Here is a 115,343-nt window from a genome sequence, read left to right as displayed (position 1 = left end):
GTCGACTATCCGCTCCATCCATCGGACAAGTACCTCCGTATAGAGGCCGTGGACGTCCATGCGGGGTCCGTACACGTTGAAGTACCTCAGGAGGACGTAGTCCAGGCCGGACATGGCCCGGAAGCTCCTCGCCATTCCCTCATTGAACGATTTCGCGGCCCCATAAAAGGTGTCGTTGTTGTGGTGGTGGTGCCGCTCGGTGGTGGGGAATTCTTCTGCCATTCCATAGACCGAGGCGCTTGACGCAGCGATGACCTTTTCCACGTTGTGCTCAACGGCGGCTTCGAACACGTTGAAGGTTCCGTCCACCAGGACCTCAAGAGCCAACCGTGGTTCCTCGGCGCATTGGGTGATGCGGATCGCAGCCTGATGGAAAACCAGATCTTTGCCCCTGGTGAGGTCGTGGATCAGGTCCCGGTCCCTCAGGTCACCTTCCACCAGCTGTACGAGTCCGGTAGCCAGCGCATCGTTGAGGTTGGCCCGGCGCCCCCTGACGAGGTTGTCCAGGACGTCCACGTGCGCCACGCCGGCGTCGACCAGTTGGTCAACCAGGGTGGATCCGATGGTTCCGGCGCCTCCGGTGACCAGGACGTTGGCGCCGAGCAACTTCTTCACTGTGCGACCTGGAGAGCTACCTCGTTGCCGGCAACGATGGTTGACTGGCCGTCTGTTCCAAGGCTTTGGGTGACGGCTTCCAGTACTGAGAGGACCCTGAGTCCGGATTCGCCGCTGGTGCGCGGTATCGTGTGATTCCGGATGGATCCGGCCAGCTCAGCGACGACCTGGCCCAACGGTTCGCGTTCCTGTAACGCCGGTGACCACGTGTCGCCCAGGCGATAGGAGATGGCCGAGTTCTTCTTGTCCGCCGCTGAGCGTGGCTGCTGTTCCAGGCTGACGCCGCGATCGTAGACGCTGAGTCGTTGTTGGGGGTTCAGGTCGTCCCAGACGAGCGTCCTCTTTGAGCCGCCAATGATCATCTGGCGGATTTTGGTGGGACTGAGCCAGTTCACGTGGATGTGCACCATGGCGTCGTTCGGAAGGCCGAAGGTCAGGTGGCCTACACAGTCGCGGCCCGTACCCAGGGGATCTGCGCCGTGTGCAGAGATCTCGGTGGGATGCAGGCCTCCTGGCAGGACGAAATCCAGGATCGAAAGATCGTGGGGTGCAAGATCCCAGAAGACATTGACGTCCGGTTGGACAAGTCCGAGGTTGATGCGCACGGAGTCGACATACAAGATGTCGCCCAACGCCCCACTGGAGACGAGCTCCTGGATCTTCAAAACCGCCGGAGTAAAACAATAGGTATGGTCTGCCATGAGGACCAGGCCGCGGGCCTTGGCTTCCTCCACCATTTCCAGGCCCTTGGCGCGGCTGTCCGCGAGTGGCTTCTCGACGAGAACGTGCATGCCGGCCCGCAACGCGGTCATCACTACTCCGTGATGCGTGTGCGCCGGGGTCGCCACGGCGACGGCGTCCAGGTTGTACGTGTCCAGAAGTTCGTCCAAGGACTCGACGACGGCGACGCCGCCTACCGTTTCAGCCAGCCGAAGTCCGCGCTCCACGTCAAGATCGCAAATTGCCACCAGTTCCCAATCCGGGCTGGCTTTGAGGTTCCTGGCGAGGTTCGGGCCCCAATATCCCGCTCCGACCACGGCGATCCGTAACTTCGGGGTCATCCCGTGGCCGTTAAGGTGGCCTGATGGAATAGTTCCTATGCTCATTTTCCACTCGGATTCTGTGTTGGATAGCTCGGTTCTTTCTCAGGTAATGCTTTTGGGGCTGCTCGACGTGTCTCGGATCAGCCAGTACGTTCCAGCCAGCCCATCAGTAGGCGCCGGAGGGTTGGATCATGGCCCGGAAGGTCCGCCACATGATCATCAGGTCGCCCGCTATCGACCAGTTTTCGACGTAGTAGAGGTCCAGCCGGACAGCTTCATCCCAGGGAAGGTCCGATCGTCCATTGATCTGCCACAAGCCCGTAATTCCGGGTTTGATGAGCAGCCGGCGATGAGTATGCCTTTCGTAACCACTGACTTCGCGCAGGAGCGGCGGACGGGGGCCCACCAGGCTCATGTTCCCGGCCAGCACATTCCAGAACTGGGGTAGCTCGTCCAAGGAGTACTTGCGCATCCAATGGCCGCATTTGGTGACGCGGGGATCCTCGCGCATCTTGAAGAGGACACCGGCGCCCTGGTCTTTTCCGCTGAGTTCTTCCAGCCGCGCTTCGGCGTCAACCACCATCGAACGGAACTTCAGCATCTGGAAGGTGGTGCCTCGCCTGCCAATCCGTTCCTGCCGGAAGAGCACTGGGCCGGGGCCGTCCAACCTGACAATCAGCGCCAAAACAGCCAGCAGTGGCGCCAAGCAAAGCAATGCAGCAGCCGAGACCACAACGTCCAGGAGGCGTTTGAGTGTGTGTTTGCCACCGGAGTAGTGCGGAATATCCACATGCATCAAGGGCAGGCCCTCAACGGGGCGCCAGTGGATGCGCGGGCCGGCCACGTTGGTCAACGTTGCTGCCAGTACCAGTTCGGCGGCATCTTCTTCCAAGCGCCAGCCCAACTCCTGGATGAACTGGTTGCCGCCAGGGACCGGACCGGCAACGATCACCGCGTTGGCGCCCGTCTGACGCACAGTGTGGGCAATGCCGTAAATCGATGACAACACGGGAACCCGCACGTTATCCACCACCAGGACGGCACCCCGCCGCGCCCCTGGAAGGCATGCCCCCAGTATGTTGTACGCGGCACCGGACTTCCGGTTGATTTGCTTGATGACGTATCTGACGTCCTGTGGCTCCCCCACCACAATGGCACGGGACAGGCACCGGCCGCGTGACTTTTCGCGCGTCAGCCAGCGGCGGAACATCCACCGGTTGCCTGTCAGGGCCACTAAGCCGACGGGCAGGGACACCAGGACGAAGGAGCTTGCTGACTCCAGCCGGACAACGACTGCCACGAGCCCCAGGAAGCCGAAAACGCGCAGGCTTGCCGACAGGACACGCTTGTACTCTTCGGCCCCAACCCCAAGTACTTTCGGATCCCGTGTCCGGTAGACCTCCAGTGCGCCCAGCCAGGCAATGCCAAGTATGAAACCGAGCATGAGGTGCCGCTCATATCCCGCGCCGCCTGGCGCAACGGCAAGACCGTCAGTGTTTAGAAAGAATCCGGATGTGACTGCTGCCCCTACCAGGGCGCTGTCTGCCCAGCGAAGACCGTTGGTGAGCGCCTTGGTCCAGCCGGCCCCTTCATACCGGTCTGACCGATCGGCCAAAGAGGAGGAATTGCGGGCTTTGCGGTGGGTGACTGGCGGCTTGAGGTCCAGGGTGACATCTGCCCTCAACGCCGCCAGTCCCGCCTTTTCAGCCCGTTGTGCAGCAACGGACTTGTCAATCCAGGGAGACGCCGGCGGATTGACATCGACAACACCAGGTTTCGCGGTGAACGCCGCGCCCAAGGAAAAGTCGTGCGGACCCTGAGGGGCCGCCACCTTGCCCGAACGCAAGACTGGAACTTTTACCATGTCAGCCTTCTTCGCAGACCTGCCGTTGCCTACATCCCAGTGAAGCGGCGGCTGTCAGGAGGCGCACCAGTAGTCGGTACTCAACTTTGCGCAGGTTTACCCATGGCTCCTACGTGCCAGTACCTAGCCGGATGAGGCAGGACTACGTGCTCTAAGCCTCACTGCAGCACCGAAAACCGCTACATTTCGGGCTGGAAACAGGACAATCAGGTCGCGAAACGACACAAAAAACCGGCCACCGCCGGTGACCGGTTAGTTGCCGCTTATTGAAGGCTCCTAGTCCCCCAGGCTTTCGAGGTCTTCGTCCAGGATCTCGTCATCGTCCTCTTCCTCGTCATCAAACACCTGCAGCGGAGTAACCTCGGAATATGCCTCGTACAAGGCGTCTTCGTAAACCTCGAAGGCATCTGCGACGGCGAAGAACGCCGCCTCGACGTTGGGGTCACCCTCGCCCCTGCGGGCTGAAGCGGCGGCCAAGTGCTCTTCCAGGGCAGCAGTCAGTGACTGAAGCGCGACACGCGGATCGATGCTCATGACTTCACGTTAGCCCGAAAAGGACGAAAATGGAGAGGGATGAAGGAACAATTTCGAGGCAGCTCCGAAGAGCGCCAACGTGACTATGCACGTCAGTACGAGTACCTCGTACTGACGGTGGGACCTGACGATTCACTGCCCGAAGCCCGGCGTCGGCTCGCGGAGCATTCGGAGTACGGGAAGTGGGAGTTGGAACGCAGCCGGCTATACCTCGGCGGCGGCAGACGCTTCTGGTTGCGGCGAAAAGTCTATTCCGTGCAGCGCACGGTTTAGTCAGCTGTCCACTTGCCTCAGCTGCCGAGCCTTTAGCTGTCCAGGGGCCCCAGCCAGGCGTTCGCCACCGTGTTGTGCGCCGATTCGTCGTTGGACGGATGGAAAATACCCGCGAGTACGTCCCGGTAGAGGCGTTCCAGTTCCTAGCCGCGGAAGTAGCTGGATCCTCCCGTGACCCTGATCGCCAGATCCACCACGTAGCGGGCATTTTCCGTGGCCCGCGACTTGAGTCCAACAAGCTTGGGGAACCACTGGGGTCCGTGGTCCACCAGGTTGTCGACGTCGCGCGCTGCTGCCGACAACTGGGGATAGATTCCGTCCATGGCCAGGGCCGCGTCGGCAACTTTCCAGCGGATGTCCGGGTCCTGGGCGAAACTGCGTCCGCCGTGTTTCGCCGAGACCCGTCGTTTGACACTTTCAACGCCCAGCATGAAGGCGCGCTCCGCCAATCCCGTGTAGACGGCCGCCAACAAGGTCTCAAAGCAGGCAAAGATGGCGAAAATCAGCAGGTCCTGGTTGGGACCGACAGGCAGTTTACGGAAGATCCGCTCCGAAGGAACCGCCGCTCCCTTCAACAGTGTGGTGTTCGAGGCACTGGCCCGCATGCCCAGGGTGTCCCAATCGTCAAGGGTTTCGTGCCCGGGTTCATCGCGATGGACGAACCCGAAAACCAATTCGCCCTCTCCGTCCCTTCCCTCCGCGTCCTTGCCGAACGTTCCCAGGCGGGTCCAACCACGGGACAGGCTCGTAAAGATCTTCCGTCCGGTGAATCGATAACCTCCGTCGGGCAGCGGCTCCGCAACGGTAGTGGAATCGAACAGCATTGAATCGTTGCCCGCTTCCGAAATTCCGAAAGCGAACACTTCCCCCGTGCCGGCTTCGTTCAACACGAAGTCCAGCGAGTCGTCTCCCCTGGCAGCCATGACATGCGCGACGCCGGTCCAGACCAAGTGCATGTTGATTGCCAACGCTGTGGCCGGGGCGGCCGTGGCGAGACGCTGCTGCAACGCAGCTACCGCTTCCAGCCCCAGTCCCATACCGCCGTCGGCAACTGGCACGAACAGTTTCAGGTAACCGGCGGCTGCCAGTTCTTCAAGGTCTTCGTGGAAGAACAGGTTATTTTGGTCATAGCCGGCCGCCCGCCCGCGTAGCCGTTCCAACAGTGCATCCGGAAGGATTTCCTCTGGAGTCATCGCGAACCTGCCCTCCTGAATCTTGCTTTCTTAGTAGCTGCTCAGCAGCCTGTTGAGGACGCGCGCGCCGAACTGCAGGGACTCCGCAGGTACCCGCTCGTCCACCCCGTGGAACATGCCCGTGAAGTCCAACTCGTCCGGCAGCATCAGTGGAGCGAAGCCATAACCGGTGATGCCGATCTTGCTCAAGGACTTGTTGTCCGTGCCTCCGGAGAGAGTGTAGGGAAGCACTTTGGCGCCCGGGTCCTCCGAGTGCAAGGCGTCGATCATGGAGTCCACCAGGTTGCCGGCGAACGGCACCTCCAAGGAGACGTCCTTGTTGACGTAGCTGATCTCAATGCCGTCCCCAGCGAGTTCCTTGATGGTCTCGAACACCAGTTCCTGCTGGCCGGGCAACGTGCGGCAATCCACGAAGGCCTCCGCCGATTCCGGGATGACATTGTGCTTGTAGCCCGAGCGGAGCAGGGTGGGGTTGGAGGTATTTTGCAGCGTCGCACCAACAAAGCGGGCAACGGTGCCAAGCTCCTTGAGAAGGATGTCCGGGTTGTCCGCATCGAATTCGACGCCGGTGAGTTCAGTCACGCCGTCCAGGAACTGCCTGGTGGTGGGAGTGAGTTCCACAGGCCACTTGTATTCGCCGATTCTGGTGACTGCGGCCGCGAGCCTGGTGATCGCGTTGTCTGTATTGATCTGGGAGCCGTGGCCTGCCCGTCCATGCGCAACCAGGCGCAACCAGGACAGCCCCTTTTCTGCAGTTTGAAGCAGGTAGGTCCGCTGGCCGCCGATAGTCGCGGAGAATCCACCCACTTCGGAGATAGCCTCCGTGGCCCCATCGAACAATTCTCGTCTGTGCTCCACGGCATAGCGGGCGCCATAGGTACCGCCCGCTTCCTCGTCTGCGAAGAAGGCAAAAATGATGTCCCGCTTGGGCTTGCGGCCAGTCCTGGCGAAGTCCCGCATCACTGACAGGATCATGGCATCCATGTCCTTCATGTCCACGGCACCGCGGCCCCAGATCAGTCCATCCTTCAGCTCACCACTGAAGGGGTCAACGCTCCACTGATCCTTCAGGGCCGGCACAACGTCCAGGTGTCCGTGGACCACCAGCGCGTCAGCTGAGGGGTCCTCCCCCGCCAGGCGCGTGACGACGTTGGCGCGTCCCGGTGCGGACTCGAAAATCTCGGCCTCAAGTCCCACTTCCGTGATCAGGCCAGCCGTGTACTCCGCAGCAGCGCGTTCGCCCGGTCCGGTGTCGTCGCCGAAGTTGGAGGAGTCGATACGGATGAGCTCCTGGCAGATCCGGACAACTTCATCTTCGGGGCGGATGACAGACATGGAAATTCTCCTTGCGTTGGCTGGGCTGCAGGTGCCGGCGACGCGCACTGCGGACCCCGCAGTTCTACCGTCCCGTGTTCCACCAGCCTACTCACCGGAAGCGCCGTCGGTTGAGCAATTCCGGGCATCGCCACGGGTTGAAAGCTTGCACCCGGTCCTGACCAGCATCGATTTTTTAGTTGCTTCAAACCGTGTTAGAGTTTTTCTCGCTGCTTCGGAGGAAAGTGAAGCACCGGAAGGTGCAGAATGCTTCTCTGAACACCACCTGCGCGGGTGGCGGAATGGCAGACGCGCTAGCTTGAGGTGCTAGTCCTCGAAAGGGGGTGGGGGTTCAAGTCCCCCTCCGCGCACAAAGAAGGCCCCGGGAAACCGGGGTTTTTTTGTGCCCTCAGCCACCCTGGGTCCCAATGATAACCCTGGACCCCCTTGACGACCCTGGGTGGCGCTTGTCCAATCACTTATGCCGTTTGCTAAGCCAACGGCCAGCCCCTCCATGACTCTTGGGCCACCCGTTTGATCTGTCCGGCCGGAAACCATTCCACGTGATAGTCCCGCCGATCATCCATCCACTCCACCAGGCCATAGGTACGGGTGTACTTGATCGCACGTCCGTACACCTCACCAACACGGACAAGCGGTTGGGCACCCTGCTCGAGCTCCATGATCTTGCCATCGTCAGGTTTGGGGTGGTTTGCCTCCGCCTCGGTCTGCAACATCATGCGGGCGAAAGCTTTGGAGTCTTGCTTGGGTCTCATGAACTAAGAATAGAACATATGTTCGAATCTGAAGGGGGGTCTGCACAAGCGCATCACCTCTCAGTTGCCTGGCGGGCAGCCTTCTCGACCGCTGCCAGCATGCTTTCGAAGGTCGCCGTCAGCATTCTGTCAATCAGGGGGCCGGTCAGGCGCCCGAGTGGCCCACCCCTGGGCACATAACGGTAGTCAAAGGCCAACGCTGTCCCCTCGCCATGTGGTTGGAGGACGAGCCTGGAGCTGGCTTGTTTGAAGGGCACCAGTGTCGACGGCTCGTTCCTGGTGGCGAGGGCGCGACCTTCCTCCCATTCGGTGACGGGCTCGATCATCGAGATCATCACTCCCCGCCAATGTATTGGGCGGCGTCCAGGCAGGATTCCCAGCGCTAAGTGAGTTTATCCAGAGGAAGATTCGAAGTAACCAAGTTCCAACAGGTTCCTACAAGGGCGCCACGCCGCCCCTGAAATGACGCCGACCGCTGCGTGGGTTCCACGCCACGTAGTCCGAACGCTGCCAAGCCCCGGTTTCCGATTGGATGGTGGAGATGTCCAGCGCCACCCGGGCCGGAAGGAACACAGGCGCTTCAAACGCCACGTCCCAAGTGAAGGCATCCGACTTGACCGCACCGACGTCTGCCAACGCCCGGGAGGCAAGGTACATGCCGTGGGCAATGGACCCTCTCAGACCCAAGGCTTTGGCCGATAGAACGCTCAGGTGGATGGGATTGAAGTCGCCGGAGACGGCGGCATAGTTACGGCCGATGTCCAGGTCGAGTTGCCACAGCGCCGTAGGGTCCGGCGGAGAAAAGCCGCCATTATCACCGGAGCCACTTGAGCTTCCCGGCTTGTCGATGCCAGGCAGGAAGACCCCTTTCGCAAGGTACGTGGAAATTCCCCGCCACAGCAGCGCGCCTGACGAACTCGAGCGGACTTCGGCGATGACATCGACTTGCGTACCCGCCCGGTGACCCGAAAGGTTCTCCGACCATGACCGGATGTCCAGGGCTTCTGTGAACTGAATGGGAACCCGCTGTTCCACATGGTTCCTGAGGTGGATCATCCCGAGCAATGGCAAGGGAAAGTCATCCCGGTTCATGACACTCATTGACACCGGAAACGCCAGCGCGTGGACGAAACCTGCTGGCAGGATGTCACTGGCGGTCTCCCCCAGAAGGTGCTGGTAGGCGGTGAGATTGGCGACGTCCGCCTGGACCCCCTTGACCTCGTGGCTAGCGGCAGGCAGTGTCGCCTGCCCCGCCGATGACCCCAGGACCCGCCGTCGAGCGGCAGTTGCCGCGGCATTCATGTAGAGCTTGGACAGCGACGGCAGCTCCCCAAGGATGACGGGCTGGGGTTTGCTCATGCTCCCACCATTTGCTGCCCGCATACACGAAGCACTTCGCCCGAGATTCCGCCTGCGGCGTCGCTCGCCAGGAAGGCAATGGCTTCGGCTACGTCCTGGGGCTGGCCACCCTGTCTGAGGGAATTGACCCTTCGCGCTGCTTCCCGGATGGCGAACGGCATCCGGGCCGTCATCTCTGTTTCAATAAACCCTGGCGCTACGGCGTTGATCGTCCCCCCGAAGGACTCCACGAGCGGCGCTGTTGAGCGCACCATTCCGATCACGCCCCCCTTGGACGCGGCATAATTGGTCTGGCCTCTATTACCCGCAATCCCACTGGTGGATGCCACCGAAACGATGCGCGGCTTGTCCTTGAAGTGCTCCGATGCCAGGAGGGTCCCGTTGATCCTCAATTGCGCAGCGATGTTGACGGCGATGACAGACTGCCAGCGTCCCTCATCCATGTTGGCCAGGAGCCGGTCGCGGGTGATGCCCGCGTTGTGGACTACGACGTCGAGTCGGCCATGGCGTTCCACTGCGTGGTCGATGATCCGGTGACCGGCGTCGTCGCGGGTGATGTCCAGCTGGAGCGCGGTTCCATGGACCTCGTTGGCGACCGCCGCCAAATGGTCGCCTGCTGCAGGAATATCCACCAGGACAACCTTTGCGCCATCACGGTGGAGCGTACGGGCGATCGCGGCACCAATGCCCCGCGCTGCACCGGTGACCACGGCAACTTTGCCGGCAAGGGGTTTGTCGGCGTCGAAGGGCAGGCTGCCGGAGGACGAACTGATCGTCAGGAACTGGCCATCCACGTAGGCGGAGCGGCCGGAAAGGAAGAATCGGAGCGCCCCCAGCGTGGATGGGCTGGTGGTGGCTAAGTCCTCGTCAAGAAGAATGCCGTTCGCCGTGGCTCCAGCACGCAATTCCTTGGCCAGTGAACGCAGAAGGCCATCGATGCCCTGCCGGGCGGCGGCCGAAGCGGGCGCAGGTGCCGACCTGGCCGTCCTTGAGACGGTAATGACGCGTCCATTGGGCGCGAGGTCCCGCAAGGAAGCGCCAATTGTCAGGACTGGCTTGCCCAGATCTTCCGGGTGCTGCACGGCGTCGAGGACAACAATGATGGCCCCGAGCTTTTCCTTGGGCAACGCATGACGGCGGATGTCCAGGCCCCAACCAAGAAGCGTAGTGGCGAGGTCATCTGCGCCCAGGCTGTCGCCGTTGACCAGCACTGGCCCAGTGACGAGCGGTGCGCCTGGCTGGTGTCGACGCAGCTCAACAGGCTGTGGCAGGCCGAGCCTTTTGGCGACGTCCTTGCCCAGTCCTTTGCTGACGATTTTGGTGTACTTGTCTGTCATCACGCTCCCCTAGGCTGCTTCCAGAATGGCAACAACGCCCTGCCCGCCGGCGGCGCACACGGAAATCAGGCCACGTGCCGGCCTTCCGTCCACGCTCCCCTTGTCATGGAGCATCTTTGCCAGCGAAGCCACAATCCTGCCACCGGTTGCTGCGAATGGGTGGCCGGCAGCGAGCGAGGAACCGTTGATGTTGAGCTTGGCGCGGTCCACCTTTCCCAAAGCGCCGTCCAGCCCCAACCGCGTTCGTCCGAAGTCCTCGTCTTCCCAGGCAGCCAAGGTGCTGAGGACGGTTCCGGCGAAGGCCTCGTGAATTTCGAAGAAGTCGAAGTCCTCCAGAGTCAGCCCATGGCGGGCCAGGAGGCGCGGTACGGCAAAGACCGGCGCCATCAGAAGTCCGTCCTTGCCGTGGACGAAGTCGACGGCGGCCGCCTCACCATCCAGGACGGTGGCGAGTTTGGGCAGACCCCGGCTGTCCGCCCACTCTTGGCTGGCAAGCAGCACGGTTGCCGCACCGTCGGTCAGTGGCGTCGAATTGCCGGCCGTCATCGTGGCCTCGGATCCCAGGTTCTTGCCAAAGACAGGCTTCAACGTGGAGAGCTTCTCCAATGTGGTGTCCGCCCGAAGATTGGAGTCCCGGTTCAGGCCCCGGTAGGGAGTGATGAGGTCGTCGAAGAAGCCTTGTTCGTAGGCGGCGGCGAGGTTGCGGTGGCTGTTGAACGCGAGTTCATCCTGTGCCTCCCGACTGATCTTCCACTGTGCAGTGGTGAGGGCCTGGTGTTCGCCCATGGAGAGGCCGGTACGTGGTTCGCCGGTGTTGGGAGCATCCGGGGCCAGATCCTTTGGCCGGATACGGGCCAGGATCTTCAGCTTCTGGACGGAGGTCTTGGCGCGGTTGAGGTCCAGCAAGATCTCCCGCAGCCCCTCGCTGACAGCAATCGGGGCGTCGGACGCGGAGTCAACCCCACCGGCGATCCCGGATTCGATCTGGCCAAGCTTGATCTTGTTGGCAAGCCCAAGCACGGTTTCCAGTCCCGTTGCACATGCCTGCTGAAGGTCGTATGCAGGTGTCTCTGGAGATAGCGCGGAACCCAGTACAGCCTCCCGGGTGAGGTTGAAGTCCCGTGAATGCTTCAGCACCGCCCCAGCTGCTACTTCACCGATCCGCTCGTCCTGCAACCCGAAGCGGGCGATCAGTCCATCCAGTGCAGCAGTAAGCATGTCCTGGTTGGAGGACTTCACGTAAGCGCCGCCCGTCCGGGCAAACGGAATCCTGTTGCCTCCAACGATCACGGCAGAACGCGTCCCTTGAATGCCCTTGTTCTGTTCGGCACTCTGCTCTGCGCTTGCGAAGCTGTTTTTACCTGTGTTCGTGCCCGCGGGTCCGTCTGCTGCAGCCATGCTTGACTCCTTCGATGAATACCAGTTACTGATACCCAGCGTACCTGATACGCTGGGTATCGTGAACCGTCGTCGTACAGAATTTCCGCACGCTCCTGCCTCTTCCCGCGCTGGCGCTGTTGATACCGCAGCGGAGTCCGGCAGTGCCGTCCCGGATCCTGCCGTAGATGGGCGTGCTGCCAGGTGGCAGAGCCATCGCGAGGAGCGTCGGCGCGAGCTCATCAAGGCAGCACGCAGGGCTGTGCACGCCTTGGGCAGCGAGGCGTCCATGGAAGACATCGCCGGTGCCGCGGGCACCTCAAAGTCGGTCTACTACCGCTATTTCGGCGATAAGGCAGGCCTTCAACAGGCGATGGGAGAAGTGGTGCTGGGGCAAATGCAGCGTCGCATGAAAGAAGCGGCCCAATTGGCGCAGACGCCACGTGAAGGGCTCTACGCCATGGTCTCGGCCTACCTGCAAATGGCGGAATCCAGCCCCAACGTGTATGCGTTCATCACCCGGCTGACGCCCGGGGAAGCTTCCTCACAGGATGCCATTGCGGCGTCGGGTGCGCTGGGAAACTTCTTCGAACAAATCACGGACATGATCGCCACACCCATGCGGCAGTACCTCGGTACAGAGAAAGAGGCTTTGATCGAGTATTGGCCCACTGCAGCCATTGGGCTCGTTCGGAACGCCGGCGAAATGTGGCTTGGAAGCCCTGCCTCCGAGACGAAACCGAATCAGGCAGCCATGGCCGGACACATCACGGACTGGCTGTGCCTGGGCATCGCACCCCAACTCAAAGCAACAACGTGACATGAGCAACGACCCATCAGTTGTAGGAACCAAAGAAGGAATCAACATGACTGAAGTAGTGGACCGGGCGGCATCAGCCCAACAACCCTCAGGCCGCGAGGATGCGGCCACCCGCAATAGCGCATCCGGCACCAGTGGATCCGAAGGCCGTGACTCTGGCAAGCAGGGTGCGGACCCGGTGGTCGATGTCGCTGCGCTGGGTGAGCAGCTCTTGGGCAAGTGGGCCCACATCCGGCACCAAGCCCGCGAAGTAGCAGGTCATCCCGATGTCCAGAAGATCGAAGGCCTGCATCACACGGAACACCGGGCCCGCGTGTTTGAGCAGTTGAAGTTCCTGGTGGATAACAATGCTGTCCACCGGGCGTTCCCCACGCGCCTGGGTGGCTCCGATGATCACGGCGGCAATATTGCCGGATTCGAAGAGCTCGTCACGGCGGACCCCTCCCTGCAGATCAAGGCTGGCGTTCAATGGGGCCTCTTTGGCTCCGCTGTCATGCACCTTGGTACCCGGGAGCACCACGACAAATGGCTCCCCGGCATCATGAGCCTGGCAATTCCGGGTTGTTTCGCGATGACGGAGACGGGCCACGGCTCCGACGTCGCAAGCATCGCCACCACGGCCACCTATGACGAGGGTAGCCAGGAGTTTGTCATCAACACCCCCTTCCGGGCAGCCTGGAAGGACTACATCGGCAACGCCGCGAACGATGGCTTGGCCGCCGTCGTGTTCGCGCAGCTGGTAACCAAGAACGTTAACCACGGTGTCCACGCCTTCTACGTAGAACTGCGCGACCCTACTACCAAAGAATTCCTGCCGGGCATCGGCGGGGAGGATGACGGCATCAAGGGCGGCCTCAACGGCATCGACAACGGCAGGCTCCATTTCACCGATGTCCGTATCCCCCGCACCAACCTCCTGAACCGCTACGGCGACGTAGCTGTGGATGGTACGTATTCGTCAACCATCGAGAGCCCGGGCCGCCGCTTCTTCACGATGCTCGGAACCTTGGTCCAAGGCCGGGTCTCCTTGGACGGTGCAGCTGTGGCAGCAAGCAAGGTTGCGCTCAAAACAGCCATTCAGTACGCCACTGAGCGCCGTCAGTTCAATGCGTCCTCCCCCACCGATGAGGAAGTCCTGCTGGACTATCAGCGTCACCAGCGGCGCCTGTTCACCCGGCTTGCCACGACGTACGCCGCGAGTTTTGCCCACGAGCAGCTCCTGCAAAAGTTCGACGACGTCTTCTCCGGTGCCCACGACACCGACGCCGACCGTCAGGACCTGGAAACCTTGGCGGCTGCGCTGAAGCCCCTCAGCACCTGGCACGCGCTGGACACCCTGCAGGAATGCCGGGAAGCCTGTGGTGGCGCAGGATTCCTGATCGAGAACCGCTTTGCCTCGTTGCGCGCGGACCTTGACGTTTACGTGACTTTTGAAGGCGACAACACCGTCCTGCTGCAGTTGGTGGCCAAGCGCCTCCTGGCCGACTACGCCAAGGAATTCCGCAGTGCGGACTTCGGCGTGCTTGCACGCTATGTAGTGGACCAGGCCGCGGGTGTCGCCTTGCACAGGACGGGCCTTCGCCAGGTTGCCCAGTTCGTAGCTGACACCGGTTCGGTGCAGAAAGCAGCGCTGGCTTTGCGCGACGAGGAAGGCCAGCGGACCCTGCTGACTGACCGTGTGCAGTCCATGGTGGCCGAAGTAGGTGCTGCGCTGAAGGGTGCCAATAAGCTGCCGCAGCACCAGGCGGCAGCCCTGTTCAACCAGCACCAGCACGAACTCATCGAAGCCGCTCAAGCCCACGCGGAGCTCCTCCAGTGGGAAGCCTTCACGGAGGCACTGGCCGAGGTTTCCGATGAGGGAACCAAACGGGTCCTCACCTGGCTGCGGGACCTGTTCGGGCTTTCGCTCATCGAGAAGCACCTGTCTTGGTACCTCATGAACGGCCGGCTCTCGATGCAACGCGGCAGGACCGTGGGGACCTACATCAACCGCTTGCTGGTCAAGATCCGTCCCCACGCGCTGGACCTCGTGGACGCGTTTGGCTACGGTCCGGAGCACCTGCGTGCAGCAATCGCTACCGGCGCTGAAGCAGGCCGCCAGGACGAGGCCAGCACGCACTTCCGCAAACAGCGCGCCAGCGGATCCGCACCGGCGGACGAGAAGTCGCTACTGGCACTAAAGGCATCCAAGTCCCGGTAACAGTACAAGACATCCGGTCAGTGAACTTTTTCGGAAGTTTCGCCAAACCGCGACGGCGCCGTCCCCACTCAAGGGGGCGGCGCCGTCGCGGTTTTGACTGCTTTCCCGAACGGCCTGGGGCAGCGTTAACCGTGCTTAGTTGAGAACGGAGCGATACACCTCAAGGGTGGTTTCAGTGATCGATTCCCACGAGAAATGCTCTTCGGCACGGCGCCTGCCGGCCATGCCCATCTTGCGGGCACGCTCTGGATCTGCCACTACCTCGTTCAGGCCTGCTGCGAAATCGGCCACGAATTTCTCTGGATCCAGCGGCGTTCCCGTGCCGTCGGTAACCTGCTCCAAGGGGACGAGCAAGCCGGTTTCGCCATGCTGGACCACCTCTGGAATGCCGCCGGTTGCGCTTGCCACCACAGCGGCGCCGCAAGCCATTGCTTCAAGGTTCACGATGCCCAGCGGTTCGTAGATGGAGGGGCAGGCGAATGCGGTGGCATGGCTCAGGACCTGGATGAGTTCCCGGCGCGGCAGCATCCGCTCAATGAGGATCACGCCCTCGCGCTTGCTTTGGAGCTCCTCAATGAGGCGGGCTGTTTCAGCTGCCAATTCGGGAGTATCAGCTGCGCCCAGGCAGAGGACCAGTTGAACATCGGCGGGAAGGCTGGACGCTGCGCGCAGCAGGTAGGGGACGCCCTTTTGGCGGGTGTTCCGGCCAACGAACACCACACTTGGCTTGGCGGGATCTATGCCCAGCGCGCGGATGGCGTCGTCCTCTTCGTCCCGTTCCCACAGGGAAACGTCGATGCCGTTGTGGACAACCCTGACCTTGGCCGGGTCAACGTCGGGGTAGCTGCGCAGGATGTCCTGCCGCATTCCATCGGATACGGCGATGATCGCTGCAGCAGCTTCGTAGGCTGTCTTCTCCACCCATGAAGACAACGCGTAGCCGCCGCCGAGCTGTTCGGCCTTCCATGGACGCAACGGCTCCAGGCTGTGGGCGCTCAGTACATGGGGAATGCCATGCAGCAGCGAAGCGAGGTGTCCTGCCATGTTGGCGTACCAGGTGTGCGAGTGGACGAGATCCGCTCCCGCAATGTCCGGAACGATCCGAAGATCCACGCCCAACGTCTGGAGGGCAGCATTGGCATCGCCGAGGTCCTGGGGTGTGGCATAGGAGGCCACGGTGGCCCCATGGTAGTCGGCATCACGTGGGGCGCCAAACGCCCGGACATGAAGATCCACATGCTTTGCCAGCACACGGCTGAGCTCGGCAACGTGGACACCGGCACCGCCATAAATTTCCGGAGGGAATTCTTTAGTCACAATGTCTATTCGCACGTTACCCAACGTAGTCGTTCCGGCTTATGTGTTCTAGTGTGAAAGGGTCCGGAAAATCGGACTTTTGGGGGCTACGAAGACGTACGGGGAGCTATGACCATGGCGTTGAAGAAAGTATTGGCAATCGTGTTGGCTGGCGGCGAAGGCAATCGCCTCATGCCTTTGACGGCGGATAGGGCCAAGCCAGCAGTTCCGTTCGCCGGGGGCTACAGGCTTATTGACTTTGCACTATCGAATCTGGTCAATTCGGGATATTTGAAAATCGTGGTTCTGACGCAGTATAAATCGCACAGCCTTGACCGACATATCTCCGAGACCTGGCGCATGTCCACACAGTTGGGCCGCTATGTAGCTTCCGTTCCGGCGCAGCAGCGCGTCGGCAAGAGCTGGTTCCTTGGCAGCGCCAACGCCATCTATCAGTCGCTGAACCTCATTCACGACGACGCTCCGGACATCGTGGTTGTGGTCGGCGCAGACCACGTTTACCGCATGGATTTCTCCCAAATGGTGGAACAGCACATTGCCAGTGGCGCGAAGGCTACCGTAGCAGCCGTGCGACAGCCGCTGAACATGGCCAACCAATTCGGTGTGATTGAAGTTGACCAGAACGATCCCCAGAAGATCGGGGCATTCGTGGAGAAGCCGGCCAGCACGCCAGGACTTGCGGCCGATCCCACCCAGTTCCTCGCCTCGATGGGCAACTATGTCTTCAATGCCGACGCCCTCGTTGAGGCGCTTCATGTTGACGCTGAGCGACTGGATACCAAGCACGACATGGGCGGGGACATCATTCCCTATTTCGTGGACAAGGGTGAGGCCGGAGTCTATGACTTCACGCTCAACGACATCCCTGGTGCAACGGAACGTGACCGTACTTACTGGCGGGACGTTGGCACCATCGACTCCTTCTACGACGCCCACGTTGACCTCATCTCCCCCGTTCCCATCTTCAATCTCTACAACTCCGAATGGCCCATCTACACCCGCCAGAGCATTTCCCCTCCCGCCAAGTTTGTGCGCGGCGGAAACAGCACGGTGGGTACGGCGCTGGACTCCATCGTGGCCAGCGGTGTGGTCATTTCAGGCGGCATCGTTGAAGGCTCCGTGCTCTCCAACGATGTCTTCGTGGAGGCGGGCAGCCGTGTTCAGGACTCGGTACTCATGGACAAGGTCCGCGTCGGCGAAGGTGCAGTGATCAAGCGGGCCATCCTGGACAAGAACGTCAAAGTCCCGGCCGGCGCTGCGATCGGACTGGACCCGGCGCTGGACAAGGCCCGTGGCTACAAGGTCACCGAATCCGGGATCACAGTCCTTGCCAAAGGACAGCTTGTACCTGAACCTGGCGAAGAGGAGCTCGCGTTGTCCGCAGAGTACCGCCGGGGCCTGCCGGAAGCCGTTAAGGCTGCGACGCAGGATGACCCCGATATCCGGGATTCTGCAGAAAAGGTAGCTGCCGGAATCCAAGCCCGGGTAGTAGACGCAGCGTCAAACGGCGCTGGCCGCTAGGCTCCCCTTCATCACCGGTTGCGCTGGTAGAACCCGAGGCAGGCCCCAGGCTCCCAAGGCTGTAAAATCAGGTCAATGAGCTCCACCGATCTGACGCCTGAAGAGATCCAGGCCTGCCTCAAGGTTCTGACCACAATCCACGTCTATGACGAGGAGCACCCGGACTACGTCGCGGTCCGCCGCGCAACGGGCAAAATGTTCAAAGCCGTCAAGCGGCACCGCCGCGTCACCAAGCGGGATCTGATCGCGGAAGCGGACCGTGCAGTCATTGCCCTCACGGCAACAGCTGCACCGGACCGCATTGACGACGAAACCCGTGGCAACAAGCTTGCTCCTTCAGCTACTGGCGAGGTCGCGGGCCACTTGATCCGTTCGCGTCCCTGCTACATCTGCAAGCAGCACTACACACAGGTGGATGCGTTTTACCACCAGCTGTGCCCCGAGTGCGCTGCATTCAGCCATAGCAAACGCGATGCCCGCACGGACCTCACGGGTCGCAATGCCTTGTTGACCGGTGGCCGCGCCAAGATTGGTATGTACATTGCGCTCCGCCTGCTCAGGGATGGTGCCCACACCACCATCACAACGCGCTTCCCCAAAGACGCGGCACGTCGGTTTGCGGCCATGGAAGACAGCGCGGATTGGCTGCACCGCTTGCGGATCGTTGGCATTGACCTCCGTGATCCCGCCCAGGTGATGGCCCTGACGGACTCCCTGAACAAGGCCGGTCCGCTGGACATCATCATCAACAATGCCGCGCAAACCGTGCGGCGGACCGGTAACGCCTACAAACCCTTGGTTGACGCCGAGGATGAGCCCTTGCCGGCGGCGTTGGAGGCTTCCAACGGAGGGCCCGAGCTTGTCACGTTCGGCCACGCCCATGACAAGCATCCACTGGCCCTGGCCAGCAGCGTCACCGACCATCCTGTCCTCGCCGGAGACGCGATCACTTCCCTGGCGCTCTCTACCGGCTCGGCGTCTTTGGCCCGGATTGAATCAGGAACGGCTATCGATGCCGGCGGGCTGGTGCCGGACCTCGCCACCATCAACAGCTGGACGCAAGTAGTGGACGAAGTGGATCCGCTCGAAATGCTCGAAGTGCAGCTGTGCAACGTCACGGCTCCGTTCCTGTTGGTCAGCCGCCTCCGCGATGCCATGAAACGCTCAACGGCGAGGCGAAAGTACATCGTGAACGTTTCGGCCATGGAGGGGCAGTTCTCCCGTGCCTACAAGGGTCCGGGGCATCCTCACACGAACATGGCCAAAGCTGCCTTGAACATGATGACGCGAACCAGTGCCCAGGAAATGTTGGATTCCGATGGCATCCTCATGACTGCCGTGGACACCGGTTGGATCACCGATGAACGTCCGCATTACACCAAGGTGCGGCTCATGGAAGAAGGATTCCACGCGCCCTTGGACCTGGTGGACGGTGCTGCCCGCGTATATGACCCCATCGTGATGGGTGAGAATGGCGAGGACCAGTATGGAGTATTCCTCAAGGACTACAAGCCCTCCCCCTGGTAGATCAAAAAATCCTCGACTTGTGAACAGATATGGCCCCCAAGTGCTTTCTTGGGGGCCATATCTGTTCACTAACTGCTTATGCGAGGCGGGTGATCTCCACGGAAACGGATAGCCCCGAACCTCCGCCGCCGGAAAGAATACCTTTCAGCGGCGGAACATCCCGGTAGTCCCGTCCCCTCGCCACGGTCACGTGGTAGTCGCCGGCAGGCTTATGGTTGGTGGGATCCCAGCTGCGCCACTCCCCGTCCCACCACTCCAGCCAGGCGTGGGACTGCCCGGCAACCGTTTCGCCGATGTCAGCGGACGATCGCGGATGGATGTATCCGGAAACGTAGCGCGCTGGAATGCCCCGGCTACGCAATGCACCAATGGCCAAATGGGCAAGGTCCTGGCAGACACCCTGGCGTTGCGTCCACGCCTGTTCGGCGTTCGTCGTGACACCGGTGGTGCCCTTCATGTACGTCATCTCGCCAGCCATCCACGAAAAGACCGCCAACGCGGCCTCATGGGGGTTCTTACCGTCCACCACGCCTGGGATGATGCCGAGGACTTCCTCGCCCGGACCGCTCAAGCGGGACTGGGGCAGCCAATCGCTGAATTCATCCTGGATCTTCTCCGAGGCGATGACGTCCCAGCCCACGATGTCGTCCTCGGTTGCCACGCGCTCGGTCCGGTGCACTTCCACCGTGGCCGTTGCAAGGACTTCGAGGCTCTCGTGCGGCATCTGCATATCGAAGGCAGTGACCCGCGTGCCCCAGTAGTCTCGGTACGTGCTGACCGAGGCCTGGTTGGGTGAAACCTTCAGCGAGGACTCCAGGACCACCTGCTGGCCGTCCGTCAACGGAGTCATCCGCGCCTCGTTGTAGGACAACGTCACGCGTCGGTTGTATTTGTACGCCGTCTTGTGGACGATGCTCAGCCGGGTCATGAAACTTCTCCCACCCAGGCGTGCTCATCAGCCTGATTGAAGTACTTACGGGAAATCGCGTCCGAAGCCTGGGTCACGGCCTTCTGCACACGTTCCATATGCTCTGGCAATTCGGACATCAGGTCATCCGTCCGGTGGAACTCAAGGAACGTTCTGGCCTGCCCGACAATCCGACGCGCATCATTGATGAAGCCGACCCGCTGTGCTGAAGGATCCAGCTTTGCCAGGCACTCGTCCGCGTCGCGCAGGGCGTAGACGATCGAGCGCGGGAACAAACGGTCCAGAAGGAGGAACTCGGCTGCGTGCTGGTCGCCAAATGCGGCCCTCCGGGTCCGGATGAAGGACTCATAGGCTCCGGCGCAGCGCAGCATGTTCACCCACGACATTCCCGCGGACTGCACATCGCGCGTGGACAGCATGCGTGCTGTCATGTCGGCACGCTCAAGGGAACGCCCGAGCACCATGAACAGCCAGCTCTCGTCATGGCTGACGGTGGTGTCGGCCAGGCCGCGCACCATGGCGGTCCGCTCAAGGACCCAGTTGCAGAAACGGTAGGTTCCCACGACGTCCTTGCGATGCTGGCTGAGGCCGTAATACGTAGTGTTGAGGCTTTCCCAGAGTGACTGCGAGACGGTCTCCCGCGCCCTGCGTGCATTCTCACGTGCGGCGCCAAGCGAGCCCGCGATGGAGGATGCGCTCTGCTTGTCATAGGCAAGTGCATGCAGCAACTCCGGCAGGCCGAAGTCTTCGCTTTGTGGTTTCGCGCCCATTACGGCGAGGAGTTCGCGGGCCACACTGCGTTGCTCCTCAAGGGGCAGGTGGTTCAAGCGCTCCAGGTGCACGTCCAGGATCCTGGCAGTGCCGTCGGCCCGCTCCACATAGCGTCCGATCCAGAAAAGTGACTCGGCAATACGGCTCAGCATGAAACTGCGCCTCCTTCGCGTGGTGCTTGTCGAAGTTCAGGGTTTGATCGAGAAGTGATTCCGCTGAGGCCTGCGATCCGGCTCACTGCTGCTGCTCCGTTTGGCGGTCCCGCCAATTGCTTTCCACGGGCCACACAGAAACCTGCTCGCGCACCGTCACGGACTGGCGGGGAATGATCTCGGCAGGCATTTGTGGCGAATTGGCCAACACCCAGGTGTCTTTGGAACCACCGCCCTGGCTGGAATTCACAATCAGGGAACCCTCCTTGAGCGCCACACGCGTCAGGCCGCCGGGAAGGACCCAGACGTCGTCGCCGTCGTTGACCGCAAAGGGGCGGAGGTCCACGTGCCGCGGCCCGAATTTGTCTCCGGAGAGCGTGGGAACAGTGGAGAGCTGAAGAACGGGCTGTGCGATCCAGCCGCGCGGATCTGCAATGACGCGCTTCCGCAAAGCGTCAAGCTCTTCCTTGGAAGCATCCGGACCGATGACCAGGCCCTTGCCGCCCGAACCATCGACGGGCTTGACCACAAGCTCCTCCAAGCGGTCCAGAACATGTTCCCTGGCTTCCTTTTCTTCAAGCCGGAAAGTGTCGACGTTGGCGATGATTGGCTCTTCGTGAAGGTAGTACCGGATCAGGTCAGGCACGTAACTGTACACGAGCTTGTCGTCGGCTACGCCGTTGCCAACGGCGTTGGCGATGGTGACGCCACCAGCGCGGGCGGCGTTGACCAGGCCAGGGCAACCAAGCATGGAATCGGACCGAAACTGCAGGGGATCCAGGAAGTCGTCGTCGATTCGCTTATAGATGACGTCCACACGCTGTTCGCCGGCTGTGGTCCGCATGTACACACGGTTGCCGCGGCAGATCAGGTCCCGGCCTTCCACCAATTCCACGCCCATGAGTCCGGCAAGCAGGGTGTGCTCAAAATAAGCGCTGTTGAACACGCCAGGTGTGAGGACCACAACCGTGGGATCGTCGACGCCGGCCGGTGCGGTCTTGCGCAGCGCTGAGAGGAGCCTGCGGGGGTACTCCTCCACCGGCCGGATGTGTTGTTGGCCGAATGCCTCGGGCAGGCCCTTTGCCATGGCACGGCGGTTCTCCAGTACGTAGCTCACGCCGGAGGGGACCCGGACGTTGTCCTCGAGGACACGGAAGGTGCCTTCGGCATCACGGACGACGTCGATGCCTGAGACGTGGACGCGAACACCACCGGAAGGCTCGAAGCCGTGAACCGCACGGTGGAAATGGGCGCTTGTGGTGACGAGTTGCCGGGGAATGACGCCATCAGCCACCACGGCCATCCGGCCATACACATCGTTGAGGAATGCTTCAAGGGCTTTGACCCGCTGCGCCACGCCGCGCTCAAGGACGTCCCACTCATCGGCGGGGATAACGCGCGGGACGATATCCAGCGGGAATGGCCGCTCCTCCCCCGCGTAGTCGAACGTCACACCGCGGTCCAGGAACGTACGTGCCATGGAATCGGCGCGGGCGGTGACATCGGCCAGGGAAAGTTCGCGCAGTGCACCGGAGACCTGACCGTAGGATTTTCTGGCGACGTGGCCGGGAGCGAACATCTCGTCGTAGGCACCGCTGCGCGCAGCGGCCTCGGAATAATCCTGAAATAGGTCAGACATGGGAATTAGACAATCACCTTTTTGAGTCAAGCGCATTTCGCACTGATTGTGTCGCGGTTTCCGGAGACTCCCGGTTCGCCTTTCGGTGCCCCCATCCGGCAGGGTTGAGGCATGCCCTTGAACAGTCTTGCGCCCCACCTGTCCCGGCTGGGGCCGGGGTTGGTCCTGAGTATTGCCGCAACGGGGGTCGCCTTTACCGTCCACACGGTATTTCCGGCATTGGGGGTCATTCCCGTCATGACGCTTGCTGTTGCACTGGGTCTGCTCTCTGCAAATATACCGGGCACTGCTGTCTGGGCGGCGGGGCGCGCCCGGCCAGGCCTGGACTTCGCCGGGAAGCACCTCATGCGTGCCGGAATCGTCCTGCTTGGACTCAAGGTGAGCATGGGCGACGTCCTGGGATTGGGGTGGTTGTCACTGCTTCTGATTGCGGCCGTTGTAGTACTGAGTTTCGCCGGGACATATGGACTCGCGAAGATCCTGCGCCTTCCGGACGAGGCGGCCCTCCTGATCGCCACAGGGTTTTCCATTTGTGGTGCGTCTGCCATCGGTGCCATGGCAGCGGTACGGCGGGTCAAGCATCAGGACACTGTTCTTCCCGTGGCGCTGGTGACATTGTGCGGCACTCTGGCCATTGGAGTGCTCCCCCTCCTCATGCACCCCCTGGGCTTGAACCCGGAACAATTCGGAGCCTGGACCGGTGCATCCGTGCATGATGTCGGTCAAGTGGTTGCCACCGCCCAAACTGCGGGGACAGCGGCGCTGGCCGTCGCCGTCGTCGTTAAATTGACGCGAGTGGTGCTTCTGGCGCCCATCGCGGCGGCGGCAGGGCTCCACCAGCGGGTGATGCACGTCCGGCGGCGGTCCAATGGGGTACCAGGTCCATCAGGACAGCACGACGGCGACGGCAGGTTCCCGCCGATTGTCCCTCTGTTTGTCCTCGGCTTCATCGCGATGGTGGGCGTCCGCACCTTGGGGTGGGCGCCACCGGCAGCTCTGGAAGCCGCCGCCGGAGTACAGGACATCCTGCTTGCGACCGCCCTGTTTGGGCTCGGTTCCGCCGTGCGGGTGCGCACCCTGGTTCATACCGGTGGCCGTGCCGTTGCTGTTGCACTGGGATCGTGGCTGCTGATCGCAACGCTGGGCCTGGGCGCCGTATGGATCATGATTAGATAGCTGTGTGTCGAATCACAATCTCTCGCGCGACGAAGCCGCAACACGTTCAGCCCTGATCACCACCCACAGCTACGACGTCACCCTCGATGTCCGCGACGCGGCAGATCCCGCAACCGCCGGCTACCCGAGCACTAGCACCATCAGGTTTTCAGCCAAACCCGGTTCAGCCACCTTCCTCGATTTCATCGGCGGCGGAGTGAAGTCCGTGGTCCTGAACGGCAGGGAGCTTGATGTTGACCGTGCCGTGGACCGGGACAGAATCATCCTGGAAGGCCTCGCCACCGAAAACACCGTCACTGTGACCGGGACAGCGCTCTACAGCCGCTCCGGAGAGGGCATGCACCGCTTTGTCGACCCCGCCGATGGCCAGTGCTACCTCTACACCCAGTACGAACCGGCCGACAGTCGCCGCGTCTTCGCCAACTTCGAGCAGCCCGATCTCAAAGGCGAATTCACTTTCCACGTGATCGCTCCGGCAGGCTGGGAAGTCGCCTCCAATGGCGTGGAGACCTCCCGAACGCCTCTAGCGGATGATGCGGCAGCATGCTGCTGGGACTTTGCCACCACCAAGCGGATGTCCACCTACATCACCACGATCCTCGCCGGGCCCTACTTCAAGGCGACGGATCATTGGGGAGCAACTCTCGACGACGGCACCCGCCTTGACGTGCCACTGGCCCTTTACTGCCGCGCGTCTTTGGCGGAGTCGTTCGATGCCGATGAACTCTTCCGGCTGACCAAGAGCGGGCTGGCGTTCTTCAACGAACTTTTCGACTACCCCTATCCTTGGGGCAAATACGATCAGGCGTTCGTGCCCGAGTACAACCTCGGCGCAATGGAAAACCCCGGGCTGGTCACCTTCACCGAGAAGTATGTCTACGCTTCGCGGGCAACGGACGCCCAGTACCAGGCCCGTGCCAACACACTGATGCACGAGATGGCCCACATGTGGTTCGGCGACCTCGTCACCATGACCTGGTGGGATGACCTCTGGCTGAAGGAATCCTTTGCTGACTACATGGGGACCCTCGGCGTGGACCGCGCCACTGACTGGGATACCGCATGGGTGAATTTTGCCAGCAAACGCAAAGCCTGGGCCTATGTACAGGACCAGCTGCCTACCACGCACCCCATCGTTGCTGACATTCCGGACCTCGAGGCGGCCAAGCAGAACTTTGATGGAATCACGTATGCCAAAGGGGCCTCTGTTCTGAAGCAACTGGTGTCTTACGTAGGCTTTGATGACTTTATTGCCGGGTCCCGTCAGTACTTCCGGGACCACGAGTTCGGCAACACCTCGCTACAGGACCTTCTGCAGGCGCTCAGCGTCGCGTCGGGAAGGGACCTTGCCGGCTGGGCGCGCCAGTGGCTGCAGACATCGGGCATTTCCACGATCACGGCGGACATCGTTGATGACAACGGGATCATGGGCACCGTGACGCTCCAACAGGATGCAATCGACCCCCTGACCGGCAGGCAGGAGTTGCGGACCCATCGACTCCGGTTGGGCCTGTATGACCCCGATTCCTCCGGCCACCTCGTCCGGCGAGAGAGCATCGAGCTGGACGTCTCTGGCCCGAGCACGCTGGTGGCCGAACTGGCAGGGAAGCCCCGGCCCGCCCTGCTGCTGGTCAACGATGAGGACCTCAGTTACGCCAAGGTGCGGCTGGACGTCATTTCGGAGCACACGGTCCGCAGTTCCCTGGGCACCATCCAGGACCCCATGGCACGTGCCCTGTGCTGGACCGCACTGTGGGATTCGGCTCGGGATGGCGCTACGCCAGCGGTTCGGTACGTTGCCGCCGTCGAACAATTCGCAGCCACCGAAACCGGCATCGGCGTCCTCCTGAACGTGCTGGGAAATGCGGCCACCGCTATTGAACGTTATGTCCCCGCTGTCATGCGGGAAGGCGCGCGTAAGGACTTCCTGGCAGTCGCCGCCGCCCAATTGCAATCCGCAGCCCCTGGATCCGACCACCAGCTTGCGTGGGCCAGAACCCTGGCCGATGTTTCCAGGCACGGCGACAGCGAGCTCCCCCTGCTGCGGGGCATCATGGAAGGCGGCACTGTTATTGAGGGCCTGGCCGTTGATGCTGAACTGCGCTGGAGTTTCTGGCAGGCCCTGGCCGCCCATGGACAAGCCACGCAGCGCGAGCTGGAGGCTGAACTTGAGGCGGACAAGACGGCCTCCGGCCGTGAAGGCCATGCAGTAGCCTCCTCAGCCCGCCCTGACCCCTCCGTAAAGGCTGGAGCATGGGACGCAGCAGTCAACACCACTGGCCTGTCCAACGAGATCCTCAGTGCAACAATCACGGGTTTCACCATTGCGCCCAGAGACCTCGTGGACCCATACATCGAGCCCTACTTTGAATGCCTGGAACGTGTCTGGGCTGAGCGCAGTATCGAAATCGCAGGCAGGATCGTCAGGGGCCTCTACCCCAGCGCCCAGGATTTAGCCGCCGGGATGGAGCCGATCACGCATCCAGTGCTGGTGAAGACTGACCGGTGGCTGCATGAGCATGCCGATGCACCCCGCGCTTTGCGCCGCATCATCATCGAACAGCGCAGCCACCTGCTACGGGCGCTGACGGCGCAGGCCGCCGGTTAGGGAACCCTGTACAACCACTCCTCTGTGCCGAACTTGGTTTCTACCCTCTTCCTGGCCTCCGAAAGTTCGTCGTCCGACACGCAGGACTCAACTGCGCCGTACCGTTCCGTAAAAACTTCCTGCATGGCCTCAATGATGGCGGCGCGGGCCAAGCCGGTCTGCCGGCGCAATGGATCCACTCGCTTCTTGGCGCTTCGCGTGCCTTTGTCTGAGAGCTTTTCCTTGCCGATGCGCAGCACCTCCACCATCTTGTCGGCGTCGATGTCATAGCTCATTGTCACGTGGTGCAGCATGCCTCCATTGGCGAGCCGTTTCTGGGCCGCGCCACCGATCTTGCCTTGCTCAGTGGCGATGTCATTGAGGGGAACATAGAAAGCCGTGATGCCAAGCTTGTCCAGCGCCGCCATGACCCATGCGTCAAGGAAGGCGTAGGAATCAGCGAAACTGATGCCGTCCACCAACGTCTGCGGTACGTAGAGGGAGTAGGTGATGCAATTGCCGGCTTCCATGAACATTGCACCGCCACCACTGATCCGGCGGACAACTGTGATGCCGTGCCTGGATACGCCTTCAGGATCGACTTCGTTGCGAACGGACTGGAAACTCCCGATCACCACTGAAGGTTCCTCCCAGTCCCAGAACCGCAGGGTGGGATTTCGCAGTCCCGCGCCGACTTCTTCCGTGAGGACCTCATCGAGTGCGACGTTAACCTCGGTGGGCAGGACCGTAGGCGGGATAATTTCCCATTGGTGATCGGACCAGGCTGTGGCTTTGGACAGCGCACGGCGGACGGTCACTGCCACGGCCTCCGCCGAGAATCCAAAAAGCACGGACCCTGGGGGCAACCCGGCTGAGACAGCTGCAGTGATGTCTGCAGCCGACGTGGTCGAAGGCAGGCCCGTCAGCGCCGCATTGATGTCCTGCAGGGCTTCGTCCGGCTCCAGGAAGAAGTCGCCACTCAGTGAAACGTTGGCCAAGAGGCCGCCTTGGACGTCCAGATCCACCACCACGAGTTTGCCGCCGGGAACTTTATACTCCCCGTGAAGGCGCGTGGCGCCGTCGTCAATGTAGTTAGTGGGCTTTTCGGGTGCGGGCTGGAACGTCATGGGTTCCATCTTGCCGGAAAACAAAAAAGCCCGCATTGCTGGAAATTCCAGCGATGCGGGCTTTCGAAAAGCTTTGGGGTGAAGTGGGTTACTTCGTGCCGCCGAAGCCCTTGAAGCGAGCGTTGAAGCGCTCGACGCGGCCAGCGGAGTCCATGATGCGCTGCTTGCCCGTGTAGAACGGGTGGGACTCCGAAGAGATTTCGACGTCGATAACCGGGTAGGTGTTTCCGTCTTCCCATTCGATGGTCTTCGAGGAAGACACAGTCGACTTGGTCAGGAACTTCGTGCCGGAAGCCAGGTCGTTGAAAACAACAGCTTCGTACTTCGGGTGGATATCAGACTTCATAATGGGACCTTTTGTTCACGCAACTGGATTTTGCCAGCTGCCAGGTATGAATGGAGGTGGTCCGCCTGCTGCCATGTAGAAATTCCAGCGGCCGGGCCAACAATCAATCATAGCCGAAACCAGCCGGGTGCACGAACCAGGCTCACTCCTGCGGGCGAAGCTCCCAGAACGCCACCGCCGAAGCGGATGCGACGTTCAGTGAATCGACACCGGCGCGCATCGGAATCTTGACGGCGAGGTCGACGGCGGCAAGCGTCTCTGCGCTCATTCCGGCACCTTCCGTGCCAAGTACCAGAGCGAGTTTGGGGATGTTGCGGGCAGCGAGTTCGTCAAGGTCAACAGCGTCATCGGTCAATTCCATAGCGACAACTGTGAAGCCCTGTTCCTTGAGCCTTTCGAGGTCGCCCGGCCAGCTTTCCAGACGTGCCCAGGGAACCTGGAAGACCGTTCCCATACTGACCCGGACGCTCCGGCGATACAGTGGGTCCCCGCAGCGCGGCGAAACAAGCACGGCGTCCATTCCCAAGGCGGCAGCTGAACGGAAGATGGCGCCGACGTTCGTGTGGTCCACGGTGTCTTCCAGTACGGCAATCCGGCGGGCACCGGCCAGCAGCTCCGTGAGCGGCACGGGTTCCGGACGGTGCATGGCTGCCATCGCTCCGCGGTGCAGGTGGAATCCCGTGATTTCTTCCAGCAGCTTGGCCTTGCCGATGAAGACCGGAACGTCGGGATAGGCCCGGAAAACGTCGTCGAGGTCTTCCAGCCACTTCTCAGCCAGGAAGAAGGAACGTGGCTGATGACCTGCTGCCAGCGCCCGACGAAGAACCTTGGAGGATTCGGCGATGTACATGCCTTCTTTAGGCTCGCGGAGCTTGCGAAGGTGCACATCGGTCAGGGTGGTGTAGTCGGTCACGCGGGGATCATCCGCGGACTCAAGGTAGTGGAACGTCACCGGGTGATTATTTCAGCAGGTTGGCGATCATGACGACGAGGGCCACGATGCCAAGGGTGAAGATAATCGCACGCAAAACGCGCGGGGAAAGCTTGCGGCCAACCTTGGATCCAACCAGGCCTCCAATGGTTGAGCTCACGCCGATAAGCAGGACCACGAGCCAGTTAATGCGATCGAAGGCAAAGATCAGGTAGGACACAGCCGCCACCATGTTGACGCCGAGCACCAGGATGTTCTTCATGGCGTTGGCGTTCTGCATGGTCCCGGTGAGGAACACGCCCAATATTCCTACGAGCAAAATCCCTTGGGCCGCTACGAAGTAGCCGCCGTATACCCCGGCGAGGTAAACCAGGACCACGAGGAGGATGCCGTGGCTCCGGTCCCTGAGGGCATGCTCCGGGTTCTCTTCACGGTTTCGCACTGAGGCCTGGAGTCGAGGCTGGAACACCACCATCAGCAGCGCCAGTACCAACAGGACGGGGGCGACGTAATGGAACACCTTGTCCGGAAGGTGCAGCAACAACCATGCGCCAGTGATGCCGCCCAGAAGTGAAGCCGGCAGCAGCTTCAGCAACTGCCTGCCGCGGCCCGCGAGTTCCTGGCGATATCCCCATGCTCCGGCCGCAGTTCCGGCCACCAGGCCCATGGCGTTGCTCATGGAGGCAACCACCGGGGTTACGCCCAGCGCAATGAGCACTGGAAAAGTCACGAGGGTGCCGGAGCCGACTACCGCATTAATGGTGCCGGCCCACAAGCCCGCGAAAAAGACCAGGACGCTGCTAAGAATCTCCACAGTTGACGAAGAGTTCGCCTAGCGGCGTGCGGTTGCGGTGTAGCGGCCGGCGTTTTCCGTGACGTCCAGGGCAAGGCCGAAGGTGTTGCTCAGGTGTTCGTCCGTGAGAACGTCCTTGATGGCACCAGCTGCCACTACTCCACCTTCGCGCAGCAGCATTGCGTGGGTGAATCCCGGGGGAACTTCTTCGAGGTGGTGGGTAACCAGGACCATCGCCGGAGCCGCCTCGTCCTTGGCCAGTTCACCAAGTTTGTGCACGAGCTCTTCGCGCCCCCCGAGGTCCAGTCCGGCCGCCGGTTCATCCAGGAGCAGGAGTTCGGGATCGGTCATGAGTGCGCGCGCGATCTGCACCCGCTTCCGCTCACCTTCGGAGAGAGTGGCAAACGTGCGGTTGAGCAGCGGGCCCATCCCCCAGTCGTTCAGAAGGCCAAAGGCGCGACGCTCGTCGTCGCGCTCGTATCCTTCACGCCAGCGGCCCGTGACGCCATAGGCCGCGGTAACTACGACATTGAGGACGTTCTCGTGTTCCGGAATCTGGGTAGCGAGTGCTGCCGAGGAAAGGCCAATCCGGGGGCGCAGTTCAAAGACGTCCACCCGGCCCAGGGTTTCGTCAAGGATCCCTGCCCTTCCGCTGGACGGGTGCATGCGTGCTGCAGCAATCTGGAGAAGTGTGGTTTTGCCTGCGCCGTTGGGGCCAAGAATGACCCAGCGTTCGCCTTCGTTGACCTGCCAGTCAACCTTGTCCAGCAGGGTCTTCTTGCCTCGGACAACGCTGACGGAAGCCAATTCCAGAACATCACTCATAGCAGTAGACACTAGGACAAAAATACAGATGACTGATAACCGGGCATAGGTGCTCGCTGCTGCGGAGAAACGAATTCGGGTGAACCTGGCACGCTCAGTAGGATTGAGGCCATGACTTCGAACTTGGCTGCGGTCAGCTATGGCGTGAATTTGTCCCCTGAATCGCTTGATAACGTGCGCAAAGTGCTGGCTGATGCCGGTGCCGCAGTGTCATCGGAATCACATTCCGGGGACGACCGCTTCGGTGTTCACACGGCCGGTCTCGCCGTTGATGCAATCACACCTGCAGAACTAAGTGCTATTCGACGGCGGGTGGCTGAGGCCGCGAATGCCGGAGTAGATACTGCGATCGTTCCGGAGGCCCTTCGCCAGGCTCCCAGGAAGCTCCTCATCATGGATGTGGATTCCACGCTGATCCAGCAGGAAGTCATCGAGTTGCTGGCAGCGTATGCGGGCAAGCGCGACGAAGTTGCAGCTGTTACCGAAGCAGCCATGCGTGGGGAGCTGGATTTTGCCCAGAGCCTCTACGCCCGCGTTGAAGTGCTCGCAGGGCTGCCTGCCGCCGTCGTCGATTCTGTACGTGCGGAAGTGCGCCTCAGCCTTGGTGCAGCAGAACTGGTGGCCGCGTTCAAGGAGGCAGGCCACGTGGTGGCTGTTGTTTCCGGCGGCTTCAACCAGATCCTGGGGCCCATCGCTGAAGAACTCGGCCTGGACTACTGGATTGCCAACGAGTTGGAAATCGTCGATGGCGCTTTGACGGGCAGGGTGCTGGGCGACGTGATTGATCGCGCGGCGAAGGAGAAGTACCTGCGTGAGTGGGCAGCCGCTGAGGGGATCGACCTTGAGCACACCATCGCTGTGGGCGACGGCGCCAACGACCTCGACATGCTGGGGACGGCCGGAATTGGCGTTGCCTTCAACGCCAAACCGGCCGTCCGTGCAGCGGCAGACGCCGTCATCAACATGCCGTACCTTGATGCGGTGCGGCACATCGCCAACGTCTGAAACCCACGTGCTTAGCTGTTCCTACCCGCCCTGCGGTTGCGGACGAACAACAGGCCGGCACCAATGACCAGCAGAGCACCGGCTACGTAAAGAATGCCGGTTCCCACGCCGCCAGTCAGCGGCAGTTCAAAGCCGTTGTTGGACGGGATGTTCTTCACGCTCAGGTCAATACCGACGGCTGTGGTGGTGGAGTTGATCAGGAAGGACACAGGCTCGGCGAGCAGTTCGTACCCTGTCGGCGCTGTGGTCTCCACCAGGTAGTAGGTGCGGTAGTCCGCGTCCCCAGGGGCAACGGCCGCACCGTTGGCCCAATCCGAGTAGCGCAGGCCTGAAATGGTCAACGTTCCATCGCCGGCAACGGTGAAGACGCTTTGGCCTTCAATATCCACGGGGTTGGTGCCTGCCTTGGCATCAGCCTCATTGGTGTAGACCGAGAAAGAAGCGCCGGCCAGGGCGGCAGCATTCTCGTCCACCTTCTGCAACGTCATCCCGCCCCATTTGGTAGCGACAGGCGGCGTTACGATTGGCCCTCCCGGCTGGCCGGGGGTGATGTTGAAGCTCGCAGCGTTCGGGTAGACGAGTGCTTCGTTTTCGATCTCCCCGATGGTGTTGACCTTGGTGCTCACCATGACCTGAACACGGGTTTGGGTGCGGGCTGCCAGCAAGGCACGCCCGTCATCGGTGAAGACCACCGAGACGGTGTTGGTTGTGGCGTCGAAGCCCACAACGTAATCCGTACCTTCGATAAGTGGCGTACCATCCTCCAACTGGGCGGTGGCACCGACGTAGGTCAGTTTGGTGTCGAGCTGATCCACCACCTTGTAACCGTCAATCACGGCCTCGTTCGGGATATCAGCTGTGATCGTCCAATCGACCTGGTCGCCGAGCTTGACGTCGGGAGCATCAGTGACGATCTTCTCCGCACCGGAAACAGAGTTCTTCGGGTATACGTCGACGTCGTAGATCCAGTTGTCCTGGTTGTCCGGATCGGTTAGTGGCACCGAGATAAGGAACGGGGCCGATGGGGTGACGCCGGCCGGATAGTTGGTCTCCGTCACCAGATACAGGCCTATGGGCAAGTTGGCGAATAAGGCAGTGCCGTCGGCGGCAGTGACCTGGGCCTGGCCAGCACCCAACGTGTATCCAGCGCCTGTGATGGAACCGGACGGGTCAGACGACGCGAAGACGCCGCTGAGGTCGTGTGCCGCGTCCCAGCCCGCATTGGTGGATAGATCAATGGTGTTGACCTGCTGGATCGTGAACTCAATGCCGGGCAAGGGCGTCAGGGCGGTGGTGTCCGGAACGACGCGGGAAAGGTTGTTGCCGCTGCCACCGTTCCCGCTGCCATTACTGCCGCCGCCACCGTGTCCGCCGCCACCGTGTCCGCCGCCACCGTTGTTCCCGCCGCCTTCAGGGATCGGCTTCTCGAATTTGTGAACAGTGATGGAACCGGTTTGGTCACTGTCAATCACGGGTGCTGCCGAAGCTGGGGCAACGGAAAGTGACACAGTCAGCACCGCCCCGACCAAGATGGCAGTGGCCGCTCGCCAGTGCCGTGATGCGCGTTGATTTATCACACTTGTCCCTTCGATTGATGGTGCCCCGGGCAATTGCCCAGGGACCTCCACCATTCGAGTAGCGGGACCAGAGGGTTCATGTTGCGCATTTCACAGGGTTTTCAGCGAAACGATTGGCGCTTTCAGGACACTCATCAGATGTGACCCTTGCCGGTGAGCGAACATCGGCTTGCCCATCCGAAGGAGATGCGTTGCCGGAGCATGAAACCCTTTTCAGATCTGTTGTTTCAGCAGATCCTGACGGTGTGCTGAGGAAGCACTTCACCGCTTGGTGTGGGCGATTCAAGATCTTCCCAACAGACTTCGGCTTCGCCACTGCAACCGGCCACGTGGTGTACCCGGCTCACGGAGTTATCGAGGCAGATGGAACTGTGTGGTTGTCTACCCTGGCGTCTTTTGATCAATCCGGGATCCGGGGGCACGTGGAAAACCATCCGGGTTTCCGGGACATGCTCGCCAATGCGTCCAAAACGCCTGACAGGGCTCCTGACGGGATAGCCCTTTTGATTCGGCGTACTCCGTATCAAGTGATCTTCCAAAATACGACGGAAGCTGGAGGAGACCACATTATTAACGTCGCTTTCATTAATCGAAAGACGCTGCGCAGAAGCGCCTCCGAAGCCCGGGGTCGCATTTCGTGACGCCAACTTTCGAATAATTTATGCGATTGTCACTAACTGGTTCGCTTCTTGAGACAGTGCGTTCCGGTGGCTTCTTAATGTGTATTGTTGGAAATTCCAAGACGGAGTCGTGATGCATTAGGCGGCCCGGGATTAAGACCAGCAGGGGCAGAAAGTGAATCGTTCGCGGCACGCACGAAGATGGTGGCAACGTCGGGAAAAGCATGTTCCTGCTGAAGTGCATGCCCATGAGGATGAATCACTTCGTAATGCACCGGTGTACCAGCAGCCCGGGGCGGTCTACTTCACACATATCGGTGATGATAAAAAAGAAAAGGAAGAACAAAATATGAGCACGCTTGACGAATCCATAAAGCAGTTGCTGTCCATCGAGGGCGCAACAGGCGCGGCCGTCGTGGACTACTCCAGCGGAATGGCTTTGGCCCAGGGCGGAAGTCCTGGCTTTGACCTGGGAGTGGCCGCTGCCGGTAACTCGAATGTTGTCAGTGCAAAACTCCGCACCATGGCCGACCTGCATGTGGAGAGCGATATCGAAGACATCCTCATAACCTTGGGTTCGCAGTACCACCTGATCAACGTTCTTAACTCAGGCGGTTCCAAGGGCCTGTTTGTCTACTTGGTGCTTGACCGCACCTACGCAAACCTTGCATTGGCGCGCCACAAGCTCAACAATCTCGCCAAGGGAATTACCATCTGATCTTCCCCGTAAGAGCGAAAGGGGCGGCCGCGCATTCGCGGTCGCCCCTTTCGGTTTCACGTCAGGAAGGCACACTGCAGTCAACTCTTCACGCGGCGGGCTTCCCCACTGCCGGACGTGAACTTCTCGCCGAGCATATGGTGTACCAGGGCGTCTTCGTTGGTATTGGCATTAGCCTCTATGGCTACCATTTCGCCGTTGCGCATCACACCAATCCGATGGCACCAGCTGACCAGTTCCGACAAATCCGACGACAACAGGATGATCGCAACCCCGGTTCGGCTGAGCTCCTGGAGCATCCTGTACACCGTCTCTTTGGCCCCAACATCTATACCGCGGCTGGGGTGGCTAAGGATCAACACATCGCAGTCGCTCGTCATCCACTTGGCAAGCTGCACCTTCTGGCGATCGCCACCCGAAAGAGTGGTGATGGCACCATGGATGTTTGTCGTGTTGATGCGCATACGGCGAACCAGTTCGATCACGCCACGAAGCTGAGTGATTTCATCCTGTAAATTGGACCCGGCCGTATCGTCACTGCGCTGAAGGCCTTCAACGATTCCACTTGCCGATTCCAGGGTGTCTGCGGTGTCTGACAAGTAACCGATCTTCAAACGCAGTGCATCCTGCAGCCCTCGGATCTGTACAGGTTTTCCTTGCATGAAAATCTGGCCCGAGGTACTCGGGTGAATACCCACAAGCGCTTCAAGCAATTGATATATGCCTGAGCGATGTGTTCCCGCCAACCCGAAAATCTCACCTTTGGATACGCTGAAGGAAATATCGCGGATACTGTCTTCCACAGTGAGCTCAACCACCCGCATAGCTTCATCTCCGGGTGCCGGATCAGTGGGTCTGGAGGTGTTGGCCAGCTTGTGCTGAAGCAAGAGGAAAGCGAGCTCGTCGACGTCTGTCCGGCTGGCTTCCAGGATTTTGTGGACCTTGCCGTCCCGCATGACAGCGATGCGGTGGGCTATGGAGCGGACTTCATCAAGGCGATGGGTGATGTAGATGATCGCACGCCCCTGCCCGACGAGCATCCGCAAAACTTGATGCAGGACGGCGACGTCATGATCCGGTAGCGACGCAGCAACTTCGTCCATGATGACGAGTTGGGCTTCTTCGGCCACCATTCTCAGAACTTCCACGAGTGTCTGCTCGGCACGGATCAGCGTGCCCACTTTCACGTCCGGATCCAAGGTGATCCCGATGTCCTTGATGAGTTTAACTGCCTGAATCCGGAGTTCATCATGGGATTTGTCAGCTTGAAAAGTTCCGCGAAAAATGGCCTTGGCGACGGTCAGTTCAGGGTCGAGGCGGAAATTTTGCGGGATGAGGCCGACGCCGCAAGCCTGGGCTTCCTCCATGGAATCCGGTCCGTATTTCTCGCCAGCCAGCATGATGTGCCCGTCATCGTGCTTATGGGATCCTGCCAATACGCCCATGAGAGTGGTTTTGCCCGCACCATTGGTCCCGATTAATCCCAGGATCTCGCCGCGGTGGAGGGAAAGCTCAACGCCCTTGAGGATGCGCCTTTGATCGTAGGACGCATGAATATCATCAGCGTGCAGTAACAGGTCCAAAGATGCTCCTAGTTCACAGTAGTGGGCTCGACCCTGGACACTGCCATAAAGTTCCTACCTTGGCTTAATACAGTTTGCTTGCATTTAGGGACGACGACGCCTTGCAGATTCAATCAGATAGATTCCCCAAATGCAAAAGCGGGAACTTGAAACAACTTTTAGTATTTCGTGTTGCAGGAAACTGAACAATTTATCAAATTGTCATGGTCCACTTTGATTGGCATCTGGACGGTTAAACAGTTGTGGCCCGGACGCGTGTCCGGGCCACAACTAATTCTGCCAGGGTGCCTACTCGGCGGATTTGCCGAAGTAGTCTGCTCCACCCACGTATTCGGTGTGGCCGGTTTCGACGTCGGCCGTCGCCATCTTGGCGACCTCTGCCGCAAATTCTTCAACGGAATACAACTTGCCTGCTTCTGCGCGGCGGGCCTCGATGGCGCCCGGGTTGGAGCGGTCAAGCAGGGTGGCCGTCACAGTGCCCTCGATCATGTCACCGGAAACAACCACCAGCGAGATGCCTTTGTCGGCAAGGTCGGGCAGGAGTGCGCGCAGTGCGTCCTCACCGGCGCGCTTGCTCTTTGCTACCGGCTCGTATTCAGGCATGGTGGGAACGGTCTCCACGAAATGCGCCTGGTGGCTGGTGACGAAGACGACRCGMGAGCCTTCGCGCATGAGCGGCACAGCCGCATTGAGCATGTTGATCTGGGCATCGCGGTTTAGCTTGAGCGCGTAGCCCTCCTCCATGCCGGACTCCATGCCACCGGATGCGTTCAGTACCAGCACGTCAAGCGAGCCGAACTGCTCCATGGCGGTGCTGGCAAGAGTGTGAACGCCTTCGTCGGTGGTGAGGTCTGCACCGACGGCCGCAGCGCGGCCGCCCGCTGCCTGGATTTCAGCGACGACCTTGTTGGCGCGCGGTGCCTTCTGACGGTAGTTGACGACCACAGCGGCGCCCTCACCCGCGAGGATCTTGGCGACTTCAGCACCGATGCCACGCGAAGATCCCGTGACGATCGCGGTCTTGTTATCCAGCATTCCCATTCGTGCTCCTTTTGTTCACTTCATCTAAAAATGTGTGGGCCCGGGTTCCATCATGCCAGCGACCGACTCGAACCCCGTTGTCGGCTGGCGACAAAAAACCTGCTGTTTGCCTCGGAGCGGGCCGCTTTAGTGGCCCATCCCGAGACCGCCGTCAACGGGAATCACTGCCCCTGAAATGTAGGCGGCCTCGTCGCTGGCCACCCAACGCACAACATTGGCTACCTCGGAAGCCTCGGCGAAACGGCCTGCCGGCACGTTCGCCAGGTACGACTTCTGGGTTTCCTCGGGAAGTTCTGCCGTCATGTCCGTGTTGATGAATCCCGGAGCAACCACGTTGGCCGTGATCCCCCGACTGCCCAGTTCGCGGGTCAGCGAGCGTGCGATGCCCACCATGCCCGCCTTCGAGGCGGAGTAGTTGATCTGGCCCGGAGCGCCATACAGCCCGGAGACCGATGAGATGAGGACCACGCGGCCTTTGCGGAGACGGATCATGCCCTTGGAAGCACGCTTAATGACGCGGAACGCACCGGTGAGGTTGGTGTCCAGCACGGAGGTGAAGTCGTCCTCACTCATGCGCAGGAGCAGCGTGTCCTTGGTGATGCCGGCATTGGCAACCAAAACCTCCACCGGGCCGTGCGCTTCTTCTACTGTCTTAAAGGCGGCATCGATCGAGGCTTCGTCAGTGACATCGGCTTTGACTCCCAGGATGCCTTCAGGCAGTTCTGTTTCGCTTCGATAGGTCACTGCCACCTTGTCACCGTTCGCAAGGAAGGACTCGGCAATGGCCAGACCGATTCCCCTGTTGCCGCCGGTGATGAGGACGCTCCGGCCGGTGGATACTGCTTCAGACATACTTTCGCTCCAGGTTCTGCGGCATGGGTGTGCTGCGGTGAAGAGGGGATTTCCTGCCTCGATCTTATCGGGCACCWGCTACAACCCGCCGGTAACCGGCCCGTCCCGCGGTTTGGGCGGCCACCGCCTTGGTGAGAGAATTGAGAGAAGCCTTTGGAGCGTGATGATTCAGTTGTGACACGAGAAAACAGTCCCCTGCAGCAGGTGCCCGGGGATCCGGACGCCGTCTCTGGCGATCCCGAAGTCCACAGCATCACCGATGCCGCGGCTGCCCACTCGGAAGACATGCGGGAGCGCATGATCAAGTACGCAGTGGCGATGGGTATTCGCATGGTCTGCATCATCCTGATCTTCGTGGTGGACGGCTGGTTGAAAATAATCGCCGTGGCCGGAGCCGTGTTCCTTCCCTGGATAGCCGTGGTCATCGCCAATGGCAGCGACAAAGCCGAGGATCACAGCGATTCCTTGCTCGACTACGTGGGAACAGCGGAAATCGAGGGCTCTTCGCTGCCCACCGAAGAGGAATCGACGGACAACGTCACCGTGCTAAAAGGCGAGGTGGTGGACGATGAACCACCAAGTCAGGAAACAGAGCCTGACGCTACTCATACACCGAAGGCCGGGGACGCCGGCAACGAACGGGCGGCTTCATGAACATCTTTAACCTTGGCGGCGCCGGTTTGGGCAGCCAGGAGTCCGATCGCGCCAGTGGCCCCGCCCTGTGCTCCCGTAAGGGATGCCGGGAGGGGGCGGCGTGGCAACTCCTGTGGAATAACCCCCGGATCCATACCCCCGAACGGCGGAAGGTTTGGCTTTCGTGCAACGAGCATCGCGAGTGGCTTGAGGACTACCTCCAAACGCGGGGCCTCTGGAAAGAGACCGTCCCTTTCGAGGCAGATGACGCTGCTGTTGGCGAGGCCCGCTGAATGTATCGTTTCCTTTTCTCCAGCAAGTGGCTGGGCTATTTCGTTCTGGCCGTTATCTTCGCCACAGCATGCGTGTTCCTTGGCCGCTGGCAAATGGATCGGCGGGCAGAGACGCTGGCTGAGATCAACCGCGTGGTGAACAACTACTCCGCGACGCCTGTCCCCTTCGCTGGGATCAAGGACCAGTTCCGCACCCTGGACCCCGAGCGGGAGTGGACCCAGGTTGAACTGCGGGGTAGTTACGACCTGAATGGCCAGCGCGTTGTACGGAACCGTCCGTTGAACGGGCAGCCAGGTTACGACGTCGTGGTTCCTTTCCGTCTCACCTCCGGCGAAGCGGTGGTTATCGACCGCGGCTGGTTGCCGATTGGCAACAACACGCCGGGCCGTCCCGACGTCGTTCCGGCACCTCCCGCGGGCGAAGTGACCGTGGTTGCCCGCCTCAAGCCAACGGAACCGAAGCTGGACCGCGGTGCGGTGGATGGACAACTGCCATCCATTGACCTGGCCAGCTTTGCAAGCGAACTCCCCTACCCCATCGCGACGGGCGCTTATGGGCAGCTGGCCAGCGAGGATCCCGCAGTCCAACCCATGCCCACGCCGTTCCCCAAACCAGCGACGGAAGAGGGCACGCACCTCTCGTACTCCCTGCAGTGGTTTGCCTTCGGCGTCCTGATGTTCATTGGTTTCGGCTACGCAGCCAGGCAGCAGGCGCGTAACGCTGCCATCGACGCTGAAGAGGACGAAGACGACGCCGAGGAAGTTATTGCTGCCAACGGGCCACCCAAGCGCCGCGTGCCGGTAAACCGAAAGAACAAGCGCCCCACGTCAGAAGAAGAGGAAGACGCAATCCTGGATGCCCAAGGTTACTGAAGCGGTTCCGGACCCGGTGTTCAACGTGAAGTCGGCCCTCACGGCCGCAGGCGCTGAGGACACCGTCCGGATCTTCGAAGACAAGGTGCCCACGGCTGCAGCGGCCGCCTCTGTCCTTGGATGCGAGGTTGCAGCCATCACCAACAGCCTGATCTTCGAACTCGACGGCAAACCTTTGCTGATACTCGCCAGCGGAGCCGCAATGGTAGATACGACACTGGTAGCCAAACTCCTGGGAACCGAAAAGATCCGCCGCGCGAAGCCAGATTTCGTACTGAAACACACCGGCCAGGAGGTGGGCGGAGTCGCGCCTATCGGTCACCCACAACGCATAAGAACCATCCTGGACACCTCGCTGCAAGAACACCCACTACTGTGGGCCGGCGCCGGAGACCACAATTCAATGTTCTCCATCACCTACGAGGAACTAAAAGCCATCACAAACGCTGAAGAACTCCAAGTACGTTAGCTCCCGCCAGGGCGACAGGCCCGCGAGCGAAGCGACGCGGTTGATGTGCGTAGCGTGCGTCTAAGCGAGGAACGAGCGAGCACGCGGCACATCGAGCGCGCCGCGAAGCGGACGCAAGCGGCACCGCGAACCCTAAGCCAGCGTAATCAGATCCAGGTAGTCCTCGTTCCAGTGATCTTCAACACCGTCCGGCAGCAGCACCACGCGTTCCGGATTCAGGGCTGAGACGGCGCCTTCATCGTGGCTGACCATGACGACGGCGCCGCTGTAGTTCTTCAGCGCACCGAGGATTTCCGCGCGGCTGGCTGGGTCCAGGTTGTTGGTGGGCTCGTCGAGGAGCAGCACGTTGGCGCTGGAGGCAACGATGGTCGCGAGGGCCAACCGGGTCTTCTCACCGCCGGACAGAACTCCCGCCGGCTTTTCGACGTCGTCACCTGAGAACAGGAACGAACCCAGAATGCCGCGGACCTCGGCGTCCTTCATGTCAGGTGCGGAGGAACGCATGTTTTCAAGGACCGTGCGATCGTGATCCAGGGTTTCGTGTTCCTGGGCGTAGTAGCCCACTTTCAATCCGTGTCCCGGGATGATGTCGCCGGTGTCCGGCTTGTCCACGCCTGCAAGCATTCTCAGTAGGGTAGTCTTGCCGGCACCGTTGAGGCCAAGGATGACCACCTTGGAGCCGCGATCGATCGCCAGGTCCACGTCAGTGAAAATCTCCAGTGAGCCATAGGACTTGCTGAGCCCTTCGGCGGTCAGTGGGGTCTTGCCGCACGGGGAGGGATCCGGGAAGCGCAGGGCGGCGACGCGATCGTTTTCGCGGACCGCTTCCAAGCCGCCGAGGAGACGTTCAGCACGCTTTGCCATGTTCTGCGCTGCGACAGCTTTTGTTGCCTTGGCACGCATTTTGTTGGCTTGGTCGATGAGGACCTGGGCTTTCTTTTCAGCATTGGCGCGTTCGCGCTTGCGGGCTCGTTCATCCGTTTCGCGCTGCTGGAGATAGCGCTTCCAGCCCATGTTGTAGTAGTCGATCTGGGCCCTGTTGGCGTCAAGGTGGTACACCTTGTTGACAGTGGCTTCCAGCAATTCGACGTCGTGGCTGATCACGATCAGTCCGCCCTGGTGGTCTTTCAGGAAGTCGCGCAGCCACGTGATGGAGTCGGCGTCGAGGTGGTTGGTGGGTTCGTCGAGGAGCAGGGTTTCTGCCGAGGAATAGAGAATGCGGGCGAGCTCAACACGACGGCGCTGGCCACCGGAGAGGGTCTTCAGCGGCTGGTTGAGGATGCGTTCAGGGAGCGCAAGGTTGGAGGAGATCGCGGCTGCCTCCGCTTCGGCGGCGTATCCTCCGCCGGCCAGGAACTCAGTTTCCAAGCGGTCGTAGCGGTTCATGGCTTTGCGCTGGATGGCGTCATCCTCGCTGGCCATCTCGTCCTGTGCCTTCTTCAGCTTCCCCACCACCACGTCCAAGCCACGGGCAGAAAGGATGCGATCACGGGCGAGCTGTTCCATGTCCGGGGTGCGGGGATCCTGGGGCAGATAGCCGATCTCACCGCTACGGGTTACTTTGCCGCCTGCCGGCAGGCCTTCGCCTGCGAGGACGCGGGTCAAAGTGGTCTTGCCCGCGCCGTTGCGGCCGACAAGGCCGATCTTGTCGCCTTTGTCCACCCTGAAGTTGACCTTGTCCATGAGCAGGCGTGCGCCGGCGCGGAGTTCGAGTTCCTGGACGGTAATCAATTCGGGTGATGCCTTTCAATGGGGAACGCCTGCGTGACCGGTGGCCCGGTAGTTGCGGCGGGGACGGCCGTGAGAACAGCCTGTTCAAGTCTACCGGCAGCCTGCCCTCCCCTGGACATAACGTCGCCCGAAGGGCAGATTGTGCCATTTCACACAGGATTAATGTCCACAGTTGTGGAGAGGCTCCAAAAAAGCCCCTTCCCAAGCTCCGTATCCTCACTGTTGGGGGAAACAAACTTCAACCTCGCACCCACAGCATTTCCTGATAGGACCCGTCATGAGCCAAACCACCTCCGCCTCTGTGGAGCGCAACTCTTCGCGCAAGCGATGGACCGCCACAGACCTCGGCCTCATTGCCGTCTTCGCAGCCCTTGTGGCCGCGTCCGCGATCGTTCCCGGCATTCCGGTTGGCGCCCTTGGTGTGCCCATCACCTTGGTGACCCTCACTGTGATGTTGAGCGGTCTGGTGCTTGGCGCCGGGCGGGGATTCGCCGCCGTCGGGCTTTATGTCCTCCTTGGCCTGGCTGGCCTGCCGATCTTCAGCGGGGGCCGCAGCGGACTGGGCATCCTGGCTACTCCATCCGCGGGCTACATCATTGCTTTCCCCCTTGCCGCGGCTGCCACGGGCTATCTGGCGGCGTTGATTATCCGCAAGACGGTACGGAGCCGTTCCCTGCTGCTGTTTGCTGCCGCCATGGTCAGCAGCATCGTCCTCATCCACGGCCTGGGCGTCCTGGGCATGATGGTCAACGGCAAATTGGACTTCACCAAAGCCTTCATTGCCGATCTGGCCTTCTACCCCGGGGACATCATCAAGAATGTCCTCGCCGTGATCATTGCGGTGGCTATTCACAAGGCCTTCCCGGATGTCCTGGTCCGCAGGGTCAAATAGCCTGCGTCACGCAAAAGTCGGAAACAATATCTCTATGAACTCCATCAACTTCAACAGGGTCTCGGTTCGTGTAGCCATTGACGGCAGCAGAACGTCCAAGACCCTGCTGGAGGATGTTTCCTTAAGCCTCACCGAGCGGCGTATCGGCGTCATCGGTGCCAACGGCTCCGGAAAGTCCACGTTATTGCGGCTGTTGAACGGGCTGGTGGAGCCCAGCGACGGAACTGTCGACGTCTACGGCGATGACACAGTTAAAGCCGTGCGCCGGGTTCGTGCAAACGTCGGATTCGTCTTCACTGATCCCTTGTCGCAATTGGTGATGCCTACCGGCCGTGAAGACGTTGAGCTCTCCCTCCGCCGCTCCATCAAGAACACCCGCGAACGAGCCGCGCGCGCGGAAGCAGTTCTTGACAGGTTTGGCCTGCTGCCCCTGGCTGACCAGAGCATCTATGAGCTCTCCGGTGGGGAGCGTCAGTTGCTCGCCTTGGCTGCAGTCCTCGCCGTTAATCCCAAGGTGTTGGTCCTCGACGAGCCATCCACCCTCCTTGACCTGCGGAATCGCGAGCTGTTGCGGCGCACGTTGGCGGGCCTGGAGCAGCAAGTCGTCATGTCCACCCACGACCTCGACCTTGCGTTGGAGATGGATCGTGTCCTCGTGGTGGAGTCGGGGCGGATAGTCTTCGACGGCGGTGCGGCTGAAGGTGTTGCACGGTACCGGGAGCTATGCGCAACTGCGCTCGACGAAGTTCCGGGCTTTTGGGAGGCTCCGGGCCTTGGTGAGGTTCCGAGCCTCGGCGAACGCCCCGAACGAGGCCGGTTATGAGGGGCCACGGCTTCCTGATAGCAAACTATGTGCCGGGCAACTCGCCCATCCACCGAACCCCGTTGTGGCTGAAATTCCTGGTGGTTGCAGGGTGCGGAACCGCGTCCTTCCTGATTGTCGACTGGGCAGTTTCGCTGCTGGTCTTCGCCATCATGTGCGGCTTGTTCCTGCTGAGCGGGGCCGGTTTGTGCCGTCTGATGCGTGCCATATGGATGGTGACGCCCATCCTCGTGGTGATCGGATTGTTCCAATGGTGGCAATTAGGTGCCCCCACGGCTGCACGCATCGTCCTGAACGTCCTGGTGTGCGTCGTCGCAGCCTCGGTTCTGACCGCCACCACACCTGTCCAGGACCTGCTGGACGGTGTTGTCTCCCTCGCGAAACCATTCCGGCGCTTCGGTGCCGATCCTGAGCGCTTCGCGCTCACCATCGCCGTGATGCTCAGGAGCATCCCCTTCATTGCAGGAGCCTTCTCTGACGTCAGGGATGCGGCCCGCGCCCGCGGACTGGAACGCAATCCCAGGGCACTGATACTCCCGGTCTTTATCACCACGGTCGCTTACGCGCGCCAAACCGGCGATGCCTTGTCCGCCCGAGGACTCGGCGAACCTGACGAACCCAAGTAGCTGGCATTCGTGGTTGTTTTCAGGCGTCATAACAACCACTAATGCTGGTCAGTTGGGCTGGAGCTGGGCGTAGCGCATGAGGGCCGCTGTGCCCATGCCGCCCGCGATACTGATCATGGCCAAGCCCAACGGTGCTACTCCGGAATTTTGGGAGACGCCACGAGCCTGGGTAAGCAAGCGCGTCACCAGAACAGCCCCCGAAGCGCCGTAACCGTGCCCAAAAGCCAAGGCCCCGCCCTCGGCATTGGCTTTTCCAGGATCGATACCCAAATGATCAAGGCAAGCGATGGTCTGGGACGCAAAGGCTTCATTGAATTCGATGAGGTCTACGTCGGTTGCAGCCACGCCATGTTGAGCCAACAACTGCTCGGCGGCGTGTGCGGCCCCGATGCCCAGCAACTCCGGATCCACACCTGTGGTCTCACAACCCAAAACCAGCAAGCCGTCCACCGCGCCCATCTCCCGGGCGCGCTTCAGTGATGTTATGACGACGGCGGCAGCTGCGTCGGCATCAAAACACGAGTTCGCTGCCGTGACAGTCCCGTCGGGGACGAAAACTGCCGGGAACCGCGACATCAGTGGGGCGCGCAACGAAGGCTTGGGGCCGTCGTCGGCGTCGACGATCGTCCCGGCGTCTTCAAGCGGCACGATTTCGCGTGCGAGCTTGCCCGCTGCCGCAGCCTCAAGAGCCCGCCGATGGCTGCGGAGGGCGTACTCATCCTGCCGCTCACGGCTGATACCAAATGTGCGGGCCACATTTTCCGCAGCCACACCCATGTCAGGATCACCAAACAGGGGTGGCACAAAGGCGGCCCGAGAGAAAAAGTTCAGTCCGCCGTCGTCGGTCCTGTTGGCCCGCGCTGGAGCCGTACTGATGCTTTCCACCCCTCCGGCAACATAGAGCGGGTCGCCGCCGGCGCCAACCAGACGCGCCGCAAGCGCAATGGCATCCAAGCCGGAACCACACTGCCGGTCCACGGTGAGCCCCGGGACCGTGACAGGCAAACCGGCCTGGAGAGCGGCGAAGCGCGCCACGTTTCCGCCACCACCAACAGCATTGCCCATGATGACATCGTTCACCGCGGCTGGATCAATGCCAGCCGATTCGATGAGGGAACGGATGACCGGTGCCAGGAGATCCGGGGCGCGGAGCTGCCTCAGCTGCCCGTTTGCCCGGCAGATCGGAGTCCGCAGCGCCGCGATGATGACCGGCTGGCGGGACTCGTCGACCTGCTGCATGGAAGGGTCGCTTCCCAAGGGGCCGCCGCTACCCAAGGGGACGCGCCCGGACGTCATGGTTTTTGATCCAGTCGAGCAGTACCATCCGGCTGACCTTACCGCGATCCGTGATGGGTAGCTCGGACAGGACGTAGTACTGCAGTGGCCACTTGTCACGGGCGAGCAGGCCATCAAGGCCGGTGCGCAGCTGCGTCGCCGTGACGGCACCGTAGGCAGGAACGACGCCGGCAATCACCTTTTGACCGCGGACGTCATCCGGAGCTCCGGCTGCTACCGCAACTTCAATGCCTGGAACGGAGGCGAGGGCGAGTTCCACCTCGTGCGGGTACACGTTCTTCCCCGCAGTGATGATCATGTCCGAACGACGTCCCAGAATGTGCAAGGTGTCGTCGGCGAGATAGCCTTGGTCCCCCACGGTGTACCAGCCGTCCAGGCAGCGGAGGGCCTGGCCGTCGTCGCCCCAGAGGTAGCCGTTGCTGACCATTCCACTGCGGACGCTGATGTTGCCGTGCTCGCCGTCCGGAAGATTCTGGCCGGTGTCGTTCAGGATTCGCAGTTCCACACCAGGAAATGGACGCCCAATGCCGGTACCCCCAACGTCGAGGGGCTCGCCGGCAGCCAGCCGTGTGCCGGAGACGAAGCTCAACTCGGAGGCTCCGTAGTACTCAAAGATGGCAGCATGTGGAGCCCAGCGGCGCGCCGCTTCCAACGTACGGCCATCGAGCTTGGAACCGGCGCAGATGATGCTCCGGATGCCGGAAGCATCCACATCCCCAGCTAAGCCGCGTTCGCTGAGCAAACGAAGCATGGTCGGGGTGAGCACCAGTCTTGTGATGTTGTCATGGCTGATCGAAGCGTGGGCGTCACCGACATCGAAAGACTCCAGCGTGTGGAATGCAGAGCCCGCGTACAGGCACTCAGACAGGGCGTAGAGGTTCAAGCTGGAGGAGAGCGGACCTGCCGCCAGGGTCCGATCGTCCTGGGAGAGTCCGAAGAACTCGATCGAAGCGTCGAACGAAACCTGCCACGAACGGCGGGACCGCGTGAACGCCTTCGGCACCGAAGTGGTGCCGGACGTAAGCCCAATCAGGAAGGTAGTGGACGGATCTCCGTCTACAAGTTCCACATCGGTTGCTATGGCAGGATCGACGATGCGCGACGTCACTTCCTCCACCATTGCTGCAGGCCACAGTGGGTCCAGCACAGCACAGCGGCGCTCCCCCGCCACCGCCGCCGTAAACTTCGCGACCAAGTCAGTGGAGTTGGGTTCGGCAAGCACAGTAGTGGCCGCCGCGTGGCCAAGCAGGCTTGCCGCGGCGTCGCGGAGCTCGGCCCAGTTGAGCCGGCTGCGGCCCACAACGACGGCGGTGTCGTGGGGACGTTCATCGGCCCAGAGCTGAATTTTATCCAGGAAAGGCATCCCCGCAATTTTACGGCAGTGTCCGCCCTCCGGCACCAATGGTGACGTCTATTCTGACTGTATGAGTTTCAATGACGGTGCGCAGCTAGACCCATCCCAAGTAGAAGACCGACGCGGCGGAGGCATGGGCCGCGGGACGAAAATAGGTGGCGGGATTGGTGGTGGCATCGTCGTGCTGCTTCTGGCCCTCTTCGGAATCAACCCCAACATCCTTGGCGACCTGACTGGCGGCGGAACTCAGCCACCCGCCGTCGAAGGTGGAAGCGGCGGTGTACAGGAGTGCAAGACGGGCGCTGATGCGGACAAACGACTCGACTGCCGGATCACAGGCACTGTCAACAGCCTTAATGCTTTTTGGCCCGAATATCTCGCCCAGTACAACGTTCAGTATTCCCGGCCCGGGACAGTCATCTTCGAGCAAGGGACGAATACCGGATGTGGTGCTGCTACCACGGCTGTCGGTCCGTTCTACTGCCCGGCGGATACCAAGGCATACTTCGACCCCGGGTTCTTCGATGAGCTCGTGACCCGTTTTGGCTCATCAGGTGGGCCGCTGGCGCAGGAGTATGTGGTGGCCCATGAATTCGGCCATCACATCCAAAACATCCTGGGCAACCTTGACCGGGCACAACAGGATCCCCAAGGGCCGGAGTCCGGTGCAGTCCGGGTTGAATTGCAGGCGGACTGTTACGCAGGACTCTGGGTTCGCCATGCGACCACGCAGAAAGACCCGGCAACGGGCAAGCCGTTCCTTGACCCCCTCACCGAGCAAGACCTGCAGGACGCGCTGTCCGCTGCCTCCGCCGTCGGCGATGACCGAATCCAGAAGGCAGCAACAGGTCGGGTCTCGCCGGAGTCCTGGACCCATGGCTCAAGCGCGCAGCGGCAGAAGTGGTTCTACCAGGGATACGCCACGGGCGACATCAACAAATGCGACACGTTTGGTGTTGCGGCGCCATAGCTGCGGTGGCGACGGTTTATTTCCTGAGCCAACGGCTAAATGCAGAAATGGTTCCGGACCACAGGTCCGGAACCATTTCTTTGCCCTTTGAGGGCGAAAACTGCCGATCAGATGTTAAAGCCGAGGGCCCGCATCTGGTCCTTGCCGTCGTCGGTGATCCGCTCGGGACCCCATGGCGGCATCCATACCCAGTTCAGGCGCCACTCGTCCACGACTCCGTCGAGGGACTTGCCTACCTGCTCTTCCAGCACGTCCGTGAGCGGGCAAGCCGCCGTCGTCAGTGTCATGTCGATCAGGAGTGCGCCGTCCTCATCTGAGTACTTCAGGCCATAGAGGAGGCCCAAGTCCACGACGTTGACACCGAGCTCCGGGTCAATGACGTCCTTGAGCGCTTCCTCAACGTCCTCGAGGCTGGTGCGCGCCGCGTTGATTTCGGTCATGGAATGATCCTAACTAGGCCTGTACGGCAGGAGCAACGGCAACGCCTGCGCCTGCGGCGTAGCGGTCGTAGCCCTCTTCTTCAAGACGGTCGGCCAGTTCGGGGCCGCCCTCTTCAACGACCTTGCCGTCGACGAAAACGTGGACGAAGTCGGGCTTGATGTAGCGCAGGATGCGGGTGTAGTGGGTGATGAGCAGCGTGCCCATGTTTCCCTCTGCGTGTGCGCGGTTGACGCCTTCGGAAACTACCTTGAGGGCGTCGACGTCGAGGCCGGAGTCGGTCTCGTCCAGAACAGCGAACTTCGGCTTGAAGAGCTCGAGCTGAAGGATCTCGACGCGCTTCTTCTCGCCACCGGAGAAGCCTTCGTTGACGTTGCGCTGAGCGAAGTCGGCGTCGATGCGCAGCTGCTGCATGGCAGCCTTGACGTCCTTGGTCCACGTGCGAAGGGCGGGTGCTTCGCCGTCGATCGCCGTCTTGGCGGTACGCAGGAAGTTCGTCATGGTGACGCCGGGAACCTCTACCGGGTACTGCATGGCGAGGAAGACGCCTGCACGGGCGCGCTCGTCAACGCTCATTTCCAGGACGTTTTCGCCATCGAGAGTGATGGTACCGCTGGTCACCGTGTAGCGCGGGTGGCCGGCGATTGTGGACGCGAGGGTGGACTTGCCCGAGCCGTTGGGGCCCATGATGGCGTGAGTTTCACCGGTCTTGATGGTGAGGCTGACGCCCTTCAGGATCTCCTTGGTGCCCTGCTCCGTCTCGATGCTGACGTGCAGGTCCTTGATCTCAAGAGTAGACATGCTCTTCTTTCTTTTCCGTTCGTAAGTCTGGTGATACCGGGCGCTTAGTAGTTATCTACCGAAGCACCGTTCACAACGTTGGTCACGTCCACGTAGACGTCGTCACCATCGATGGTGACTGCGAAAACGGGAACGGGGTCGTAGGCAGGCAGCTGAAGAGGCTGTCCGCTGCGGAGGTCGAACTGGGAACCGTGGCCCCAGCACTCAATCGCACAGCCTTCAATCTCGCCTTCAGACAACGAGATGTCCGCGTGCGAGCAGGTATCGCCGATGGCATGGATCTCGCCCATCGAGTCCCTCACGATGGCTACCGGATAGTCATCGATCAGGACGCGCAGCGCCTGCTTGACCTGGATGTCATTGGCGTTGCATACCAGTTCGCCCTTGGTTTGTTCACTCATGCTTGTCCTGCCTGGTCTTTGCTAGTTGTCGGTCGCGGCGAGTTCGCGCTCAACAGCTGCGGTCAGGCGTTCTTCGATTGCCGGGACGTTGATCTGCTGGATGATCTCGTTGAGGAAGCCTCGGACCACCAGGCGGCGGGCTACCTTTTCGGGAATGCCGCGTGCCATGAGGTAGAAGAGGTGCTCGTCGTCGAAACGGCCGGTGGCGCTGGCATGGCCGGCACCCTCGATGAGTCCAGTTTCGATTTCCAGGTTCGGCACAGAGTCCGCACGCGCGCCGTCCGTCAGGACCAGGTTGCGGTTGGCCTCATAGGTGTCAGTGCCTTCTGCTTCCTTACGGATCAGGACGTCGCCCACCCACACAGTGTGGGCATTGCGGCCCTGCAGCGCGCCCTTGTAGAGCACGCGCGACTTGCAGTTGGCCACCGCGTGGTCAACAAACAGGCGCTGCTCAAGGTGCTGACCGGCATCGGCGAAGTACAAGCCGAACATTTCGACGTCGGCACCAGGGGCCGTGAAGCGGGTGGACGGCGTAACGCGCACGACGTCGCCGCCGAGGCTGACCACAATGTGCTTGAACTTCGCGTCGCGGCCGATCCTGGCCTGCTGGGCCGACGCGTGAACAGCGTTGTCGGCCCATTCCTGCAAGGACACGACCGTGAGCTCAGCGCCATCTTCGACGATGATCTCAACGTTCTCGGAGACAACAGCCGTGCCCTGGTGATCCAGGACCACAACCGCCTTGGAGAAACGCTCTGCCACGATCACGATGTGCTGGGCAGCAGGAGCCTCGCTGGATCCGGTGATCAGGACGGAAACTTCGCTCTCGGCCTGGAGCTCAGCCGGAACCGTGACAACGGTAGCTTCGGCGAAGTTCTCCCAACCGTTGGCGGACACGCGGTCCTCGGGGATGGCTGCCTGGCCGATCCGCTTGTCCTCGCGGCCAACCGTTTCGACGACGACGCCGGACGGTGCAGTCACGCTGACAGCCGGAGCTGCACCGTTAAGGACCTCGGTGTGGAGACCGCGCAGGCGCTTCAGCGGCGTGAAACGCCAGTCTTCTTCAAGGCCGGTCAGGGGCTTGAAGTCCTCCAGCTTGTAGGACGTGAGGCGGCCGGCGCGGGAGCTGTCCGGGATGCCGACGCCGCCGCCATGCGAGTGGCTCTTGACCGATGCGCCACCGAGCGGACCAGCAGCAGGCTGTTCCGACGTCGTGCTGGTGTTTGTTCCGGTATTTACGGGCGAAAGGTTTTCGCCTTCCTCGGTGAAGCCGTTGATAAACGGCTGGGCCGAGGGCGCGCCGATGCGTGCCTTTTCAGTAGTGATATCAGTCATTGTTAACCGACGGACCCTTCCATCTGCAGTTCAATCAAGCGGTTCAGCTCAAGGGCATATTCCATGGGCAGTTCACGGGCGATCGGCTCAATGAAGCCGCGCACGATCATGGCCATGGCCTCGTCCTCAGGCATGCCGCGGGACATCAGATAGAAGAGCTGCTCTTCGCTGACTCGGGAAACGGTGGCCTCGTGACCCATGACGACGTCGTCTTCGCGGATGTCGATGTACGGGTACGTGTCCGAGCGGGAAATGGTGTCCACCAGGAGGGCGTCGCAACGGACCGTGTTGGCCGAGTGCTTTGCACCTTCGCGGACCTGGACCAAGCCGCGGTAAGCCGCACGGCCACCGCCGCGGGCCACGGACTTGGAAATAATGGAGCTCTTGGTGTTCGGTGCGATATGCACCATCTTGGAGCCGGTGTCCTGGTGCTGGCCCTCGCCGGCAAAGGCGATGGACAGGGTTTCACCCTTGGCGTGCTCGCCTACCAGGTAAACGGCCGGGTACTTCATGGTCACCTTGGAGCCGATGTTGCCATCGATCCATTCCATGGTGGCGCCCTCTTCGCAGATGGCGCGCTTGGTGACGAGGTTGTACACGTTGTTGGACCAGTTCTGGATGGTCGTGTAGCGGACGCGGGCGCCCTTCTTCACGATGATCTCCACAACGGCGGAGTGCAGGGAGTCCGAGGTGTAGATCGGAGCCGTGCAACCTTCGATGTAGTGAACGTAGGAGTCCTCATCGGCGATGATCAGGGTGCGCTCGAACTGGCCCATGTTTTCCGTGTTGATGCGGAAGTAAGCCTGGAGCGGGATGTCCACGTGCACGCCCTTGGGCACGTACACGAACGATCCACCGGACCATACCGCCGTGTTCAGGGAAGCGAACTTGTTGTCGCCCACGGGGATGATGGTGCCGAAGTACTCCTGGAAGATCTCCGGGTGTTCGCGCAAGGCGGTGTCCGTGTCCAGGAAGATGACGCCCTGGGCTTCAAGGTCTTCACGGATCTGGTGGTAGACAACCTCGGATTCGTACTGGGCCGCGACGCCGGAAACGAGCCGGCTGCGCTCAGCTTCCGGGATGCCGAGCTTTTCGTAGGTGTTCCGGATGTCCTCCGGCAGGTCTTCCCACGTTGCCGCTTGCTTCTCGGTGGAACGCACAAAGTACTTGATGTTGTCGAAGTCGATGCCGGAGAGGTCTGCACCCCACGTAGGCATGGGCTTACGGTCGAAGTACTTCAGGCCCTTGAGGCGTAGATCGAGCATCCATTCGGGCTCGTTCTTCTTCGAGGAGATGTCGCGGACAACGTCCTCGTTGAGGCCACGACGGGCATTCGCGCCTACGTCGTTCTTGTCGGCCCAGCCGTACTCGTAGTTTCCGATACCGTGCAGTTCGGGATTCTTCTCCAGAATCTCCGAGATCACAGTGCCGTCAGCTACCGCTTTCTCTGCTAATTGGTCCGTCATCACGGCCTTTCTTGCTGGTTGTTTGATTCCTGGTACGGGTTCCCGGACTGCTCTGCGGTGCTGTGATGCACCGTGGCAGCTGGTCGCCCGGTAGGTATGTGGGTGGTGCAGACGTGCCCGCCTTGCGCCAGGGTTGAAAGACGCCGGACATCGACGCCCACCAAGCGGGAAAAGACTTTGGTCTCGCTGTCGCAAAAAACAGGGAATTCCGCTGCGAGCTGCTGGATGGGGCAATGTCCCTGGCAGAGCTGGACACTGGAAAATTCTGCCGGCAGAGGGGCTTTGGCCTCAATGGAATGGGCAGAGGCTACATAGCCATCCCGGCTGAGGGCCTTGGATAAGGCCAGGGCTCGGGCGCCGATGTCCTGCCCGGCGGCGGCAACTTCCGGTGCATACCGGCGCTCCATTTCAGAGAAGCGCTCCTCTGCATACTCGCGGACTGCATCTTCGCCGGCAATTTCCTGTAGCCGCCTGAGCGCGGAGCTGGCGATGTTCAAGTAGTCATCGCCAAGCTTGGATTGCCCTTGTGAACTCAGGACATAACGGCGCGCAGGACGTCCGGCACCGGCTCCCGCCTTGGCGACGCGCTTGACTTCGATAACGCCATTGCGCTCAAGATGATCCAGATGGCGGCGGACCGCTGCAGGCGTGAAACCAAGGAGATCGCCCAGCTCAGCGGCACTCACGGGGCCGTTCTCCAACACAGCACCCAGAACGCGGTCCCTTGTGCGGTCCTCCGCGTCCGGCAGCACAGACGAAGGCGCGAAGGCCTCTGCCGCTGCAGCATGCCGCCTGGAGGGCATGGAAATTGGACTGCTCATGGAATACACAACACAATCATGTCGTAATTTGTTTCATGCATCCAGTAAGGCAAGACTGACCTTAGTCACCCGCCAGGTGCGACCGTACTACTTCGCGTAGAATACTTTGGTGCGATCCACCGATTCCCCTGTCCTCACTATAGACGGACTCATTAAGGATGTAGGGCCCCTGGCTGCCCTTGACGGCAAAATGCTCCGTGTTGTGAGTGGCCTGTCCATGGTGGCTGAACGGGGCCGGATTACCGCCCTCCTCGGGGCCAATGGCGCCGGCAAGACCACCACCCTTGAATGTGCCCAAGGTTTGCAGAAACGGACTGGTGGAACTATTTCACTTCTGGGCGCAGACCCGGATACTGCCGGCGCTGACTTGAGGTCCCGGGTAGGCGTCATGCTTCAGGATGGCGGGCTCCCGCCGTCGGCCCGTCCAATCCCCCTGTTGCGTCACGTTGCCGGCATGTACCGGAACCCCATGGACGTCGATGCCCTCGTGGATCGCCTGGGCATTGCCCAGTTCAGCCGCACCAGTGTGCGGCGCCTCTCAGGTGGCCAAAAGCAACGGGTGGCCTTGGCTGCGGCCTTGATTGGCAACCCCGAGGTCCTCTTCCTCGATGAACCCAGCGCTGGATTGGATCCTCATTCGCGCCAAGTGGTTTTCGACCTCATTGCAGAATTGCGCGACGCCGGCATGGGCATCATCCTCACGACGCACCTGATGGATGACGCCGAGCGCCTGGCGGACTACGTCTACATCATCGACGGCGGACACAACGTCGCCGAGGGGACGGTCGCTGACCTTCTGCGGCACGATCATTCCGCCGATACCGCGATCACGGACCGGACCCTCTTTTTCGATGCGCCGCCTGGACTCGAGTTCAAAGGCGTCCTTGGTGCAGGCCTGCAAGTCCTTGAAACCCGTGCCGGCAGTTACTCGATCACCGGTGCTCTGGCACCTGCAGACCTTGCCGCCCTGACCGCCTGGTGGGCCGAACGGAACATCATGCCAGCGTCCCTGAGACTCGAGGCGCGGAGCCTTGAGGACGTTTTCCTGGACATTTCCGGAAGGGACCTCCGATGAGCAAGCTCCTCTCCCCCAATGCCGGGCCCGCTTCCCTGCCTCGCCGTATTCTCCAGCAGGGCCGCTACGAGACCATCACTATGCTGCGGAACGGCGAACAGCTGATTCTTGCCGTCGTCCTTCCGCTTCTTGCTTTGGCCGGGCTGACTGTTACTCCCCTGCTGGATGGGCTCGGAGGCTCGCGCATTGACGTGGCGACGCCCGGAATCCTCGCTCTCTGTGCCATGTCCACCGCCTTCACCGGACAGGGCATTGCCACAGGATTTGACCGGCGTTACGGAGTTCTGCGCTTCCTCTCCACCACTCCCCTGGGTCGTGGTGGCCTGATCGCCGGCAAAATACTGGCTGTGCTCGTCGTTCTCTTCCTCCAAGTGCTGGTCGTGGGGGCAGTCGCCGGGCTCCTGGGCTGGCAGCCGCGGGCGGAGGCATGGCTTCCAGGCCTTGGGATCCTTGTCCTGGGTGCGGCCGCGTTCACTGCGCTGGGGCTCCTGGTCGCTGGAACTGTTCGGCCTGAAGCCACCTTGGCCATCACCAATCTCCTGTGGATCCTCCTCGGAGCGCTGGGCGGGATTGTTGTCCCGGCGGAAAGGCTCCCCGCCATAGCCCAGGGCATCGTGCACTTCCTGCCCTCCGGCGCACTGGGCCAAGCATTGCGGGATGCCTTCATTTTGGGCATCGTGCCCTTCCCGGCCGTACTGGTCCTCCTGATGTGGACATTGCTGGCTGGCGCCGCGGCCATTCGCTGGTTCAAGTGGAACTGACAACAAGCAGAACTGAGAGTTGAGCAAACTGTGAGCACGGCATCGCGCCTCCCTAAATCCGTCCAGCGATTCACCACCAAGCTGCCGACGGAAGTAAACCGCACTATCCGCCGACTCTCGGTCCTTTCCCTGATCGGACAGACCGTGCTTGTAGTGACCGGTGGTGCAGTTCGCCTTACGGCTTCGGGCCTTGGCTGCCCTACGTGGCCGCGATGCACCGACGAATCCCTCGTCAACACGCCTGAAATGGGCATTCACGGTCTTATCGAGTTCGGCAACCGGATGCTCACGTTCGCGTTGGCGGCGGTTGCGGCGCTCATGTTGGTCTACTTGTGGAATCTCCGCAAAGAACGCCGCGACCTCTTCATGCTTGCTCTTGGCCTCCTGGCGAGCATCCCGGCTCAGGCCATCATCGGCGGAATCACAGTCCTGTCCAACCTCAACCCTTGGGTTGTGGGCCTGCACTTCCTGGTATCCATGGCCTTGGTTGTCTTCGCGACGCTGCTTGTTAACCGCGCTTTTGGCCGCACGGGACGATTCATGAAGCACGCGCTGCCTACACTGCCTTCGGTTGCCCGGCCTGTGATGTTGGCCATCGCCGTCTTCTCGGCCATAGCTGTCATGCTCGGCGTAGTAGTCACAGGCGCCGGTCCGCACGCGGGCGATGCCGATGCGCCCCGCAATGATCTGGACTGGGACTTCTTCTCGCACATTCACGCTGTGCCCGCTTACCTGATCACAGCCGGGACATTGTTTGCTGTGTACTTTGTGGTCCGGCATAAGATTGGCGGCCCGTTCCGAACCGCTGCCTTCCTGCTGCTCGCCGTGACGTTGCTGCAAGCCGTCATCGGGTTCACCCAGTACTACAACGGAATTCCTGCGCTTCTCGTGGGCGCACACATGCTTGGCGCAGCCCTGCTGATGAGCGCATCCACCAACGCGGCCGACATCGCAAAGTACAGCCCCGCCAAGTAGCGCTCTCTCACATCGGGCCGCGCTGGGTGGGATGTTCTCTCACATCCTGCGGCCTGTGGCCGGATGTTCTTTCATGTCCTGCGGCCTGTGGCCGGATGTTCTTTCATGTCCTGCGGCCTGTGGCCGGATGTTCTTGCACATGCAGGATCCTTGAGCCCGATGTTTTCTCAGATCCAGGGTCGGCAATCAACAGGTAATGAATGACTCACAACCAACTTGACGATGAGGGCATTCGTCGATTACCCCGTGGGATGTGAGAGAACATCCGGGGAAAACCGGTGGGATGTGAGAGAAGATCAGTGAAAAACCGGTCAGGATGTGAGAGAAGATCAGTGAAAAACCGGTGGGATGTGAGAGAACATCCGGGGAAAACCGGTGGGATGTGAGAGAGGATCGGTGGAAATGCGGTGGGATGTGAGAGAGCATCGGGGGGAAATGAAAAGGCGCGACGCCGGGACTCGGGTGAGTGCCGGCGTCGCGCCTTCTTTGTCTTGCCTTCTTTGTCTTGCCTTCTTTTGCGGAAAGCGGTCCCGAAGGTTAGCCGCCGATGATCGGTGATCCGATGAAGGGGTCTACTGCCAGCGCGATGAAGAGCAGCGTCAGGTAGCTGATGGAGCCGTGGAAGACCTTCATGGCCCCCTTGTTGGAGACGTCGCCGCCCTGTGCCCGCTTGTAGAGTGCGTGGCTCTCGTAAAGGAACCAGGCGCCGGCAGCTACAGCCGCAATTGTGTAGACCCAGCCCGCGCGGCCAACGGGAACCATCAGGAGCGAGCAGGCCACCATCGCCCAGGCGTAAAGGACCACCTGCACCGAAACCACCTTGGCTCCTGCAATGGCTCCGAGCATGGGCACGTTCGCGTTGCGGTAGTCCTCGCCGTAGCGCATGGACAGCGGCCAGTAGTGCGGAGGCGTCCACAGGAAGATGACCATGAACAGCACAATGGCGGGCCACTCAACGGTGTTCGTGACTGCAGCCCAGGCGATCAGCACCGGGAAGCAGCCAGCAGCCCCGCCCCAAACGATGTTTTGTGCCGTGCGGCGCTTCAGGATCATGGTGTAGATGACTACATAGAAAACGATGGCGCCCAGTCCAAGCCATGCGGACAAAGGATTCGCACCAAACCACAGGATGGCGATTGAAGCGGCGCCGAGAATCCATGCGAAGACCAAAGCCTCCCTGGGTGAAACTTCACCGGTGACCAACGGACGCTTCTCGGTGCGGTGCATCAATTTGTCGATGTCGCGGTCGATGTAGCAGTTGAATACTCCGGCGCTGCCTGCCGCGAAGGCACCGCCAACGAGCGTTGCCAGAATGAGCCCAATAGACGGGAACCCGCGCTGGGCAAAGATCATGGTGGGGAGCGTGCTGACCAGGAGCAGCTCTATGACACGGGGCTTGGTGAGAGCCAGATACGCCTTTAACTTACGGGAGATTCCGATGCTTCCCCGGGCCGGGGACGCGTTGAGGGGCGTATCAGTTGTGCTCACGGCGGCAGTCACTCTGTTCTATGCTCTGGGTTTCTCGCAGCGGCTGCCGTCCGGGTTTCCGAGAAGGAACCGCAGGCGCATGAAACCGCTGGTGGCCTTCAGATATCATACCGTGGCCGGAAGTGCGTCCGTGTCCGCAAAAAACGCCAATGTTTCGGAAAGTTCACTTCCCAGGGGCGCCATCGTGATTCATATAAGGGAAATTCTGTCCAGTTAGTGGGATTCCCTGAGTCCCAGGACACGTTTAGGGCTAAGCTGTTGAGCAGATCAGGACACGTTGACACTCCGGGAAACCGTATTCTCGGATAATCCGTGCGTCTGGATGAAGGATCAACGTTTCAATGGTGAACGGCTGGTAGACACATTGCAGCGGGCGCCATCCTGTGCTTCCTGCGTGCCGTGTCCTTCCGCCTGCCGTCAGCACAGAGAGGGGCTCGGTTTTCGTGCCACATTTGGAAGAGCAAGAACTGTCATGGACCGATCTGGACCGGAAGGCGGTTGACACCGTTCGCGTGTTGGCTGCTGACGCCGTGGAGAAGGTTGGAAATGGCCACCCCGGCACGGCTATGAGCTTGGCACCGGCAGCGTACCTGCTGTTCCAGAAGCTGATGCGCCATGACCCGAAGAACCCTGATTGGATTGGGCGTGACCGGTTCGTCCTGTCCCCCGGCCACACGTCACTGACGCTTTACATCCAGCTGTTCCTCTCCGGATACGGCCTGGAACTGAAGGACCTCGAAGCACTGCGTACCTGGGGTTCGCTGACCCCGGGGCACCCCGAGTACAAGCACACCGCGGGTGTGGAGATTACGACCGGCCCGTTGGGCCAGGGCTTGGCTTCGGCTGTTGGCTTCGCCTACTCTCAGCGCCGCCAGCGCGGCCTGTTCGACGCCGATGCTCCCGCCGGCGAGTCGCCGTTTGACCACACGATCTGGGTTATCGCTTCCGACGGCGACCTGCAGGAAGGCGTGACGTCCGAGGCGTCCTCGCTGGCCGGCCACCAGGAACTGGGCAACCTCGTGGTGATCTACGACGAGAACCACATTTCCATTGAAGACGATACTGACGTTGCGTTCACGGAAGATGTCCTGAAGCGCTACGAAGCATACGGCTGGCACACCCAGCGTGTGGACTGGACCAAGACCGGTGACTACGTCGAGGACGTCCAGGAACTCTACTCGGCGCTGCTGGCTGCGAAGGCTGAGACGAACAAGCCGTCCATCATTTCGCTGCGCACCATCATTGGCTACCCGGCCCCGAAGAAGCAGAACACGGGCAAGATCCACGGCTCGGCCCTGGGTGCCGAGGAAGTCGCAGCGCTGAAGACCGTGCTTGGTTTCGATCCCGCGAAGTCCTTCGATGTTGACGAAGAGGTCCTGGCACACGCCCGCAAGGTCCTGGACCGTGGCGCCGAATCCCGCGCTGCCTGGCAGCCCTCGTTCGAGGCCTGGCAGTCCGCCAACCCGGACGCGGCTGCCCTGCTGGAGCGCGTTGAGGCCAAGAAGCTTCCCGTGGGCATCGACGCCGCGCTGCCGGTGTTCGAAGCCGGCAAGGACGTCTCCACCCGTGCAGCATCGGGCAAGGTCCTGAACGCGATCGGCCCGGTCCTCCCCGAGCTGTGGGGCGGTTCCGCCGACCTCGCCGAGTCCAACAACACCACCATTGAAGGCTCGCCGTCGTTTATCCCCACCTCGCGCTCCACCGATGCGTGGAAGGGCAACCCGTATGGACGCGTGCTGCACTTCGGTATCCGTGAGCACGCAGCTGCGTCGATCGTGAACGGCATTTCCCTGCATGGACGCACCCGTGCGTTCTCGGGCACGTTCCTGATCTTCTCGGATTACCAGCGTCCGGCCATCCGCCTCGGCGCATTGATGGGTGTCCCGTCCTTGTACGTGTGGACGCACGACTCCATCGGCCTGGGCGAAGACGGTCCTACCCACCAGCCCGTGGAGCAACTCGCTTCGCTGCGTGCCATCCCGGGCCTGGACGTGGTCCGCCCCGGTGACGCGAACGAGGTCTCGGCAGCGTGGAAGGCCATGCTCGAGAACCACGAGAACCCAGCCGGCATCGTGCTGACCCGCCAGAACATCCCCACCTACGCCCGCGGCGAAGGCACAGCAGAAGGAGACACCTTCGGTTCCACCGCTGGTGTGGCCAAGGGCGGTTACGTCCTGGCTGAGGCTTCCAAGGACGGCGAAACCGTTGACGCGCAGGTCATCCTGATCGGCACCGGCTCCGAGGTCCAGCTCGCCGTCGCAGCCCGCGAAGCACTCCAGGCCGAAGGCATCGCCACCCGCGTTGTTTCCATGCCGTGCGTGGAATGGTTCAACAAGCAGGACGAGGCCTACCGTGAGTCCGTGCTCCCGGCCGATGTGAAGGCACGCGTTTCCGTCGAAGCCGGCCTTGCGCTGGGATGGCGCGAATTCGTCGGTGACGCCGGACGTATGGTCTCCCTTGAACACTTCGGTGCCTCGGCAGACTACAAGCGGTTGTTCCAGGAATTCGGCATTACTGCCGAAGCTGTTGCCGCCGCTGCTAAAGACTCCCTCGCAGGCCTGAGCGCCTGATACCTCTATCAAGGAGAAAACAAATGACCAGCACCCCCACGCAGCAACTCTCCGACGCCGGCGTTTCCATCTGGCTCGATGACCTTTCCCGCAACCGCCTCGAAACGGGCACGCTGCAGAAGCTCATCGACGAAAAGAACGTCGTCGGTGTCACCACCAACCCGTCCATCTTCCACGCCGCCATCACCACCGGCACGGACTATGACGGCACGATCGCCGCGCAGGCCGCGGCCGGTGCCAGCGTCGAAGAGACCATCTTCGAGATCACCACCACCGACGTCGCCGACGCCTGCGATCTGTTCGCACCGGTCGCCGCCGCCACCAATGGCGTGGACGGCCGCGTGTCCATCGAGGTGGATCCCCGACTGGCCTGGGATACACAGGCCACGATTGCGGAGGCCAAGCACCTGTACGGCAAGGTCAACAAGGACAACGTCCACATCAAGATCCCCGCAACCTTGGAAGGCCTGGAGGCCATCACGGCAACCCTGGCCGAGGGCATCAGCGTCAACGTGACCCTCATCTTCTCCCTGGAGCGCTACCGCGCCGTCATCAACGCCTTCCAGTCCGGCCTGGAGCAGGCCAAGGACAACGGCCACGACCTCTCCAAGATCCACTCCGTGGCATCCTTCTTCGTTTCCCGCGTGGACACCGAGATCGACAAGCGCCTTAACGCCATCGGCACCGACGAAGCCAAGGCCCTCAAGGGCAAGGCGGGCGTCGCCAACGCACGGCTCGCCTACCAGGTCTACGAAGAGCTGTTCTCCACCGAACGTTGGACCTTGCTCGCCGAAGCCGGCGCCCTCCCCCAGCGTCCGCTTTGGGCCTCCACCGGCGTCAAGGACCCGGCCTACCCGGACACCCTGTACGTCACCGAACTCGTCGCCCCTGGCGTGGTCAACACCATGCCGGAAAAGACACTCGATGCAACGTTCGATCACGGCGTAGTCACCGGAGACACCATCACGGGCACCTATGCAGAAGCCAACCAGACCCTCGACGCACTCGAGGCACTCGGCGTCTCCTACAACGACGTCGTAGCTGTCCTTGAGACCGAAGGCCTCGAGAAGTTCGTGGCCAGCTGGAAGGAACTCCTGGCCGACGTCGAAGGCGCCCTCGCCACCGCACGGAAGGCTTCCTAACCAACCATGAGCACAATCAGCTACGACGCCAGCGGTGCCGCGCAGCAGGCCATCGCCCAGAACATCACCAGCCTGGTAGAGGACAAGGTCGCCACGAGGATTTTCGCCAAAGACCACACGCTGTGGGGTCCTGAAGCCGAGTCCGAGTCGGCCATCCGACTGGGCTGGGTTGAGGCTGCCGCCGTATCGCAACCTTTGGTGGAGAGCATTCTCGAACTTCGCGATGCTCTCCGCGCCGAGGGCGTCTCCCGTATTGTCCTCTGTGGCATGGGTGGCTCCTCCTTGGCTCCTGAGGTCATCGCCGGTACCGCCGGCGTCGAGCTGACTGTGCTGGACAGCACAGATCCCGAGCAGGTCAGTGCTGCTTTGACGGACGGGCTGGCGGCGACTGCAATTGTCGTCTCCTCCAAGTCCGGTTCAACTGTTGAGACCGATTCCCAGCGCAGGGTGTTCGAGAAAGCGTTCAACGACGCCGGCATCGACGCCAAGAGCCGCATCATCATCGTCACGGATCCGGGATCGCCGCTGGACAAGGCATCCCGCGAAGCCGGCTACCGAGCCGTCTTCAACGCCGATCCCAACGTCGGCGGCCGGTTCTCTGCCCTCACGGCTTTCGGGCTTGTCCCTTGCGGGCTGGCTGGCGTCGACATCCAGGCTTTCCTGGACGAAGCTGAGGAGGCTGCCGAGATCCTCAATGAGGACTCGGAGGACAACATTGGCCTTGCTTTGGGCATTGCCTTGGGCGGTACCAAGCCTCTGCGCAACAAGATCGTCATTGCCGAGGACGGTTCCGGCATTGTGGGCTTTGCTGACTGGGCCGAGCAGCTCATCGCGGAGTCCACGGGCAAGCTCGGCACGGGTGTGCTGCCTGTTGTCGCGGGACCGGATTCCCCCGAGGCGCTTGGCGGCGCAGAGGATGTCCTGGTGGTCCGACTGGTCAGTGCGGACGCCGACGTCGAACTTCGTGAAAACGAAGTTGCGATCGCAGGTGGCCTGGCTTCCCAGATGTTCCTTTGGGAATTCGCGACCGCAGTTGCAGGACGTCTGCTGGGCATCAACCCGTTTGACCAGCCCGATGTCGAGGCTGCCAAGGTGGCCGCGCGCGGCTTGCTGGATGCCCGCCCTGAGCCAACTCCGGCCGCGTTCACCGACGGCGTCGTGGAGGTTCGCGGCGGCGATTGGCTCGGTAGTGCTGCCACCGCAGCCGAAGCCGTGCAGGCACTTCTGGCCCAGCTTGGTCCTGACGGTTACCTCAGTGTCCAGGCTTACCTGGACCGCATCTCCCATGCGCCCCTGGAAGGTATCCGTGACGAACTCGCCGCTGTCTCCGGCCGTCCGGTGACGTTCGGATGGGGCCCGCGGTTCCTGCATTCCACGGGTCAGTTCCACAAGGGCGGTCCGGCTATTGGTGTGTTCCTTCAGATCACGGCGGCCTCGTCTTTGGATCTGGAAATCCCTGACCGCCCCTTCACTTTCGGGGAGCTCATTGCTGCACAGGCCTCGGGCGACGCCCAGGTCCTGGAAGGCCATGGCCGTCCCGTGTTGCGCCTGCACCTCACCGAGCGTGCGGCCGGCGTAGCCCAGCTCCAGGAAGTCGTCGCTGCACTGGCCGGCCAGGCCAGCGCACTCGAAAGCTAAGGCACAAAACCAAACATGCCAGAAACTGAAAACGGCAGGAAGAACGCCGGCCTGCGGAATCCCTTGCGGGATCCGCGGGACCGGCGCCTGAACCGCATCGCCGGGCCGTCGTCGTTGGTGTTCTTCGGAGTCACCGGCGACCTCGCCCGTAAGAAACTCATGCCTGCGGTCTATGACCTCGCCAACCGCGGCCTGCTTCCGCCAAGCTTTGCCTTGGTTGGGTTCGGACGACGTGAGTGGGACAACGCCGACTTCGCGGCGGAGGTGAAAGAGAACGTCAAGGCCCATGCACGAACGAAGTTTGACGAAGCCGTCTGGGAACAGTTGGCTTCGGGCATCCGCTTCGTTCAGGGCGAGTTCGACGACGACGACGCCTTTGAGCGCCTCGGCGACGTGCTGGAGGAGCTGGACGAGACCCGCGGCACGCGGGGCAACCATGGCTTCTACCTCTCCATCCCGCCCAAGGCATTCGAGCAGGTCTGTCGCCAGCTCTCCAAGCATGGCCTGGCTCAGGCGAAGCCCGGCCAGTGGCGGCGAGTTGTCATCGAAAAGCCGTTCGGTCACGACCTCGAGTCAGCCCGTCAGCTCAACGACATCGTCGAGTCAGTGTTCCCACCGGATGCTGTGTTCAGGATCGATCATTACCTGGGCAAGGAAACGGTCCAGAACATTCTGGCGCTGCGCTTCGCGAACCAGTTGTTCGAACCGCTCTGGAACGCCAACTATGTTGACCACGTCCAGATCACCATGGCCGAGGACATCGGCACCGGTGGCCGTGCAGGCTACTACGACGGCGTGGGCGCGGCCCGCGACGTCATCCAGAACCACCTGCTGCAGCTCCTGGCCTTGACGGCGATGGAAGAGCCCATTTCCTTCAACGCCGATGACCTGCGTGCCGAGAAGGAAAAGGTCCTCGCGGCCGTTAAGCTGCCCGATGATTTGTCCACGCATTCCGCCAGGGGACAATTTACCGGTGGCTGGCAGGGCGGCGAAGAGGTACTGGGGTACTTGGATGAGGACGGCATCCCCGCAAACTCAAAGACGGAAACGTATGCTGCAATCCGCGTGGACATCAACACCCGCCGCTGGAACGGTGTCCCGTTCTACCTTCGCGCCGGCAAGCGTCTTGGCCGTCGAGTGACCGAGATCGCGGTCGTCTTTAAGCGTGCACCCAACCTGCTGTTCCGGGACCACAACGACGACGACTTCGGCCAGAACGCCGTGGTGATCCGTGTTCAGCCTGACGAGGGCGCCACAATCCGATTTGGTTCCAAGGTCCCGGGCACGCAAATGGAGGTCCGCGACGTCACGATGGACTTCGGCTACGGCCACTCGTTTACGGAGTCCAGCCCGGAAGCCTACGAACGACTCATCCTGGACGTACTCCTGGGCGAACCGCCGCTTTTCCCGCGCCACCAGGAAGTCGAGCTGTCCTGGAAGATCCTGGACCCGTTCGAAGAGTACTGGGCGGGCCTGGAAGAACAACCGCAACCGTACGCACCCGGTAGCTGGGGACCGGCTTCAGCCGATGAACTCCTTGCCCGTGATGGACGAACCTGGAGAAGGCCATGATCGTAGATCTTCCCGACACAACCACCTCCAAGATCTCCAAGAAGATCATGTCGCTAAGGGAACAAGGCGGCGTGATCGCCCTGGGCCGTGTGCTGACCCTGGTGGTTGTCACGAAGTCCGGGCAGGAAGAAGACGCCATCGAGGCGGCCAACGAGGCCAGCCGCGAACACCCCTGCCGCATCATCGTGCTTGCCGATGCCGGGGTGGAGGCACCGGACCGCCTTGACGCGCAGATCCGCGTTGGCGGCGACGCCGGTGCGTCCGAAGTGATCGTGCTGCGAGGGTTCGGACACATGGCCCACGAAAGTGAATCGCTCGTGGCCGGGCTGTTGCTCCCGGACGCACCGATCGTGGCCTGGTGGCCTCATGGCGCACCGGAAAGCGCCTGCGAGACGTCCATCGGTCGTATTGCCCACCGGCGCATCACCGACTCCGCGAACGAGCCTGATCCCGCCCAGGCGCTGGAGAACATTCGCCGGACATACAAGGCAGGCGACACGGATCTCGCATGGACGCGCCTGACGAACTGGCGCATGCAGCTTGCAGCCGTGTTCGACCAAGTGGACAACGACCCCGTCTCCGCCGTAGCCGTTGAAGGTGCTTCTGACTCCCCCAGCACTCTGCTCCTCGCAGCCTGGTTGGGCCTTGCCCTGCAGGCGCCGGTAACGATCGTTGCCGATCCGGCGGGTACGGGCATCCGTCGCGTCCGCATGACGCGTGCCAGCGGTGACGTTCAGCTTTTCCGCCCCGGATTGTCCGTGGCTGAGCTGACGCAGCCCGGCCAGCCTGCCCAGCGCATCACCCTCCCCCGACGCAGCCTGAAAGATTGCCTCGCCGAAGAACTTCGCCGGCTGGACCCGGACGAAGTTTTCGGAGAAGTGATTACGATGGGACTGCCATTAACCAGTCAGAGGAGAGTCCAGACCAGTGCACGCTGAGCCCAGAGTAAGCATCCACCCCGATTCCAAGGTGCTCATGGCGGCCATTGCGGCCCGCCTGATCACCAAGCTCGTGGATGTCCAGGACAAGCACGGTGAGGCCACGGTGGTCCTGACAGGAGGCACTGTCGGGATTGGCACCCTGAAGGCGGTGGCGGATTCTGCTGCGGCACCAGCTGTCGATTGGTCTAAGGTGAACTTCTGGTGGGGTGATGAACGGTTTGTGGCCGCGGGCAGCGATGATCGCAATACCCGCCAGGCACACCAGGCCCTGCTCGCGCACCTTCCTGTTGATCCTGCCCGCGTCCATGAGCCGGGTTCATCGGACGAGTTCGCATCGGCTGATGACGCTGCGGCTGACTATGCCGACAGGCTGAAGGCAGCAGCAGAGGCAGAGCATGCCGCTGACATGTCCGATACCCGTCCGGAGGAGCCCGGTGTCTTGCCGCGCTTCGACGTACTGCTACTCGGTGTTGGTCCAGACGCCCACGTCGCTTCCCTTTTCCCGGAGCAGGCAGCCATCAGGGAGAAGAACCGTACAGTGGTGGGCGTTGAAAACTCACCCAAGCCCCCGCCGTCGCGCATTTCCTTGACTTTGCCCGCCATCAATACGGCGCAGGAGATCTGGATGGTGGTAGCGGGCGAGGACAAGGCCGGTGCCGTGGGCCTTGCCCTGGCAGGCGCCAACCCTGTTCAGGTCCCCGCAGCAGGCCCCGTTGGGCGCTCCAGGACCCTGTGGCTCATCGACGAGAACGCTGCGTCACGTGTCCCCCAGCAGTTGGTCCGGAAGGACCCCGCGGGCGCGTAACCGCTCCAACGCTCCAGCCAGGACGATTTCGGCGTCCTGGCTGGAGCGTCTTTCTTTAACGTAATCCAAGTGGGACTTGAAGAGGTCGTCTTCGGGCCGGGATTCCGCAACCTGGCCGGGGTCTCTCGATGCAAGGAGGCCGCATTTGGGGCAGTCCCAGTTCTTCGGTATTTGTTCGTCGGGCAGTTTAAGAAAAACAAGCCGCGTCTCGTGTCCCTTGGCGCACCAATAGGGGACACGAATACGCGGCAGTTGTTCTCCATCGCCGTGGTCGCTTTGATGTCGGGGAGCAGATCCCAGTGCTACACCAACGCGGGTGCCCCGGTAACCAGGCGTGCCATGAACCATTTTCGAACCCCTAGCGACTCGGTGGTTGGCCATCACGGCCCGTAGGCCTTACGGCCAACAGGCCCAGTCTAATGCGAGGGGTACGACGGCGGCACTGGTGTTTGGTGCCGAATGATTCAGAAGTGCTGGGAAGGCTCCCTTGCAGGAGCCTTCCTACGCAAACTTTTAGGAATCGCCGCCCGAGGTGAAGCGCATGATCAGGCCCAGGCCGATGATGACGACTCCCCAGGTGACACCAAGAATGATGGTGAAGCGGTTCAGGTTCCGCTCAGCAACGCCGGAAGAGCTCAATCCGGAGCTCATTCCCCCACCGAACATGTCGGACAAACCGCCTCCACGTCCCTTGTGGAGAAGAATGAGCAGCGTCAGCAGAAGGCTGGTTACGCCCAGCAGGATCTGCAGAATGACATGAAGAACGTCCACGACGGCCTTTCGAAGAAGCGGAAAACGGGAGCCGGACTAGTCCGTGACGAGGTGGCTCTCGAACCTGACAATGTTAGCAAACTCAGCTGGGTCCAGACTGGCGCCACCCACAAGCAGGCCGTCAACATCGTTTTCTGCCATGATGGCGGCAGCGTTGTTAGCCTTGACGGAGCCTCCGTACAGAAGGCGCGTCTTTTCAGCTACGCCCTCGTCGAAGAGCTTGGCAAGTTCGACGCGGATGGCAGCACACATTTCCTGTGCGTCTTCCGGGCCTGCAACTTCGCCGGTTCCGATAGCCCACACGGGCTCATAGGCGACCACAAGCTCAGCGGCCTGTTCCGGTGTGAGGCCTTCGACACCGGCGCGCAGCTGGGCCAGCGTGTGCTCCACGTGTGTTCCTGCCTGACGGATTTCGAGGCCTTCACCGACGCAAAGGACTGGTGTGACTCCGTGGCGGAACGCGGCTTTGACCTTTGCGTTCAGGACGTCGTCGGACTCGTTGTGGATGGTGCGGCGTTCACTGTGCCCCACCAGGACATAGGCGCAGCCCAGCTTGCTGAGGAACTGGCCGGAGATGTCACCGGTATAGGCGCCGGAGTCGAACTGGGACAGATCCTGACCGCCGTAAACGACGTCAAGTTCGTCGCCCTGTACGAGCGTCTGCACGCCGCGGAGATCAGTGAACGGAGGGAAGACGGCAACCTCTACACGGTTGTAGTCATGCTTGGCGTCCGAGAGGGTCCAGGCGAGCTTCTGAAGCAAGGTGATGCCCTGGACATGGTCCATGTTCATCTTCCAGTTGCCTGCGATGAAGGGCTTTCGGACAAAGTTGCCGTTGGCAGAGGTAGTCACATGAACTCCAAGAATGCGTTGATAAATGGAACAGCCGGCAGGACGCGTGGGCGTCCTGCCGGCCGGATTGCTGTTTAGCGGTCCAGGACGCTGAGGCCCGGAAGTTCCTTGCCTTCAAGATATTCCAAGCTGGCCCCGCCACCGGTGGAGATGTGGCCAAACTGGGAATCCTCGAAGCCGAGGGTCCTTACTGCTGCGGCTGAGTCGCCGCCGCCGACCACCGTAAAAGCCACGGTGTCAGTCAGGGCCTGCGCGATGGCCCGCGTGCCGCTGGAGAATGCCTCGAATTCGAAGACGCCCATGGGGCCATTCCAGAACACGGTCTTGGCTCCTTCGATCTGCGCCGCAAAAGCTGACGCGGATTCGGGCCCGATGTCCAGTCCAATGCCGGAGGCACCAAACGAGCTTTCCTCTATAGCATCCGCGCGGACCACTTCGTGCTCGGCATCGGCCGCAAAACGGCTTGCAACCACGACGTCCGTGGGAATCACGAACGACGTACCGGCGTCAGCGGCGCGCTTGAGGTAGTCCTGAACGACAGGAATCTGGTCTTCTTCCAGGAGGCTGCCAGCTACCTTGTGGCCTTCGGCGGCCAGGAAAGTGAACAGCATGCCGCCACCAACCAGGATGGTATCTGCCTTGCCAAGCAGGTTGTCGATGACTGCCAGCTTGTCCGAGACTTTGGAACCGCCGAGGACAACAACGTAAGGCCGCTGGGTGTCTGCGGTGAGCTTCCGGAGAACTTCCACCTCGGTGTGCACCAGGTCGCCAAGGTAAGACGGCAGGCGCGTTGCGACGTCATAGACGCTGGCGTGCTTGCGGTGGACCGCCCCGAAGGCGTCGTCCACGAACGCGCCGCTGTCACCCGTGAGGGCAACCAGCTCGTCAGCGAATGCGCCACGCTCGGCGTCATTCTTGCTGGTTTCGCGGGCATCGAAACGCACGTTTTCCAAGATGAGTACTTCGCCATCCTGCAATGCAGCTGCCAGCTCCTTGGCGGAGTCGCCAACGGTATCAGCAGCCAATTGGACGTTGAAGTCCGCGAGTTCCGCGAGGCGGGTGGCTGCGGGCTTCAAAGAGTACTTTTCCTCGGGGGCGCCCTTGGGGCGGCCGAGGTGGGCGGTTACGAGCACACGGGCACCGGCGTCCGAGAGCTTCTTAAGGACCGGGAGGGAGGCCTTGATGCGGCCGTCGTCGGTCACTGCAGAGCCGTCGAGCGGCACATTAAGGTCACTTCTGACCAGAATGTACCGCCCGCGGACACCTTCAGCGATGAGTTCGTTGAGGGTGTGAGATGTCATGTGTCTACCCTAGCCCAGCTTGGATGCGACGAGCTCCGTGAGGTCGACGAGGCGGTTGGAGTAGCCCCACTCGTTGTCATACCAGGAAACAACCTTGACCTGGTTGCCGATGACCTTGGTCAGGCCGGAGTCGAAGATCGAGGAAGCGGGGTCGCCAACGATGTCGGAGGAAACGATGGGAGCATCCGTGTAGCTCAGGATCCCGGCGAACTGGTCCGACTCAGCGGCGGCCTTGACTGCAGCGTTGACTTCCTGCACCGTAACTTCGCGGGAAACCGTAACCGTAAGGTCCGTTGCGGAACCGGTGGGCACGGGAACGCGGATGGCGTAACCATCGAGCTTGCCCTTGAGTTCGGGCAGGACCAGACCGATGGCCTTTGCAGCACCAGTGGACGTAGGGACCATGTTGATGGCAGCAGCACGGGCACGGCGGAGGTCTCCGTGGGGGCCGTCCTGCAGGTTCTGGTCAGCCGTGTAGGCGTGAACCGTGGTCATCAGGCCACGCTCGATGCCGAAGGCGTCGTTGACTACCTTGGCCAGTGGGCCAAGGCAGTTGGTGGTGCAGGATGCGTTGGAAATGATGTGGTGCGCTGCGGGATCGTAGAGCTCGTGGTTCACGCCCATGACAATGGTGATGTCTTCGTCGCTGGCAGGTGCCGAGATGAGGACCTTCTTGGCGCCGGCGTCGATGTGCTTCTGAGCAGCTGCGGCCTTGGTGAAGAAACCGGTGGACTCGATGACGATGTCGACACCGAGCTCGCCCCAGGGAAGGTTGGCGGGATCGCGTTCGGCAAGGACAGTGATGGACTGGCCATTAACAATCAGGTTGCCCTCTTTGACTTCCACGGACTGGGTCAGACGGCCACCGACGGAGTCGTACTTCAGGAGGTGGGCGAGGGTCTCGGGGCTGGTGAGGTCGTTGACTGCGACGATCTCAAGGTCTGCGCCCTGGGCCAGTGCTGCGCGGAAGTAGTTACGGCCGATGCGGCCGAAGCCGTTGATACCAATACGGGTGGTCACTGTGTGTCAATCTCCTTGGTGCTCTTGCAAGCACGCCTAGTGAGTCGGATTTTTATTTCCAACTAACAGACCCCGCACGTCATTGGGCAGAGGTGATTATCAGATCGGAGGGCGACCAGCCACGTTGCTGAAGGCTAACCGCCTTCCGTGACCCATCTTACGTTTAACTAAGCCTGCCCCCGCAACTGCGGGGGCAGGCTTTCCAGTATTTGGTCCCATTTCACTGTTAATGTGACTTTTGTTACATCAACGTGAACCGGGGCTCACCAGCTACAGAACGATGAGGCCCGTAGCGTTGGCGCGGGCTGCTTCGAAGCGCTTGGCGACGTCTGCCCAGTTGGCGATGTTCCAGAATGCCTTGACATAGTCAGCCTTGACGTTGACGTAGTCCAGGTAGAAGGCGTGCTCCCACATGTCCAGCATGAGCAGCGGAGTGGTACCAACGGCGACGTTGCCCTGCTGATCGTAGAGCTGCTCGATGACCAGGTTGCCACCGATGGGCTCGTAAGCCAGGAAGGCCCAGCCGGAACCCTGCAGGCCGAGTGCGGCAGCGGTGAACTGGGCACGGAAAGCGTCAAATGAACCGAAGGCATCCTCGATGGCTGCTGCGAGTTCGCCTTCAGGCTTGTCGCCGCCGTCCGGGGAGATGTTGTTCCAGAACACGGAGTGGTTGATGTGGCCGCCGGTGTGGAACGCGAGGTCCTTGGAGAGGCGGTTGATGTTGGCGAAGTCACCCGATTCGCGGGCTTCAGCAAGCTGCTTGAGGGCGTTGTTGGCGCCTGCAACGTACGCAGCGTGGTGCTTGCTGTGATGCAGCTCCATGATCTTCGCCGAAATGTGCGGCTCAAGAGCTGCGTAGTCGTAGCCGAGCTCGGGCAGAACGTACTCTGTCACGAAATCCTCCAATGTAATGGACCGAAGTCCGGTTTGGTAACTCTCGTTGTGTTCATCCGGCCGGCAGGCCAGCCGGAAATCCTTGGGGAAGAAGCCTGCTCCTGCCGCCACCGGCAACAACCCGCTGCGGCCTCACAGTATTTCCTCCACACGATCTCGATTCTATGGGCGGGAGCTACTCGTCCATCATTTCCGGAGTCACATTTGCTTCCGTACCGGGAATTCCGAGATCGAGTGCGCGTTTGTCAGCCATCGCGAGCAAGCGGCGTATCCGGCCCGCAATGGCGTCCTTGGTCATGGGGGGATCGGCAAGGCGGCCCAGCTCGTCCAGGCTTGCCTGCTTGTGGGCGACCCTGAGCTCCCCCGCATACTTCAGGTGATCCGGAACGTCATCGCCCAGAATTTCAAGCGCGCGGTCCACCCTGGCACCTGCCGCCACGGCGGCCTGCGCCGAACGGCGAAGGTTGGCGTCATCAAAGTTGGCCAGCCTGTTGGCAGTGGCCCGGACTTCCTTGCGCATGCGCCGCTCCTCCCAGACCATCAAGGCGTCATGTGCGCCCATTCTGGTAAGGAGCGCGGCGATCGTGTCGCCGTCGCGGATAACCACGCGGTCGACGCCGCGGACCTCGCGGGCCTTGGCCTGTATGCCCAGCCGTCGTGCAGCACCCACGAGTGCCAGCGCGGACTCCGGCCCGGGACAGGTTACCTCCAAGGACGAAGAACGTCCGGGTTCGGTGAGGGATCCATGGGCCAGGAAAGCTCCGCGCCAGACGGCTTCCGCGTCGGCCGCAGAGCCATTGACAACTACAGAAGGCAGTCCGCGTACCGGACGGCCGCGACCGTCCAGGAGTCCTGTTTGGCGTGCCAGGGCTTCGCCGTCGCGGACAACACGGACCACGTAGCGGCTGCCCCGGCGCAGGCCGCCGCCTGAGACCACGATGATCTCGCTCTGGTGTCCGTAAACCTCGGCAATCGCGGCGCGCAGGCGCCGGGCAGTCGAGGCCAGGTCCACCTCAGCTTCGATGACGATTCGTCCCGAAATAATATGCAAGCCCCCTGCAAAGCGGAGCATCGCCGAAACCTCAGCTTTACGGACTGAAGATTTCTTGATGTCCAGCCGGGACAGTTCGTCCTTGACCGACGCGGTAAGTGCCATCGCGTGTGTATTCCTAACTGTTCCCGAAAATATCGTGGTACGCCGCCGCCAAGAGCAGTGGATCGTGGACGGGGCGGCGCCTCGAAGCCCCTACTCTACCCAACACCACTTCCGCACCGATCATCCCCGCTGCTTTCTCAAAGGCCTTCAGGTCCTGGATCGCCGAGGGATCGGCGAGCACGACGTCGACGCTGAACTCCGGTGCGTAGCGTCGAAGGACATCCAAGTGGTCGGCCGCCGTCATGCCGGACGTTTCCTTGGTTTCGACATCAAGATTCATGGTGAGGCAGCGTTTGGCTGCAGTATCGCCCAAGGCTTGCCGAAGCTCCGGGAGCAACAAATGGGGCAATACCGATGTGTACCAGGACCCTGGTCCGAGAATGACCCAATCGGCGAGCTCGATCGCGGTGAGCGCCTCAGTGCAGGCTCGGGCGTCCTCGGGCAGCAGCCGCACTTCCTCCAGTTTTCCAGCAACCGCGCATTTCGCCTGGCCGCTGACGGTCTGCAGTTCATGTCCCCCGCCGGGCAGTTCCACCCGGGCTTGGCCCTCGATGGTCAAAGGAACACTGGACATCGGCAGCACCTGGCCTCGCGCGCCCAGCAACGCCCCGGCCCATTTGAGGCCGGCCACGGTATCCCCCAGCAGCTCCCAGAGGGTGACGATAAGCAGGTTGCCCATCGCGTGGTGGTCCAGCGAACCGCCCTTGGCGGTTCCCGCAGCGAAGCGGTGCTGCATGACGTCCCGCCATGTGCGCCCCCAGTCGGTGTCATCGCACAGCGCGCTCAGTGCCATCCGCAAGTCGCCGGGCGGCAGGACTCCATACTCGTCCCGTAGACGCCCGGAGGAGCCGCCGTCGTCAGCTACCGTGACGATTGCCGTCAGTTCTGACGTCAACAGACGAAGCGCGGAGAGCGAGGCCGCCAGTCCGTGTCCACCGCCGAGGGCCACCACGGAAGGACTCTTGTTTTGTTGGCTGCCCGGAACGCCCTTGGGCGGGATGAGGGGCAACGGACCCGTGAGGACTCCCATTACTCACGCCCCAGGTCGCGGTGCGTGGTTGTGACGGTAACGCGCGGATATTGCGCGAGGCGTTTGGAGAGCTCGACGGCGACTGCCACCGAACGGTGCTTGCCACCTGTGCATCCCACAGCAAGGGTGGCGTAATGCTTGTTCTCCTGGCGGTAGCCGTCCAGGACTGGTTCCAGTGCCTTCACGTAACGGTCCACGAACTCCTGGACCCCATCAGCGGTTAGCACGTAGTCGCTGACGTCCTCATCCAATCCTGTGTGGGGACGAAGTTGTGGCACCCAGTGCGGGTTGGGAATGAAACGGGCGTCGGCCACGAAGTTGGCGTCAACAGGCAAGCCGTACTTGAATCCAAAACTCATGACATTGAGCCGGAGCGTCACAGGTCCGGTATCGCTGAACAATTCAGTGATGGCAGTTGCAAGGCCGTGAACGTTGAACTCACTGGTGTCCAAAACGACGTCGGCATGCTCGCGGAGTTCGCGCAGGACCTCACGCTCTATGCCGATTCCGTCAAGGATCCGTCCACCGCCCTGCAGCGGATGCGGGCGCCGGCCTTGTTCGAACCGGCGGACCAGGACTTCATCGCTGGCATCGAGGAACAATACCCGGAAAGTGATGCCGGTGGCACTCAAGGCACCCAGGGCGGTCTGGATGTCAGTGAAAAGGTCCTTGCTGCGGACATCCACCACTACGGCCAGCTTCGGAATGGATTTGGGCGCGTGCGAGACAATTTCCGCCAAGGTGCCAAGCATCTGGGGAGGAAGGTTGTCTACAACGTACCAACCGTGGTCCTCCAAGGCGTCCGAAGCGGTACTGCGGCCCGCCCCCGACATGCCGGTAACCACCAGCAGTTCCGCCTCCGCCGGCTTGACGGGCGTTAGTCCGTCCTGCTCCGCGCCGGCTCCTGCCGTTGCCTCATCCATCAGTGGTCCCCGTTTCCTTGGAAGTGGTTGTTACAGCCTGACCGGTGGCATCGCAGTCGCGGCCACCGGTCAAGTTCTTACCCTAGCTAAGATTCGAGGATTTCGCCGGTCGTCATGTTCACGGCAGGAGCGGCTTCACCTGCGTCTTCGCTGGAACCCAGATGCTGCACGACCGCAGCTGCCAACGCTGGACCGATGCCCTTGGCAGAGGTAAGTTCCTCCACACTGGCCGCCCGGATCTTCTTGAGGGAGCCAAAATGCGCCACCAAGGCCTTGCGTTTGGCCTCTCCCAAGCCCGGAACGCCGTCCAGGGCAGAGACCGTCATGGCCTTGCCGCGCTTTTGCCGGTGGAAAGTGATGGCGAAGCGGTGGGCTTCATCGCGGATGCGCTGGAGCAGGTACAAGCCCTGCGACGTCCGGGGAAGGATCACCGGAAAATCGCTGTTGGGGAGCCAGACCTCTTCAAGGCGCTTTGCCAGGCCAACCACGTAGACGTCGTCGATGCCCAACTCAGCCAAAGCACGCGCTGCAGCATTGACCTGCGGCTGCCCGCCGTCCACCACCACCAGGTTGGGCGGGTACGCGAACTTGGCCTTTGGGGCCGGCATGGTGGGGTCCGACGGCTGCGCCTGGGTTCCGTTGGCAGCTGCGGCGGTGCCCGCACGGGTCGGGTTGATGATTTCGCCGGAGACGGGCACCTGGGCGGCCTTGTCCGTGAGGTAGTGGCGGAAGCGGCGCGTGAGGACGTCATGCATGGCGGCCGTATCGTCCGCTGCGGCAGCACCCGTGATGGAGAACTTGCGGTAATCGGACTTCTTGGGCAAGCCGTCTTCGACCACCACCATGGACGCCACCACGTTGGTTCCCTGAACGTGCGAGATATCGAAGCATTCGATCCGAAGCAGCGGAACTGGAAGCTCCAGGGCCTCCTGAAGCTCCTGAAGGGCCAGCGAGCGGACGGTGATATCCCCGGCGCGGCGGGTCTTGTGCAGCTTCAGCGCCTGCTCGGCATTCTCCCGGACCGTGGACATGAGCGCAGCCTTGTCACCTCGCTGGGGCACGCGGATATCCACCTTTGCCCCGCGGAGCCCGCCCAGCCATTCACTCAGCTCGGCATGGTTGCTCGGATTTTCCGGAATCAGCACTTCCCGCGGGATGCGGCCCTGGACCTCGCTGTCCTCCCCGTAGACCTGCTGCAGCAAGTGCTCGATGAGTTCCGGCGTCGTGGCGTCTTCGACTTTCTCCACCACCCAGCCGCGCTGTCCGCGGACCCGGCCGCCGCGGACGTGGAACACCTGCACGGAGGCCTCAAGCTCGTCTTCATGCAGCGCGAAGACGTCGGCGTCCGTATCCTCCGCGAGGACTACGGCGTTGCGTTCGAAAACCTTGCGCAGAGCGATGATGTCGTCCCTGAGCCGTGCGGCGCGCTCGTAGTCCAGTTCGGCGACAGCGGCCGCCATATCTTTTTCAAGCCGGTTGATGAAGCGCTTGGCTTCCCCACCCATGAAGGCGCAGAAGTCCTCCGCAAGTTGACGGTGTTGCTCCGGCGTCACGCGGCCGACGCAGGGTGCCGCGCATTTGTCGATGTAGCCCAGAAGGCAGGGGCGCCCACTGGCTTGGGCCCGCTTGAGGACACCTGCGCTGCAACTGCGGACCGGGAACACGCGAAGGAGGGTGTCCATGGTCTCCCGGATGGCGCCAGCCGTGTAGGGGCCGAAATACCTGGTGCCCTTTTTGCGTTCGCCACGCATGACCTGCACCCTGGGGTACTTCTCCCCCATGGTGACGGCCAGGTAGGGGTAAGTCTTGTCGTCCCGGAAGACCACGTTGAAACGAGGCTTGAATTCCTTGATCCAGGTGTACTCCAGCTGTAGCGACTCCAATTCGCTGCCCACAACGGTCCACTCCACGCTGCTCGCGGCATGGACCATGGCATGGGTCTTGGGTAGAAGCCCGGAGGGGTTGGCAAAGTAGGAATTCAGCCTGGAACGGAGGTTCTTGGCCTTGCCCACGTAGATGACCCGGCCGTGGGGGTCGCGGAAACGGTAGACGCCCGGGGTGGTGGGAATTTCACCCGTCTGCGGGCGGTAACTTGCTGGATTTGCCACCATTCCAGTCTAGTGAACTGGACCGACAGCCAGCGCCAGGCGCTCAGTCCACCGATTTGCTTTGGTTATAGCTTGTGGACCGTTCCTGACCGCTGAGGGCAGCGATGGCATCCATAATCTTGTCCGTCACCTGGCGGCGTGCAGGCAGGGAATGGTCCGGGCCCGTTTTGTCGAAGTACAGCGGCTCGCCAACCTTCATGGTGAAGTGCTGGGGGCGAACGGCGTTCTTGTCCGCCGGCTGCAGTTTCTCCGTGCCTATAAGCCCCACGGGAATCACAGGTGCGCCCGTGGTGAGTGCCAACCAACCGACGCCGGTCCGGCCGCGATACAGGATACCGTCACGGGACCGGGTGCCCTCGGGGTAGATTCCAATGCCCTTCCCGGACTCCAGGATGTCCAGCAGGGTCTTCAGCGCCTGCACGCTCGCTGCCTGTTCACCGCGTTCAACCGGGATGGAACCGACAGCTTCGAAGAAGGACTTCATCACAGCGCCCTTAACGCCTTTGGTGGTGAAATACTCCGCCTTGGCGAAGAACGCCACTGGACGAGGCATGAGCGCCTGGACGATCACGCTGTCCAGGAAGGAGAGATGGTTCGGCGCAACGATGAACGGGCCTTCTTTGGGCACGTTCTCCAGTCCAATGACCGTGGGCCGGCACGTGGTGGAGATCAGTCCACGCGTAGTCCAGCGGATCGCATCAAAGACTGCCATCGTTTTGTACCTCGCTCAGGGCCGCCGCACGGACAGCGTCAAGTTCTTCAATTTTGGTTCGCAACTCAAGGGCGGTGCCGACCACGGCGACCGCACCGGCTTCTTCCAGCTCGCCGCCCGAAGCGAAGCCCCAACGTACACCAATGCAATCCAGGCCGTTGGCCATTGCTCCGGCAACATCCTGGTGCCGGTCTCCCACCATCACAGCAGGCTGGGAGTGGAGATCCGCCAAGGCTGCGCCAACAATCTCGATCTTGCCGGACGCGGAATTGGCCGCCAGCGATTCGTCGTCTGCAGCTCCCCTAATGGACACAAAGAAATCCGCAATACCGTGATGCTCAAGGACAATCCGGGCAATACCTTGGGGCTTCTGGGTTGCAACCGCGACGGCCCGCCCCGTTTCGGCAAAGAATTCAAGGAGGTCGAAGATTCCCGGATACAACTTGCTCTGGCCAATACCGGTTTCCCTGTAATGCTGCCGGTAACGGGAAATGGTTTCATCGACCAATTCCGCCGGGACATTCGCTAAATGCAGGAGTGCATCGCTGAGCTTGGGGCCAACCATGGCGTTCAGCACGGCCTGTTCCGGAACGGGGAGGCCCATTTCGCGCAGGGCCGCGGATATTCCTCCTGTGATACCGCCGGCTGGATCGACAAGGGTGCCGTCCAGATCGAAAATTACGGGCACCGTTGTTTGAGTCACCGGGTTAGTTTCTCACGAGTAGCGGCATGCCTGAAACTCGCATGCCGCTACCGGAATACTTCTGCCGTGCTGAGGATATTCTTTAGGTGTCCGGTGAGGCAGTCCGGACAGTTAGCGCAGAATTTCCGCAAGGAACGTTGCGGTGTGGCTGTCAGTGGACTTGGCTACCTGCTCAGGGGTACCCGTTGCGACGATCTTTCCTCCACCTGAACCGCCGTTCGGCCCGAGGTCCACAATCCAGTCCGCGGACTTGATGACGTCCAGGTTGTGCTCAATGGTGATCACGGTGTTGCCTTTATCCACCAGTCCCTGGAGGACCATGAGCAGCTTCCGGATGTCCTCAAAGTGCAGGCCGGTTGTGGGTTCGTCCAGAACATAAATACTGCGGCCGTTGGACCTCTTCTGGAGTTCTGCGGCCAACTTCACGCGTTGCGCTTCACCACCTGACAGGGTTGTGGCTGGCTGGCCCAGCCTGACATAGCCCAGTCCTACGTCCACCAAGGTGTTCAGATGCCGTGCGATGGGAGTGAAGGCAGCAAAGAATTCAGCGCCTTCCTCGATAGGCATGTTAAGGACATCGGCAATAGTCTTTCCCTTGTAATGCACTTCAAGGGTTTCACGGTTGTAACGGGCGCCGTGGCACACCTCACAGGGAACGTAGACGTCAGGCAGGAAGTTCATTTCGATCTTCAATGTGCCATCGCCGGAGCATGCTTCGCAGCGGCCGCCCTTGACGTTGAACGAGAAGCGGCCGGGCTGGTAACCGCGGACCTTTGCTTCGGTGGTTTCAGCAAACAGTTTCCGGATGTTGTCGAAGACGCCTGTGTACGTTGCCGGGTTGGAGCGCGGTGTGCGTCCGATCGGGCTCTGGTCAACGTGGACCACCTTATCCAGGTGTTCCAATCCATTAACACTCCTGTGCCGCCCGGCAACCTGCTTGGCGCCGTTGAGCTTGTTGGCGAGGACCTTGTAAAGGATCTCGTTCACCAGCGTGGATTTACCGGAACCGCTGACACCCGTCACTGCCGTAAAGAGGCCCAGGGGGAACGTGGCATCCACATTGTCCAAGTTGTTTTCCCTGGCGCCGATGACCTTGAGCTCACGCTTTTTGTCGTACTTGCGGCGCTTGGCCGGGATGTCGATCTTTCGGCGGCCGGACAGATAGTCGCCAGTCAAGGACTCCTTGTTTTCCAGGAGCTCCTTATAAGTACCGGAATGTACAACCTGTCCGCCGTGCTCGCCGGCGCCAGGTCCAATATCAACCACCCAGTCCGCTTCATGGATGGTGTCCTCGTCATGCTCCACCACGATCAGGGTGTTGCCGAGATCCCGAAGGCGGGTCAGTGTCTCGATCAAGCGGCGGTTATCGCGCTGGTGAAGGCCGATGGAGGGCTCGTCCAGGACGTAGAGGACTCCCACGAGGCCGGACCCAATTTGGGTAGCAAGGCGGATGCGCTGGGCTTCACCGCCGGACAAGGTCCCGGAAGGACGTTCCAGGTTCAGGTATTCAAGCCCTACGTCCAGAAGGAACGTCAGGCGGGCCTGAATTTCCTTCAGGACCTGGTGGGCAATCTGCGCCTCGCGGTCTGTCAAGGTCAAGCTGCCCAGGAACGACGCGCAGTCACGCATGGGAAGCGCCGCTACTTCAGCGATTGACTTGCCATTAATCAACACCGACAACGAAGCAGGGTTGAGTCGCGCACCGTTGCACTCGGGGCAGGGAATCTGACGCATGTACTCTTCGTACCTGTCCCGCGCCCAATCGGAGTCAGTTTCGCCGTGCTTGCGGTGCACATATTGAATGGCACCCTCAAAGCCGGTGCTGTACTTGCGTTCCCGGCCAAACCGGTTCCGATACTGGACCACAACCTTGTGATCCTTGCCGTGCAGCACGGTGTTCCGGACATCCTTGGGGAGCTTTTCCCACGAGGTGTCCATGGAGAAGCCGAGTTCATGGGCCAGGCCCTCCAGGAGGCGGTTCCAGTACTCGGTGGTGGCGGTGCCCAGGGACCAAGGCGCGATGGCGCCCTGTGCCAGGGAAAGCTCGGGGTTGGGAACGATCAGTTCCTCATCCACTTCAAGCCTGGTTCCGATGCCACTGCAGGCTGAGCAGGCGCCGAAGGGGTTGTTGAACGAGAAAGAGCGAGGCTCGATTTCATCGATGGCCAGGGGGTGCTCGTTGGGGCATGCGAGGTTCTCGGAGAAGGCACGGATACGTGCGGGGTCTCCGGCCTCAAGGTCCACGAACTCAATCAGCACCCGGCCTTCTGCCAAGCCCAGCGCAGTTTCAATGGAATCGGTAAGCCGCTGGCTGATGTCTTCCTTGACCACCAAGCGGTCCACTACCACTTCGATGGTGTGCTTGAACTGCTTGCCAAGCTTGGGCGGCTCGCTGAGCTGTACCAGCTCGCCGTCCACCCGGGCGCGCGAATAACCCTTGGCCGTCAGCTCCTTGAAGAGGTCCACGAACTCGCCCTTGCGCCCGCGAACCACGGGGGCCAGAACTTGGAAGCGTGTGCCCTTTTCCAGTTCCAGGAGCTGATCAACTATCTGCTGCGGGGTCTGCCGGGCGATGGGCTCGCCACAGACAGGGCAGTGGGGACGGCCTACACGCGCCCAGAGAAGACGCATGTAATCGTAAATTTCGGTGATGGTGCCCACCGTGGAACGGGGGTTCTTGCTGGTGGACTTCTGATCGATCGACACTGCCGGGGACAGGCCCTCAATGAAGTCCACGTCCGGCTTGTCCACTTGGCCCAGGAACTGGCGGGCATAGGCGGACAACGATTCCACGTACCGCCGCTGTCCTTCGGCGAAGATCGTATCGAAGGCCAAGGAGGACTTGCCCGAACCCGAAAGGCCCGTGAACACGATCATCGCGTCCCTTGGGAGGTCCAGATCTACATTGCGCAGGTTGTGTTCACGTGCGCCCTTGACTACCAGCCGGGACAGGTCCGGCCTGGTGGGCTTGGTATCGGGAACGACGGCTACGCTCTTCAGGGCATCGATGGCTGCATCTTCAGCTAAGGCTTTGGGCACCTACCAATGCTAATCGAAAACTTCTTCGAATTTCCATGTCGTGCCTCACATGCTACTCATCGGTATCAATCAGCGTCATACGCGGCCGCAAGAAGCTGTACCGCTTCGGCGAATGAGGCGCCTTGGGCCTTAGCCGCAGCAGCATATTGGGCGGCAACCTCCGCAAGCGCGCCCCAGCGGTCATCCCGGGCACACACGATGGTGCCGTTGCGTCCCCGCGTAGCGACGACACCCGCAGCCTCCAACTCCTTATAGGCCCGGGCCACTGTATGTGGGGCCACATCCAGCACGCCCGCAAGATTGCGCACCGGCGGGAGCTTGGCTCCCACTGCGAGGACCCCGGAGTCTGCGAGTTCGATGATGCGCAGTCTCAACTGCTCAAAAAGGGCAACTCCGCTGCTGGTGTTGGGGCGCCAGTTCCCGGGAAATCCGTCCAGGGAAGTCATCGCGAACACCGGCCAGGTGCCGGGGCCCATGCGGGCGTTTGCTGCTGAATGAAGCGTCCATGGTCCATGCCGAGAATTAGACCAGCGACGCGGAACGGGAACAAGCCACTGACGGCTGGAAACTTAATTGCTACGCCCGGCAACGGGTCGTGCGGCCTCACGTGTCCCTCCGGGCCACCGCAAAGATGCGGCGGAACGGGAACACTGTTCCGTGGCTTGTGGCCGGATAAGCCTTGCGCAGCAAAGCGGAGTATTCGTGTTCGAAGTCGGCGGCATCCTCGGGAGACAAGGCTGCGAGCACTGGCCGGAGTCCCGTGCCCCGCACCCATTCAAGGACCGGATCCTTGCCCGGTAGTACCTGCTGGTAGGTGGTTTCCCAAGCGTCAGCTGCGCATCCGGCGTCGAGCATGATCCCAAGATAGTCGGCGGGACTACCCACAACGCCATCATGCCGAAGAACGTCGCCAAGGCGGGAGGACCACTTGGATGACTCGGCGAGCTCCCTCATGAGCGTGTGCGAAGGGGATGTGAAATTTCCCGGCACCTGCAGGGCGAACCAGGCACCCGGCTTAAGTTCACGTAGCCACTGACCCAGCATGGCTTGGTGCCCGGGAACCCACTGGAGCGCGGCATTGGTTACTACGACGTCGGTCTCCTGGTCAGGCTGCCAATCAGCAATATCCGCCTGCTCGAATTCCATGTTGGCGAATTTCCGGGCTTGTCCAGCTGCCTTCGCAAGCATCTCGCCAGAGGAATCGAGGCCGACGATGCGGGCATCAGGCCAGCGCACAGCCAGTGTGGCTGTGAGGTTACCGGGCCCGCATCCAAGATCCACCACGTTCCGCGGCGACTCAGCCTGAATCCTGGCCACGAGGTCATGGAACGGCCTGTCCCTGTGATTGCCGAACTCCACATACTTGGATGGATCCCACCTCATATAAGCCTCCTTGCATTTGGCAGCAGCGCTGGGGCGAGCCTAAACCGTCCGGGCACTAAGCTGGAAACCAATGAAACTTCTTGAGCAGCTCCCTGGTTCCACTGCCTCCAACCCCTTGGGTCCGGATGAGATCTACACACGGTTCGTTGAGTGGACAGAGGGCCGCGGCTTGCAGTTGTATGCCGCCCAGGACGAGGCCATCATGGAGCTCGCCTCTGGCGCCAATGTCATCCTGGCGACGCCCACGGGCTCGGGAAAATCGCTTGTTGCCATTGCAGCCCACTTCGAGGCCATGGCCCGCGGCCAACGAAGCTACTACACCGCTCCCATCAAGGCTTTGGTCTCGGAGAAGTTCTTCGCGCTCTGCGATATCTTCGGTGCCGAAAACGTTGGCATGATTACAGGCGACTCCGGCGTGAACCAGGATGCGCCGATTATTTGCTGCACCGCCGAGATCCTGGCCAATATTGCCCTCCGCGAGGGAGCCTCCGCGGAACTTGGCGCTGTGATCATGGATGAATTCCACTTTTACTCCGATCCCCAGCGCGGATGGGCCTGGCAGGTTCCCCTGCTTGAACTCCCCCAGGCCCAGTTCCTGCTCATGTCCGCCACGCTGGGCGACGTCAGCCGTTTCGAAGCCGGCCTCACTGAACTCACCGGCCGGTCCACCACAACCGTTAGCTCTGCGGAGCGTCCGATTCCACTGCATTACTACTATCACCTCACTCCGGTCCACGAGACCCTGGAAGAACTGCTCTCCACCAAGCAGGTCCCGGTCTACGTTGTGCACTTCAGCCAGGCAGAAGCGATCGAACGCGCCCAGAACCTGATGAGCATCAACATGTGCAGCCGGGATGAAAAGGACCGGATCGCAGAGCTTGTCGCCGGCTTCCGGTTTGCCGCAGGCTTCGGAAAGACGCTCAACCGGTTGGTCCGCCATGGCATCGGTGTCCATCACGCCGGGATGTTGCCCAAGTACCGGCGTTTGGTGGAGCAACTCGCACAAGCCGGGCTCCTTAAGGTCATCTGCGGTACCGACACCCTGGGCGTGGGCATCAACGTTCCCATCCGTACGGTTCTGTTGACGGCGTTGAGCAAGTACGACGGCGTACGCACCAGATCGCTTAACTCGCGTGAGTTCCACCAGATTGCCGGCCGCGCCGGCCGCGCCGGGTACGACACCGCCGGTACCGTAGTGGTTCAGGCTCCTGACCACGTGGTGGAGAACACCAAAGCCATGGCCAAAGCCACCGCCAAATTTGGCGATGACCAGAAGAAACTGCGCCAAGTGGTCAAGAAAAAGCCTCCGGAAGGATTCGTTTCCTGGGGTGAGCCGACGTTMAAGCGCCTTGTGGAGTCCGTACCCGAGCCCTTGACTTCAAGTTTCACTGTCACCCACGCAATGCTGTTGAACCTCATGGAACGCCCCGGAGATCCTTTCCAGGCAACGCGGCGCTTGCTCAGCGAAAACCACGAGAACCGCGCGGCGCAGTTGAAACTCATGAAGAAGGCCTTGGGAATCTACCGCGAACTGCTGGCCGCGGGTGTGGTTGAACGCATTCCGGAAGATGAACAGCAATCCGAAGGCCGTTCTGTCCGCTTGACGGTCCACTTGCAGGCCAACTTCGCCCTTAACCAACCGCTTTCACCGTTTGCGCTTGCCGCGCTGGAACTGTTGGATCCAGAGTCGCCGTCGTATGCACTGGACGTTGTTTCGGTTATCGAGGCCGCGTTGGAGAAACCGCGCCAGATTCTCTCTGCCCAGCAGAAGAAGGCCCGTGGCGAGGCAGTTGCCGCCATGAAGGCTGACGGCATCGAATATGAGCAGCGCATGGCCATGCTCGACGAAGTGACGTACCCGATGCCCTTGGCGGAGATTCTCGGCGAGGCCTTTGAGGTGTACCGAAAGGCTGCCCCATGGGTGGGCGACTTCGAGCTGGCGCCCAAATCCATCATCCGCGACATGTATGAACGCGCCATGAACTTCGGAGAGTTCGTGCAGTTCTACGGACTGGCCCGCTCCGAAGGCATCGTCCTGCGCTACTTGGCGGATGGATTCCGTGCTCTCAGGCAGACCGTGCCCCAGGACTTGTTGCGCGAGGACCTCGAGGACCTCATCGCCTGGCTGGGTGAACTTGTCCGGCAAGTGGACTCCAGCCTCCTTGATGAGTGGGAGGAGCTCACGTCAGGGCTTACGCCTACACCGCACGACGCTCCCCCGCCACCGCCACCGCTTTTGACCACGAACATCCGGGCTTTCCGGGTCATGGTCCGGAACGAAATGTTCCGCAGGGTGGAGCTCTTCGCGGACGAAGACTCTGCCGCGCTGGGTGAGCTGGACGCCGACGCCGGCTGGGACGCCGAACGCTGGGAAGAGGTTCTGGACGACTACTTCGATGAACACGATGACATCGGCACGGGCCCCGATGCCCGTGGGCCCGGATTGCTTATCATCACCGAAGAACCCGGCACGTGGCGGGTCCGCCAGATCTTCGATGACCCCGCCGGAAACCACGACTGGGGCATCTCGGCCGATGTGGATCTCGCGGCTTCCGATGAGACGGGCACCGCTGTGGTTCGGGTGACGAACGTCAACCGACTCTAGTCAACCGGCCGAAGGAGGTCCCATGGAATCCGTCCCTGATCTCGGCAGCAGCTTGCGGGCGCTGGACGTAATGAGCGCACAACCCACGGCTCCTTGGACTGGACCGCGACGATGGTGGGCAGTTGCAGATGGCGTTCCTGCACTGGACGTGGAAGGCCTGGCTTTGGGTGCGGTGCGGGCTGCAGCGACGGGGCTGAACGCGTTGACAGGAACGACGCACAGGTACTCGGTTGACGCCGGACCTACGGCGGCTGCGTTCGATTCCCTGGGGCACCTGCGGATAGGTGGCCAGAAACCTGAAGGGTTCGCTCCGTTGTCCGGTTTCCGGAAAACCGCTGATGGCTGGGTCCGCCTCCACGCCAACTATCCACACCACGCCGCCCGGCTCATGGAGGCGGTCTCGGCCAGCGAACCTGCCGATGTGGACCGCGCATTACTGGCCATGACGTCTTTGGAAGCCGAAGACCTTATTACTGGCAACAACGGCGTAGCTGCCGCCGTCCGCACCAGGGAAGAGTGGGCAGCCGCTCCTATGTTTGAAGCGGCCAGTCAGGGGCCGTGGATCAGTTTCGGCCACCTTGGAGCAACCACGGAACCAAGCCGCCCGTCGTCGTGGGTTCCTTCCGCGGTTCCAGACCGTCCGTTGGCAGGTCTCAAAGTCCTGGACCTGACCCGCGTTATTGCCGGCCCCGTGGCAACCCGGCTCCTCGGAGCCCTGGGCGCCGACGTCCTCCGGATCGACCCTCCGCACCTTCCGGAGTTGACAGACGCTTTCATTGACTCAGGCTTTGACAAGCGCAGCGCCGAAGCAGACTTCCGGAATCCGGACGATCTGGCTGCTGTCATGGAACTTCTGGAGATGGCAGACGTAGTGATCATGGGGTACCGCGACGGCGGGCTGGATCGTTTTGGATTGACACCTGACGCGCTGCTGCTGCGCCGCCCGGACCTCGTGGTGGCCACCTTGAGTGCATGGGGCCACGGAGGTCCTTGGCAGGGGCGACGTGGTTTTGACAGTCTGGTCCAGGCAGCGTGCGGCATAGCTGACCGATATGGTCATGACCACGACGGCGGGTGGCGGCCTGGCGCGCTACCGGTGCAGGCGCTGGATCATGCCACGGGCTATGGCCTTGCTGCGGCAGTGTTCGCTTTGCTGACCCAGCGACTGGCTACGGGACGTGGCGGAACGGCCCGGCTTTCGCTGGCCCGGACAGCGGAGGAGCTACTTCTCCTTCCGACGGGCATCGGGACTGACGTCGAGCTGCCAGAGCCCGATTACCACGAGGTAGACAGCCCCTACGGCCGTCTCCGGTACGTCGGTCCGCCCATCGCGGTGGACGGTGTTCCCATTGCTTATCAAGAACCGCCTGTCACGTACGGTTCCTCCGCACGGCGTTGGCGGTAGGTGGCCGGCCCCTGGTAAAGCCCGGCCCCTAGTAAGCTCGGAAGCATGAGTGTAATCCGCCCTGCCACCGTTGAAGACGTTCCCACAATCCTGCGCATGATCCACGATCTTGCGATCTACGAAAAGGAACCCGACGCCGTCAGGAATACCCCGGAGCTGCTGACCGAGGCGTTGTTCGGAGAGAACCCGCGGGTGTACGCGAGCATGGCCAGTAATGCCGCTGGTACAGTGCAGGGCTTTGCCCTGTGGTTCCTGAATTACTCAACGTGGGAAGGTGTTCACGGCATTTACCTGGAAGACCTCTACGTCGTTCCGGACGCGCGTGGAGAGGGCCACGGCAAGGCTCTCCTTCAGCATCTGGCCGCGACCGCCGTCGAACGCGGCTATGCCCGGGTGGAGTGGAGCGTCCTGGACTGGAACGAACCGTCCATCAAGTTCTACAAGAACCTTGGCGCCTTCCCCATGGAGGAATGGTCCACGTTCAGGCTGACCGGCGAGGCGCTGGAAGCGTTCGGAGCAGGTGCCAGCACAAGCAACAAGGCTCTTGCCCATGGCTGAGACGCGAGCCTTGACCGACGCTCACCGTATCCGCGCCCGGCATGAATTCCGAGGCCTCCGAACCGCCGAGCACTACTTCACTGTCCCCCTGGACCATGGTTCGGCTAAATCCGTTACGGACGACCAGGCGAGCGGCGAAACGATCACCGTGTTCGCACGGGAGTATTCCTCCACCGATCACCAAGAGGAGGAGGCCGCCAGACTTCCATGGTTGCTGTTCCTCCAAGGTGGACCTGGCGGGCGCGGGAACCGCGTCACTTCCCTTTCAGGGTGGATGAAGGCGGCGGCCAAGGACTTTCGGATCCTGATGCTGGACCAGCGTGGCACGGGCCTCTCCACACCTGTGGAGCGACAGTCATTGGCGCTCCGCGGTGACGCTGCAGCCCAGGCTGACTATCTCACGCACTTCCGGGCTGATTCGATCGTGGCCGACGCCGAGTTCATCCGGCATGCCTTGGATTCCGGGCCGTGGTCAGTGCTGGGACAGAGCTTTGGTGGATTCTGCGCGTTGACCTATTTGTCCTTCGCCCCGAAAGGGCTGCGGGAGGTCCTCATCACGGGAGGACTTGCTCCCCTGCATGGCCCGGCCGAGCGCGTGTACCGTGCCACATTCCGGCGGGTGGCGGAGCGGAACGCGGAGTACTTCGCCTGGTATCCGGAAGACCGCGAAACTGTCACCAGGATCGTCCGCCACCTAGAACAGCATGAGGAATTCCTGACCAGCGGAGAACGACTGTCGCCCGAGCGGTTCCAGATGGTGGGATCATTCCTCGGCGGCAACACCCGGGTGGACTCCCTGCACTACCTCCTGGAGGACGCTTTCATCGAAACGCCTTTGGGTCAACGACTGTCGGAAGTGTTCCTGGAGCAAGTACGGAGTCTCGTGAGCCGGGCAGGGAACCCCTTGTACGCGGTACTCCATGAATCGATCTACGGGCAGGGCGAAGCCACGGATTGGGCAGCTTGGCGCGTGCTGGAAGAATTCCCCGAGTTCAAGCCGGGAGCGGAGGCCCCGCTGCTCACGGGAGAAATGGTCTACCCCTGGTACTTCGAACAGGATCCGGCGCTGATCCCGCTCCACGACGTAGCCGCCTTGCTGGCTGCCAAGTCGGATTGGTGTCCCCTATATGACCACCAGCAGTTGGCGGTCAACAAGGTTCCAGTGGCAGCGGCCGTCTACAAGGACGACATCTACGTAGACCATGACCTCTCAATGGAAACCGCCGCGGCAGTCCGTGGGCTTCAAACCTGGGTGACGGACGACTTCCACCATGACGGCATCGGGGAAGACGGCGAAGGCATCTTTGGGCGGCTTTTCGGGCTGCTGCGGGGTTCCCGCTGAGGCCACATCTGTCCTAGGCAGGGATTGCACGGCGCGCCCGGGCAGCGGTGGCGGCTGTCAGTGTCAGCATCACAGCGGCCAGCACTCCGGCGGCTATGTTCAGCCCTTCGTAGCCGAGCCAGGCGAGGACAAGTCCGGATGTGGCGCCGCCCGTTGCACCCGCCGCGCCCATGAGCGTATCGGAAACGCCTTGCACGGTTACCTTCTGCTCTTGGGCAACACTTTCAGCAAGGAGCGTGGACCCGGCAATGGTCGCGGCGGACCATCCAAGGCCAAGGATGATCAGGCCTATGGTCACCAATACGGGCTCTTGCTGACCGATTCCCGCGATCAGCACTGCCACCAGCAGAAGTCCGTGCCCTATGGCGATCGTTTGGATGCGGCCGGCTTTGTCCGTTAGCCAGCCCCAGAGCGGCGAGAGGGCGAACATGCCGGCGATATGCAGCGAAATTGTCAGCCCAATGACAACCAAGGCGTCTGTGCTGTCGGTTGTTCCGCCGTGATGGCCGGCATGTGAACCGCCCACTAGCTGCTGCAGGTGCAAGGGCGTCATGGACATGATCGCCACCATGACGCCGTGGGCAGCAACCACGGCTGCAAGCGCAAGGATGGCCCGGGGCGAGGAACGAACAGCTTGAAGGCCGGAGCGGATAGTGCCCCTGACAGGGAGGGTCCCCGAGCCTGCGGACTCCGAGGCCAACCGCCGCGCCAGCAGCAACGGGTCCGGCCGCAAACCGATGAAGAGCAACACCGCCGCCAGGAACAGACCTGCGGCTGAGAAGACGAAAGGACCGGCAATGGGTGGCAGGCCCAACGCGGACCCCACTGCGGCACCAGGTTGGATGAGGTTTGGACCGGCCACGGCTCCGATAGTGATCGCCCAGACGACAGTGGACAGTGACCTGCCGCGGTGCTCAGCGTGGGCGAGGTCGACGGCGGCGAACCTCGCCTGAAGGTTGGCGGCTGTACCAAGTCCGAGAAAACCGGCAGCGAGCAGGAGAAACGGGAATGATTCGGCCACCACGGAGACCATCACCAGGACTGCCCCGATCATGGCAGCCAGCAGGCCAGAAACGAGGCCCACCCGGCGTCCGCGCGCTTCCGCCAGCCGTGCCAGCGGTAGGGCAGTCAAGGCTGCCGCGAGGGTGAGGACAGTAGTGATCGATCCCGCCCACGCCTCGGACCCGGACAGATCCACGGCCAGGAGCGATCCGATGGACAATGTGGCGCCGTTGCCGACTCCGCTGAGGAGCTGGGCCGAACTGAGCAGGAAAACAGTACGGCGCTGGACCCGTTGGGGGTCCAGCGCCGTAGTAGAAGTGGTAGTCACTTCACGAGACTACAACTTTCACAGCCCGGTTACTCGGCTTCGCTCAAGCTCTTCTTCGAGTCCTCTTCCAACCGTGCGTCCAGCTTGGACTGGCGCGCCGCCGGGCTGAGCAAGCTGGCGACGACTGCTACGACGATCGTGCCGATAATGACCGCCAAAGAAACGAAGGTAGGAATCTCGGGAGCCCACTCGATGTGGTGGCCGTTGTTGATGAACGGAAGCTCGTTGACGTGCATTGCGTGCAGGACGAGTTTGACGCCAATGAAGGCAAGAATGACTGACAGGGCGTGCTTCAAGTAGATCAGGCGGCTCATCAGTCCACCCAGCAGGAAGTACAGCTGGCGCAGGCCCATGAGCGCGAAGATGTTGGCTGTGAAGACGATGAAGGCACTCTGGGTCAGGCCGAAGATCGCGGGAATGGAGTCCACCGCGAACAGGAGGTCGGTCATGCCGATGGTCACGAAGACGATCACCATCGGGGTGAAGACCTTCTTGCCGTTTACGGTGGTGCGCAGCTTGCCGCCGTCGAACTTTTCAGACATCGGCAGGACCTTGCGCAGGCGCGCAACCAAGGGGTTTTCGGCACCTTCTTCTTCGTCTTCACCGGAATCCGTGGCCTGCTTCCAGGCAGTCCACAGCAGGAAGGCGCCGAAGATGTAGAAGATCCAGCTGAACTGCTCGATGACCACCGCGCCCAGGGCAATGAAAATACCGCGGAGGACCAGTGCGATGATGATGCCCACCATCAGCACTTCCTGCTGGTATTTCCGGGGCACGGAGAAGCGGGCCATGATGATGATAAAGACGAACAGGTTGTCGATGCTCAGGCTGTATTCAGTAACCCAGCCGGCGACGAACTGGCTGCCATATTCGGGGCCAGTGAAGTAGAACATGGCACCGGCAAAGACCAGGGCCAAGGCAACGTAGAAGGCGACCCAGAGGCCGGCTTCCTTCATTGATGGTTCGTGGGGACGTTTGACCACCAGGAGGAGGTCGATGAGCAGGATGATGCCGAGGGCGACGAATGAGCCGACCTCAAACCAGATTGGAAGCTCCATTAATGCAGGCCTTTCGCAGGGTACGGGAAAGCGGTGTAAGTCTCTCCGGCCTGCCAGTGCGGTGAATGCACATTCAGCGGCCCACTAAGTCCGGCGAGGCATCTGTGCCTTGCGTGCTGACGGACATAGCGCTTGGGATACTCCCCTACGTGACCACAACCTTACCTTAGGCGTGCCCTGCGGACTGCATTTGACGCAATTCGCGCTTCAACTCCCCCACTTCGTCGCGGATTCGGGCGGCGACCTCGAACTGCAGCTCGGCAGCGGCCCCGTGCATCTGTTCCGTGAGTTGTTCGATCAGGCCAACCAGATCTTCTGCGGGAGCCGCGGCCAGTCCGTCCTTCCGGACGGTGGCTGCACCCTTGCTGCCCGAGGTACGTTTGGCTCCCTTGGCCAGCCTGTTGTTGTTCAGGAGCTCCTGGGTATCAGCATCTTCGCGGGCCAGCTGGTCCGTGATATCAGCGATTTTCTTCCGAAGCGGCTGGGGATCAACGCCATTATCGGTGTTGTACTTGACCTGGATGGCGCGGCGACGATTGGTTTCTTCGATGGCGTGCGCCATGGAGTCCGTGATCCTGTCCGCATACATGTGGACCTGGCCGGACACGTTTCGAGCGGCACGGCCAATCGTCTGGATAAGGGACGTGGATGAACGCAGAAAGCCTTCCTTGTCGGCATCCAGGATGCTGACCAGCGAGACTTCTGGCAGGTCCAGGCCTTCGCGCAGGAGGTTGATGCCGACCAGGACGTCAAAGACACCCATCCGGAGCTCGCGCAGCAGCTCAACCCGGCGAAGAGTGTCGACGTCGGAGTGGAGGTACTGGACTTTGACGCCGTGGCCCAGGAGGTAGTCCGTCAGGTCTTCGGCCATGCGCTTGGTCAACGTAGTTACCAGGACGCGTTCATCGCGTTCAGTGCGCTGGCGGATTTCGCCCAGGAGATCATCGATCTGTCCCTTGGTGGGCTTCACGATCACCTCGGGATCGATGAGTCCAGTGGGCCGGATGATCTGCTGGACAGTGCCGTCCGCCTTCCCGAGCTCGTACTTGCCGGGTGTGGCCGACAAGTACACGGTCTGCCCGATGCGTTCAAGGAACTCATCCCACTTCAAGGGCCGGTTGTCCATGGCCGAGGGCAGCCGGAAGCCGTGGTCCACCAGCGTGCGCTTGCGCGACATATCCCCTTCGTACATAGCGCCGATTTGCGGGACAGTGACGTGGGATTCGTCGATGACCAGAAGGAAGTCGTCTGGGAAGTAGTCCAGGAGGCAGTGCGGTGCCGTACCGCCTGCACGGCCGTCGATGTGCCGCGAGTAATTCTCGATGCCGTTGCAGAAACCCATCTGCTGCATCATTTCCAGATCGTAGGTGGTCCGCATCCGCAGCCGCTGGGCTTCCACCAGCTTGTTCTGGCTCTCCAGCACCTTCAGGCGCTCTGCGAGTTCGTCCTCGATGGCCGAGATTGCGCGGCCCATCCGCTCCGGGCCGGCAACGTAGTGGGAGGCCGGGAAGACGTACATTTCGGTTTCCTCGCGGATGACCTCGCCCGTTACCGGATGCAGCGTGTAGATGTTCTCGATTTCGTCGCCGAAAAATTCGATTCTGAGTGCGAGTTCCTCGTACATGGGAATGATCTCTACGGTGTCCCCACGGACGCGGAAGGTGCCCCGGTGGAAGTCCATGTCATTGCGCGCGTACTGCATGGAAACGAACTTGCGAAGGAGGTGGTCACGGTTCATTTCGGCGCCCTTGGTGAGCGTCACCATGCCCGCGATGTACTCTTCGGGTGTTCCCAGGCCGTAGATGCAGGAGACTGTGGCTACTACGATGACGTCGCGCCGGGTCAGCAGCGCGTTGGTGGCCGAGTGCCGAAGCCGCTCGACTTCCTCATTGACCGAGGAGTCCTTTTCGATGAACGTATCCGTCTGCGGTACGTACGCTTCCGGCTGGTAGTAGTCGTAGTACGAGACGAAGTACTCCACCGCATTGTTGGGCAGGAGTTCCCTGAACTCGTTGGCCAGCTGGGCCGCCAGGGTCTTGTTTTGAACCATGACCAGCGTGGGACGCTGCACCTGCTCAATAAGCCAGGCTGTGGTGGCGCTCTTGCCCGTACCGGTAGCGCCGAGAAGGACAACATCCTTCTCGCCGTTGTTGATGCGTTCTGTCAGTTCCGCAATTGCCGCCGGCTGGTCGCCGGCGGGTTTGTAATCGCTGACGACTTCGAAGGGCGCGACGACACGGTTGATCTCCTGGGCAAGACTCATGACACCAATCTACCCCCGCACCCCGACAGTTTATTGTTCGGAATTAAGTCCCGCTGCAACAGAAGAATACGACGGCGGTTGCCAGCCGGTGCGGCTGGCCCACTCATCCATCAGCGGCCAGGCCACATCCGTGAACCAGGGTTCTTTGGCATCGGCGTAGGCAGCCGTGCCGGGGTCGCTGGCATGTTGTGCAGCAAGTTCGCGCTTGTGCCCCTCATACAGGGCAACGGCAGAAGCTTCGGCCCTCAACCAGTCACGAAACAGCAGCGCGTATCTCCAGCCGGGCGAGCCGGCAACGCGCACATGCAGGTTCGTCGGGCGTCCTGGATCCGCGTTGGCATGGAAGCGTTTCTGCCATTGGGCCGGATCCGGCTGCCACGGCTTCGGGGTGTCTGCGACGACGCCCGGAACACGCGGGTATCCGGCCGCGGCCAGATGTGGCGCAATCCGATCCGCCACCTCAAGATCGGCAACAGTCAGTTGAAGGTCAATGACGTCCTTGGCCGCCAACCCGGGCACCGATGTAGATCCAATGTGGTCCACGGCAAGGATGTCCTCCGGTGCCGCTGCCTGGATCCGCGAGGACAGTCGGGCCGCTTGCGGGCCCCAGTCGGTTCTGGAAGCAGACAGGACTGGCCCTTCTGTTCGCCGGGCACGAACACCCCGCCGGCAATTGTCCGCGAAGGGCAGCAGTCGACCGAACCACAAAGCATCCACTGTGGCGAGCAGTTCCTCCCGGCTGCCGGAATTTTCCAGGACGATGTCCGCTGCAGCGTTTCTTGCCTCTTGGCTGGCTTGGGCCGCCATTCGGGAACGCGCGTCCTCCAGGCTCATCCCGCGAAGGTCTACCATCCGTTGTATCCGCACGTCATCGGGAGCATCCACCACAATCACCAAATGGAAAGCACTCCCCTGCCCTGTCTCAACCAACAGGGGAATGTCCTGGACCAGAATGTCTTCATCCGCGGCTTGGGCAACGATTGCGGCTGCGGACTCCCGGACCAACGGGTGGATGATGCCGTTGAGCACTTCACGCCGTGAGGGATCCTGGAAAACTATGGCGCCAAGGGCGGGCCGGTCCAGTCTCCCCTCAGGGCCCAGGATCCCCGGTCCAAAAGCCTCTACTACGCGGGCGAGCCCCGGAGTTCCGGGCTCCACCACTTGCCTGGCAATGAGGTCAGCATCAATGAGCACGGCCCCCAGCTCCTGCAGCCTGGCAGCCACCAGCGATTTTCCCGAGGCGATACCGCCCGTCAGCCCGATCTTCAACACCCCTCCACACTAGACTGAAGCGGTGGAAATTGAGGATGACAGCCGTGCAACCAGTTACACAACGCTGGCTGAAGGTCCGGATTTCCGCCACGAACTGGAGATCCGGCGTTCCCGCTTTATCACTGTTCTCCGCCGCTCGCCGGACGAAGGAACTGCACGCTCCCTGGTGGCTGCGCTGAGACGCGAGTTCCATGACGCACGGCACCACTGTTCGGCTTTCGTTGTAGGTCCGGACAGGATGATTCAACGTTCCAGTGACGACGGCGAACCGTCGGGCACGGCCGGTATTCCCATGCTGGAAGCACTGCTCAAACGTGAGACAGCACCCGGGGTGACCGACCTTAGCGACGTAAGTGTCGTCGTCGTCCGCTATTTCGGCGGAATCCTACTGGGCGCGGGCGGGCTGGTCCGTGCCTATTCCGAATCGGTATCTGCAGCTTTGGAACTGGCACCCCTGGTGCAGCGTCGACGGCTGCGGCTTTGCGACATCGACGTGCCGCACGCGGACGCCGGACGCTTGGAGAACGAACTCCGCGGATCCGGCTTTGTCATGGCCAACACCAGCTATGAAGCCAAGCACACAGTCCTCCGGGTCGCGCTGGCGGACAACAGCGACGCCTTGGCGGAGGCGCACTCCCGTGTAGCGGCCCTCACTGCAGGCACGGGCACACTGAGTCCGCAGGGAACGGAGTGGATCGATGTACCCTGAATCAACTATGCAACCCCGGGCGGCCGCAGCCGGACTCGAAGGGCCGGCTTAGCTTAAGCAGAAGGACCCCTGCCGCATGGCAGGGGTCCTTCTTTGGCTATTCAGCGCATCCCGTGAGGGGTGGCGGAATTAGTTGCCGGTCAGCTTCTCGCGCAGTGCTGCGAGAGCTTCGTCGGACGCCAGGGTGCCGGCGTTGGACTCAGCAGCAGCCGGCTCCGAGGAGTAGCTGGTGGTGCCGGAATCGCTCTCACCGGACGTTGCAGCGGCAGCGTCGTCAGCAGCGTGCTGTGCAACCTGCTTCTTGTGGGCTTCCCAACGCGTCTGAGCGTCAGCGTACTGCTGCTCCCAAGCGGCGCGCTGGGTCTCGTAGCCTTCGAGCCATTCGTTCGACTCGGGGTCGAAGCCCTCGGGGTACTTGTAGTTGCCCTCTTCGTCGTACTCAGCGGCCATACCGTACAGAGCGGGATCGAACTCGGTGCTGTCAGCGTCAACGCCCTCGTTAGCCTGCTTGAGGGAGAGGGAGATGCGGCGACGCTCGAGGTCGATGTCGATGACCTTGACGAACAGTTCGTCTCCAACGGAGACAACCTGCTCGGCGAGCTCAACGTGGCGGACAGCCAGCTCGGAGATGTGAACGAGGCCTTCGATGCCGTCTTCGACGCGAACGAACGCACCGAACGGAACCAGCTTGGTGACCTTACCCGGGACAACCTGGCCCAGGGCGTGGGTGCGGGCGAAGGTCTGCCACGGGTCTTCCTGCGTAGCCTTGAGCGACAGGGAGACACGCTCGCGGTCCAGATCCACTTCGAGGACCTCGACGGTGACTTCCTGGCCAACCTCGACAACCTCGGACGGGTGGTCGATGTGCTTCCAGGAGAGCTCGGAAACGTGAACGAGGCCGTCTACGCCGCCAAGGTCCACGAATGCACCGAAGTTGACGATGGAGGAAACAACGCCGGGACGAACCTGGCCCTTTTCCAGCTTGTTGAGGAACGTGGAGCGGACCTCGGACTGGGTCTGCTCGAGCCATGCACGGCGGGACAGCACAACGTTGTTGCGGTTCTTGTCCAGCTCGATGATCTTGGCTTCGATCTGCTGACCGATGTACGGAGCGAGGTCGCGGACACGACGCATCTCGACGAGGGATGCGGGCAGGAAGCCGCGCAGGCCGATGTCCAGGATGAGGCCACCCTTGACAACCTCGATGACGGTACCGGTAACGACGCCGTCTTCTTCCTTGACCTTCTCGATGTCGCCCCAGGCGCGCTCGTACTGAGCACGCTTCTTGGAGAGGATCAGACGGCCTTCTTTGTCTTCCTTGGTGAGAACCAAAGCTTCGACCTGATCGCCAACGGCAACAACTTCGCCGGGGTCAACGTCGTGCTTGATGGAAAGCTCGCGGGAAGGGATGACACCTTCGGTCTTGTAACCGATGTCGAGCAGGACTTCGTCGCGGTCGACCTTGACGACGGTACCTTCGACGAGGTCACCGTCGTTGAAGTACTTAATGGTGGCGTCGACAGCTGCGAGGAAGTCCTCAGCGGTACCGATGTCGTTAATGGCGACTACGGGGGTACCGGGCTTCTCGGTGGAGGTGATGGTCATGTAGTAGGGGCTCCGTTGTGGATAGTTAGTCGGTCAGGCAAACCGCTGCCGCCCGGGTCCGGACGGCAGAACACGGCAAAATACCGGGTCATCCTGATTTGTGGATTAATACAAAATGGACGCATGCACGTAGTACACGCCCGTTTATTCTAGTCGTATCTGCAAAGCAGGGTCAAAAGGACTCCGGCAGGACCAGCAAAGGCGTTCATACAGGCAGGACGTCTCCGAGTCGCGCGAACGTAACCCCTCGGTCCAGCAACCGAGGCAAAGCCCTCGCGTAACCCTCTGCAGTTCCCGCGCCCGGCCTGTTGAAGTGCGAGATGACGATGTCTCCCGCCGCTGCCTTGGCCACTTCCCCGGCGACGGTAGCCGGTGCAAAGGTGGCCCCGCCGTCGCCGTTTATCGTGAAGTTGACTGGCAGCATCCCCAGCCTGCGGGTCATGCTGGCAGCGACGTCATCGTAGAACGCCGTTCCTGGCCGGAAGAAGCGCGGGGAAACCCCGGTTAACTCATGCATGAGGGCCTGGTTGCCCATCAATTCCTCGTACACTGCCGCAGGGTTTGCCGTTCCGGCTATGCCGTAAGCGGACTTGCCATTGACTGACAAGGGCAGGTGAAGTGTGCCGTGGTTCGAGAGCTCGAACAGGGGGTCGGCGGCCAGTTCCGCGGCAAGTGACTTGTTCGCGTTAATCCAACGGCTGTTAATGAAAAGTGTGGCGGGGACGTTGAGGCTGCGAAGTGACTTGAGCAGCTTGTGGTCACAGCCGGTTCCGCCTGGGCCGCCGCAGGCATCGAACGTGAGGGCCACATGCCGCGAGGCAGAATTGTTCACCACACCCGTCACGTGAAGGCCCCACTCCTGCGGCCGCAGGGATCCAAATTCTGCCAGGATCTGCGGCTTGCCTGGGATGGCGGCTGGCAATGCGGGAGCGCTCGACGGCGGCACCGGACTCTGGTCGCCTGCGTCGCCGCTGCCTCCCTCACCGCTGCCGGGCTTGGCGGCGAGGGCAGCAGCAGCTTGCTCACTGGACAGCGCGGCGATGGAGGGCGGTGGCGTCGCAGGGCCGGCCCTGGGTCCGTTTGGTGGGACAACCCCGGGCCCATTTGAGGGACTACCAGGGGCCATCTGCCCTGGTCCGGCGGCGTCCGGGAGCGCAGCTCGCCCGTTGTCCGCGCAAGCCGCCAGAGCTGCAGTTGCCAGCCCCGCCATTCCAAGCAGCACCGAACGCCGGCCGGCCAACGGCCGCCGCTTGGAATCCCCCATGGATGTCCTTGTCTATTGAGTATGTGAGTCGCTTGTAAAAGTGCCTATTTCCGGAAGTGCTTTTTAGAAGTGCGTGAGGCAGTGCGCCGGCCGTTCCACAGCAAAAAGCTGCTGGGCTGCGAACGCGGCACCGGGCTTGCCTTCGCTCATCCGCCCGGCAGCTGTGAGCGTCACTGGGGACACAGCACCAAGATAGATGGACGCGAGATCCGCGACATCCATGCGGAGATCAGGTTGTTGGCCGGATGCCTCGGTGACGGCCGCGGTAGCACCGCCGTCGGACTCCAACGCCCATGTGCCACCAGCCAGACCAAGTGTATCCGAGACTTCCATGACGAGCTTTCCGGCAACCGGATACCGTCGGGCGGCCAGCGCTGCCGGAACGTCCAGGATCCGTAGCCACAACATGTCCCGAACATCCGAGGAGTCGATGCATCTGGGATCTTGCAAGGCCCAGGTCAGCGGATCGTCCACGGGAGCCTCGGCCCACGTCACCTGGTCAATGAGATCGATGCTCCCAAGGAAGCGCCAGAGATCGAGATAGGCCGCATTGGTACCAGCAACGAGGTCCACGATTTCCATGGTGTAGGGCTTGGCATCCCAGCCCTTGAAGCGATAGGAAACGTAGCCGTCCAGTGATCCGGAGGCGTTGTAGTGCAGGGCGCTTCTGACACCGGTGTCAGGCTTTCCGTCATGGCCGATCGCTCCGGAAGCCAGCAAGCGATAATACTCTTGGCGGTCTACTGAGCCAGGAGTCGCACGCTGGACGTGGCCGAAGATCTGTGGCGCAACCTCCAGGAGCACGCTGGGGTCAGCCACCTCTACCGTTCCTGTCGCCAACCCCTTGAGGCGGAAACGAGGGCCGGTGTCGACCTTGATGCTGCGTTCAAAGGTAGCCACGCCAAAACCGAAGCGGCCGTAGATGGACCCCTCTGAGGCGGTCAGCGCTGCCATGGCGAGACCATCGTCCTTTGCACCGGCAAGGTCAGCGGTGATCATGCCCCGGAGCAGTCCTTTTCGCCGGTGCGTTCCACGGACAGTCACGTTCGTCACGAGGTTTGATTCCAGTTGTCGGCCAAACCCGATGTTCAGGGATTTGCGCATGGTGCCGTACGTGGCCACCGGGACCTCGACGCCCAGAGCGTGCTCGGGAACGTCTCCGTTGATGTACACCCCGGTCAATTCACGCTGGTCTGTGCGGTAGGCCGCCAGGGTCCTGGCGATGTACTCGTCGTCACGCCTGTGCTGGTGGAAGCCGTGCGAGACTGCCTGGACCCATGCGGCACAGCGGGAGTAGGCAGGGTCCTCACGATCAGCAGTAGCAGGGAATTGTTGAACCCTGTATTGATCGGCATCTTTCTCGGCGGAGTTCGTTTCGGAATAACTTTCATTGGGATCAGCCACGCCCCCGAGCCTAGCCAGACGCCGGAGGGCGCGCCACCATCAAGGCGGCGCGCCCTCCGGCGATCCTTTCGAACGTGCGGGCTACTAGTGGCCGGCCTCGTACCAGCTGGACCCTACGCCGAGCTGGACGTCCAACGGGACTGACAGCTCAGCAGCAGTCCCCATTTGCTCTACGACCAGTTTTTCGACGGCGTCGCGCTCTCCCGGGGCGACCTCGAGGACGAGTTCGTCGTGGACCTGGAGGAGCATCCGCGATTTCAAGCCCTGGCTCGCAAGTTCGGCTGAGACGCCCAGCATTGCCCGCTTGATGAGGTCGGCGGCGGAACCCTGGATGGGCGAATTAAGCGCAATGCGCTCGGCTGCTTCCCGGGCCTGACGATTGGTGCTGGTGAGGTCCGGGAGGTAACGGCGGCGACCTTCAATGGTGGCCGTGTAACCGTCCACCCTCGCCTGGTCCACAACGCCCCTGAGATAGTCACGCACACCGCCGAAGCGATCGAAGTAGTCCTTCATCAGCGTCCTGGCCTCATCCACCGAAATTTCCAGCTGCTTTGAGAGGCCAAACGAGGTCAGTCCGTAAGCCAGGCCGTAGGACATCGCCTTCACCTTGGAGCGCATCGCGCTGGTGACCTCGGCAGGAGGGACATTGAAGATCCGCGAGCCCACGAAGCGGTGCAGGTCCTCGCCATCCCTGTAGGCCTGGATCAGCGCCTCGTCACCGGAGAGGTGGGCCATGATGCGCATTTCAATCTGTGAGTAGTCAGCAGACAGAAGGCATTCATACCCCTCGCTGACCACGAAGATTCCACGGACCCGGCGACCTTCTTCACTGCGCACCGGGATATTTTGCAGGTTGGGGTTGTTTGAGGAGATCCTGCCCGTGGCGGCGATGTTCTGCGCGTAGGTGGTGTGGATACGCCCGTCATCCGCGACGGACTTCTTGAGGGTTTCCACCATCTGGGCGAGCTTTGAGGATTCGCGGTGGGCCATGAGCTGCACCAGGAACTCGTGGCCGGTCTTTTCCAGCAAGCCCTTCAGGGATGCGGCGTCGGTGGTGTAGCCGGACTTGATCTTCTTCGTCTTGGGAAGTCCAAGTTCCTCGAACAGGACGGTCTGGAGCTGCTTGGGTGATCCCAGGTTTACCTCATGACCGATTGCCGCAAACGCCTGTTCCTGGGCGTTCTCGATCACCTTGGTGAGGTCCGCAAGCTGTTCGTCCATACGGTCCGTGGAGACGTAGATACCGGTCAGTTCCATCTGCGCCAGGACGCGGGATACCGGAAGCTCCAGCGTGGTCAGCAGGGCGTCGGCCTTGATACCGGCAAGTTCCGTTTCGAAGTGTTTGCTGAGGGCATGCACGACGGCGGCCTGCTGGACGAGCGCTGCGGCCGCGGCTTGGTCGCTGCCTCCCGTGAGGTCCAGCTCCAACTGCCCGGCGGATGCGGTCACAACGCCCAAGGAGATCTTGAGGTGGACCTGGGCGAGCTCCGGGAGGTCGTAGCTGCGGCGGTCCGGCTGGATCAGGTATCCGGAAATCGACGTGTCATCCACAACGCCTTCCAAGCCCAGACCACGGCTGTGCAGGGCCTTGAGCGCGGCCTTGAACTCGTGCACCACCTTGGCTTCTTGAGGGTCCCGGAGCCAGCTGGCCAGCGCCGACTCGGCTGCTGAATCCAGCCCGCTGAGCTCGATGTAGGCAGCGCCATTGTTCCGGACCACAGCCAACGCGCTGGCATCCTCGCCGATACGGCCCTGGACAGGCTGGATGGCTATCGCGGAACGAGTGCCGGAACCGGCGCTGAAGAAGGCCTCAAGCTCAGCGGCGCCCTGGAGTGTGGCAAACTCGGGGGCTTCGATGGTGTCCGGGGCAGCACCGGTGGTGTCGTCGCCGTAGAGATCGAAGAGCCGGGGGCGGAGCGTACGAAATTCCAGCTCCTCGAACAGTTCCTCGATGGCGCGGCGGTCGGGGCGCGGCTCGTGGAGGTCCTCCAGCCTGACGGGCAGTTCGAGGTCTGTCAGCAGCTGGTTCAGCCTGCGGTTCCGTTTGACGTTCTCAAGGTTCTCCTTGAGCGCTCCGCCCACCTTGCCACCGATTGCGTCAAGGTTCTCCAGGATGCCCTCCAGGCCACCGTAGAGGTTGATCCACTTGGCGGCGGTCTTTGGCCCCACGCCGGGTACGCCCGGAAGGTTGTCCGCCGATTCGCCCACCAGGGCAGCCAGGTCCGAATACAACGCGGGCTTGACAAAGTACTTCTCTTCGATCGCCGCAGCATCCAGCTTGGGGATGTTGCTCACGCCCTGTTTGGGGTAGAGCACAAAAACGTTGTCGTTGATGAGCTGGAAGGAGTCCCTATCGCCCGAGACCAGGAGGACCTCAAAGCCGGCGGCATCCGCCTGGGCCGCTAGGGTGGCCAGGATGTCATCAGCTTCGTAGCCGGGCAGAGCAATGGTCTTGATTCCCCACGCCTCCATAACCCTCGCGATGAGGGCGATTTGGCCCTGGAACTCCGCGGGCGTCGCGTTACGGCCGCCCTTGTACTCGCTGTACTCGGCCTTGCGGAAGGTGGTGTCGTCAGAGACATCAAACGCGACGGCGACGTGCGTGGGCTTCTGGTCCTTGATCAGGTTGATGAGCATGGAGGTGAACCCATGCACGGCGTTGGTGTACTGGCCTCTGGCAGTAGAGAAGTTTTCAGCAGGGAGGGCGTAGAAGGCCCGGAACGCCATGGAATGGCCATCCAGGACCAGCAACCTGGGCCGGCCCTCCCCCGTGGTGCTGGGTGAAGCGGTGGAAGAGGGGGTGGGTGCTGTTGCAATGGCAGCAGCTTGGGCCGTTGGAACCTGGTCCGGTTTGGTTGTTTCACTCACAGGTGCCAGCCTAGTTGGCATGATGGACAATTTCACGCCGAACCGGTTTGTCGACGAGCTGAACGAGGCAGGTGTGCCCGAAGAGTTCCACGATTGGCTTTCCGGCCACGGCGTTGGCTCCCTTGTAGTGAAAATGGGTATTCGGTTTACCGAGCTCAGTGCCGAACGCACTGTGGCAACCATGCCTGTGGAAGGGAACACGCAAGTAGCCGGCATCCTTCACGGCGGAGCGCACGTGGTCCTGGCGGAAACCCTGGGCTCATTTGCTGCGTCGCTTCACGCCGGCAGGGGACGGCACGCTGTGGGAATTGAAGTCGGCGCGACGCATCACCGCTCCATTGCCAGCGGAACGGTAACCGGCACGTGTACGGCGATCCACCTGGGCGGGACGTTGGCCACGCACGAGATCGTTATCACAGACGAAAAAGGCCGGAGGCTTTCAACTGCCCGGATTACCAACATGATCCGCAACAACCGCCACTGACCAACCAGCTACTGACCAACCAGCTACTGACCCGGCAGCTACCGCGGCCCAAAGCGCTACTGCGGCGGCATGCGGTAATGCAGTTCAGCCGCGGCCCCGCCAAGGATGCGCGAGGACAGCAACTCAAGTGGCGCCGTCGGACCCTTGAGCGGCAGCAGCCGCTTACCGGCGCCGAGTACAACGGGGATGATGGTGACGATCATCTCGTGGAGCAAACCGGCGTTGGCGAACTGGGCCACGAGGTCCCCGCCGCCCACCAGCCAGACGTTCTTGTCTCCGGCGTCGGCGAGGAGGTCCGGGGCGAACTCGCGCACATCCCCACGGACGAACGTGACGTTCGAACCGGCCGGAGCCGAATATTCATGGTGGGTGAACACCCAACAGGGGGTGTCGGGGTAGGGCCACTTGCCGGGCTCGTGCTCCATGAGCCAACGGTAGGTCTCGCCGCCCATGGCGATACAACCCACCCCTGCGAAGAAGGACTCATAGCTGCCGCTCACGCCTTCAACCTGGTCGAATTGCAGGAGCCAGCCGAGGTCGTCGTCCGGAGAAGCAATGAAGCCGTCGACGGTGGAGGCAACGTAGTACTGGAAGATCGACATGGCCCCAGACTAGTCAGTTGGCGTTGGCGTTCCCATACTCCACACGCACACTGCCATCATCGCGGAGTACCACCACCCGGCCCTGGGCAAGCGTCCATCCGTCGTTCAGTAGAAAGATTCTTCCGCCGCTGACCACCAGCAGTCTCAGGCCTGTGTACCGGTACAGCGGCACGGCATCTGTACCAGCTGACTCCTCATGGACGTTGGGCGCTGTCACGGCCAACCGCTCCTTGCTGTACACCACGGCTGTTGGAAGCAGACTGGACCGTTCCTGGTAATCGATGGCTGCGCCCCGCCCAAGGGCTTGCGCGTAATCAGAGGTACCCCAGAAAAGAAGCAGGGTGACCAGGACAAACACCAGGGATCTCTCGAGCGAGCGCGGAGTCGTGGCGCGGAGTCCCCGTTGGGCCGGATCGGCGGCCCGCCGGCGCACGCTCAGTCCCCATGCCCCAACCAGCAAGCCGGCGGCGATGAGGAAGGGTGCATAGAGCAGGATCCGTTCCGGCTGGGTCACGATCGCCACCCACATCACGGCCGCGTAGGCGAAGCCGAGAACCAGTACCACCAGGGCGGCTCTTCGAAGAAGTGTCTGGTAGCGTGCGGCGCCCAGGAGTCGGGAAACGAGCCTATCCACCATGAGCCATAACAACCCGATCACCACGAGCCAGGCCAACGGCTGGAACAGCGACTGGATACTCCGCAGGATAAAGTCCTGCACCGTGTAGCCAAACAGGCTGACGTCCAGGCCCATGGCCTTTGCCTGGGCATCCGTACGTGCCCAGCCGAAGTAGACCAACAACGCCGTGGCCACGGTCAGGGGCGGACCAATGACGGAGAGGACGTCCAGGGTCCGCTGCCAGCGGTTGTTGACCAGGCTCCGCTCCTCGGCTTCTTGTGACGCAGCGGGCTCCTGTGAGGCAGCGGACTCCTGGGGGACGCTCATGGAGTTGCCGTTGGGGAGGCACCAAAGGAAGGAATGGTTGGCGGGCCGCTCTGCGTGGGTCCATCACTTGGCCGGGTTCCAGGCGTTCCACCCGGGCCCGTGCTGGTGGGCGTGGAATCTTCATAGAAGAACGTCACTGTTCCGCTGATGTCCACGGTGTCCGTGATGGAAATGCGGACGGAGTCGCGGCCGTCGGACGGCGGCATCCTCAGGTATAGCGTTTCGTAATCCCCGCCGCCGGCAACTATTTCGGGAGCTGCCGGGACGCCGTCGAACAGGATGTCCCCAACCCTGACGTAATAGCCATCCAGCCTGACGACAGTTCCGCCTGTTCGGGGGCCGGAGGCACGTGCTGTGCCGGCCACTGGCCTCAGGCCGTTGTCTACCACCGTGAGGCCGCTCAAGTGCCGAGGGCAAGCTTCACCCGGGGCGGTCTGAGGCTTTAGTGGAACTCCCGGGTTGCTGCGGTGTTGGGCGATCGCAGAGGCTGACGTTGCGGCCACCGTGAACTCAAGACACTGGGTCTGCGGTATGCGGGGTGTTGCTGCAACGGCGTTCGAAGCCCGCTGCCAGTCCTGCTGGGCACCGCTTTGCAGTGCCTTGCAGACAGCGGCGCCGGCCTGCCACACGGCAGCATCTTCCGCACCTTCCAGGCTCTGGGCGAGGGCATCGCATTGGAATTGCTGCAGCAGGAGATAGCGCTGACCGGACGAGGGATCGTTGGGGCCCACCGGCCCAATGGGTACCCAACGCACCACGGGCGCTTCCGCCTGTGGAGCCCCGGGTCCGGCCGGACCGGCGGGCTGCCCGGCAGTAGGATCGACGGCGGTGGGAACCGCTGGTGCTGTTGCGGTGGTGGCGGGAGATGCCGGATTGGGAGAAGGACTACTTGGTGAGCCAACGTTGGGAACGCAGGCAGAAAGTGCCAGCATCAGGACCGGAACCAGCGCCAGTCCGATGAGATGGCTTCGGGAATGGCACTTCATGACAGCCCCACATCTGCCGGATCACAATCACGCAGTGATGTAACTTCACTGCTGATTATTCTCCCGAAAGGACTTTGCTGCCAGAGAGGCCGTTACTTTCCGAAGTAGGGCACGATCAAGTAGATGCCGAACAGCACGGCCAGTCCGCAAACGCCGAAACATACGACGGCCAGGGAACGGATGAGTCCAGGCGACTTCTGCTGGGCGTCACCTGCAATTGCGGTGAGGCGTACTCCCAGGGAGTAAAGGACCACCAGTGTCACGGCAGCAACGAGCGTGACGCCGGCAACCTGAAGCAATTCCAGCCACTTCATCGCTGCACATCCTTGTTGTTGACGGACTTTCGGGTTTTCTTCTTCTTGCTGAACTTGACGGCGTGGCCGGCCTCCTCGACTTCCACTGCGTTGTGGTGGCCGACATGGGATTTACGCGAGGCAACAAACATGAAGACGACGGCGGCGCTACCGACGACCGCGGCGATGACCACACCCACGACGCCGATATTCACCAGGAGCGCGGTGAGTCCACCCACGATTGCCGACGCGGGAAGCGTGAACAGCCATCCCAACGCAATCTTTCCGGCGGTGCCCCAGCGCACCGAGGTGCCCTTTCGGCCCAGTCCGGAGCCAATAACCGAGCCGGAAGCGACCTGGGTGGTGGAGAGCGCGAACCCCAAATGGGAAGAAGCCAGGATGGCGGAGGCCGTGCTGGTCTCCGCCGAGAATCCTTGGGCAGGCTTCACTTCGGTCAAGCCCGAACCCATGGTGCGGATGATGCGCCATCCGCCGGCGTACGTACCGATGGCGATCGCCAGGGCACAGGCGGTCACGACCCAGAACTGTGGGCCGGATCCCGGCGCCTGCGTACCTGCGGCGATGAGGACCAGGGTGATGATGCCCATGGTCTTCTGGGCATCATTGGTGCCGTGCGCGAGGGCGACGAGGCTGGACGTGAAGATCTGGCCTGTCCGGAAACCGCCGCGTTTCTGCGTGAGCTTGTCGCCCGTTTCCGGGTCATGGCGGGACGTCAGCGCGTAGGCCAGGCGCGTGCAAAGGTATGCCACGGCGCCGGCGATGAGTGGTGCGAAGACAGCTGGCAGGATCACCTTCTGCAGCACTGTTTCAAAGTTGATGGAGTGTACTCCGATACCCACCACGGCGGCGCCGATGAGGCCGCCGAACAGTGCGTGGGAGGAACTGGAGGGCAGGCCCTTAAGCCAGGTGACCATGTTCCAGAGGATTGCACCCATCAGGCCGGCAAAGATGATGTCCGGCGTGATGTGGATACCGTCCGAGCCTTCCCGGATGAGTCCACCGGAAATGGTTTTTGCCACTTCAGTTGATAGGAACGCCCCAACAAGGTTGAGCACGGCAGCCAGGGCAACCGCCGTCTTGGGCTTGATCGCCCCCGTAGCGATAGGCGTAGCCATCGCATTGGCTGTGTCGTGAAAGCCGTTGGTGAAGTCAAAGAATAGGGCCAACGCTATGACAAGCGCGACCATGAAGGTGATTTCCACCTGTTGCCCAATCTGCAGAGTCGACGTTCAGCAGTTCCACTTCCCCATACCTGCCATGCACAGCATAGTTCAGCCAATGTTCAGCTGACTGGACTTGCCGCACTCTATCCGGCGGGCTTGAAACCTTAAGAATCCTACGTGCCAACCACCGAGCCGACAAACATTTACCGGCGCTTCGCTCAACCGAGGAAGGTCCGGACCGCGGCAAGATCGCTGCGGGAGAGCCCCTTACGCGGATCCGGTGAGATGCAAAGCACACGGTCCTGGTGGTATTCGGCCCAGGAACGGGCGTCTGACTCCTGGCCAAGTTGGTCGTCCAGCCACACGAAGCGCTCAGCCCCAATCGCGGCCAGGTCCTTCTGGAGCGCGCCGAGTTTCCACCATTCCGGGCTTTGGTCCCACCCCTGGCTGGAAAGGACAGGCCAATCCTCGCCCTTCAGCCCAATGGCAGGACAGAGGAACTCCGGGGCAAGGCGCTCCCACGTGGTGAGCCATACAAAGCGGGCGGAGGGATGAGCCGCGAGCTCGTTGAGTTCGGCCACTGCCTCTGGCGCGAACGCGACGTCAAGGATTCCGGCGTCGGCGATTTTCCATTCGCCGCCCCAATCAGTGACGCCTTGGGGTCCGAACGGGTTCACCACGCCGTCGACGTCCAAATATATGGACACCGGCATGTTGGAGGCCATGGCTGTCCTCCCTTCCCCCAGGTTCTTGTGTATCAAGCCCAGCGTACGGTACCGCGGAGAACTTCAGGGGAAGACAGGGGCAACAAAATCATTGTCTTGACGTTCGTCATGGAAGTGATAATCTCGAAGATATGGAAAAGCCCCCAGTCCATTCCCCCCAAAGTGTCCGCCACATAGAAGACTCAGTGCGCACGGATTTCCGGCATGCGATGTCCTATGGCGGCTACCTGGACCTGGACCACCTGCTCAGCTCCCAGCATCCGCTCAGCCAGCCGGAGCACCACGACGAACTGCTGTTCATCATCCAGCACCAAACCAGCGAGCTTTGGCTAAAGCTGGTCCTGCATGAGCTGCTGGAAGCGCGCAGGCTCTTTGACGTTGACAATCTTGGCAAGGCCCTGAAATGCATCGCCCGCGTCAAGGCCATCCAGCGCACCATGACAGAACAGTGGTCGGTCCTGGGTACGCTCACGCCCCGTGAATATGCCCAGTTCCGCGGCTTCCTGGGCAGCTCCTCAGGTTTCCAGTCGTACCAATACCGTGGCGTTGAATTCCTGCTGGGCAACAAGAACCGTGGCATGCTGCGGGTCTTCGAAAGCGATCCCGAGGCACATGCTCTACTCAGCAGGCTTCTGGAGGAGCCCACGTTGTACGACGCCTTCCTGGCAGTACTCGCCCGCGCCGGATACGACATTCCGGCAGACATCCTTGAGCGGGACACCAGCGAGCCGTGGACCTTCCGCAAGGATCTGGTGCCCATCTTCCAGAAGATCTACGAATCGGACGATACCCAGTGGGGACTGTACGAGGCGTGCGAAGACCTGGTGGACGTCGAAGACAATTTCCAGGCCTGGCGCTTCCGCCACCTTCGTACGGTCCAGCGGACCATCGGGTTCAAGGTAGGCACCGGCGGTTCCTCAGGTGTCGACTTCCTCAAACGTGCCCTTGATCTCACCTTCTTCCCCGAGCTTTACGCCGTCCGCACTGAGATCGGCAACTAACAAACTTCCGGACACCACTCCCCAGGAGGGAACCATGACTACCGCCCAGCAGACCCAACGGCCAACGTCGGCCGAACTGGACGCCGCAGATCCGCTCGCCGCCCAGCGTGAGGCCTTCTACACGCCCGACGCCGGGCAGCTCACCTCTTATCTGGACGGCAACTCACTCGGGCGCCCGTTGAAGGTAACTGCTGCCAGCCTGCAGTCGTTTGTCCAGGATGCCTGGGGCAGCCGCCTGATCCGCGGCTGGGACGAACAATGGATGGATGAGCCTACCCGCGTGGGCGACCGCATTGGCGAAGTGGCGCTTGGTGCGGCGCCGGGGCAGGTCACTGTGGGCGACTCGACGTCGGTCATGCTCTACAAGCTGATCCGGGCAGCGGTAGATGCCCAGCCAGGGCGTGACGAGATCATCATTGACCGCGACAACTTCCCCACGGATCGCTTCATCATCGAGGGGATCGCCAAGGAACGTGGGGCAAGCATCAAATGGATCGCGGCCAACCCCTCCAGTGGCGTCCGTGCCGCGGATCTCGACGGTCTCCTGGGCGAGCGGACCGCCGTCGTGGTTCTTAGCCATGTGGCTTACCGCTCCGGGTTCCTTGCAGACGCGAAAGCAATCACGGGCAAGGTGCATGCCGCAGGAGCCCTCATGCTCTGGGACCTGTGCCATTCCGTAGGTTCCGTGCCGTTGGAACTTGATGCTTGGGACGTTGACCTGGCCGTCGGCTGCACCTACAAGTACCTCAACGGTGGTCCGGGCTCCCCCGCGTTCGCATATGTCAACGCCTCACGGCAAGACGCGCTCCAGCAGCCAATTTGGGGCTGGATGGGGGCGGACAATCCGTTTGGCATGACGGATTCCTACCGCCCCGCAGAGGGAATCCGCCGGTTCATCACGGGTACTCCTCCGGTTCTTGCCATGCAGCCAATCAAGGACATGGTGGAACTGATCGCCTCCGTGGGCATGGATGCGGTCCGGGAGAAGTCCGTCAAACTAACGGAGTACGCGATTGCCCTCGCCGAAGAACTCCTGGTGCCACTTGGCGTGGAAATCGTGAGCCCCCGCGACGCTGCCGAGCGTGGCTCGCACATCACAGTGGACCACCCGCTCTTTGCCGACGTCACAGCCAAACTGTGGGAGCAGGGCGTCATCCCTGACTTCCGTCCCCCGCATGGTCTGCGCATCGGCCTCTCTCCCTTGAGCACGAGCTACGCCGAGGTTGAGCTGGGAGTGACCGCTATCCGCGACGCCCTCGCCGAACTGCTGTGAGTGCCGTCCTTGACGATATGGACTCCCGTCCCGGGAGTACCACATCGTTGCTGCGAACAGTCATCGGCTTGTACTTGCGGGAAGCCGGCGGATGGATGTCGGCCAAGGACATCGTCGTCCTCATGGAGGCCCTGGGCACATCCGGGACAGTGACCCGGACGGCCCTGGGCCGCCTCCGGAAGAAGGACGTGGTGCTGCAGGAGACGCGCGACGGGATACCCGGATTCACGCTGACCGAGGGCGCGGCCACCATGCTGGCCCGCGGCGACCGCCGCATTTACAACCCCATCAGCATGTCACCGTCCGATCCATGGTGCCTGGTGTCCTTTTCGATTCCGGAGACCGAGCGGGAGAAGCGCCATCAGCTGCGGCGAAGGCTCCACTGGATTGGGTGCGGGACTGTGGCCGCCGGCTTGTGGATTTGCCCGGATACCCTTCGCGGCGAGGTGGAGGAAATCCTTGCCGACCTCGGACTCCGAGGGATGGCAACCCTCTTCGTAGCGCAAACCCCACTGGTGGGCGGCACCCTCCAGGACGCTGCGTCAGCTTGGTGGGATTTGGATTCGGTGGCGGAGCTGCACAAGGATTTCATCCGGGAGCACGGCGCCGCTGTGCCTGAACCGGACAGCGGCGTGATCGAAGCGACCCAGGGGGCCTTTGCCAGGTACGTCCAATGCATCGACCGCTGGCGGATTATCCCGTACCTCGACCCCGGGCTGCCCGGCACATTCCTGCCTGAAGACTGGCCCGGGGCCGAAGGCACTGCGTTGTTCAAACGGATTGTGGAGGCCTACGCGGAACCAAGCGCGGAGTTCGTGCGCCGCACCTTGGAGGGAAGCGCGATGGTTACTGTTTCCTAGCGGCCACCCCAAGCCAGTACGGCGAGCCGAGCTCGTCGATGGGCGTTCTTGCCGTTTCGCGGGAGAAGAAAGCTGCCACTGCTGCGATGAGCATGCAGAGGACCGCGAAGCCCGCTACCGGTAGCCAGCCGTCGTGGCCCTTACCCAGGAGGAGTCCGGCGATCAACGGTCCAAATCCAGCGACCACCAAACCAAGCTGGTTTCCCAAAGCCATGCCGGAATAACGGACCGGTGAGGCGAACAGCTCGGCGAAGTAGGCTGGCCAGATGCCGTTGAAGCAGGAATAGAGCAGCGTCATGTTGGCAAATGCTGCAGCAAAGACCAGCAAGATGTTGCCGGTGGACAACGCGGCGAAATAGGCGAAGATCGTGACCGAGCAGCCGAGGGCAGCCGTCAGGAGAAGCGGCCTGCGCCCCACTCTGTCAGAGAGCTTCGCAGCCAAAGGCATCACGAACATCGACAATCCAATAGCTACGGCGTTCACCGTCAGGATCGATGCTTTGTCAAAGCCCGCCGATCCTGTGGCGTAGGAGAGGCCAAACACCGTGAATATGGTTTGCATGACGGACATGATGGACATGCCCACTACCCTGATCACGTCCCCGGACTGGAAGCGCAGGACCTCGCGGATCGGCATCGGTGCTACCGCTTGGCGGTCCTTTGCTTCCTCGAATACCGGCGTCTCGTCCAAATGTGTGCGCACCCAGTAGGCGATGGCCAGGACCACGATGGACAACCAGAATGGAATGCGCCAACCCCAGCTCATGAGTGCTTCAGTGGGCAACGCAGCTATTGGGATGAACACGAGCGTTGCGAGGACCATTCCGGAGGCGTAGCCGGTCATCACAAAACTGGTGAAGAAGCCACGGCGGCCCTCCGGGGAGTGTTCCAAGGTCAGGGTAGAGGCGCCCGCTGATTCCCCACCGGCCGAGAAGCCTTGTGCCAGCCGACCAATCACCAGCAGGATTGGCGCCCAAATGCCGATCTGGCTGTAGCTGGGCAGGAAACCGATGCCCAGGGACGCGGTGCCCATCACCCCCAGGGTGATGAGCAGGACCTTCTTCCGGCCCAGCTTGTCGCCGAAGTGTCCCATGACCATGCCGCCTACCGGGCGGGCAACATACGCGACTCCAAAGGTAGCGAATGCCCCGATGAGTCCCATTGCAGGGTCCTCGGACGGAAAGAACAACGGGCCGAAAACCAAGGCGGCAGCCGAACCGTAGATGAAGAAGTCGTAGTACTCCAGGGTGCTTCCCAGAAAAGAGGCGAGTGCGGCTTTTCGTGGGGTCTTACGCAGCGCTTGGGGCTGCCGGGTGGTGCTTAACATAGCGATTCTCCTTTGAATGGCAGACCGGGCTTACAACTGAAAATCAACGGCGATGATCTGCTCGCTGTTGGGGAACGAGTACTTCTTCAGGGGCTCATGCAAGGGGTGGGTGTTGTAGACCTCGATGTCTTCCACGGCGTTGAAATCGGCCACAATGGCGTAGTCGAAGGAACGCCCGTGCTGGAGGATGTCCGGGCCGTGGGTGAGTGTCAATAGCCCAGGAACATTGCCGGCCATCCGGTCAAGGCCTTCGATCCAGGCGGCTTTGTCCAGCGCTGGGAAGTCAGGTTTGAACTTGAACAAGACCGTATGGCGGATCATGAGGCTACCTCGGCCGGGAGACCTTCATATTCTGCCGTTTGGTTCGCAAGAGTCCTGCCCGCCAGGTATCCCATGGTCATGATGGGGCCCAGGGTTGCGCCCGCTCCGGGGTAGCCGGCAGCGTAAGCATTTTCCGTGGTATTTCCGGCAGCGAACAGCCCGGAGATGGGTTGCCCGTCCACGTCCAGAACCCGGGCGAGACCATCAGTGGCTACGCCTCCGTTGCTGCCGAAGGCACCGTTGACTACCTCCATGGCGTAGAACGGACCAGTTTGTAAAGGCCCCAAGGAGGGGTTGGGCCACGGGCAGTCGTCGTCGCCCCAGTACTTGTCGTAGGCGCTTTCGCCACGGCCGAAGTCAGGGTCTTCGCCTTTGACTGCGAATTCGTTAAAGCGTTGGACCGTGGCTGCCAGATTCTCCGCAGGGACGCCGATCTTTCCGGCCAGTTCCACCAGCGTGGGAGCCTCGATCAGGTAGGCCGGCGTCGGCTGGCCCGCCCGGTGCGCCAGCACACCGTACCGCTCCAGGTAGCTGTGATCGAACACCACGTGTGCAGGGGTGTTCAAGGTCTGGTTGTTGGGCGAATCCCAGGACTGCAGGCATCGGGCGAGGTCGTTGTAGTTTTGGGCCTCGTTGGCGAACCGACGCCCGTGGCGGTTCACCATGAGCGAGCCCGGTCCCTGCCGTTCGAACCGGAGCAGTGTGCCAATGGGCGCGCCATCCCGTGTATCCCCCGTGATGGACATGGGAGCCCACCACGCCTCCCGGGTTCCGCGGGTTTGTGCCCCGATCCGCTGGGCCATCCTGAGTCCATCTCCCGTATTCGAAGGGGGCGAGCACATAATGTATAAGCGCGATGCCAGGAGCGAGTCCGCCAAGGCCTTGTCCCATTCGAAACCGCCGGTGGCCAGGACAACGCCGTCATTGGCGTGGAAAGCCTCACCCGACTCGAGCCTGACGCCCACTACCCTGCCGTCATCGTGCAACAGTCGATCACCGCGGGCACCGACCACCAACGAGGCACCGTCGCGGACCAAGCTGGCCAGCAACATCGCGATGAGGGCCTGGCCCTTGGCCACGAGGCCGTCCTCTTGCCGCTGGCTGAGCTTCTCCCAAGGAAATTTGGTGAAAGCACCCCACGTTTCGTATTCCTGCATGGTGAAAGGTGCCCGGCCGTCGGAGCGGACATGCTCTGCCAGCCCGCCAAGTGCTTCACGGATGTTGAAGAGCTCCGGTTCAACTGTCCTGCCGCCTGTGACGGATCCGGGGAGATCCTGACGATAGTCCGGAAAGTTCTCCAGGAAGATGAAGCGTAGTCCGCATTCGTCCTGGGTGAAGCGGAGCATCGCGTCCCCGTAGTTCAACGCGGCATCCAGCAGTTCTTCCCTGCCTCGGCCCCGGGCGACGGCCCGGACGTAGCGGGCGGCGTCGTTCTTGGAATCGCTTAGCCCGGCCGCACGGGCATGGTGGTTGTCAGCCACCCACAGCATCCCGCCGGACACTGCGGACGTACCGCCCAACAGTTGGGTCTTTTCAAGCACGACGACGGACTTGCCGGCGCGTGCGGCAGTCGCCGCTGCGGTCAAAGCGCCTGCACCGGAACCAACCACTACGACGTCATAGGTATCGGAACGTGTGCCGTTCAGGAATTTCATGATCATGCCTCTCTGGAAAACGGTGGTGCGTGAACGTCAGACAGCTGTATAGCCGCCGTCGATGACAAGCTCAGAGCCGGTGGTGAAACGGGATTCATCGGAGGCGAGATAGAGGACTCCGTAGGCTATTTCGTCCGGTTCGCCCTGGCGCGGTAGCGGGTTTCCGCCCACGAGCTGCTTGTAGTAGGCCTCGGGGCCGATATCGGACTGCTCAGCCGAGCGTTGGCTCATCCTGGTGTTCATGGAACCCGGGTGGATGGAGTTCACCCGGATACCGTGAATGCCGTAGGCTGCCGCATCGGACTTGCTCAGGAGCCGGACGGCACCTTTGGTGGCGTGATAAAGCGGGACATTGCGTCCACCGGTGATTCCGTGGATGGAGGAGAAGTTGATGATGCTTCCCGACTTCTTGTGGATCATCCCCGGGACGACGTACTTGGTCATCAGCCATACGCCTTTGACATTGACGTCAAAAATGACGTTGAAATCATCAAGGGTTGCAGTGTGGCTGGCTCCCGCTGGTCCGATGATGCCGGCAGCGTTGACCAGGACGTCCGGAGTGCCGAGGTCTGTGGTTACTTGCCGGACAGCCAGGGCGACGCTCGATTCATCGGTGACATCGACGTCGTACTCCTCAACTCCCGGGTGCCCGGGCCCGCTGCCCGTTCCTGCCCGGTCCAGGCTGGCGACCACTGCCCCGTGGTCCGCCAGCAAACGGGCTGTTGCGCTGCCCAGGTCACCCCTGCCGCCCGTGACCACGGCTACCTTGCCGGCCACGCGGCGTGCCGTCCTTGCTGGAATTGGATGCGCTCCAGTCTCCATGAACAACTCCTCCTGCCGCGGGATTGCGGCTGCTCAACCATCGATTCGACGCAGGGCAGCACGGAATAGCCCGTTGGGGCTGAAAATTGTGGTTGCCGGGCGAGCTGCCCTGCTTGAACTCCACTCTTCCAGCGACCTGTGAGTGGGAACACAACGTTACCGATGAACGGGAATCAGATATTGCCGTTGCTCTGCCGCAAGGTTCGTTTTAGTTCGCCGCGCMACCCTAAAGCACGTGAGATGCCGCGGGCCGCCGTCATCAACACAGGCACGCGGATGGCGGCATTTTCTTCATTCCGCGGTACGACGACGCTAAGGGCTGCCACCACTGTATTGGAGCGGTCAAAGACGGGAACGGCGATGCCGCTGGACTCCGGGACGATGATTCCGGGCATGGACGCGAAGCCCCGTTGGCGGATGCTTGCCAGATGGCGGCGCAGTTCAGCCGGATCGGTGAGCGTCGCATCCGTGAACTTTTCCAATGGCCGTGACAGGAAGAGGTCCTGGTATGCCGCCGGAGAGTGGGCCAACAAGACCAGGCCGGAGGAAGTCCCGTGCACCGGAAGGCGTCCCGCGACCTTCGTAATATCCACCATGGAATCCCTGGAGCCGATCCGCTCGATGTACAGGACTTCATCCGAATCCAGGATTCCCAGCGTTGTTGAATGCTGCACCACCGCCTGGACGTCCTCCATGAACGGCAGGGCAGCTTCACGAAGGCCGACCATCCGTGAACTTCTGGAAACGAGTTCCCAGAGCCGCGTACCTATGCGAACCTCGCTGTTGGTTTCCCTTTCCAGCAGCCCCTCCGCGAGCAGTTCATCGACCAAACGGTACGTGGTGGTGACGGGGAGCCCGGACCGGCGGGCAAGACCTGCCACACTCATGGTCCGGTGGCCGTCGTCGAAAGCTCCAACCAAGCGAACGACGCGGCGGATTACGGATTCGCCCGATTGCGAGTTGGCCATTTCAGGAGCCGGACTTCACACGTGAGACGAACCGGAAGCGGTCGCCGCGAAACGTGCTGCGCGTCCACTCGACGGGGACGCCTGCAGCGTCCCGCGCCAGGCGGTGGACCACCAGCAACGGCGCCCCCATTTCAATCCCGAGGAGCCGGACGTCCTCGGGCCCGGCAAGTGCCGTTTCCACGGTGTCCTCAACGTCGGAGATGTGGATGCCGTACATGTCGGCCAGGGCTGTATAGAGCGAACCGGCCTTCTCGAGGTTTGCCTTGAACCGCGGCAGCTTGCCTGGGAGGTAGGCGATCTCGTGGGCCAGCGGTTCGCCGTCGATTAACCGGATTCGCTCAAGCCGGGTGACAACAGCGCCGTCGTCGAGCCCCATGTGCGCCGCGACGTCGAT

General features: G+C 61.6%; 104 protein-coding genes, 1 tRNA gene and 1 pseudogene (2 of these 106 only partly in view). 37 read left to right on the top strand and 69 right to left on the bottom strand.

Features of this window, described 5'->3' with window-relative positions:
• The 4 genes from AC1DCM_RS04015 to AC1DCM_RS04000 all read right to left on the bottom strand — a co-directional run.
• On the bottom strand, positions 1–615 hold the 5' portion of the coding sequence (locus tag AC1DCM_RS04015; RefSeq protein WP_477517369.1) for an NAD-dependent epimerase/dehydratase family protein. The gene continues 405 nt to the left of window position 1, outside the view; only the first 615 of its 1,020 coding nucleotides appear in the window; the start codon lies at positions 613–615; its stop codon lies off the left edge, out of view.
• Positions 612–1,721: a Gfo/Idh/MocA family protein gene (locus AC1DCM_RS04010; protein ID WP_224090338.1), complete on the bottom strand. Its 1,110-nt coding sequence runs from the start codon at positions 1,719–1,721 to the stop codon at positions 612–614. The genes AC1DCM_RS04015 and AC1DCM_RS04010 overlap by 4 nt, the downstream gene beginning before the upstream one ends.
• A gap of 103 nt (positions 1,722–1,824) precedes the next feature.
• Complete coding sequence (locus AC1DCM_RS04005; protein ID WP_477517368.1) at positions 1,825–3,522, bottom strand: sugar transferase; 1,698 nt, start codon at positions 3,520–3,522, stop codon at positions 1,825–1,827.
• A gap of 276 nt (positions 3,523–3,798) precedes the next feature.
• Entirely contained in the window at positions 3,799–4,056 is a 258-nt protein-coding gene (locus tag AC1DCM_RS04000) for a hypothetical protein (RefSeq protein ID WP_477517367.1), read from the bottom strand.
• Between the two features lie 39 nt (positions 4,057–4,095).
• On the opposite strand from AC1DCM_RS04000, the gene AC1DCM_RS03995 reads away from it, so the two are divergent.
• Positions 4,096–4,329, top strand: coding sequence for a DUF5703 family protein (locus tag AC1DCM_RS03995; RefSeq protein WP_216925728.1), 234 nt, complete (start codon positions 4,096–4,098; stop codon positions 4,327–4,329).
• A 32-nt stretch (positions 4,330–4,361) separates the two neighbouring features.
• Here the strand turns inward: AC1DCM_RS03995 and AC1DCM_RS03990 are convergent.
• Both AC1DCM_RS03990 and AC1DCM_RS03985 read right to left on the bottom strand, forming a co-directional pair.
• Positions 4,362–5,522 (bottom strand): annotated as a pseudogene (locus AC1DCM_RS03990) (acyl-CoA dehydrogenase family protein).
• A 30-nt stretch (positions 5,523–5,552) separates the two neighbouring features.
• Entirely contained in the window at positions 5,553–6,857 is a 1,305-nt protein-coding gene (locus tag AC1DCM_RS03985) for a M20/M25/M40 family metallo-hydrolase (RefSeq protein ID WP_477517366.1), read from the bottom strand.
• Between the two features lie 267 nt (positions 6,858–7,124).
• Between AC1DCM_RS03985 and AC1DCM_RS03980 the strand changes: the two genes are divergently transcribed.
• Positions 7,125–7,207 (top strand) — tRNA-Leu (locus tag AC1DCM_RS03980).
• A 120-nt stretch (positions 7,208–7,327) separates the two neighbouring features.
• Here AC1DCM_RS03980 and AC1DCM_RS03975 read toward each other — a convergent pair.
• The 5 genes from AC1DCM_RS03975 to AC1DCM_RS03955 form a co-directional block, all read right to left on the bottom strand.
• Positions 7,328–7,576: a hypothetical protein gene (locus AC1DCM_RS03975; protein WP_477517365.1), complete on the bottom strand. Its 249-nt coding sequence runs from the start codon at positions 7,574–7,576 to the stop codon at positions 7,328–7,330.
• Positions 7,577–7,665: 89 nt separating this feature from the next.
• Positions 7,666–7,947: an SRPBCC family protein gene (locus AC1DCM_RS03970; RefSeq protein ID WP_477517364.1), complete on the bottom strand. Its 282-nt coding sequence runs from the start codon at positions 7,945–7,947 to the stop codon at positions 7,666–7,668.
• Between the two features lie 100 nt (positions 7,948–8,047).
• Positions 8,048–8,971 carry a MaoC/PaaZ C-terminal domain-containing protein gene (locus AC1DCM_RS03965; RefSeq protein WP_477517363.1) on the bottom strand — a complete coding sequence of 308 codons (924 nt, stop codon included), beginning with the start codon at positions 8,969–8,971 and terminating at the stop codon, positions 8,048–8,050.
• A complete protein-coding gene (locus tag AC1DCM_RS03960; RefSeq protein ID WP_477517362.1) occupies positions 8,968–10,308 on the bottom strand; it encodes a 3-oxoacyl-ACP reductase in 1,341 nt (446 codons plus the stop codon). The genes AC1DCM_RS03965 and AC1DCM_RS03960 overlap by 4 nt, the downstream gene beginning before the upstream one ends.
• 9 nt (positions 10,309–10,317) lie before the next feature.
• Entirely contained in the window at positions 10,318–11,706 is a 1,389-nt protein-coding gene (locus tag AC1DCM_RS03955; protein WP_477517361.1) for an acetyl-CoA C-acetyltransferase, read from the bottom strand.
• On the opposite strand from AC1DCM_RS03955, the gene AC1DCM_RS03950 reads away from it, so the two are divergent.
• Together AC1DCM_RS03950 and AC1DCM_RS03945 are read left to right on the top strand one after the other, a co-directional pair.
• A complete protein-coding gene (locus AC1DCM_RS03950) occupies positions 11,705–12,505 on the top strand; it encodes a TetR family transcriptional regulator (protein ID WP_477517360.1) in 801 nt (266 codons plus the stop codon). The two genes, AC1DCM_RS03955 and AC1DCM_RS03950, sit on opposite strands and share 2 nt — an antisense overlap.
• 46 nt (positions 12,506–12,551) lie before the next feature.
• Entirely contained in the window at positions 12,552–14,705 is a 2,154-nt protein-coding gene (locus tag AC1DCM_RS03945) for an acyl-CoA dehydrogenase family protein (RefSeq protein ID WP_477517359.1), read from the top strand.
• Between the two features lie 135 nt (positions 14,706–14,840).
• Here AC1DCM_RS03945 and glgA read toward each other — a convergent pair whose 3' ends face one another.
• The gene (glgA, locus tag AC1DCM_RS03940; protein WP_477517358.1) at positions 14,841–16,037 is read right to left on the bottom strand and encodes a glycogen synthase; all 1,197 of its coding nucleotides are present in this window, start codon (positions 16,035–16,037) and stop codon (positions 14,841–14,843) included.
• Between the two features lie 93 nt (positions 16,038–16,130).
• On the opposite strand from glgA, the gene glgC reads away from it, so the two are divergent.
• Positions 16,131–17,543, top strand: a complete 1,413-nt coding sequence (gene glgC / locus AC1DCM_RS03935; RefSeq protein WP_442005354.1) for a glucose-1-phosphate adenylyltransferase — start codon at positions 16,131–16,133, stop codon at positions 17,541–17,543.
• 75 nt (positions 17,544–17,618) lie between these two features.
• Positions 17,619–19,070, top strand: a complete 1,452-nt coding sequence (locus tag AC1DCM_RS03930) for an SDR family NAD(P)-dependent oxidoreductase (protein ID WP_477517357.1) — start codon at positions 17,619–17,621, stop codon at positions 19,068–19,070.
• Between the two features lie 76 nt (positions 19,071–19,146).
• On the opposite strand, the gene AC1DCM_RS03925 is transcribed toward AC1DCM_RS03930, so the two are convergent.
• The 3 genes from AC1DCM_RS03925 to AC1DCM_RS03915 all read right to left on the bottom strand — a co-directional run bounded on the left by AC1DCM_RS03925 (position 19,147) and on the right by AC1DCM_RS03915 (position 22,560).
• The gene (locus AC1DCM_RS03925; protein ID WP_477515641.1) at positions 19,147–19,998 is read right to left on the bottom strand and encodes a transglutaminase family protein; all 852 of its coding nucleotides are present in this window, start codon (positions 19,996–19,998) and stop codon (positions 19,147–19,149) included.
• Positions 19,995–20,921, bottom strand: a complete 927-nt coding sequence (locus tag AC1DCM_RS03920; RefSeq protein WP_216925742.1) for an alpha-E domain-containing protein — start codon at positions 20,919–20,921, stop codon at positions 19,995–19,997. The genes AC1DCM_RS03925 and AC1DCM_RS03920 overlap by 4 nt, the downstream gene beginning before the upstream one ends.
• Positions 20,922–21,003: 82 nt before the next feature.
• A complete protein-coding gene (locus AC1DCM_RS03915; RefSeq protein ID WP_442005357.1) occupies positions 21,004–22,560 on the bottom strand; it encodes a circularly permuted type 2 ATP-grasp protein in 1,557 nt (518 codons plus the stop codon).
• A gap of 111 nt (positions 22,561–22,671) precedes the next feature.
• Here AC1DCM_RS03915 and AC1DCM_RS03910 point away from each other — a divergent pair, with 111 nt between their 5' ends.
• Together AC1DCM_RS03910 and pepN are read left to right on the top strand one after the other, a co-directional pair.
• Entirely contained in the window at positions 22,672–23,736 is a 1,065-nt protein-coding gene (locus AC1DCM_RS03910; protein WP_477517356.1) for a YeiH family protein, read from the top strand.
• A gap of 4 nt (positions 23,737–23,740) precedes the next feature.
• Positions 23,741–26,344, top strand: coding sequence for an aminopeptidase N (pepN, locus tag AC1DCM_RS03905; protein ID WP_477517355.1), 2,604 nt, complete (start codon positions 23,741–23,743; stop codon positions 26,342–26,344).
• Here pepN and AC1DCM_RS03900 read toward each other — a convergent pair.
• From AC1DCM_RS03900 to AC1DCM_RS03880, 5 genes are all read right to left on the bottom strand, one after another.
• Complete coding sequence (locus tag AC1DCM_RS03900; RefSeq protein WP_477517354.1) at positions 26,341–27,450, bottom strand: lipoyl protein ligase domain-containing protein; 1,110 nt, start codon at positions 27,448–27,450, stop codon at positions 26,341–26,343. The two genes, pepN and AC1DCM_RS03900, sit on opposite strands and share 4 nt — an antisense overlap.
• A gap of 88 nt (positions 27,451–27,538) precedes the next feature.
• Complete coding sequence (locus AC1DCM_RS03895) at positions 27,539–27,796, bottom strand: type B 50S ribosomal protein L31 (protein ID WP_216925747.1); 258 nt, start codon at positions 27,794–27,796, stop codon at positions 27,539–27,541.
• 142 nt (positions 27,797–27,938) lie between these two features.
• A complete protein-coding gene (locus tag AC1DCM_RS03890) occupies positions 27,939–28,748 on the bottom strand; it encodes a TrmH family RNA methyltransferase (RefSeq protein ID WP_477517353.1) in 810 nt (269 codons plus the stop codon).
• A 7-nt stretch (positions 28,749–28,755) separates the two neighbouring features.
• A complete protein-coding gene (locus tag AC1DCM_RS03885) occupies positions 28,756–29,541 on the bottom strand; it encodes a sulfite exporter TauE/SafE family protein (protein ID WP_442005362.1) in 786 nt (261 codons plus the stop codon).
• 18 nt (positions 29,542–29,559) lie between these two features.
• Positions 29,560–30,345 carry an ABC transporter ATP-binding protein gene (locus AC1DCM_RS03880; protein ID WP_442017848.1) on the bottom strand — a complete coding sequence of 262 codons (786 nt, stop codon included), beginning with the start codon at positions 30,343–30,345 and terminating at the stop codon, positions 29,560–29,562.
• Positions 30,346–30,456: 111 nt separating this feature from the next.
• Between AC1DCM_RS03880 and serB the strand changes: the two genes are divergently transcribed.
• A complete protein-coding gene (serB, locus tag AC1DCM_RS03875) occupies positions 30,457–31,350 on the top strand; it encodes a phosphoserine phosphatase SerB (RefSeq protein WP_442005364.1) in 894 nt (297 codons plus the stop codon).
• Positions 31,351–31,361: 11 nt separating this feature from the next.
• On the opposite strand, the gene AC1DCM_RS03870 is transcribed toward serB, so the two are convergent.
• The gene (locus tag AC1DCM_RS03870) at positions 31,362–32,927 is read right to left on the bottom strand and encodes a SpaH/EbpB family LPXTG-anchored major pilin (protein WP_477517352.1); all 1,566 of its coding nucleotides are present in this window, start codon (positions 32,925–32,927) and stop codon (positions 31,362–31,364) included.
• A 191-nt stretch (positions 32,928–33,118) separates the two neighbouring features.
• On the opposite strand from AC1DCM_RS03870, the gene AC1DCM_RS03865 reads away from it, so the two are divergent.
• The gene (locus AC1DCM_RS03865; RefSeq protein ID WP_477517351.1) at positions 33,119–33,568 is read left to right on the top strand and encodes a hypothetical protein; all 450 of its coding nucleotides are present in this window, start codon (positions 33,119–33,121) and stop codon (positions 33,566–33,568) included.
• Between the two features lie 328 nt (positions 33,569–33,896).
• Positions 33,897–34,265 carry a hypothetical protein gene (locus tag AC1DCM_RS03860; protein ID WP_477517350.1) on the top strand — a complete coding sequence of 123 codons (369 nt, stop codon included), beginning with the start codon at positions 33,897–33,899 and terminating at the stop codon, positions 34,263–34,265.
• 80 nt (positions 34,266–34,345) lie between these two features.
• On the opposite strand, the gene AC1DCM_RS03855 is transcribed toward AC1DCM_RS03860, so the two are convergent.
• The 3 genes from AC1DCM_RS03855 to AC1DCM_RS03845 all read right to left on the bottom strand — a co-directional run bounded on the left by AC1DCM_RS03855 (position 34,346) and on the right by AC1DCM_RS03845 (position 37,741).
• Entirely contained in the window at positions 34,346–35,848 is a 1,503-nt protein-coding gene (locus AC1DCM_RS03855) for a sugar ABC transporter ATP-binding protein (protein WP_477517349.1), read from the bottom strand.
• Positions 35,849–36,136: 288 nt separating this feature from the next.
• The gene (locus AC1DCM_RS03850; protein WP_477517348.1) at positions 36,137–36,889 is read right to left on the bottom strand and encodes an SDR family oxidoreductase; all 753 of its coding nucleotides are present in this window, start codon (positions 36,887–36,889) and stop codon (positions 36,137–36,139) included.
• 126 nt (positions 36,890–37,015) lie between these two features.
• Positions 37,016–37,741 carry a beta-ketoacyl-ACP reductase gene (locus AC1DCM_RS03845; protein WP_223932850.1) on the bottom strand — a complete coding sequence of 242 codons (726 nt, stop codon included), beginning with the start codon at positions 37,739–37,741 and terminating at the stop codon, positions 37,016–37,018.
• A 153-nt stretch (positions 37,742–37,894) separates the two neighbouring features.
• Here AC1DCM_RS03845 and AC1DCM_RS03840 point away from each other — a divergent pair, with 153 nt between their 5' ends.
• The 4 genes from AC1DCM_RS03840 to AC1DCM_RS03825 are packed head-to-tail and all read left to right on the top strand — an operon-like array spanning position 37,895 to position 40,009.
• Entirely contained in the window at positions 37,895–38,395 is a 501-nt protein-coding gene (locus AC1DCM_RS03840; RefSeq protein WP_477517347.1) for a DUF3099 domain-containing protein, read from the top strand.
• Positions 38,392–38,667 carry a hypothetical protein gene (locus tag AC1DCM_RS03835; RefSeq protein ID WP_442005371.1) on the top strand — a complete coding sequence of 92 codons (276 nt, stop codon included), beginning with the start codon at positions 38,392–38,394 and terminating at the stop codon, positions 38,665–38,667. The genes AC1DCM_RS03840 and AC1DCM_RS03835 overlap by 4 nt, the downstream gene beginning before the upstream one ends.
• On the top strand, positions 38,668–39,540 hold the full coding sequence (locus AC1DCM_RS03830) for an SURF1 family cytochrome oxidase biogenesis protein (RefSeq protein ID WP_477517346.1): 873 nt from the start codon (positions 38,668–38,670) through the stop codon (positions 39,538–39,540). It begins immediately after the preceding gene.
• The gene (locus tag AC1DCM_RS03825) at positions 39,524–40,009 is read left to right on the top strand and encodes a YbaK/EbsC family protein (protein ID WP_477517345.1); all 486 of its coding nucleotides are present in this window, start codon (positions 39,524–39,526) and stop codon (positions 40,007–40,009) included. The genes AC1DCM_RS03830 and AC1DCM_RS03825 overlap by 17 nt, the downstream gene beginning before the upstream one ends.
• A 132-nt stretch (positions 40,010–40,141) precedes the next feature.
• Here AC1DCM_RS03825 and AC1DCM_RS03820 read toward each other — a convergent pair whose 3' ends face one another.
• Complete coding sequence (locus AC1DCM_RS03820; RefSeq protein WP_477517344.1) at positions 40,142–41,740, bottom strand: ABC-F family ATP-binding cassette domain-containing protein; 1,599 nt, start codon at positions 41,738–41,740, stop codon at positions 40,142–40,144.
• Between the two features lie 277 nt (positions 41,741–42,017).
• Between AC1DCM_RS03820 and AC1DCM_RS03815 the strand changes: the two genes are divergently transcribed.
• From AC1DCM_RS03815 to AC1DCM_RS03805, 3 genes are read left to right on the top strand one after another with little or no spacing between them, the layout of a single operon-like run.
• Positions 42,018–42,632, top strand: a complete 615-nt coding sequence (locus tag AC1DCM_RS03815; protein WP_477517343.1) for a biotin transporter BioY — start codon at positions 42,018–42,020, stop codon at positions 42,630–42,632.
• Between the two features lie 34 nt (positions 42,633–42,666).
• On the top strand, positions 42,667–43,455 hold the full coding sequence (locus AC1DCM_RS03810; RefSeq protein ID WP_477517342.1) for an energy-coupling factor ABC transporter ATP-binding protein: 789 nt from the start codon (positions 42,667–42,669) through the stop codon (positions 43,453–43,455).
• On the top strand, positions 43,452–44,081 hold the full coding sequence (locus AC1DCM_RS03805) for an energy-coupling factor transporter transmembrane component T family protein (protein WP_477517341.1): 630 nt from the start codon (positions 43,452–43,454) through the stop codon (positions 44,079–44,081). The genes AC1DCM_RS03810 and AC1DCM_RS03805 overlap by 4 nt, the downstream gene beginning before the upstream one ends.
• Before the next feature lie 48 nt (positions 44,082–44,129).
• Here AC1DCM_RS03805 and AC1DCM_RS03800 read toward each other — a convergent pair whose 3' ends face one another.
• Positions 44,130–45,377, bottom strand: coding sequence for a thiolase family protein (locus AC1DCM_RS03800; protein WP_477517340.1), 1,248 nt, complete (start codon positions 45,375–45,377; stop codon positions 44,130–44,132).
• Positions 45,349–46,740, bottom strand: coding sequence for a class I adenylate-forming enzyme family protein (locus AC1DCM_RS03795; protein WP_477517339.1), 1,392 nt, complete (start codon positions 46,738–46,740; stop codon positions 45,349–45,351). The genes AC1DCM_RS03800 and AC1DCM_RS03795 overlap by 29 nt, the downstream gene beginning before the upstream one ends.
• A gap of 61 nt (positions 46,741–46,801) precedes the next feature.
• Here AC1DCM_RS03795 and ypfJ point away from each other — a divergent pair, with 61 nt between their 5' ends.
• Positions 46,802–47,701 (top strand): KPN_02809 family neutral zinc metallopeptidase, encoded by a 900-nt coding sequence (gene ypfJ, locus AC1DCM_RS03790; RefSeq protein WP_442005379.1) that lies wholly within the window; start codon positions 46,802–46,804, stop codon positions 47,699–47,701.
• A 107-nt stretch (positions 47,702–47,808) separates the two neighbouring features.
• Here the strand turns inward: ypfJ and AC1DCM_RS03785 are convergent, their stop codons facing one another.
• Genes AC1DCM_RS03785 through AC1DCM_RS03760 form a run of 6 tightly spaced genes read right to left on the bottom strand, consistent with a single transcriptional unit; the run spans position 47,809 to position 52,963 of the window.
• Positions 47,809–48,141: a metal-sulfur cluster assembly factor gene (locus AC1DCM_RS03785; protein WP_216925770.1), complete on the bottom strand. Its 333-nt coding sequence runs from the start codon at positions 48,139–48,141 to the stop codon at positions 47,809–47,811.
• 13 nt (positions 48,142–48,154) lie between these two features.
• Positions 48,155–48,940 (bottom strand): Fe-S cluster assembly ATPase SufC, encoded by a 786-nt coding sequence (gene sufC / locus AC1DCM_RS03780; protein ID WP_224090246.1) that lies wholly within the window; start codon positions 48,938–48,940, stop codon positions 48,155–48,157.
• Between the two features lie 44 nt (positions 48,941–48,984).
• Complete coding sequence (locus tag AC1DCM_RS03775; RefSeq protein WP_377653811.1) at positions 48,985–49,341, bottom strand: non-heme iron oxygenase ferredoxin subunit; 357 nt, start codon at positions 49,339–49,341, stop codon at positions 48,985–48,987.
• 21 nt (positions 49,342–49,362) lie between these two features.
• Positions 49,363–50,676: a Fe-S cluster assembly protein SufD gene (sufD, locus tag AC1DCM_RS03770; protein ID WP_442017860.1), complete on the bottom strand. Its 1,314-nt coding sequence runs from the start codon at positions 50,674–50,676 to the stop codon at positions 49,363–49,365.
• Between the two features lie 2 nt (positions 50,677–50,678).
• Positions 50,679–52,142 (bottom strand): Fe-S cluster assembly protein SufB, encoded by a 1,464-nt coding sequence (gene sufB, locus AC1DCM_RS03765; protein WP_431115218.1) that lies wholly within the window; start codon positions 52,140–52,142, stop codon positions 50,679–50,681.
• Positions 52,142–52,963, bottom strand: a complete 822-nt coding sequence (locus AC1DCM_RS03760; protein ID WP_442017862.1) for a helix-turn-helix transcriptional regulator — start codon at positions 52,961–52,963, stop codon at positions 52,142–52,144. The genes sufB and AC1DCM_RS03760 overlap by 1 nt, the downstream gene beginning before the upstream one ends.
• A gap of 109 nt (positions 52,964–53,072) precedes the next feature.
• Between AC1DCM_RS03760 and AC1DCM_RS03755 the strand changes: the two genes are divergently transcribed.
• The 3 genes from AC1DCM_RS03755 to AC1DCM_RS03745 are packed head-to-tail and all read left to right on the top strand — an operon-like array spanning position 53,073 to position 55,774.
• On the top strand, positions 53,073–54,038 hold the full coding sequence (locus AC1DCM_RS03755) for an ABC transporter ATP-binding protein (protein ID WP_477517338.1): 966 nt from the start codon (positions 53,073–53,075) through the stop codon (positions 54,036–54,038).
• Positions 54,035–54,799, top strand: a complete 765-nt coding sequence (locus AC1DCM_RS03750) for an ABC transporter permease (RefSeq protein WP_477517337.1) — start codon at positions 54,035–54,037, stop codon at positions 54,797–54,799. The genes AC1DCM_RS03755 and AC1DCM_RS03750 overlap by 4 nt, the downstream gene beginning before the upstream one ends.
• 30 nt (positions 54,800–54,829) lie before the next feature.
• Positions 54,830–55,774 (top strand): COX15/CtaA family protein, encoded by a 945-nt coding sequence (locus AC1DCM_RS03745; protein WP_477517336.1) that lies wholly within the window; start codon positions 54,830–54,832, stop codon positions 55,772–55,774.
• Positions 55,775–56,311: 537 nt separating this feature from the next.
• Here AC1DCM_RS03745 and AC1DCM_RS03740 read toward each other — a convergent pair.
• On the bottom strand, positions 56,312–57,274 hold the full coding sequence (locus AC1DCM_RS03740; RefSeq protein ID WP_477517335.1) for a heme o synthase: 963 nt from the start codon (positions 57,272–57,274) through the stop codon (positions 56,312–56,314).
• 431 nt (positions 57,275–57,705) lie between these two features.
• Between AC1DCM_RS03740 and tkt the strand changes: the two genes are divergently transcribed.
• The 6 genes from tkt to pgl are packed head-to-tail and all read left to right on the top strand — an operon-like array spanning position 57,706 to position 65,930.
• The gene (gene tkt / locus AC1DCM_RS03735) at positions 57,706–59,832 is read left to right on the top strand and encodes a transketolase (protein WP_477517334.1); all 2,127 of its coding nucleotides are present in this window, start codon (positions 57,706–57,708) and stop codon (positions 59,830–59,832) included.
• 23 nt (positions 59,833–59,855) lie between these two features.
• On the top strand, positions 59,856–60,974 hold the full coding sequence (gene tal, locus AC1DCM_RS03730; protein WP_477517333.1) for a transaldolase: 1,119 nt from the start codon (positions 59,856–59,858) through the stop codon (positions 60,972–60,974).
• A gap of 6 nt (positions 60,975–60,980) precedes the next feature.
• On the top strand, positions 60,981–62,612 hold the full coding sequence (locus AC1DCM_RS03725; RefSeq protein ID WP_477517332.1) for a glucose-6-phosphate isomerase: 1,632 nt from the start codon (positions 60,981–60,983) through the stop codon (positions 62,610–62,612).
• Between the two features lie 15 nt (positions 62,613–62,627).
• Positions 62,628–64,184: a glucose-6-phosphate dehydrogenase gene (zwf, locus tag AC1DCM_RS03720; protein ID WP_477517331.1), complete on the top strand. Its 1,557-nt coding sequence runs from the start codon at positions 62,628–62,630 to the stop codon at positions 64,182–64,184.
• Entirely contained in the window at positions 64,181–65,122 is a 942-nt protein-coding gene (locus AC1DCM_RS03715; protein ID WP_442015477.1) for a glucose-6-phosphate dehydrogenase assembly protein OpcA, read from the top strand. Before zwf ends, AC1DCM_RS03715 begins: the two co-directional genes overlap by 4 nt.
• Positions 65,112–65,930 (top strand): 6-phosphogluconolactonase, encoded by an 819-nt coding sequence (gene pgl / locus AC1DCM_RS03710; protein ID WP_477517330.1) that lies wholly within the window; start codon positions 65,112–65,114, stop codon positions 65,928–65,930. Before AC1DCM_RS03715 ends, pgl begins: the two co-directional genes overlap by 11 nt.
• Here the strand turns inward: pgl and AC1DCM_RS03705 are convergent.
• The 15 genes from AC1DCM_RS03705 to AC1DCM_RS03635 form a co-directional block, all read right to left on the bottom strand.
• Positions 65,883–66,278 carry an RNA polymerase-binding protein RbpA gene (locus AC1DCM_RS03705; RefSeq protein ID WP_477517329.1) on the bottom strand — a complete coding sequence of 132 codons (396 nt, stop codon included), beginning with the start codon at positions 66,276–66,278 and terminating at the stop codon, positions 65,883–65,885. The two genes, pgl and AC1DCM_RS03705, sit on opposite strands and share 48 nt — an antisense overlap.
• A gap of 165 nt (positions 66,279–66,443) precedes the next feature.
• On the bottom strand, positions 66,444–66,701 hold the full coding sequence (secG, locus tag AC1DCM_RS03700) for a preprotein translocase subunit SecG (protein WP_216925786.1): 258 nt from the start codon (positions 66,699–66,701) through the stop codon (positions 66,444–66,446).
• A gap of 36 nt (positions 66,702–66,737) precedes the next feature.
• A complete protein-coding gene (gene tpiA / locus AC1DCM_RS03695) occupies positions 66,738–67,553 on the bottom strand; it encodes a triose-phosphate isomerase (RefSeq protein ID WP_442005394.1) in 816 nt (271 codons plus the stop codon).
• Between the two features lie 74 nt (positions 67,554–67,627).
• Positions 67,628–68,854, bottom strand: coding sequence for a phosphoglycerate kinase (locus AC1DCM_RS03690; protein WP_477517328.1), 1,227 nt, complete (start codon positions 68,852–68,854; stop codon positions 67,628–67,630).
• Positions 68,855–68,863: 9 nt separating this feature from the next.
• Complete coding sequence (gap, locus tag AC1DCM_RS03685; protein WP_431115204.1) at positions 68,864–69,874, bottom strand: type I glyceraldehyde-3-phosphate dehydrogenase; 1,011 nt, start codon at positions 69,872–69,874, stop codon at positions 68,864–68,866.
• A 270-nt stretch (positions 69,875–70,144) separates the two neighbouring features.
• Positions 70,145–70,768 (bottom strand): superoxide dismutase, encoded by a 624-nt coding sequence (locus AC1DCM_RS03680; protein WP_216925790.1) that lies wholly within the window; start codon positions 70,766–70,768, stop codon positions 70,145–70,147.
• A gap of 175 nt (positions 70,769–70,943) precedes the next feature.
• Positions 70,944–71,924 (bottom strand): DNA-binding protein WhiA, encoded by a 981-nt coding sequence (whiA, locus tag AC1DCM_RS03675; RefSeq protein WP_018777554.1) that lies wholly within the window; start codon positions 71,922–71,924, stop codon positions 70,944–70,946.
• Positions 71,925–71,937: 13 nt separating this feature from the next.
• A complete protein-coding gene (locus tag AC1DCM_RS03670) occupies positions 71,938–72,954 on the bottom strand; it encodes a gluconeogenesis factor YvcK family protein (protein WP_442005396.1) in 1,017 nt (338 codons plus the stop codon).
• A complete protein-coding gene (gene rapZ / locus AC1DCM_RS03665) occupies positions 72,954–73,877 on the bottom strand; it encodes an RNase adapter RapZ (RefSeq protein WP_477517327.1) in 924 nt (307 codons plus the stop codon). Before rapZ ends, AC1DCM_RS03670 begins: the two co-directional genes overlap by 1 nt.
• A gap of 86 nt (positions 73,878–73,963) precedes the next feature.
• The gene (uvrC, locus tag AC1DCM_RS03660; protein ID WP_477517416.1) at positions 73,964–75,985 is read right to left on the bottom strand and encodes an excinuclease ABC subunit UvrC; all 2,022 of its coding nucleotides are present in this window, start codon (positions 75,983–75,985) and stop codon (positions 73,964–73,966) included.
• A 43-nt stretch (positions 75,986–76,028) separates the two neighbouring features.
• Positions 76,029–76,697, bottom strand: a complete 669-nt coding sequence (locus tag AC1DCM_RS03655; protein WP_442015481.1) for a lysophospholipid acyltransferase family protein — start codon at positions 76,695–76,697, stop codon at positions 76,029–76,031.
• Complete coding sequence (locus AC1DCM_RS03650; protein ID WP_477517326.1) at positions 76,684–77,400, bottom strand: HAD hydrolase-like protein; 717 nt, start codon at positions 77,398–77,400, stop codon at positions 76,684–76,686. Before AC1DCM_RS03650 ends, AC1DCM_RS03655 begins: the two co-directional genes overlap by 14 nt.
• A gap of 111 nt (positions 77,401–77,511) precedes the next feature.
• Positions 77,512–80,439 (bottom strand): excinuclease ABC subunit UvrA, encoded by a 2,928-nt coding sequence (gene uvrA, locus AC1DCM_RS03645; protein ID WP_442015483.1) that lies wholly within the window; start codon positions 80,437–80,439, stop codon positions 77,512–77,514.
• A 65-nt stretch (positions 80,440–80,504) separates the two neighbouring features.
• On the bottom strand, positions 80,505–80,885 hold the full coding sequence (locus tag AC1DCM_RS03640) for a GntR family transcriptional regulator (protein WP_477517415.1): 381 nt from the start codon (positions 80,883–80,885) through the stop codon (positions 80,505–80,507).
• A 157-nt stretch (positions 80,886–81,042) separates the two neighbouring features.
• The gene (locus tag AC1DCM_RS03635; RefSeq protein ID WP_477517325.1) at positions 81,043–81,822 is read right to left on the bottom strand and encodes a trans-aconitate 2-methyltransferase; all 780 of its coding nucleotides are present in this window, start codon (positions 81,820–81,822) and stop codon (positions 81,043–81,045) included.
• Between the two features lie 70 nt (positions 81,823–81,892).
• Between AC1DCM_RS03635 and AC1DCM_RS03630 the strand changes: the two genes are divergently transcribed.
• The 4 genes from AC1DCM_RS03630 to AC1DCM_RS03615 are packed head-to-tail and all read left to right on the top strand — an operon-like array spanning position 81,893 to position 87,732.
• Positions 81,893–84,427, top strand: coding sequence for a DEAD/DEAH box helicase (locus AC1DCM_RS03630; RefSeq protein ID WP_477517324.1), 2,535 nt, complete (start codon positions 81,893–81,895; stop codon positions 84,425–84,427).
• A gap of 22 nt (positions 84,428–84,449) precedes the next feature.
• Complete coding sequence (locus tag AC1DCM_RS03625) at positions 84,450–85,832, top strand: CoA transferase (RefSeq protein ID WP_477517323.1); 1,383 nt, start codon at positions 84,450–84,452, stop codon at positions 85,830–85,832.
• A 45-nt stretch (positions 85,833–85,877) separates the two neighbouring features.
• Positions 85,878–86,390: an N-acetyltransferase family protein gene (locus AC1DCM_RS03620; protein ID WP_477517322.1), complete on the top strand. Its 513-nt coding sequence runs from the start codon at positions 85,878–85,880 to the stop codon at positions 86,388–86,390.
• Entirely contained in the window at positions 86,383–87,732 is a 1,350-nt protein-coding gene (locus AC1DCM_RS03615) for an alpha/beta fold hydrolase (protein WP_477517321.1), read from the top strand. Before AC1DCM_RS03620 ends, AC1DCM_RS03615 begins: the two co-directional genes overlap by 8 nt.
• 13 nt (positions 87,733–87,745) lie before the next feature.
• Here AC1DCM_RS03615 and AC1DCM_RS03610 read toward each other — a convergent pair whose 3' ends face one another.
• From AC1DCM_RS03610 to coaE, 4 genes are all read right to left on the bottom strand, one after another.
• Positions 87,746–89,062 (bottom strand): MFS transporter, encoded by a 1,317-nt coding sequence (locus AC1DCM_RS03610; protein ID WP_477517320.1) that lies wholly within the window; start codon positions 89,060–89,062, stop codon positions 87,746–87,748.
• A 29-nt stretch (positions 89,063–89,091) separates the two neighbouring features.
• Positions 89,092–90,120, bottom strand: a complete 1,029-nt coding sequence (locus AC1DCM_RS03605) for a TerC family protein (protein WP_442005407.1) — start codon at positions 90,118–90,120, stop codon at positions 89,092–89,094.
• A gap of 166 nt (positions 90,121–90,286) precedes the next feature.
• Positions 90,287–92,383, bottom strand: a complete 2,097-nt coding sequence (uvrB, locus tag AC1DCM_RS03600) for an excinuclease ABC subunit UvrB (protein ID WP_477517319.1) — start codon at positions 92,381–92,383, stop codon at positions 90,287–90,289.
• Between the two features lie 30 nt (positions 92,384–92,413).
• Entirely contained in the window at positions 92,414–93,655 is a 1,242-nt protein-coding gene (coaE, locus tag AC1DCM_RS03595) for a dephospho-CoA kinase (protein WP_477517318.1), read from the bottom strand.
• A 22-nt stretch (positions 93,656–93,677) separates the two neighbouring features.
• Between coaE and AC1DCM_RS03590 the strand changes: the two genes are divergently transcribed.
• A complete protein-coding gene (locus AC1DCM_RS03590; RefSeq protein WP_442005410.1) occupies positions 93,678–94,364 on the top strand; it encodes an IMPACT family protein in 687 nt (228 codons plus the stop codon).
• Between the two features lie 129 nt (positions 94,365–94,493).
• Here AC1DCM_RS03590 and rpsA read toward each other — a convergent pair whose 3' ends face one another.
• From rpsA to polA, 4 genes are all read right to left on the bottom strand, one after another.
• Positions 94,494–95,969, bottom strand: coding sequence for a 30S ribosomal protein S1 (rpsA, locus tag AC1DCM_RS03585; RefSeq protein ID WP_216925808.1), 1,476 nt, complete (start codon positions 95,967–95,969; stop codon positions 94,494–94,496).
• A 205-nt stretch (positions 95,970–96,174) separates the two neighbouring features.
• Positions 96,175–97,233, bottom strand: a complete 1,059-nt coding sequence (locus AC1DCM_RS03580) for a polysaccharide deacetylase family protein (protein ID WP_477517317.1) — start codon at positions 97,231–97,233, stop codon at positions 96,175–96,177.
• A gap of 63 nt (positions 97,234–97,296) precedes the next feature.
• Positions 97,297–98,637 carry a GNAT family N-acetyltransferase gene (locus AC1DCM_RS03575; RefSeq protein ID WP_477517316.1) on the bottom strand — a complete coding sequence of 447 codons (1,341 nt, stop codon included), beginning with the start codon at positions 98,635–98,637 and terminating at the stop codon, positions 97,297–97,299.
• 84 nt (positions 98,638–98,721) lie between these two features.
• Positions 98,722–101,364, bottom strand: a complete 2,643-nt coding sequence (polA, locus tag AC1DCM_RS03570) for a DNA polymerase I (RefSeq protein ID WP_477517414.1) — start codon at positions 101,362–101,364, stop codon at positions 98,722–98,724.
• A 160-nt stretch (positions 101,365–101,524) separates the two neighbouring features.
• Between polA and AC1DCM_RS03565 the strand changes: the two genes are divergently transcribed.
• The gene (locus AC1DCM_RS03565) at positions 101,525–101,989 is read left to right on the top strand and encodes a hotdog fold thioesterase (protein WP_223932901.1); all 465 of its coding nucleotides are present in this window, start codon (positions 101,525–101,527) and stop codon (positions 101,987–101,989) included.
• A gap of 56 nt (positions 101,990–102,045) precedes the next feature.
• Here AC1DCM_RS03565 and AC1DCM_RS03560 read toward each other — a convergent pair whose 3' ends face one another.
• The 6 genes from AC1DCM_RS03560 to AC1DCM_RS03535 form a co-directional block, all read right to left on the bottom strand.
• Positions 102,046–102,591: a dihydrofolate reductase family protein gene (locus AC1DCM_RS03560; RefSeq protein ID WP_442005414.1), complete on the bottom strand. Its 546-nt coding sequence runs from the start codon at positions 102,589–102,591 to the stop codon at positions 102,046–102,048.
• Between the two features lie 13 nt (positions 102,592–102,604).
• Entirely contained in the window at positions 102,605–103,534 is a 930-nt protein-coding gene (locus tag AC1DCM_RS03555; RefSeq protein WP_477517315.1) for a hypothetical protein, read from the bottom strand.
• Complete coding sequence (locus tag AC1DCM_RS03550) at positions 103,531–104,520, bottom strand: hypothetical protein (RefSeq protein WP_477517314.1); 990 nt, start codon at positions 104,518–104,520, stop codon at positions 103,531–103,533. The genes AC1DCM_RS03555 and AC1DCM_RS03550 overlap by 4 nt, the downstream gene beginning before the upstream one ends.
• A gap of 92 nt (positions 104,521–104,612) precedes the next feature.
• On the bottom strand, positions 104,613–104,834 hold the full coding sequence (locus AC1DCM_RS03545; protein WP_442005417.1) for a hypothetical protein: 222 nt from the start codon (positions 104,832–104,834) through the stop codon (positions 104,613–104,615).
• Positions 104,831–106,036, bottom strand: coding sequence for an inorganic phosphate transporter (locus tag AC1DCM_RS03540; protein WP_442015498.1), 1,206 nt, complete (start codon positions 106,034–106,036; stop codon positions 104,831–104,833). Before AC1DCM_RS03540 ends, AC1DCM_RS03545 begins: the two co-directional genes overlap by 4 nt.
• 179 nt (positions 106,037–106,215) lie before the next feature.
• The gene (locus tag AC1DCM_RS03535) at positions 106,216–106,722 is read right to left on the bottom strand and encodes an HAD domain-containing protein (RefSeq protein ID WP_477517313.1); all 507 of its coding nucleotides are present in this window, start codon (positions 106,720–106,722) and stop codon (positions 106,216–106,218) included.
• A gap of 131 nt (positions 106,723–106,853) precedes the next feature.
• Between AC1DCM_RS03535 and kynA the strand changes: the two genes are divergently transcribed.
• The 3 genes from kynA to AC1DCM_RS03520 are packed head-to-tail and all read left to right on the top strand — an operon-like array spanning position 106,854 to position 109,856.
• Complete coding sequence (kynA, locus tag AC1DCM_RS03530) at positions 106,854–107,723, top strand: tryptophan 2,3-dioxygenase (protein ID WP_477517312.1); 870 nt, start codon at positions 106,854–106,856, stop codon at positions 107,721–107,723.
• Positions 107,724–107,757: 34 nt separating this feature from the next.
• On the top strand, positions 107,758–108,996 hold the full coding sequence (gene kynU / locus AC1DCM_RS03525; protein WP_477517311.1) for a kynureninase: 1,239 nt from the start codon (positions 107,758–107,760) through the stop codon (positions 108,994–108,996).
• On the top strand, positions 108,993–109,856 hold the full coding sequence (locus AC1DCM_RS03520) for a PaaX family transcriptional regulator (RefSeq protein ID WP_477517310.1): 864 nt from the start codon (positions 108,993–108,995) through the stop codon (positions 109,854–109,856). The genes kynU and AC1DCM_RS03520 overlap by 4 nt, the downstream gene beginning before the upstream one ends.
• On the opposite strand, the gene AC1DCM_RS03515 is transcribed toward AC1DCM_RS03520, so the two are convergent.
• The 6 genes from AC1DCM_RS03515 to AC1DCM_RS03490 all read right to left on the bottom strand — a co-directional run.
• Entirely contained in the window at positions 109,843–111,183 is a 1,341-nt protein-coding gene (locus AC1DCM_RS03515) for an MFS transporter (protein ID WP_442005423.1), read from the bottom strand. The two genes, AC1DCM_RS03520 and AC1DCM_RS03515, sit on opposite strands and share 14 nt — an antisense overlap.
• 30 nt (positions 111,184–111,213) lie before the next feature.
• Complete coding sequence (locus tag AC1DCM_RS03510) at positions 111,214–111,504, bottom strand: Dabb family protein (protein WP_442005424.1); 291 nt, start codon at positions 111,502–111,504, stop codon at positions 111,214–111,216.
• Positions 111,501–113,159, bottom strand: a complete 1,659-nt coding sequence (chcC1, locus tag AC1DCM_RS03505) for a 4-oxocyclohexanecarboxylate 2-dehydrogenase (RefSeq protein WP_477517309.1) — start codon at positions 113,157–113,159, stop codon at positions 111,501–111,503. The genes AC1DCM_RS03510 and chcC1 overlap by 4 nt, the downstream gene beginning before the upstream one ends.
• Before the next feature lie 36 nt (positions 113,160–113,195).
• The gene (locus tag AC1DCM_RS03500; RefSeq protein WP_442015504.1) at positions 113,196–113,981 is read right to left on the bottom strand and encodes an SDR family NAD(P)-dependent oxidoreductase; all 786 of its coding nucleotides are present in this window, start codon (positions 113,979–113,981) and stop codon (positions 113,196–113,198) included.
• A gap of 173 nt (positions 113,982–114,154) precedes the next feature.
• The gene (locus tag AC1DCM_RS03495) at positions 114,155–114,949 is read right to left on the bottom strand and encodes an IclR family transcriptional regulator (RefSeq protein ID WP_477517308.1); all 795 of its coding nucleotides are present in this window, start codon (positions 114,947–114,949) and stop codon (positions 114,155–114,157) included.
• Between the two features lies 1 nt (position 114,950).
• On the bottom strand, positions 114,951–115,343 hold the 3' portion of the coding sequence (locus AC1DCM_RS03490; RefSeq protein ID WP_442015506.1) for a GntR family transcriptional regulator. It continues 339 nt past the right edge of the window; only the last 393 of its 732 coding nucleotides appear in the window; the start codon falls outside the window, past its right edge; it ends in the stop codon at positions 114,951–114,953.

Source organism: Paenarthrobacter sp. 10N417, from assembly GCF_056394745.1.
Note: the sequence above shows the minus strand (reverse complement) of the source record. Positions and strands in the feature narration are given on the sequence as shown.

Coding starts and splice junctions, on each gene's coding strand:
- serB (WP_442005364.1), top strand. CDS start 30,457: ATGACTTCGAACTTGGCTGCGGTCAGCTATGGCGTGAATTTGTCCCCT.
- AC1DCM_RS03760 (WP_442017862.1), bottom strand. CDS start 52,963: ATGAGCAGTCCAATTTCCATGCCCTCCAGGCGGCATGCTGCAGCGGCA.
- AC1DCM_RS03860 (WP_477517350.1), top strand. CDS start 33,897: ATGAGCACGCTTGACGAATCCATAAAGCAGTTGCTGTCCATCGAGGGC.
- rapZ (WP_477517327.1), bottom strand. CDS start 73,877: ATGGATGAGGCAACGGCAGGAGCCGGCGCGGAGCAGGACGGACTAACG.
- AC1DCM_RS03900 (WP_477517354.1), bottom strand. CDS start 27,450: ATGACGTTCCAGCCCGCACCCGAAAAGCCCACTAACTACATTGACGAC.
- AC1DCM_RS03960 (WP_477517362.1), bottom strand. CDS start 10,308: ATGACAGACAAGTACACCAAAATCGTCAGCAAAGGACTGGGCAAGGAC.
- sufB (WP_431115218.1), bottom strand. CDS start 52,142: ATGACGGACCAATTAGCAGAGAAAGCGGTAGCTGACGGCACTGTGATC.
- AC1DCM_RS03775 (WP_377653811.1), bottom strand. CDS start 49,341: ATGAGTGAACAAACCAAGGGCGAACTGGTATGCAACGCCAATGACATC.
- AC1DCM_RS03640 (WP_477517415.1), bottom strand. CDS start 80,885: ATGACTTCCCTGGACGGATTTCCCGGGAACTGGCGCCCCAACACCAGC.
- kynU (WP_477517311.1), top strand. CDS start 107,758: ATGACTACCGCCCAGCAGACCCAACGGCCAACGTCGGCCGAACTGGAC.
- sufC (WP_224090246.1), bottom strand. CDS start 48,940: ATGTCTACTCTTGAGATCAAGGACCTGCACGTCAGCATCGAGACGGAG.
- polA (WP_477517414.1), bottom strand. CDS start 101,364: ATGGCGTTCCGGGCCTTCTACGCCCTCCCTGCTGAAAACTTCTCTACT.
- AC1DCM_RS03880 (WP_442017848.1), bottom strand. CDS start 30,345: ATGAGTGATGTTCTGGAATTGGCTTCCGTCAGCGTTGTCCGAGGCAAG.
- AC1DCM_RS03945 (WP_477517359.1), top strand. CDS start 12,552: ATGACTGAAGTAGTGGACCGGGCGGCATCAGCCCAACAACCCTCAGGC.
- chcC1 (WP_477517309.1), bottom strand. CDS start 113,159: ATGAAATTCCTGAACGGCACACGTTCCGATACCTATGACGTCGTAGTG.
- AC1DCM_RS03535 (WP_477517313.1), bottom strand. CDS start 106,722: ATGGCCTCCAACATGCCGGTGTCCATATATTTGGACGTCGACGGCGTG.
- AC1DCM_RS03690 (WP_477517328.1), bottom strand. CDS start 68,854: ATGACATCTCACACCCTCAACGAACTCATCGCTGAAGGTGTCCGCGGG.
- AC1DCM_RS03910 (WP_477517356.1), top strand. CDS start 22,672: ATGCCCTTGAACAGTCTTGCGCCCCACCTGTCCCGGCTGGGGCCGGGG.
- AC1DCM_RS03785 (WP_216925770.1), bottom strand. CDS start 48,141: ATGACCGAAATCAACGCGGCGCGCACCAGCCTCGAGGACGTTGAGGAA.
- AC1DCM_RS03615 (WP_477517321.1), top strand. CDS start 86,383: ATGGCTGAGACGCGAGCCTTGACCGACGCTCACCGTATCCGCGCCCGG.
- AC1DCM_RS03655 (WP_442015481.1), bottom strand. CDS start 76,697: ATGGCAGTCTTTGATGCGATCCGCTGGACTACGCGTGGACTGATCTCC.
- AC1DCM_RS03545 (WP_442005417.1), bottom strand. CDS start 104,834: ATGAAGTGGCTGGAATTGCTTCAGGTTGCCGGCGTCACGCTCGTTGCT.
- AC1DCM_RS03725 (WP_477517332.1), top strand. CDS start 60,981: ATGAGCACAATCAGCTACGACGCCAGCGGTGCCGCGCAGCAGGCCATC.
- AC1DCM_RS03970 (WP_477517364.1), bottom strand. CDS start 7,947: ATGATCTCGATGATCGAGCCCGTCACCGAATGGGAGGAAGGTCGCGCC.
- AC1DCM_RS03580 (WP_477517317.1), bottom strand. CDS start 97,233: ATGGGGGATTCCAAGCGGCGGCCGTTGGCCGGCCGGCGTTCGGTGCTG.
- AC1DCM_RS03510 (WP_442005424.1), bottom strand. CDS start 111,504: ATGATCCGCCATACGGTCTTGTTCAAGTTCAAACCTGACTTCCCAGCG.
- AC1DCM_RS03625 (WP_477517323.1), top strand. CDS start 84,450: ATGGAATCCGTCCCTGATCTCGGCAGCAGCTTGCGGGCGCTGGACGTA.
- tal (WP_477517333.1), top strand. CDS start 59,856: ATGACCAGCACCCCCACGCAGCAACTCTCCGACGCCGGCGTTTCCATC.
- AC1DCM_RS03925 (WP_477515641.1), bottom strand. CDS start 19,998: ATGACCCGGCTGAGCATCGTCCACAAGACGGCGTACAAATACAACCGA.
- zwf (WP_477517331.1), top strand. CDS start 62,628: ATGCCAGAAACTGAAAACGGCAGGAAGAACGCCGGCCTGCGGAATCCC.
- AC1DCM_RS03810 (WP_477517342.1), top strand. CDS start 42,667: ATGAACTCCATCAACTTCAACAGGGTCTCGGTTCGTGTAGCCATTGAC.
- AC1DCM_RS03825 (WP_477517345.1), top strand. CDS start 39,524: ATGCCCAAGGTTACTGAAGCGGTTCCGGACCCGGTGTTCAACGTGAAG.
- AC1DCM_RS03975 (WP_477517365.1), bottom strand. CDS start 7,576: ATGATGTTGCAGACCGAGGCGGAGGCAAACCACCCCAAACCTGACGAT.
- AC1DCM_RS04010 (WP_224090338.1), bottom strand. CDS start 1,721: ATGAGCATAGGAACTATTCCATCAGGCCACCTTAACGGCCACGGGATG.
- AC1DCM_RS03555 (WP_477517315.1), bottom strand. CDS start 103,534: ATGAGCGTCCCCCAGGAGTCCGCTGCCTCACAGGAGCCCGCTGCGTCA.
- AC1DCM_RS03515 (WP_442005423.1), bottom strand. CDS start 111,183: ATGTTAAGCACCACCCGGCAGCCCCAAGCGCTGCGTAAGACCCCACGA.
- AC1DCM_RS04005 (WP_477517368.1), bottom strand. CDS start 3,522: ATGGTAAAAGTTCCAGTCTTGCGTTCGGGCAAGGTGGCGGCCCCTCAG.
- uvrB (WP_477517319.1), bottom strand. CDS start 92,383: ATGAGTCTTGCCCAGGAGATCAACCGTGTCGTCGCGCCCTTCGAAGTC.
- AC1DCM_RS03605 (WP_442005407.1), bottom strand. CDS start 90,120: ATGGAGCTTCCAATCTGGTTTGAGGTCGGCTCATTCGTCGCCCTCGGC.
- glgC (WP_442005354.1), top strand. CDS start 16,131: ATGACCATGGCGTTGAAGAAAGTATTGGCAATCGTGTTGGCTGGCGGC.
- AC1DCM_RS03955 (WP_477517361.1), bottom strand. CDS start 11,706: ATGGCTGCAGCAGACGGACCCGCGGGCACGAACACAGGTAAAAACAGC.
- sufD (WP_442017860.1), bottom strand. CDS start 50,676: ATGACTGATATCACTACTGAAAAGGCACGCATCGGCGCGCCCTCGGCC.
- AC1DCM_RS03800 (WP_477517340.1), bottom strand. CDS start 45,377: ATGACGTCCGGGCGCGTCCCCTTGGGTAGCGGCGGCCCCTTGGGAAGC.
- AC1DCM_RS03950 (WP_477517360.1), top strand. CDS start 11,705: ATGCTTGACTCCTTCGATGAATACCAGTTACTGATACCCAGCGTACCT.
- AC1DCM_RS04000 (WP_477517367.1), bottom strand. CDS start 4,056: ATGAGCATCGATCCGCGTGTCGCGCTTCAGTCACTGACTGCTGCCCTG.
- rpsA (WP_216925808.1), bottom strand. CDS start 95,969: ATGACCATCACCTCCACCGAGAAGCCCGGTACCCCCGTAGTCGCCATT.
- AC1DCM_RS03930 (WP_477517357.1), top strand. CDS start 17,619: ATGAGCTCCACCGATCTGACGCCTGAAGAGATCCAGGCCTGCCTCAAG.
- AC1DCM_RS03560 (WP_442005414.1), bottom strand. CDS start 102,591: ATGTCGATCTTCCAGTACTACGTTGCCTCCACCGTCGACGGCTTCATT.
- kynA (WP_477517312.1), top strand. CDS start 106,854: ATGGAAAAGCCCCCAGTCCATTCCCCCCAAAGTGTCCGCCACATAGAA.
- AC1DCM_RS03795 (WP_477517339.1), bottom strand. CDS start 46,740: ATGCCTTTCCTGGATAAAATTCAGCTCTGGGCCGATGAACGTCCCCAC.
- whiA (WP_018777554.1), bottom strand. CDS start 71,924: ATGGCACTTACCGCGTCGGTCAAGGACGAACTGTCCCGGCTGGACATC.
- AC1DCM_RS03500 (WP_442015504.1), bottom strand. CDS start 113,981: ATGGAGACTGGAGCGCATCCAATTCCAGCAAGGACGGCACGCCGCGTG.
- AC1DCM_RS03845 (WP_223932850.1), bottom strand. CDS start 37,741: ATGTCTGAAGCAGTATCCACCGGCCGGAGCGTCCTCATCACCGGCGGC.
- AC1DCM_RS03835 (WP_442005371.1), top strand. CDS start 38,392: ATGAACATCTTTAACCTTGGCGGCGCCGGTTTGGGCAGCCAGGAGTCC.
- AC1DCM_RS03750 (WP_477517337.1), top strand. CDS start 54,035: ATGAGCAAGCTCCTCTCCCCCAATGCCGGGCCCGCTTCCCTGCCTCGC.
- AC1DCM_RS03895 (WP_216925747.1), bottom strand. CDS start 27,796: ATGAAGTCTGATATCCACCCGAAGTACGAAGCTGTTGTTTTCAACGAC.
- AC1DCM_RS03715 (WP_442015477.1), top strand. CDS start 64,181: ATGATCGTAGATCTTCCCGACACAACCACCTCCAAGATCTCCAAGAAG.
- AC1DCM_RS03915 (WP_442005357.1), bottom strand. CDS start 22,560: ATGTCTGACCTATTTCAGGATTATTCCGAGGCCGCTGCGCGCAGCGGT.
- AC1DCM_RS03805 (WP_477517341.1), top strand. CDS start 43,452: ATGAGGGGCCACGGCTTCCTGATAGCAAACTATGTGCCGGGCAACTCG.
- AC1DCM_RS03635 (WP_477517325.1), bottom strand. CDS start 81,822: ATGAGGTGGGATCCATCCAAGTATGTGGAGTTCGGCAATCACAGGGAC.
- AC1DCM_RS03565 (WP_223932901.1), top strand. CDS start 101,525: ATGATGGACAATTTCACGCCGAACCGGTTTGTCGACGAGCTGAACGAG.
- AC1DCM_RS03995 (WP_216925728.1), top strand. CDS start 4,096: ATGAAGGAACAATTTCGAGGCAGCTCCGAAGAGCGCCAACGTGACTAT.
- AC1DCM_RS03830 (WP_477517346.1), top strand. CDS start 38,668: ATGTATCGTTTCCTTTTCTCCAGCAAGTGGCTGGGCTATTTCGTTCTG.
- ypfJ (WP_442005379.1), top strand. CDS start 46,802: ATGAGTTTCAATGACGGTGCGCAGCTAGACCCATCCCAAGTAGAAGAC.
- AC1DCM_RS03815 (WP_477517343.1), top strand. CDS start 42,018: ATGAGCCAAACCACCTCCGCCTCTGTGGAGCGCAACTCTTCGCGCAAG.
- AC1DCM_RS03985 (WP_477517366.1), bottom strand. CDS start 6,857: ATGTCTGTCATCCGCCCCGAAGATGAAGTTGTCCGGATCTGCCAGGAG.
- AC1DCM_RS03670 (WP_442005396.1), bottom strand. CDS start 72,954: ATGGGAGTCCTCACGGGTCCGTTGCCCCTCATCCCGCCCAAGGGCGTT.
- AC1DCM_RS03705 (WP_477517329.1), bottom strand. CDS start 66,278: ATGGTTCATGGCACGCCTGGTTACCGGGGCACCCGCGTTGGTGTAGCA.
- AC1DCM_RS03965 (WP_477517363.1), bottom strand. CDS start 8,971: ATGAGCAAACCCCAGCCCGTCATCCTTGGGGAGCTGCCGTCGCTGTCC.
- AC1DCM_RS03550 (WP_477517314.1), bottom strand. CDS start 104,520: ATGAAGTGCCATTCCCGAAGCCATCTCATCGGACTGGCGCTGGTTCCG.
- AC1DCM_RS03620 (WP_477517322.1), top strand. CDS start 85,878: ATGAGTGTAATCCGCCCTGCCACCGTTGAAGACGTTCCCACAATCCTG.
- AC1DCM_RS03920 (WP_216925742.1), bottom strand. CDS start 20,921: ATGCTGAGCCGTATTGCCGAGTCACTTTTCTGGATCGGACGCTATGTG.